Annotated in this window: 72 protein-coding genes, 1 pseudogene, 1 CRISPR repeat array and 1 riboswitch; of the genes and pseudogenes, 53 read left to right on the forward strand and 20 right to left on the reverse strand. The window is 71.1% G+C overall.

Annotated elements, in window-relative coordinates; all coding sequences use genetic code 11:
• Positions 1–176 precede the first annotated feature (176 nt).
• The gene (locus D458_RS0125455) at positions 177–830 is read left to right on the forward strand and encodes a cellulose binding domain-containing protein (RefSeq protein ID WP_017589541.1); all 654 of its coding nucleotides are present in this window, start codon (positions 177–179) and stop codon (positions 828–830) included.
• 129 nt (positions 831–959) lie between these two features.
• Here the strand turns inward: D458_RS0125455 and rpmB are convergent, their stop codons facing one another.
• Positions 960–1,145, reverse strand: coding sequence for a 50S ribosomal protein L28 (rpmB, locus tag D458_RS35805; protein WP_013151263.1), 186 nt, complete (start codon positions 1,143–1,145; stop codon positions 960–962).
• Between the two features lie 403 nt (positions 1,146–1,548).
• On the opposite strand from rpmB, the gene recG reads away from it, so the two are divergent.
• The 11 genes from recG to D458_RS0125515 all read left to right on the forward strand — a co-directional run bounded on the left by recG (position 1,549) and on the right by D458_RS0125515 (position 13,726).
• Entirely contained in the window at positions 1,549–3,756 is a 2,208-nt protein-coding gene (gene recG / locus D458_RS0125460) for an ATP-dependent DNA helicase RecG (RefSeq protein ID WP_017589542.1), read from the forward strand.
• 145 nt (positions 3,757–3,901) lie between these two features.
• The gene (gene rsmD, locus D458_RS0125465) at positions 3,902–4,468 is read left to right on the forward strand and encodes a 16S rRNA (guanine(966)-N(2))-methyltransferase RsmD (RefSeq protein ID WP_017589543.1); all 567 of its coding nucleotides are present in this window, start codon (positions 3,902–3,904) and stop codon (positions 4,466–4,468) included.
• 212 nt (positions 4,469–4,680) lie between these two features.
• Positions 4,681–5,169, forward strand: coding sequence for a pantetheine-phosphate adenylyltransferase (gene coaD / locus D458_RS0125475; RefSeq protein WP_026119676.1), 489 nt, complete (start codon positions 4,681–4,683; stop codon positions 5,167–5,169).
• Between the two features lie 219 nt (positions 5,170–5,388).
• Entirely contained in the window at positions 5,389–5,934 is a 546-nt protein-coding gene (locus tag D458_RS0125480; protein WP_017589545.1) for a YceD family protein, read from the forward strand.
• Between the two features lie 134 nt (positions 5,935–6,068).
• Entirely contained in the window at positions 6,069–6,245 is a 177-nt protein-coding gene (gene rpmF, locus D458_RS0125485; protein WP_013151268.1) for a 50S ribosomal protein L32, read from the forward strand.
• A 366-nt stretch (positions 6,246–6,611) separates the two neighbouring features.
• Positions 6,612–7,376 (forward strand): ribonuclease III, encoded by a 765-nt coding sequence (gene rnc / locus D458_RS0125490; protein WP_017589546.1) that lies wholly within the window; start codon positions 6,612–6,614, stop codon positions 7,374–7,376.
• Between the two features lie 3 nt (positions 7,377–7,379).
• A complete protein-coding gene (gene mutM / locus D458_RS0125495; protein WP_017589547.1) occupies positions 7,380–8,234 on the forward strand; it encodes a bifunctional DNA-formamidopyrimidine glycosylase/DNA-(apurinic or apyrimidinic site) lyase in 855 nt (284 codons plus the stop codon).
• Positions 8,235–8,342: 108 nt separating this feature from the next.
• The gene (locus D458_RS0125500; RefSeq protein ID WP_026119677.1) at positions 8,343–8,630 is read left to right on the forward strand and encodes an acylphosphatase; all 288 of its coding nucleotides are present in this window, start codon (positions 8,343–8,345) and stop codon (positions 8,628–8,630) included.
• Positions 8,631–8,994: 364 nt separating this feature from the next.
• Positions 8,995–9,183: a hypothetical protein gene (locus D458_RS0125505; protein ID WP_017589549.1), complete on the forward strand. Its 189-nt coding sequence runs from the start codon at positions 8,995–8,997 to the stop codon at positions 9,181–9,183.
• Between the two features lie 475 nt (positions 9,184–9,658).
• Entirely contained in the window at positions 9,659–13,207 is a 3,549-nt protein-coding gene (gene smc / locus D458_RS0125510; RefSeq protein ID WP_017589550.1) for a chromosome segregation protein SMC, read from the forward strand.
• A gap of 132 nt (positions 13,208–13,339) precedes the next feature.
• The gene (locus D458_RS0125515) at positions 13,340–13,726 is read left to right on the forward strand and encodes a hypothetical protein (RefSeq protein ID WP_017589551.1); all 387 of its coding nucleotides are present in this window, start codon (positions 13,340–13,342) and stop codon (positions 13,724–13,726) included.
• Positions 13,727–13,821: 95 nt separating this feature from the next.
• Here D458_RS0125515 and D458_RS0125520 read toward each other — a convergent pair whose 3' ends face one another.
• Positions 13,822–16,479, reverse strand: coding sequence for a S8 family serine peptidase (locus D458_RS0125520; protein ID WP_017589552.1), 2,658 nt, complete (start codon positions 16,477–16,479; stop codon positions 13,822–13,824).
• 650 nt (positions 16,480–17,129) lie between these two features.
• On the opposite strand from D458_RS0125520, the gene D458_RS0125525 reads away from it, so the two are divergent.
• The 16 genes from D458_RS0125525 (at position 17,130) to dprA (ending at position 33,953) form a co-directional block, all read left to right on the forward strand.
• Positions 17,130–18,131 carry an ABC transporter substrate-binding protein gene (locus tag D458_RS0125525; protein WP_017589553.1) on the forward strand — a complete coding sequence of 334 codons (1,002 nt, stop codon included), beginning with the start codon at positions 17,130–17,132 and terminating at the stop codon, positions 18,129–18,131.
• A gap of 61 nt (positions 18,132–18,192) precedes the next feature.
• Entirely contained in the window at positions 18,193–19,224 is a 1,032-nt protein-coding gene (locus D458_RS0125530) for a FecCD family ABC transporter permease (protein ID WP_017589554.1), read from the forward strand.
• Positions 19,225–19,312: 88 nt separating this feature from the next.
• Positions 19,313–20,503, forward strand: a complete 1,191-nt coding sequence (ftsY, locus tag D458_RS0125535; RefSeq protein WP_017589555.1) for a signal recognition particle-docking protein FtsY — start codon at positions 19,313–19,315, stop codon at positions 20,501–20,503.
• A gap of 473 nt (positions 20,504–20,976) precedes the next feature.
• Complete coding sequence (locus D458_RS0125540; protein WP_017589556.1) at positions 20,977–22,320, forward strand: ammonium transporter; 1,344 nt, start codon at positions 20,977–20,979, stop codon at positions 22,318–22,320.
• A gap of 394 nt (positions 22,321–22,714) precedes the next feature.
• The gene (locus tag D458_RS0125545; RefSeq protein ID WP_026119678.1) at positions 22,715–23,956 is read left to right on the forward strand and encodes a hypothetical protein; all 1,242 of its coding nucleotides are present in this window, start codon (positions 22,715–22,717) and stop codon (positions 23,954–23,956) included.
• A gap of 184 nt (positions 23,957–24,140) precedes the next feature.
• Positions 24,141–25,745, forward strand: a complete 1,605-nt coding sequence (ffh, locus tag D458_RS0125550; protein WP_017589558.1) for a signal recognition particle protein — start codon at positions 24,141–24,143, stop codon at positions 25,743–25,745.
• 268 nt (positions 25,746–26,013) lie between these two features.
• Positions 26,014–26,469: a 30S ribosomal protein S16 gene (gene rpsP, locus D458_RS0125555; RefSeq protein ID WP_026119679.1), complete on the forward strand. Its 456-nt coding sequence runs from the start codon at positions 26,014–26,016 to the stop codon at positions 26,467–26,469.
• Positions 26,470–26,471: 2 nt separating this feature from the next.
• Positions 26,472–26,714 carry an RNA-binding protein gene (locus D458_RS0125560; protein WP_017580734.1) on the forward strand — a complete coding sequence of 81 codons (243 nt, stop codon included), beginning with the start codon at positions 26,472–26,474 and terminating at the stop codon, positions 26,712–26,714.
• Positions 26,715–26,925: 211 nt separating this feature from the next.
• Positions 26,926–27,444, forward strand: a complete 519-nt coding sequence (gene rimM / locus D458_RS0125565) for a ribosome maturation factor RimM (protein WP_017589560.1) — start codon at positions 26,926–26,928, stop codon at positions 27,442–27,444.
• 11 nt (positions 27,445–27,455) lie between these two features.
• The gene (trmD, locus tag D458_RS0125570) at positions 27,456–28,253 is read left to right on the forward strand and encodes a tRNA (guanosine(37)-N1)-methyltransferase TrmD (protein WP_017589561.1); all 798 of its coding nucleotides are present in this window, start codon (positions 27,456–27,458) and stop codon (positions 28,251–28,253) included.
• A 272-nt stretch (positions 28,254–28,525) separates the two neighbouring features.
• On the forward strand, positions 28,526–28,885 hold the full coding sequence (gene rplS, locus D458_RS0125575) for a 50S ribosomal protein L19 (RefSeq protein WP_017589562.1): 360 nt from the start codon (positions 28,526–28,528) through the stop codon (positions 28,883–28,885).
• Positions 28,886–28,947: 62 nt separating this feature from the next.
• Positions 28,948–29,820 carry a signal peptidase I gene (lepB, locus tag D458_RS0125580; RefSeq protein WP_026119680.1) on the forward strand — a complete coding sequence of 291 codons (873 nt, stop codon included), beginning with the start codon at positions 28,948–28,950 and terminating at the stop codon, positions 29,818–29,820.
• Positions 29,821–30,069: 249 nt separating this feature from the next.
• Positions 30,070–30,402 (forward strand): DUF2469 domain-containing protein, encoded by a 333-nt coding sequence (locus D458_RS0125585; protein WP_017589564.1) that lies wholly within the window; start codon positions 30,070–30,072, stop codon positions 30,400–30,402.
• Between the two features lie 300 nt (positions 30,403–30,702).
• Positions 30,703–31,074: a YraN family protein gene (locus D458_RS0125590; protein WP_017589565.1), complete on the forward strand. Its 372-nt coding sequence runs from the start codon at positions 30,703–30,705 to the stop codon at positions 31,072–31,074.
• Complete coding sequence (locus D458_RS0125595) at positions 31,074–32,597, forward strand: YifB family Mg chelatase-like AAA ATPase (RefSeq protein WP_017589566.1); 1,524 nt, start codon at positions 31,074–31,076, stop codon at positions 32,595–32,597. The genes D458_RS0125590 and D458_RS0125595 overlap by 1 nt, the downstream gene beginning before the upstream one ends.
• 207 nt (positions 32,598–32,804) lie before the next feature.
• A complete protein-coding gene (dprA, locus tag D458_RS0125600; RefSeq protein ID WP_017589567.1) occupies positions 32,805–33,953 on the forward strand; it encodes a DNA-processing protein DprA in 1,149 nt (382 codons plus the stop codon).
• 220 nt (positions 33,954–34,173) lie between these two features.
• Here dprA and D458_RS0125605 read toward each other — a convergent pair whose 3' ends face one another.
• Entirely contained in the window at positions 34,174–35,295 is a 1,122-nt protein-coding gene (locus D458_RS0125605) for a helix-turn-helix domain-containing protein (protein WP_017589568.1), read from the reverse strand.
• Positions 35,296–35,422: 127 nt separating this feature from the next.
• On the opposite strand from D458_RS0125605, the gene D458_RS34260 reads away from it, so the two are divergent.
• From D458_RS34260 to D458_RS0125625, 4 genes are all read left to right on the forward strand, one after another.
• A complete protein-coding gene (locus D458_RS34260) occupies positions 35,423–36,799 on the forward strand; it encodes a flavin-containing monooxygenase (RefSeq protein WP_017589569.1) in 1,377 nt (458 codons plus the stop codon).
• Positions 36,796–37,659, forward strand: coding sequence for an SDR family NAD(P)-dependent oxidoreductase (locus D458_RS0125615; protein ID WP_017589570.1), 864 nt, complete (start codon positions 36,796–36,798; stop codon positions 37,657–37,659). The genes D458_RS34260 and D458_RS0125615 overlap by 4 nt, the downstream gene beginning before the upstream one ends.
• 97 nt (positions 37,660–37,756) lie before the next feature.
• Positions 37,757–38,116, forward strand: a complete 360-nt coding sequence (locus D458_RS0125620) for a RidA family protein (protein WP_026119681.1) — start codon at positions 37,757–37,759, stop codon at positions 38,114–38,116.
• On the forward strand, positions 38,113–39,021 hold the full coding sequence (locus D458_RS0125625; protein ID WP_017589572.1) for a tyrosine recombinase XerC: 909 nt from the start codon (positions 38,113–38,115) through the stop codon (positions 39,019–39,021). The genes D458_RS0125620 and D458_RS0125625 overlap by 4 nt, the downstream gene beginning before the upstream one ends.
• Before the next feature lie 307 nt (positions 39,022–39,328).
• Here the strand turns inward: D458_RS0125625 and D458_RS35810 are convergent.
• Positions 39,329–39,724 (reverse strand): annotated as a pseudogene (locus D458_RS35810) (peptidoglycan DD-metalloendopeptidase family protein); the annotation flags it as partial.
• Positions 39,725–40,077: 353 nt separating this feature from the next.
• On the opposite strand from D458_RS35810, the gene rpsB reads away from it, so the two are divergent.
• The 6 genes from rpsB (at position 40,078) to D458_RS0125665 (ending at position 45,838) form a co-directional block, all read left to right on the forward strand.
• The gene (gene rpsB, locus D458_RS0125640) at positions 40,078–41,043 is read left to right on the forward strand and encodes a 30S ribosomal protein S2 (protein ID WP_026119682.1); all 966 of its coding nucleotides are present in this window, start codon (positions 40,078–40,080) and stop codon (positions 41,041–41,043) included.
• A gap of 135 nt (positions 41,044–41,178) precedes the next feature.
• Complete coding sequence (gene tsf / locus D458_RS0125645; RefSeq protein WP_017589574.1) at positions 41,179–42,015, forward strand: translation elongation factor Ts; 837 nt, start codon at positions 41,179–41,181, stop codon at positions 42,013–42,015.
• Positions 42,016–42,189: 174 nt separating this feature from the next.
• Entirely contained in the window at positions 42,190–42,933 is a 744-nt protein-coding gene (gene pyrH / locus D458_RS0125650) for a UMP kinase (RefSeq protein WP_040702794.1), read from the forward strand.
• A gap of 66 nt (positions 42,934–42,999) precedes the next feature.
• Positions 43,000–43,557 (forward strand): ribosome recycling factor, encoded by a 558-nt coding sequence (gene frr, locus D458_RS0125655; protein WP_017589576.1) that lies wholly within the window; start codon positions 43,000–43,002, stop codon positions 43,555–43,557.
• Between the two features lie 3 nt (positions 43,558–43,560).
• Positions 43,561–44,514 (forward strand): phosphatidate cytidylyltransferase, encoded by a 954-nt coding sequence (locus tag D458_RS0125660; protein ID WP_017589577.1) that lies wholly within the window; start codon positions 43,561–43,563, stop codon positions 44,512–44,514.
• Between the two features lie 142 nt (positions 44,515–44,656).
• Positions 44,657–45,838, forward strand: a complete 1,182-nt coding sequence (locus D458_RS0125665; RefSeq protein ID WP_026119683.1) for a pyridoxal phosphate-dependent aminotransferase — start codon at positions 44,657–44,659, stop codon at positions 45,836–45,838.
• Between the two features lie 46 nt (positions 45,839–45,884).
• Here D458_RS0125665 and metG read toward each other — a convergent pair whose 3' ends face one another.
• From metG to D458_RS0125700, 6 genes are all read right to left on the reverse strand, one after another.
• Positions 45,885–47,402, reverse strand: coding sequence for a methionine--tRNA ligase (gene metG, locus D458_RS0125670; protein WP_017589579.1), 1,518 nt, complete (start codon positions 47,400–47,402; stop codon positions 45,885–45,887).
• Positions 47,403–47,620: 218 nt separating this feature from the next.
• The gene (locus D458_RS0125675; protein ID WP_017589580.1) at positions 47,621–49,054 is read right to left on the reverse strand and encodes an APC family permease; all 1,434 of its coding nucleotides are present in this window, start codon (positions 49,052–49,054) and stop codon (positions 47,621–47,623) included.
• 231 nt (positions 49,055–49,285) lie between these two features.
• Positions 49,286–51,430 carry a 1,4-alpha-glucan branching protein GlgB gene (gene glgB / locus D458_RS0125680; RefSeq protein WP_394296601.1) on the reverse strand — a complete coding sequence of 715 codons (2,145 nt, stop codon included), beginning with the start codon at positions 51,428–51,430 and terminating at the stop codon, positions 49,286–49,288.
• Between the two features lie 455 nt (positions 51,431–51,885).
• Complete coding sequence (locus D458_RS0125690) at positions 51,886–53,265, reverse strand: maltokinase N-terminal cap-like domain-containing protein (protein ID WP_017589583.1); 1,380 nt, start codon at positions 53,263–53,265, stop codon at positions 51,886–51,888.
• A 1-nt stretch (position 53,266) separates the two neighbouring features.
• Positions 53,267–55,183: a maltose alpha-D-glucosyltransferase gene (gene treS, locus D458_RS0125695; protein ID WP_017589584.1), complete on the reverse strand. Its 1,917-nt coding sequence runs from the start codon at positions 55,181–55,183 to the stop codon at positions 53,267–53,269.
• A 104-nt stretch (positions 55,184–55,287) separates the two neighbouring features.
• Positions 55,288–57,255, reverse strand: coding sequence for an alpha-1,4-glucan--maltose-1-phosphate maltosyltransferase (locus D458_RS0125700; RefSeq protein WP_026119684.1), 1,968 nt, complete (start codon positions 57,253–57,255; stop codon positions 55,288–55,290).
• Positions 57,256–57,998: 743 nt separating this feature from the next.
• On the opposite strand from D458_RS0125700, the gene D458_RS0125705 reads away from it, so the two are divergent.
• From D458_RS0125705 to ligD, 9 genes are all read left to right on the forward strand, one after another.
• Positions 57,999–60,140, forward strand: a complete 2,142-nt coding sequence (locus tag D458_RS0125705; protein ID WP_017589586.1) for a transglycosylase domain-containing protein — start codon at positions 57,999–58,001, stop codon at positions 60,138–60,140.
• Between the two features lie 128 nt (positions 60,141–60,268).
• Positions 60,269–60,376, forward strand: a riboswitch (TPP riboswitch).
• An 82-nt stretch (positions 60,377–60,458) separates the two neighbouring features.
• Entirely contained in the window at positions 60,459–61,109 is a 651-nt protein-coding gene (locus D458_RS0125710; RefSeq protein WP_017589587.1) for an ECF transporter S component, read from the forward strand.
• Positions 61,110–61,112: 3 nt separating this feature from the next.
• Positions 61,113–62,648 (forward strand): ABC transporter ATP-binding protein, encoded by a 1,536-nt coding sequence (locus D458_RS0125715; RefSeq protein ID WP_017589588.1) that lies wholly within the window; start codon positions 61,113–61,115, stop codon positions 62,646–62,648.
• Positions 62,645–63,448, forward strand: coding sequence for an energy-coupling factor transporter transmembrane component T family protein (locus tag D458_RS0125720; RefSeq protein WP_017589589.1), 804 nt, complete (start codon positions 62,645–62,647; stop codon positions 63,446–63,448). The genes D458_RS0125715 and D458_RS0125720 overlap by 4 nt, the downstream gene beginning before the upstream one ends.
• Positions 63,449–63,486: 38 nt before the next feature.
• A complete protein-coding gene (locus D458_RS0125725) occupies positions 63,487–64,296 on the forward strand; it encodes an enoyl-CoA hydratase/isomerase family protein (RefSeq protein ID WP_017589590.1) in 810 nt (269 codons plus the stop codon).
• 418 nt (positions 64,297–64,714) lie between these two features.
• Entirely contained in the window at positions 64,715–67,108 is a 2,394-nt protein-coding gene (locus tag D458_RS34270) for a protein kinase domain-containing protein (protein ID WP_239648064.1), read from the forward strand.
• Between the two features lie 419 nt (positions 67,109–67,527).
• Positions 67,528–68,307: an electron transfer flavoprotein subunit beta/FixA family protein gene (locus D458_RS0125735; protein ID WP_040702775.1), complete on the forward strand. Its 780-nt coding sequence runs from the start codon at positions 67,528–67,530 to the stop codon at positions 68,305–68,307.
• A 33-nt stretch (positions 68,308–68,340) separates the two neighbouring features.
• Positions 68,341–69,285 (forward strand): electron transfer flavoprotein subunit alpha/FixB family protein, encoded by a 945-nt coding sequence (locus D458_RS0125740; protein WP_017589592.1) that lies wholly within the window; start codon positions 68,341–68,343, stop codon positions 69,283–69,285.
• Positions 69,286–69,514: 229 nt separating this feature from the next.
• Positions 69,515–70,432: a non-homologous end-joining DNA ligase gene (ligD, locus tag D458_RS0125745; RefSeq protein WP_017589593.1), complete on the forward strand. Its 918-nt coding sequence runs from the start codon at positions 69,515–69,517 to the stop codon at positions 70,430–70,432.
• 255 nt (positions 70,433–70,687) lie between these two features.
• Positions 70,688–72,302: direct repeats of the CRISPR family, unit length 29 nt; unit sequence GTGAGCCCCGCGCACGCGGGGATGGACCG.
• An 81-nt stretch (positions 72,303–72,383) separates the two neighbouring features.
• On the opposite strand, the gene D458_RS0125750 is transcribed toward ligD, so the two are convergent.
• Together D458_RS0125750 and D458_RS0125755 are read right to left on the reverse strand one after the other, a co-directional pair.
• On the reverse strand, positions 72,384–73,145 hold the full coding sequence (locus D458_RS0125750) for a class I SAM-dependent methyltransferase (RefSeq protein ID WP_017589594.1): 762 nt from the start codon (positions 73,143–73,145) through the stop codon (positions 72,384–72,386).
• Positions 73,142–73,870: a class I SAM-dependent methyltransferase gene (locus D458_RS0125755; RefSeq protein ID WP_338037025.1), complete on the reverse strand. Its 729-nt coding sequence runs from the start codon at positions 73,868–73,870 to the stop codon at positions 73,142–73,144. Before D458_RS0125755 ends, D458_RS0125750 begins: the two co-directional genes overlap by 4 nt.
• A gap of 176 nt (positions 73,871–74,046) precedes the next feature.
• Here D458_RS0125755 and D458_RS0125760 point away from each other — a divergent pair, with 176 nt between their 5' ends.
• Positions 74,047–76,107: a hypothetical protein gene (locus tag D458_RS0125760; protein WP_017589596.1), complete on the forward strand. Its 2,061-nt coding sequence runs from the start codon at positions 74,047–74,049 to the stop codon at positions 76,105–76,107.
• A 15-nt stretch (positions 76,108–76,122) separates the two neighbouring features.
• Here the strand turns inward: D458_RS0125760 and D458_RS0125765 are convergent, their stop codons facing one another.
• Positions 76,123–77,430, reverse strand: coding sequence for an acyltransferase family protein (locus tag D458_RS0125765; RefSeq protein WP_017589597.1), 1,308 nt, complete (start codon positions 77,428–77,430; stop codon positions 76,123–76,125).
• Between the two features lie 157 nt (positions 77,431–77,587).
• Here D458_RS0125765 and D458_RS0125770 point away from each other — a divergent pair, with 157 nt between their 5' ends.
• The 4 genes from D458_RS0125770 to D458_RS0125785 all read left to right on the forward strand — a co-directional run bounded on the left by D458_RS0125770 (position 77,588) and on the right by D458_RS0125785 (position 81,882).
• Positions 77,588–78,508, forward strand: a complete 921-nt coding sequence (locus D458_RS0125770; RefSeq protein ID WP_017589598.1) for a DUF3068 domain-containing protein — start codon at positions 77,588–77,590, stop codon at positions 78,506–78,508.
• Between the two features lie 227 nt (positions 78,509–78,735).
• Complete coding sequence (locus D458_RS0125775; protein ID WP_017589599.1) at positions 78,736–79,728, forward strand: decaprenyl-phosphate phosphoribosyltransferase; 993 nt, start codon at positions 78,736–78,738, stop codon at positions 79,726–79,728.
• Positions 79,725–81,083 (forward strand): FAD-binding oxidoreductase, encoded by a 1,359-nt coding sequence (locus D458_RS0125780; RefSeq protein ID WP_017589600.1) that lies wholly within the window; start codon positions 79,725–79,727, stop codon positions 81,081–81,083. The genes D458_RS0125775 and D458_RS0125780 overlap by 4 nt, the downstream gene beginning before the upstream one ends.
• Positions 81,084–81,129: 46 nt before the next feature.
• Positions 81,130–81,882, forward strand: a complete 753-nt coding sequence (locus D458_RS0125785) for an SDR family NAD(P)-dependent oxidoreductase (RefSeq protein ID WP_017589601.1) — start codon at positions 81,130–81,132, stop codon at positions 81,880–81,882.
• Positions 81,883–81,901: 19 nt separating this feature from the next.
• Here the strand turns inward: D458_RS0125785 and D458_RS0125790 are convergent, their stop codons facing one another.
• The 5 genes from D458_RS0125790 to D458_RS0125810 form a co-directional block, all read right to left on the reverse strand.
• Positions 81,902–82,909, reverse strand: coding sequence for a BadF/BadG/BcrA/BcrD ATPase family protein (locus D458_RS0125790; RefSeq protein WP_204366925.1), 1,008 nt, complete (start codon positions 82,907–82,909; stop codon positions 81,902–81,904).
• Complete coding sequence (gene murQ, locus D458_RS0125795) at positions 82,906–83,859, reverse strand: N-acetylmuramic acid 6-phosphate etherase (RefSeq protein WP_152521244.1); 954 nt, start codon at positions 83,857–83,859, stop codon at positions 82,906–82,908. The genes D458_RS0125790 and murQ overlap by 4 nt, the downstream gene beginning before the upstream one ends.
• A gap of 67 nt (positions 83,860–83,926) precedes the next feature.
• Positions 83,927–85,426 (reverse strand): sodium:solute symporter, encoded by a 1,500-nt coding sequence (locus tag D458_RS0125800; protein ID WP_017589604.1) that lies wholly within the window; start codon positions 85,424–85,426, stop codon positions 83,927–83,929.
• Positions 85,427–85,844: 418 nt separating this feature from the next.
• On the reverse strand, positions 85,845–86,567 hold the full coding sequence (locus tag D458_RS0125805) for a GntR family transcriptional regulator (protein ID WP_017589605.1): 723 nt from the start codon (positions 86,565–86,567) through the stop codon (positions 85,845–85,847).
• Positions 86,568–86,695: 128 nt separating this feature from the next.
• Entirely contained in the window at positions 86,696–88,180 is a 1,485-nt protein-coding gene (locus D458_RS0125810) for an MDR family MFS transporter (RefSeq protein ID WP_083936429.1), read from the reverse strand.
• 139 nt (positions 88,181–88,319) lie between these two features.
• On the opposite strand from D458_RS0125810, the gene D458_RS0125815 reads away from it, so the two are divergent.
• On the forward strand, positions 88,320–88,988 hold the full coding sequence (locus D458_RS0125815; RefSeq protein ID WP_017589607.1) for a TetR/AcrR family transcriptional regulator: 669 nt from the start codon (positions 88,320–88,322) through the stop codon (positions 88,986–88,988).
• Positions 88,989–89,033: 45 nt separating this feature from the next.
• Here D458_RS0125815 and D458_RS0125820 read toward each other — a convergent pair whose 3' ends face one another.
• Positions 89,034–90,425 carry an MFS transporter gene (locus tag D458_RS0125820; protein ID WP_017589608.1) on the reverse strand — a complete coding sequence of 464 codons (1,392 nt, stop codon included), beginning with the start codon at positions 90,423–90,425 and terminating at the stop codon, positions 89,034–89,036.
• Positions 90,422–91,051: oxygenase MpaB family protein (locus D458_RS34275; protein WP_017589609.1), on the reverse strand; the 630-nt coding region annotated here is incomplete at its 5' end. The genes D458_RS0125820 and D458_RS34275, both read right to left, overlap by 4 nt.

Below are 91,051 nucleotides of genomic sequence, written 5' to 3' on the forward strand. Positions count from 1 at the left end.
GTGATCGCGCTAGGCTTTGCCAACGCGGTCAGCATTGCCCTTCGGGCGGCCGTCCGACCTCGTGGGACGCGAACCCGCGGCGATCCACACGAGAAACCACCCCAGGCCGGAAGGCCTGCGGGTCCGGGATGAGGAAGGCCAGCGGATCAGCGTCGAGAGGCGATATATGGGGCGTCATGGCTAGGCGGCACGGCCCTCGTCGTGGAGCCCACCGCAGCGAACCGGAGAACGCCGGGGCCCTGCGGCGGATCGGCGGACTCATCGAGAGCACGGTCCCCAAGCGGGTCGAACCCCCGAGGCTGCTCAACGTCCTCGTCGTCTCCGGGGTGATCCTCGGGCTGCTCCTGTTCGGCTACAGCACCACGCAGGTCTACCTCCAGTTCGGCGGCACCCCCGGAGCGACGGAGGAACCCGGCCCCCGGGACGGCGCCGAACCCACCCATGACGCCTCGCCGGGAACCGAGCGCGAGGGGGCCTCCTCCGAGGAAGGCGCCACCGGTCCGCAGACCCAGGCCGGGAGCGAGCCCACCACCGTCTCCTACCAGGTGGTGGAGGCCACGGCCGTCGGCTTCACCGGCAGGGTCACCGTCACCAACACCTCGCGGACCCGGCTCGACACGTGGGAGCTGGCCCTGGCCTTCGAGAGCGCGGAGATCACCGAGGTCCACAACGCCGACTGGGAGCCCCTCGAGGACGGGATCCTGGCCCGCCAGTCGGGGACCGGTGGACACCTGGACCCCGGCGCCTCCGTCAGCCTGACCTTCGACGCGATCGGTGTCTCCCAGAGCCCCGTGCGGTGCTCCCTCAACGGCCACGTCTGCGACCTGTAAACCCCGCAGGCGCCATGATCCCCGGGCACACCTGTGGTCCCGGAGGCGTCGTACCGGGGTCACCGGACACAAAGAAGGCCCCCCGACCGGAGTCGGAGGGCTCTTCGAAGACTGCTGGCGGGGGAGACCCTAGCGGGTCACCTTGCCGGCCTTGATGCACGAGGTGCACGCGTTCACACGCTTGGGCGTGCCGCCCACGCGGGTGCGAACGGTCTGGATGTTGGGGTTCCAGCGGCGGCGGGTGCGACGGTGCGAGTGGGAAACACTGTTACCGAACCCTGGTCCCTTGCCGCAGACGTCGCAAACGGAAGCCACGGTAACTCCATTCAAGTGCTCGGGATCGCGCGCGTCGCCGCACGCGAGAGGTCATCCGACCAGAAGAGGTCGAGTGGGTTGGATGGCGAGGACGCCAACCGTGAAAGAGTACACGCGGACATGCCCGAAGGTGGAATCAGACCACTGGAAGGCGTCCGTACGCGCAACGGCGGAAAATGGCGCGGCCGAAGCCTCACGCACCCACCGAAGCATCGAGATCAGCCACGCGGGCATGGCGAAAACGCGATGAACTCTGACGAGTATACCGGTGTTGGGGGGAGCAGATGCCAACACCGGTGTTGGGGCGGGCGGATGCCGACTCCGGTCCCGGCCCCGGCCGTCACACCGGAGGTCTAACGTGGCGTTGACGGGCGACCCCACGAGGCCAGGGACGGGAAACACAGTGAGCACCTGGGACGAGCCGCTGCGCAAAGGACCGCTGGGCGGCAGGACGGCGAAGGCACTCGCCGACAAACTCGACCTGCACACCCTCGGCGACCTGCTGCGCTACTACCCGCGCCGCTACGACCGCCGCGGTGAGCTCACCGACCTCGCGCTGCTGCGCGAGGGCGAGGACGTCACGGTGCAGGCCGAGGTCCTGGACGCCCGGCGGCGCACCATCCCCGCCCGGCAGGGGCGCCGCCGCATGGACATGATGGAGGCCACCGTCACCGACGGCACCGGCCGCCTGCACCTGACCTTCTTCAACCGCGGCTCCCACCACCAGAACACCCTCGTCCCCGGACGGCTGGCCATGTTCTCCGGCCGGGTCTCCACGTTCAAGGGCCGCCGCCAGCTGGACCACCCCGAGTACGTGCTCCTCGAGGACGACGGTCTGGAGGGGGAGGCCGCCCGCGCCTACGCCAACGAGCTCATCCCCGTCTACCCGGCGGTGAAGGGCCTGGACTCGGCCACCATCGCCCGCTCGGTCGGGGTCGCCCTGGACTACGCGGTCGACATCCCCGACCCCCTGCCCCCGGAGCTGCGCGCCCGCAAGAACCTCCTCGGGGTCCACGAGGCGCTGCGGAAGATCCACCGGCCCGCCGACTGGCCCGACGTCGGCGCAGCCAAGCGCCGCCTGAAGTGGGACGAGGCGTTCGTCCTCCAACTGGCCCTGGCCCAGCGCCGCCGGCAGGCCGAGGAGCTGCCCGCCGTTCCCCGCCCCGGCGCGGACGGCGGCATCCTCGACGCCTTCGACGCCCAGCTCCCCTTCACCCTCACCGAGGGCCAGCAGGAGGTCGGCGACCGGCTGGCCGAACGGCTCGACGCCACCCACCCCATGCACTGCCTGCTCCAGGGCGACGTGGGCGCGGGCAAGACCCTGGTGGCCCTGCGCGCGATGCTGCGGGTGGTGGACTCCGGCGGCCAGGCCGTCATGCTCGCCCCCACCGAGGTCCTCGCCCAGCAGCACCACCGGTCCATCAGCGCGATGCTCGGGGCGCTGGGCCGGGCCGGGCAGATCGACGGTGCCGACACCGCCACCCGGGTCGCCCTGCTCACCGGTTCCATGAACACCGCGGGCCGCCGTGAGGCCCTGCTGGAGGCCGCCTCCGGTCAGGCGGGGATCGTCGTGGGCACCCACGCCCTCCTCCAGGAGCACGTCTCCTTCGCCGACCTCGGCCTGGTGGTGGTCGACGAACAGCACCGCTTCGGCGTGGAGCAGCGCGACGCCCTGCGGGAGAAGGCCCGGGACGGCCGCCCGCACGTGCTGGTGATGACCGCCACGCCCATCCCGAGGACGGTCGCGATGACGGTCTACGGAGACCTGGACGTGGTGGCGCTCACCCAGCTGCCCAAGGGGCGCGCCCCGGTCTCCACCCACGTCGTCCCCGCTCACGAGAAGCCGCACTTCCTCACCCGCGCCTGGGAACGCATCCGGGAGGAGGTCGGGCAGGGCCGTCAGGCCTTCGTGGTCTGCCCCCGGATCGGGGACGGGGCCGGAGGCGAGGCCGGTGACGAGGTCGACGCCCCGCCCGAGGACGCTCCCCCGGGAGCCCGCCCGCCGCTCGCCGTGCTCGACGTGCTCGCACGCCTGAAGGAGGGTCCGCTGGCGGACGTGCGGGTGGAGGCCCTCCACGGCCGGATGGCCCCGGACGACAAGGACGCGGTGATGCGGCGCCTCTCCGCCGGTGAGACCGACGTGGTCGTCTCCACCACCGTCATCGAGGTCGGCGTGGACGTGCCCAACGCCACAGTCATGGCGATCATGGACGCCGACCGCTTCGGGATCTCGCAGCTGCACCAGTTGCGCGGCCGGGTCGGCCGAGGTCAGCTGCCCGGACTCTGCCTGCTGGTCACCGAGTCCGAGGAGGGCGCCCCCGCACGCGAACGGCTGGCGGCGGTCGCCTCGACCACGGACGGGTTCGAGCTCTCCCGCGCCGACCTGGAGATGCGGCGCGAGGGCGACGTGCTCGGCGACGCGCAGTCCGGGGCCCGGTCGAGCCTGCGGATGCTCACCCTGGTCAAGGACGAGGAGCTCATCGGGGAGGCCCGCGACGAGGCCACCGCCCTGGTCGCCGGGGACCCGGGCCTGGCCGGCCACCCGCCCCTCGCGGACGCCCTGGCCGCCCTGCTCCCGGAGGACCGGGCCGAGTACCTCGACAAGACCTGAACCGGGGGCCTCCCCGGCCACGGGGCCCGTGCGGGCCGGGCTCCGAGGGGCTCGCGGGCGCACCTGTGATTCTCACCTCCCGGCGCCGGCGGCACGGCGGCCGGAACTGACCGGACGGAGCCCGGACCGCACTACCGTGGTGCCCATGACCCGCATCATCGCCGGGGCCGCGGGCGGACGACGCATCTCCGTCCCCGACGGCCGCAACACCCGACCCACCAGCGACCGGGCCCGCGAGGCCCTGTTCGCCTCCGTCCAGTCCGACCTCGGCTCCCTCGACGGGCTCCGGGTCATGGACCTCTACGCGGGGTCCGGGGCGATCGGCCTGGAGGCCCTGTCGCGCGGGGCGGCGCACGCCCTGCTGGTGGAGGCCGACCGCAAGGCCGCCCAGGTGGTGAAGGGGAACATCGCCGCGCTCCGGCTGCCGGGGGCCGAACTGGCCGCCGACCGGGTGGAGCGGGTCCTGGCGCGGGGCGGCCTCGGCGCCCCCTACGACCTGGTGGTGGCCGACCCGCCCTACGCGGTCACCGACGAGGAGGTCGCCTCCGTGCTGTCCGCCCTGGTCGAGCACGGGTGGCTGGCCGAGGACGCGGTGATCGTGGTGGAGCGGTCCAAACGCGGCGCCGAACCGGCCTGGCCCCGGGGGATCGAGCGCGACCGCAGCCGCAAGTACGGCGAGGCGATCCTCTGGTACGCCCGCGCCACGAGTTGAGGACGAACCGGTCGTACGTGACGTTTTCCGGCGCCCCGCGGGGGAACGTTCAGACGACCCGAACGGGGGTCGTGGGGTGAGGGCTGTCGTGTCCGTCCTGGGTGTGAATGCGGGCACTGGGGACCACTAAGCGGGTGTTGCCCGAATTGGTGTGCGGACCAGCCCCTACGATCGCGGTACCCGAGAGTAGTTCTTGAGAGGGGCGATCCACCGTGCGACGAGTCGTCTGTCCGGGGTCCTTCGACCCGGTGACCTACGGTCACATCGACATCATCGGTCGAGCCGCCAAGCTGTACGACGAGGTCACCGCCGCCGTACTCAACAACGTCAACAAGCGGGGGCTCTTCACCGTCCCCGAGAAACTCGACATGCTCACCGAGGGCACCGCCGGGTTCGGCAACGTCCGGGTCAGCGAGTTCGACGGACTCCTCGTCGACTTCTGCCGGGAGAACGGCATCGACACCATCGTGCGCAGCCTGCGCTCGGTCAGCGACTTCGACTACGAACTCCAGATCGCGCAGATGAACTACCGGCTCTCCGGTGTGGAGACCGTCTTCATGACGGCCAACCCGGAGTACTCGTTCCTGTCGTCCAGCCTGGTCCGGGAGATCGCCCTGCACCGCGGCGACGTCTCCAGTCTGGTCACCCCCTACGTCCAGGGTCGCCTCGAGGAGAAGTACGCCGAACGCGCCCAGAACTGAGTGACGGGCGGGTTTTCGAGGCTGATTTGGGTGGTCGGGGACATGGTAGGTAGAATCTGGGTTTGACCATGGGCGTCGCCGGTCTTCGGCGTGCGCTCGGGCCGGTCAGCACCCTCGCGACAGTTCGGCGTCAAGCACGCCGGAGCGTGTGTGCCCGGCACCCGGAACTCTCCTGAAGGCGCGATCACCCTGACTCGTCTAGATCCCCGTGACCCGTACGTGGTCGACACCCGCCAGCTGGGCCGCCAGCCGGGGTCGATGCGGACCGTCAACCGAATCGTGACCGTCCCCGAGGCGTTCGAGACGGCGATGGCCGGCGTGCCCAAGGGGCAGGAGATCGAGCTGGATCTGCGCCTCGAGGCGGTGATGGAGGGGGTCCTCGTCACCGGAACCGTTCGCGGCGGCCTCGCCGCGGAGTGCTCCCGCTGCCTCGACCCCCTGTCCGAGGAGCTGGAGGCCGGGTTCCAGGAGATGTACCGCTACGCGGCCGACGACGAAGAGAGCGTCGGAAGCGACGAGGACGCGGGCGACGATGATGAGGACTACTATCTAGAGGGCGATCTGCTCGACCTCGGACCGGTGGTTCGAGACGCCGTCGTTCTCGCTCTCCCACTCTCACCGCTGTGCGGCCCGGACTGCCCCGGCCTGTGCGCCGAGTGCGGTGTCAAGATCGCCGACGCCGGACCCGATCACGGTCACGGCGACGGGGTCGACCCGCGTTGGGAAGCGCTCCGCGAGATCGCGGAGAAGCCCGAACAGCAGTGAGACCGTGAACCGATCGCGCGCGGTGCCCGCCGGGTACCGCTGACGACCGGAGCACACCCTCCCCGCCACAGCGCGCGGGGTGACCAGATAAGCGACCTCCCGCGACCGCGCGGGGGTGACCCAGGAGGATTGAAGTGGCCGTCCCGAAGCGGAAGATGTCGCGGAGCAACACCCGGACCCGCCGTTCCCAGTGGAAGGCGTCGCGCCCGGTGCTGGTCAACTGCCCGCGCTGCCGTGACCCGAAGCAGCCCCACATCGCGTGCCCGACCTGCGGCACCTACAACAACCGCCAGGTCACCAACCCGGCCTAACCCGGAAGTGACAGGCTTCGGGTCCAGCACCCGATCCAGCACTCCCGAGCAGCTTCGGGGCGGAACCCTCTGAGGGTTCCGCCCCACTGTGCTTTCCGGGCGGGGGAGGCAGGGTTCTCCGGGGCCGGAGCGCCTTCGGGCAAGAGCGATAGAGTGATCTCGACAGACCCTGGGAACAACATGTTCCGCAGTACCCGACTCCGGTGATCCGGGTCCCGCACCGACTCCCGAGAATCGTGGTGTCCGCCGGGGGAGAAGAACGCTCCCGCGACGATCACCTCGTTTTCGAGCGTCCTGGCCGGGCCGAGGGACACCTCCACCCCCGCGTGCCGCACGTCGGCGCGCCCAACAGGGAAGCGAACTCGCGTGGCAAGCCAACTCTCCGTCTCCGAGGCCAAGTCGTTCCACCGTGCGATCGGCGTCGAGGTCGACCCCAAGATCCTGCTCCGTGCCCTGACCCACCGCTCCTACGCGTACGAGAAGGGCGGCCTGCCCACCAACGAGCGCCTTGAGTTCCTCGGGGACTCCGTGCTCGGGCTGGTGGTCACCGACACCCTCTTCCGCAAGCATCCGGACCTGCCCGAGGGCCAGCTCGCCAAGCTGCGCGCCGCCGTGGTCAACATGCGCGCCCTCGCCGACGTCGCCCGCGGGCTGGGCATCGGCGAGTACATCCGGCTCGGCCGCGGCGAGGAGGGCACCGGGGGCCGGGACAAGTCCTCGATCCTCGCGGACACCCTGGAGGCCATCATCGGCGCGGTCTACCTGGACCGCGGCCTCGACGTGGCCTCGGAGTTCGTCCACCGCCTCTTCGACCCGCTCATCGCCACCGCCTCCGGGCTGGGCGCCGGGCTGGACTGGAAGACCTCCCTCCAGGAGCTCACCGCGGCCCAGATGCTCGGCGTGCCCGAGTACCACGTCGACGAGAGCGGCCCCGACCACCAGAAGACCTTCCGCGCCACCGTCCGAGTGGCGGGGGAGAGCTACGGCCTGGGCGAGGGCCGCAGCAAGAAGGAGGCCGAGCAGCAGGCCGCGGAGTCCGCGTGGAAGGCCATCCGCGCCCGCGCCGACAAGGCCGCGGAGAAGGCCGCCGAGAAGGCCAAGGGCAAGACCAGCGGCCAGGGGCAGGGCTGAGGGGTGCCCGAACTTCCCGAGGTCGAGGTGGTCCGGCGCGGCCTGTCCGAGCACGCCGTGGGGCGCGAGATCGGCAAGGTCGAGGTGCTGCACCCGCGTTCGGTCCGCCGCCACGTTCCCGGCCCCGCCGACTTCGCGGGCCGGCTGAGCGGTCAGACGCCCACCGCGGTCCGCCGCCGCGGCAAGTACATGTGGTTGGTGCTGGACAGCGGTGACATGCTCCTCGTCCACCTGGGCATGAGCGGTCAGATGCTGGTGCAGCCCGAGGACAGGCCGGACGAGAAGCACCTGAGGGTGCGGCTGCCACTGGCCGACGGCAACGAACTGCGCTTCGTCGACCAGCGCACCTTCGGCCACCTGATGGTGGACCGGGAGGGCGAGCGCGCCGAGGTGCCGTCGTCGGTGGACCACATCGCGCTGGACCCGCTGGACGGCGCGTTCGTCCCGGAGGAGTTCGTCCGGGCGCTGCGGGCGAAGCGGACCGAGGTCAAGCGGGCCCTGCTCGACCAGTCGCTGATCAGCGGGGTGGGCAACATCTACGCCGACGAGGCGCTGTGGCGGGCGCGGCTGCACTGGGCCCGTCCCACCCGCGGGCTGTCCAACGCCCAGGCGCTGGAACTGCTCGGCCACGTCACCGACGTGATGACCGAGGCCCTCGAGGTGGGCGGTACCACCTTCGACGGGCTCTACGTCAACGTCAACGGCGAGAGCGGCTACTTCGAGCGCGGGCTCAACGCCTACGGGCGCCGGGACCGGCCCTGCGGCCGCTGCGGGACGTCGATCGTGCGCGAGGCGTTCATGAACCGCTCGTCGTTCAGCTGCCCGAGCTGTCAGCGCGCCCCGCGCGGGCGCACCTGATCCAGCGGGCACAAACGCGCCCGATATGTCCGCTCAGATGCCTTGAAGGCCCTTTGTGGCGTGTCGGTGAGGAAAGTGTCGCCGTGAGGTAAGGGAGAGTTCGGGGCCGTGGGGAAAGAGGAAGAGCCCGTCCGGTTGACCGCCTGGGTGCGCGGCCGGGTCCAGGGTGTGGGTTTTCGCTGGTGGACGCGGTCTCGCGCTCTGGAACTGGGGCTGAGGGGTGCCGCCACCAACCTGGACGACGGTCGGGTCGAGGTCGTCGCCGAGGGCTCGCGGGAGAGCTGTGAGCGACTCCTGGGGCACCTGAGAAGCGGCAAAACACCCGGACATGTGGATTCCGTGATCGAACGCTGGGCTCGTCCCGGGGGTTCCTTCGACGGTTTCGTCGAGCGGTGAGTATGCTGGAAGGGTAACGCGGTTCGAACATCGACCGTGGGGCGGCGCGGCCGAGCAGTAGACGGGCGCCGTGACACACGGGGGACCACCGCGCGAGCCATGGGGCCGCGCATGCCGGCGTCGTCGCCGGGGGTGGATCACGTTCGTACCGTGCGCTACCACATGCCCTGGTTGTTTTTGCATGGCATGTGGCCGTTACGGACTGTTGTAATCCAATCTTGACCAGTGGCGCGCAGAGTGAGACTCTGGAGGACACACCGCGCATCTTCCGCCCGTGAAGTCGGCCCACACGTGGGACCGAGAAAAACACGGGGGCTCACATGCGCGCATCACAACTGGTCACTCAATGTGGAGGACCCACATCATGGCGAAGGCTCTGTTTGGCCACGTCGGCGGATCCGACCCTCGTATGGTCTCGGAGATGCGACGTCTTCAGCAGCGGGTACGCGACCTCGAGGACGAGATCAGCCGTCTTCAGGCCCAGAACGACCAGCTCAGCATGGCCGTCTCCGACGTCGCCAGCGCGACCGACCGCGAGCCCGCGCTCGCCTGACTCCGTGTCGTCGTGAGGGGCCGGGAGCTCGTTCCGGACACGACACACCGTTGATGATCCACTGACGGGGACGCCGAACGCATCATCTGGCGTCCCTGGCCGGATCACCAACAGACGGCACCCGGTCCGCCCGTCTCCGGCAGCTTCCGAGACGTGTCGGTCAGACCCCGGTGTCGACCCGCATTCAGCCGTCCGCCGCTTTTTCTTTCCCTTCTCTTGCGGCTTCTTTTACCGTTGTACCCGGCGGGCTTTTACGCAACCCTCCGTGTCCGCCGGACATCCCCCTTCCTGAACCTCCCCGCGGAACCGCCCCTGCCCGGGGGCCGTTTCCTCCGGCCGGAGGCCACGGTGGCGCAGCTCATCGCCGCCGGGTGTCCCCAACGTCACCCTTCGGTCACCGCTTCATGGCACCCTTGTTGTCGGCCCCGTGGCGACCGCCCGTGGCGATACCGGTGACCGTCGCGGGAGGCGTGGGTTGTACCTGAAGAATCTGACGCTCCGCGGCTTCAAGTCGTTCGCGTCGGCCACCACCCTGCGCTTCGAGCCGGGCATCACCTGTGTGGTGGGGCCCAACGGCTCGGGCAAGTCCAACGTCGTCGACGCCCTGTCCTGGGTGATGGGCGAGCAGGGGGCCAAGTCCCTGCGCGGCGGCAAGATGGAGGACGTGATCTTCGCGGGTACCTCCACCCGCCAGGCGCTGGGCCGCGCCGAGGTCAGCCTCACCATCGACAACACCGACGGCGCCCTGCCGATCGACTACACCGAGGTCACCATCAAGCGGACGATGTTCCGCAACGGCGGCTCGGAGTACGCGATCAACGGCGACACCTGCCGCCTGCTCGACATCCAGGACCTGCTCAGCGACTCCGGCATCGGCCGTGAGATGCACGTCATCGTCGGCCAGGGACAGCTGGACACCGTCCTGCACGCGGGCCCCGAGGAGCGCCGCGCCCTCATCGAGGAGGCCGCCGGCATCCTCAAGCACCGCAAGCGCAAAGAGAAGGCGATCCGCAAACTCAACGCGATGCAGGGCAACCTGGACCGCGTCACCGACCTCACCGCCGAACTGCGCCGCCAGCTCAAGCCCCTGGGCCGCCAGGCCGAGCTCGCCCGCAGGGCCGCCGTCATCCAGGCCGACCTGCGCGACGCCCGCCTGCGCCTGCTCGCCGACGACATCGTCACCCTCACCGATCAGCTGGCCAAGGAGGAGGCGGACGAGAAGGAGGTCCTGGCGCGCCGGAAGGCGGCCGAGACCTCCCTCAACCAGGCCCAGGAACGCGAGGCCGAGCTCGAGGAGCGTTCCACCGCCGCCGCGCCCGCCCTCGCCCGGGCCACCGAGACCTACCACGCGCTGTCCCGCCTCACCGAGCGCCTCGACGCCGTCCGCGGGCTGGCCACCGAGCGACACCAGAACCTGGTCGCCGTGCAGGGCGAGATCATCCAGCGCCGCGACCCGGAGGAACTGGAGGCGCAGGCCGAGGAGGCCGCCGCCCAGGAGGAGGAACTCCAGTCCCGGCTGGAGGAGGCCCGCGAGGTCCTGGAGACCAGCGTCACCGAGCGCGCCGCCGCGGAGGACGCCCTGCACCGCGAGGAGCGCCGGCTGGAGGCCGCCTCCCGCGCCGCCGCCGAACGCCGCGAGGGCATCGTCCGGTCGGCTGCCCGGGTGGAGAGCCTCCGCGGACGGCTGGCCTCCCAGGAGAGCGAGATCACTCGGCTGGAGGAGGCCGCGCGGCAGGCCGCCGAACGCGCCGCCACCGCCCAGGCCGAGTACGAGATGGCCGCGGAGGAGGCCGCCGGGCTGGACGAGGGCGACGCCGAACTCGACGAGACCCAGGATCGCTTCGCCCGCCGGCTGGCCGCCGTCGACGCCGAGCTCAACCAGCTCCGTGACACCGAACGCGGCGCGGAGGGCGAGCGCGCCGCGCTGGCCGCCCGCAAGGAGGCCCTGGAACTGGGCCTGGCGCACAAGGACGGCGCCGGCACCCTCCTGGAGGCCGGGCTGCCCGGCATGCTCGGCAGCCTCGCCGCCCTCGTGCAGGTCGACTCCGGCCACGAGACCGCCGTCGCGGCCGCCTTCGGGGTGGCCGCCGGGGCGGTCGCCGTCCGCGACGAGGCCAGCGCCGCCGCCGCCCTGGAACTGCTCAAGTCCGAGGACGCGGGCCGGGCCGGGATCGTCGTGGCCCGCGCCGTGCCCTCCGCCGACCGCGCCACCTGGCCGTCCCTGCCCCGGGGCGTCCGCTACGCCGCCGACGCCGTCACCGCTCCCGACCACCTGTCCGACGCGGTCACCGCGCTCCTCGACCGGGTGGCCCTGGCCCCCGACGCCCAGGGCGCGCGGGACCTGGTCTCCGCCCTGCCCGGGGTCCGGGCGGTCACCCCCGACGGCGACGTGTTCGCCGCCGCCATGGTGCACGGCGGCACCGCGGCCGCGCCCAGCCTCCTGGAGGTCCAGGCCGCGGTCGACGAGGCCGCCGAACGACTGGAGTCCGCCACCGAGGCGGCCAAGCGCGTGGCCGTGGAGCTGGAGGAGAAGAAGCGCGAACGCGCCGAGATCGCCGCCGCCGCTGACGAGATCACCGCCCGGCGCAGGCAGAGCGATCGCAAACGCAACGAGTCCGCGCAGCGTCTGGGCAAGCTGGGAGGTCAGGCCCGCTCCGCCGAGGCCGAGTCCGAGCGCTACGCCGCGGCCGCCGCCAAGGCCGCCGCCGCGCGCGGTGACGACGCCCAGAAGCTGGAGCGGCTGGAGGAGGAGCTGGCCGAGGCCGAGGAGATCGCCGCGGCCGTCGAGGAGGAGGCGCCCGACGCCGACCACCGCGACGAACTCTCCGCTCTCGCCTCCCGCGCCCGCGCCACCGAGATGGAGCGGCGGCTGGCCGTGCGCACCGCCGAGGAGCGGTCCCGTTCCATCGCCGGCCGGTCCGACGCCCTGCTGGCCCAGGCCGCCGAGGAGCGCCGGGCCGTGGAGCGCGAGGCCGAACGGCGCCGCAACCGCGTGGCCCAGGCCACCGTCGCCCAGGCCGTGGTGGAGAGCGCCCGGCTGGCCCTGGACCGGATCGCCGTGTCCCTGGCCGCCGCCGAGACCGAACGCGTGGCGGCCGAGGCCGAGCGGGAGGCCCGTGACGGCGAACTCCGGACGGTGCGCGCCCGGGTCCGGGAGCTCTCCGTGGAACTGGAGAAGCTGACCAGTTCGGCACACAGCGGGGAGGTCGCCCGGGCCGAGCGCCGGATGCGGCTGGAGCAGCTGGAGACCAAGGCGATGGAGGAGCTGGGCGTGGACGTGCCCACCCTCGTCGCCGAGTACGGCCCCCGCGTCCCGGTGCCGCCGGCCGCGGACGCCGACGAGGACGCGGTGCCGCTGCCGTACGTGCGCGAGGTGCAGGCCAAACGGCTCAAGGTCGCCGAGCGCCAGCTCAACCAGCTCGGCAAGATCAACCCGCTCGCGCTGGAGGAGTTCGCGGCGCTGGAGGAGCGGCACGCCTTCCTCAACGCGCAGTTGGAGGACCTCAAGAAGACCCGCCGGGACCTGATGGACATCGTCGCGGAGGTGGACGCCCGGGTGCAGGAGGTGTTCTCCTCCGCCTACCTGGACGTGGAACGCGAGTTCGCGGCGATCTTCGGCCGCCTGTTCCCCGGCGGCGAGGGCAAGCTGGTGCTGACCACGCCGGAGGACATGCTCACCACCGGCATCGAGGTGGAGGCGCGCCCGCCCGGCAAGAAGGTCAAACGGCTGTCCCTGCTGTCCGGCGGCGAGCGCTCGCTGACGGCGGTGGCCTTCCTCGCCGCCATCTTCAAGGCCCGCCCGTCGCCCTTCTACGTCATGGACGAGGTCGAGGCGGCCCTGGACGACACCAACCTCCAGCGCCTGCTGGTGATCTTCGAGGAGCTCCGCGCGTCGTCGCAGCTCATCGTCATCACCCACCAGAAGCGCACCATGGAGGCGGCTGACGCCCTGTACGGCGTCACCATGCAGGGCGACGGCATCTCCCAGGTCATCAGCCAGAAACTCGACCGTCCGGCCTCCTGACCCGGCCCGGCGGCGAAACGTCCGGGGCGGGGTGTCCTAAGTCACCGTGCGGCCGGGGCGCCGGGGAGGGCCCGGGCGGGCTCGGCGCTCTAATCTGGCGGTTGCCCGAACCATCCTCACCAAAGGGACACCTTGTTCTTCATCCCCCTCGTGCTGTGGGCCCGACAGCGCCTGCGCGACTACCCCGGCGCGGTCCGGGCCAGTCTGGCCGCCGGGGGCTCCGGTGTCTTCGTCGTGATGATGCTCCTGGGCACCTCGTACAAGGTGCAGTCCCCGCCGGGTGAGGAGGGCCGGGTGCGCTGCTCCCCGGTCGTGTGGGTGGGGCCCGCCCTGTGGGACGACCGCCGTGACTGGGGTGAGGACCTCGAGCAGATGATCCGCCAGGAATGGGTGGACAGCTCCTGCTCCGAGCGCCAGAGGACCCGCGCCGGGCTGTCGTTGGCCCTGGCGCTGCCCTCCACCCTGTGCTTCGCCTACGCCGTCCTGAAGCTCCCCCGCACCAAGGACGGGGATTCCTGACCGGCTCGCACGCTTCTCGCGTACGTGAGGGGCCGCCCTCCCCGGTGTGGTCCAGTGGAGGGCGGCCCCGTAGTGCCGCTCGGTGAGGCGGTGGATCAGCCCCGGTCGATGGTGATGACCGGGGAGGTCCAGGTCTCCCAGTGGTCCGGGTTGTCCGGGTCGCCGAGCGCCTTGAGGGCCCGGGCCTCCAGACGGTAGTCACCGTCGCGCACGGTCTTGACACGGTCGCGCGAGTCCACCACGGTGCCGTCCCAGACGTAGCTGAAGAAGGCGGTGCTGGTGGCACTGCGGTTGACGTGGTCGACCTCGACGGCCACGTTGCGGTGCGGGTGCACCGGGCGCCCGGTGCGCTCGTTGATGACGATCATCTCGAGCTCGGTCACGTGGTGGTCGAAGTGCGCGATCACGTACGGGACGTCGGGCAGCCCGTCGACCCAGTCCAGCGTGTAGGTGGCACCGTCGGGCTGGTTCTCGAAGGTGCCGCCGTTGCTGTCGGCGCACTCCAGGCCCGTGAACACCTCGCACTGGGTGATGCGGGTCAGCCACGGCAGCTCGTGCACGTTGCCGTCCCCGTCGGTGATCGGGGTCATCGCCTCGATCTCCTGGTAGTCACCGTTGTAGGCGGCGTAGGGGACGCGGTAGGACTCGTCCCCGTCCCCGGTGACCTTGACGTAGCCGCCGTAGAGCATCTGCGCGTAGTCCCGGGCGGGCGGCGTGACGGTCACGTCGACCTCTACGGACTCGCCGGGACCGACGGTCACCTCGTCCTCGCTGAACGCGGCCTCGGCGAAGGCGTCGTTGAAGGAGGGCGTGTAGGTGCTGCCGTGCGTGCCCAGCGCGGGTTCGTGCGAGATCTCGTAGGTGGCCGCCTCGTCACCGTCGTTGGTGATGGTGACGGTCTCGGTCACCGCTCCCTCGGTGGCTCCCAGGGGCAGCTTCGCCGGGGACAGGCTCGTCGTGGACAGGATCGAGCCGGGGACGTCGAGCATGCCCGCGCCCTGGCGGTGGACGTTGTCCAGGATGCCGAGGTCCGGGTTGCCCCACCAGGCGGTCGGGTCGGCGGAGTTCTGGAGGACGTCGCGCACGTCGTGCGCGCCGAGGTCCGGCCGGGCCTCCAGCAGCAGGGCGACGCCGCCCGCGACGTGCGGGGAGGACATCGAGGTGCCGCTGATGGTCGCGTAGCCGCCCTTGGCCATCGGGTAGGTGGAGTTGATCAGTCCGCCCGGGGCGCCGATGTCCGGTTTGAGGTCCAGGTCCGGGGACATCCCGTAGGAGCTGAAGCTGCTGATCAGGCCGCCGGTCGGGTTGGGGGTCGTGGTCTCCTCGCCGGTCCAGGTCAGGGTGACCGGCTCGTCGCCCTCCAGGAGCTCGCGGAGGTGGGCCCCGGCCTCGTCGGAGATGCCGACGGCGAACGCGCCCCGGTCGGTGATGCCGCCGCCGGCGAACATGCCGGGGAGGTTGTTGTGGATCACGACCCCGGTGGCGCCGGCGTCGAGTGCGGCGTCGTACTTCTCGGCGAAGGCGCACTCGCCGCGGACCATGAGCGCGGTCCTGCCCTCGGGGTCGCCTTCGAGTTCGTCGCCCGCGGCCAGGCAGCCCCGGCCGATGTAGACGAGTTCGTCGGTCTCACCCGAGGCGGGCGGCAGGACGGCGTCGTCCATCTCCATGTAGGCGATGGTCTCGCCGCTCTGGGAGACCTCGGCCGCGGAGGCCCGGATGTGGGTGTTGTCGTAGGCCGCGACACCGATGACGTCGGCGCCCAGGCCGGGGGCGCCGGCGGAGTAGAGGCCGGTGGCGCCCTCGTTGCCGATGGAGGCGACCACGACCATGCCCTCGTCGACCAGGTTGTCCGAGGCGACGGCGGTGGGGTACTGCGGCCAGGAGTGGGACGAGCCGATGCTCATGTTGAGCACGTCCATGTCGTCGGCCAGCGCCTGCTCCATGGCGGCGACCATGACGTCGGAGGTGGTGGAACCCGAGCAGCCGAACACCTTGTAGGCGCCGAAGACGACGTCGGGCGCGACCCCGGTGACCTGGCCCTGGGCACCGATGATGCCCGCGACGTGGGTGCCGTGGCCGTTGCAGTCCTGTGGGTCGCCGTCGGGGGCCGGGGTGCTGTTGTCCGGGTCTCCGGCGTTGTAGTCGTCGCCGACGAAGTCGTGCCCCGTCACCACGCGCTCGGACGGGAATCCGCCCGGGCCGCCGAGGTCGGGGTGGGTGTAGTCGACGCCGGTGTCCATGACGGCCACGCGCAGACCCTCACCGGACAGCCCGAGCTCGCTCTGCACGACGTCCGCGCCGGTCATGCCGAGCGCGGTGTCCATCTCCGGTTCGCTGTCGTCGTGGTCGGGGATCTCGTGGCGGACGACCGGGTGAATGGCCGCGACGCCGGGGATCTCCCGCGCCGTGCCCACCTGGGCGTCGTCCATCTCCACGGAGAGGCCGTTCCACAGTTCGCTGAAGGACAGCCGTTCGGTGTACTCGAGCCCGTACTCCTCGGCCTCGGCGTGGAATTCGGCGTGCTCGTCCTCGACGGCCGCGGAGGCCGTTCCCTCCGAGGTGGGCGGGCCCTCCAGTTCGATGAACCACAGGTCCTGGACCTGGTGGGTCAGCTCGCCGTTCTCCGCGGTGGGCGCCGGATGGAGGGGTGCGAGTTCCGAGCTCTCGTCGGCGCCGGCCGGTGTGACCGCGACCAGGCCCGCAATCAGTGTCAGCCCGGCGAGCGGCGCCAGGCGTGATCGGTGGGGTGCCACCTTGTCAACACATCCCTTCTCGTGCGCGCCTCAGGACACCGGGGGAACGACGCCCCACCGGGTACGGGTGTACACGCACGGGGGGATACGCCGCTTGATGTCCGTAGTCGGATAATCGGCGCGCATAGCAACGAGATCATTGCTGTGTGCGATAAAGGTGTCAATGTTCATTCAGACTCAATATGGCTACGTAGCGGATTTAAGTGGCGCACGTTTCTCTTGAGGTCTCAGAAGGCAATAAAGTGGACATAAAGCGCTTTTGGTAAGAAACTCAGTGGAGAGCCCGCCCGGCAAACCCGGCACCAGAAGCCGCCGAACCCCGGACCGCACCGCCGAACCCCCAGGTCGGAGCGGGGACCCGCGCCCTCCCCGGACGAGCGGAGGCGCCCCGTGGGACCGGTGGGGCTCCCAGTACAGTGGAGTGGTTGTGCCGCCGCCAGGCGGCGCGACCGGTGTCGAACGAGCGAAGTCCGGTCCCGCGGCCGCAACCGGCCGCCCAACCCGGCGCTGTCCCGCAACTGTGGAGCCCCGCGTGTGAGCACGGGGACGAGCCAGGTCGCCTCTTCGGCCCCGACGTACCCCGTCCTCGTGGGAAGGACCGGCCGTCCCCGACCGGGCCGTGCCCTTCCCCGGATCACCGAAGGAGCACCGTGCGGATCGCCCGTAAACTGCCCGTCGCACTCCTGGGCACCGCCCTCGCCCTCACCGCCTGCGGCACCACCGGCCCCGAGTCCGAGCCCGACGCCGCGGAGGAGACCGGCACCGCCTCCGTCGAGTGCGGAGCCCCCGAACCCGCGGCCGACCGCGCGCCGATCGGCGACGGGTCCTTCCCCGTCACCGTGACCGGGGCAACCGGGGACCTCACCCTCGACGAGGCCCCCGAGCGCATCGTCTCGCTCTCGCCGAGCAACACCGAGACGCTCTTCGCCATCGGAGCGGGCGAGCGGGTCGAGGCGGCCGACGAGTACTCCAACTACCCGGACGAGGCCCCCACCACGGACCTCAGCGGCTTCACGCCCAGCGTCGAGGCGATCAGCGAGTACGACCCCGACCTCGTGATCCTCTCGGACAGCGCCATCGACACCGCCGAACAGCTCGACGCCGTCGACATCCCCACCCTGGTCCTGGGCGGCGCCGCCGACCTCGAGGGCGTCTACGCCCAGATCCGCATGCTCGGCGAGGCCACCGGCAACACCGAGGAGGCCGACGCCGAGGCCACCCGGGTCGAGAACGAGTTCAACGAGATCGTCGACTCCACCTGCGCCGAGCTCGGGGACACCGAGCTGAGCTTCTACCAGGAGCTCGACGAGACCCTGTACTCCGCGACCTCCAGCACCTTCGTCGGCCAGATCTACGACGCCTTCGGCCTGGTGAACATCGCCGACAGGGCCGACGACGACGAGAGCGGCGGCTACCCGCAGCTGTCCGCCGAGTTCGTGGTCGAGGAGAACCCCGACCTGATCTTCCTCTCCTACGGTGACGAGGCCGCGGTCACGGCCGTCACCGAGCGCCCCGCCTTCGACACCGTCTCCGCCGTCGAGACCGACTCGGTCCACCTGCTCGACGCCGACATCGCCTCCCGCTGGGGACCGCGCGTGGTCGACTTCGCCCAGGCCGTCGGCGACGCGGTCAGCGAGACCGCCGACCAGTAGTCGGGACCGGCAGGAACAGGGGCAGGGGCCGTGAGGGCCCGCAGCGAGGGGGAAACAGGGCGTGAAGGGCTTCGGAGTGCCGCTGGGCTGGCTCCTGGGCGGTGCGGTCGCACTGTTCGTGGCCGGGGTCTTCGGCATCTCCGCGGGCGCCGCCTCCATCTCCGCGGCGGACATCCTCCGCCACCTGTTCAGCCTCCTGCCGTTCGGTGCGGAGTCACCGCTCACCGACCGGCAGGAGGCGCTCCTCATGGAACTGCGCCTGCCCCGCGTGGTGATGGGAGCCGTCGTCGGCGCCCTCCTGGCCACAGCGGGCGGCGCCTACCAGGGCGTCTTCCGCAACCCGCTGGCCGACCCCTTCCTCCTGGGTGCCGCCGCCGGGGCCGGGCTGGGCGCCACCATGGTCATGGTCTTCGGCCAGGACCTGACCGCCGACCCGCGCGCCCTGGTCCCCGTGGCCGCCTTCTTCGGAGCCCTCATGGGGGTGGCCGCCGCCTACATGCTCGGTTCCACCGCCGGGGGAGGGGGCACCGCCGCCCTGGTCCTGGCCGGGGTGGCCGTCTCGTCCTTCCTCTCCGCGGCGCAGACCCTCGTCCAGCAGATGGGCGTCGACCAGCTCCAGCGCATCTACGCGTGGCTGCTGGGCGGGCTCGGGCGCGGCGGCTGGGACGACGTGCGCCTCATCGCGCCGTACGCGGTCGTCGGACTCGTCGTCCTGCTGCTCTCCGGCTACCTGCTGGACATGCTCGCCCTGGGCGACGACAAGGCCGTCAGCCTCGGCCTGAACCCCGCCGTGGTGCGGATGGTCGTCATCGCGGCAGCCTCCCTGGCCACCGCGGCCGCGGTCTCCGTGAGCGGGCTGATCGGCTTCGTCGGCATCGTCGTCCCGCACATCGTGCGCCGCCTCGTGGGTTCGAACTACCGGGCGATCCTGCCCGTCACCGTGCTGGTGGGCGGTGCCTTCCTCGTGACGGTGGACATCGTGGCGCGCACCGTCGTGGCCCCCGCGGAACTGCCCATCGGGGTGGTCACCGCGTTCCTCGGCGCCCCCTTCTTCGTGCTCATCCTGCGCACCACACGCCACCGGGGCACCTGACACCGGGCCGACCGCGCCCAGTCGTGCCCGGCACGCCACCGCGGCGTGATGCGAACGCGTCGAACACTCTGGGAGACTGGTTCACGCTATGGACATCACCTTGCTCGTAAGCCTCATCGTCGTCGTCGCCCTCCTGGCGGTTGGCGGGTTCTTCCTGGTCAGGACCCGACGCTCGGTCACGCCGGGTAAGGAGGAGACCAAGCCCGAGGTCACCGGAGCGCCCAAGGAGGCCGCCCCGGAGGAGGACCGAGAACGGGAAGAGGGAGCGGTGGGAACGCCTCCCGCCCACGCGCCTCCCGCGGAGGACACCGCCCCTCCGGCACCCGCCGAACCAGCCGAACCCGAACTCGAGACCCCGCCCCCGTCCGCCGGTCGCATGGTCCGCCTGCGCGCCCGACTGGCCCGCTCGCAGAGCTCCTTCGGGCAGGGCCTGCTCACCCTGCTCTCCGCCAAGACCCTGGACGAGGACACCTGGGAGGAGATCGAGGACACCCTGATCACCGCCGACATCGGTGTCACCTCGGCCACCCAGATCGTCGAGAACCTGCGCACCCGGGTCAAGGTGCTCGGCACCCGGGACACCGAGGAGGTCCGCGCACTGCTGCGCGAGGAGCTCCTCAAGCAGCTCGGCTCCGACACCGACCGCACCGTGCGCACCGAACCGCACGGCGACCGTCCGGCCGTGATCATGATCGTGGGCGTCAACGGCACCGGCAAGACCACGACCACCGGCAAGCTCGCCCGTGTCCTGGTCGGTGACGGCCGCACCGTCGTCCTGGGCGCCGCGGACACCTTCCGCGCCGCCGCCAGCGAACAGCTCCAGACCTGGGGCAGCCGCGTCGGCGCCCCGGTCGTGCGCAAGGACGAGGGCGCCGACCCCGCCAGCGTGGCCTTCGACGCCGTCGCACGGGGTATCGAGGACGGTGCGGACACCGTCATCATCGACACCGCCGGACGCCTGCACACCAAGACCGGCCTGATGGACGAGCTGGGCAAGGTCAAGCGGGTGGTGGAGAAGAAGTCCCAGGTCGACGAGGTCCTCCTCGTCCTGGACGCCACCACCGGCCAGAACGGCCTCCGGCAGGCGCGCGTGTTCGCCGAGGTCGTCAACGTCACCGGCATCGCCCTGACCAAGCTCGACGGCACCGCCAAGGGCGGCATCATCGTCCAGGTCCAGCGCGAGCTGGGCGTCCCGGTCAAGCTCGTCGGACTCGGCGAGGGGCCGGACGACCTCGCGCCCTTCGACCCCGAGGTCTTCGTGGACGCCATCCTCGGCTGACCGAGCAGCCCGCGGCGACCCCCGCGACGGCCCAGCGGCCGGACACCCGCACCCGGGTGTCCGGCCGCTGTCGTTTCCGGGCACCGCCGTCCGGTCGGGCGCCGCCCCGTGCGACGGGCTCCGGAGGCGGGTTCATCCGGGCGCAACCCCGGTGAAACACCAGGGGACGGGAACCTGGCGCACTCTTCGTTACCGGCGTGAGATGTCACTTTGCGTGCTCATATAACTCCGGAGTGTTCACGAGGTGTGGGTCTCATGTGCCGATGCATGGGCGTTCGCGCGGCCTGCACCATCCGTTCATGACGCCTTAACACTTCTGGCTGTCCTTTTACGCCCGCGCAACATGTCGGGTCCAGACGAGAAACACCCCCGCCGGACAGTGGACGCCGTGGCCAGCGCACCGGGCCCGATGATGCGCTCGCTGACTGCCGCCCTTCAAGACAATCCCCCGTCCGTGCTATGGAGGCGACGAAATGATCGACACCGGCAACACCGCGTGGCTGCTGATGAGCGCCGCGCTGGTGATGCTCATGACCCCGGGCCTGGCCTTCTTCTACGGAGGCATGTCGCGGGCGAAGAGCGTCCTCAACATGATGCTCATGAGCTTCAGCAGCATCGCGATCGTCAGCGTCCTCTGGGTCCTGGTCGGCCACTCGCTGACCTACGCTCCCGGCTACGGCGCCCTCGACATGTTCATCGGCGGCTTCGACTACGTCGGCCTGAGCAGCATCATGACCGAGGTCGAGCCCATCGACGGAACCGACGGGGGCTACCCGTGGCTCGTCGACGCCGGTTTCCAGCTGATGTTCGCCGTCATCACCGTGGCCCTGATCAGCGGCGCCATCGCCGACCGCGCCAAGTTCGGCGCCTGGCTGCTGTTCGCCCCGGTCTGGGCGCTGCTGGTCTACTTCCCCGTCGCCCACTGGGTCTGGGGCGGAGGCTGGATCTCCACCATGGGCGAGTGGACCGGGCTGCCCGAGGTCATCGACTTCGCCGGCGGCACCGCGGTCCACATCAACGCCGGCGCCGCTGCCCTGGCCCTGGTCATCGTGCTCGGCCGCCGCAAGGGCTTCGGCTCCGAGTCGATGCGCCCGCACAACCTGCCGTTCGTCCTGCTGGGCGCCGCGCTCCTGTGGTTCGGCTGGTTCGGCTTCAACGCCGGCTCCGCCTACGGGGCCAACGAGACCGCCGCCCTGGCCCTGGTCAACACCCAGGTCGCCACCGCGGCCGCGACCGCCGCCTGGATGCTCGTCGAGCGCATCCGCTACGGCAAGGTCAGCGCGCTGGGCTTCGCCTCCGGCGCCATCGCCGGCCTGGTCGCCATCACGCCCGCGGCCGCCAACGTCACCCCGGTCGGAGCGATCCTCGTCGGTGTCCTGTCCGGTGCGGTCTGCGCCTACGCGATCAGCTGGAAGTTCAAGTTCAAGTACGACGACGCCCTCGACGTCGTGGGCATCCACATGGTCGGCGGCATCATCGGCTGCCTGGCCCTCGGCTTCATGGCCTCCTCCGCCGTACCCGGCGGCGGCGACGCGGGCCTGTTCTACGGCGGCGGCTTCGGTCTCCTCGCCGCGCAGGTCATCTCCGTCGTCGGCGTGATGGTCTACTCCTTCATCGTCACCTGGGTCATCGCCAAGGTCATCGACCTCCTCATCGGCTTCCGCATCGCCGAGGAGGTCGAGACCAACGGCCTCGACCACGAGCTGCACGCCGAATCGGCCTACGCCTTCGACGAGCTCGACGAGATGGAGGAGGAAGCGGTCTCCTCGCCGACGCCTCCGGGCGGGGAGACGGCCTCACCGCAGGTCAAGTCCTAGTCCTCAACGCCGAGGCCGCAGGCCTTGAACCACTGACGTGGTGAGGTGGTCCAGGGGCCGACGGGGATTATCCCCGTCGGCCCCGTCCGTGTTCCACCTGCTCCGGGACCCGAATTCCACGCATATGTACCCGTTCATGGAGTGGTGTTGGCAGTGAGCCGTGTCCGTGTTCGATACCCTTTCGGGGCGGTGCGACAGCCGGCCCGGTTTCGGGGGAACGGCGAAGAGCTCCGGGACGGGCCGACCACGGGCCCACCGGACGCAACCGGTAGGCCAGCGCCCGCGTCTCACGTCGCGGAGAGGCAGGGCGGTGACAACGCCCGGGACCCTCCCGACGACTCACACTTCACGCGCATTCGTATCAGCACCCCACAGGTCGGGGTCAGGAGGCAAGATGGCGCCGGTTACTCGCAACAGGGGTCACAGAGGCGGCAGGAGCGGAAGGCTCGCCCTCGCCGCGGTGGGCACGATCACCGCTCTGGGACTGGCCGGCTGCGGCTTCGGTGGCGACGCCGAAGACGAGCAGCCCACCGAGGAGACCGCCGAACCGGTCGACGCCGCACCCCTGCTGGAGGAGGCCTTGACCGCCCTGGCCGACTACCCCGCGCTCACCGCGGACGGGCAGGTGGCCCCCACCGTCGGCGGAGACGTCCAGGAGACCACCCTGACCGTCGCCGACGGCGGAGCGTCCAACGGAACCGTCCGCGCCAACGGCGTCGAGGCGGAGATGATCGCCGCGGACAACAAGATCTTCCTGCGCGCCGGTGAGGAGTTCTGGCTCGACAAGGGGGTCTTCGGCCCCGACAGCGACCAGTTCGACGGAACCTGGGTGCGCTCCTCCACCGCCCAGGCGGGCATCAACCCCCAGAACACGCTCGCCCCGCCCGCGCTCGCGGCGATCCTCGAGGAGCTCGGTCTGGAGGGCGACGAGGCGGTCGAGGAGAACCTCGACGACACCCGCGCCTACAAGCTCGACCTCAACGGCGAGCGCAACCAGATGTGGGTCGACGCCGAGACCAGCCAGATCCTGCGCATCGAGATCGAGGAGCTGGTCCCCGAGGGCGGCGAGACCGGCCCCCAGGTCCGCCTCGACCTGGCCCCGGTCGACGATGCCGCCGCCGAGGAGCTGTACACCAGCCTGGCCACCACGACCGAGGAGGAGCTCACGAGCTCCCGCGACGCGCGCATCGAGGTCAGCTGGGACGGACAGCCCGCGATGGAGTGCGACGACGGCCCGCACTGCACCTGGTCCGGCACCGTGCGCGACGCGGGCGCCTCCGGCAGCGGGACGGTCCTGGTCCGCATGGACGTCACCTTCAGCCAGGAGGAGATCGGCGACGAGGAGTGCTCCGACAACGGAGCCCTCGAAGCGGGCGGCACCCTCGACCTCGCCTGTGACGCCAACTACAACATCGTCACCTCCGAGCCGCAGACCTACGAGGACATCCAGGGCGAGGCCCGGCTGTCCACCCTCGGGCTGAGTTCCGACCAGCAGGAGGAGATGCTCGCCGCCATCGCCGAACAGCGCGAGGCCACCCTGGCGGGCGACTCCGAGGACGAAGAGGGCGCCGAGGACACCGACGCCACCGACGAGGGCACCGAGGACGAGACCGAGGGCGAGACCGAGGGCGAGTAGTCTTCGGACAGAGCCGGGGCGGGGACCCAGGTCCCCGCCCCTTCCCTGTCCCGACTCCGCTCCGACCCCGCCCCCGACCCTTCTTCCCCGCCCCGCCTGACCTCCGGGCCTGGACATCGTTCAGGGTTTCACCGGGGAGGTAGGCTAGGAAGTCAATTCCGACGACGAAGGACTGGCCAAACTCGTGTTCGAGACGCTTTCCGACCGGCTGACATCGGTCTTCTCCTCGCTGCGCGGCAAGGGGCGGCTGTCCGAGGAGGACATCAACGCGACCGCGCGGGAGATCCGTCTCGCGCTGCTCGAGGCGGACGTCGCGCTGCCGGTGGTCCGCGAGTTCATCTCGCGGATCAAGGAGCGCGCCCGCGGCGAAGAGGTCTCCAAGGCCCTCAACCCGGCGCAGCAGGTCATCAAGATCGTCAACGAGGAACTGGTCCAGATCCTCGGTGGCGAGACCCGCCAGGTCCGCTTCGCCAAGAACCCGCCCACCGTGATCATGCTCGCGGGTCTGCAGGGTGCGGGTAAGACGACCCTCGCGGGCAAGCTCGCCAAGTGGCTCTCCGCCGACCGCAACACCCCGCTGCTGGTCGCGGCCGACCTCCAGCGCCCCAACGCCGTCACACAGCTCCAGGTGGTCGGTGAGCGCGCGGGCACCCCCGTGTTCGCCCCCGAGCCGGGCAACGGCGTGGGCGACCCCGTGGAGGTCGCACGCGAGTCCATCGAGCACGCGCGGCGCAACAACCACAACGTCGTCATCATCGACACCGCGGGCCGCCTCGGTGTGGACACCGAGATGATGCAGCAGGCCGCGGACATCCGTGACGCGGTCGACCCCGACGAGATCCTCTTCGTCGTCGACGCCATGATCGGTCAGGACGCGGTCAACACCGCCCAGGCCTTCCTGGACGGCGTCGGCTACGACGCGGTCGCGCTCACCAAGCTCGACGGTGACGCCCGCGGTGGTGCGGCCCTGTCCATCCGGCACCTCACCGGCCGCCCGATCATGTTCGCCTCCACCGGCGAGAAACTCGAGGACTTCGACCTCTTCCACCCGGACCGGATGGCCTCGCGCATCCTGGACATGGGTGACGTCCTCACCCTCATCGAACAGGCCCAGCGCACGTTCGACGAGGACGAGGTCGAGAAGATGGCCTCGACCATGGCCTCGGACGACGACTTCACGCTGGACGACTTCCTCCAGCAGATGTCGATGGTCCGCAAGCTCGGTCCGATCGGCAACCTGCTCGGCATGATGCCCGGCATGGGCCAGATGCGCGATCAGATCGACGGCATCGACGACAAGGACCTGGACCGCATCCAGGCCGTCATCCAGTCGATGACCCCGGCCGAGCGCGCCAACCCCAAGATGATCAACGGCTCCCGCCGCCTGCGCATCGCCAACGGTTCCGGCACGCAGGTCAGCGACGTCAACGGCCTGGTCACCCGTTTCTTCGAGGCGCAGAAGATGATGCGCAAGATGAAGAGCGGCGGCGGCATGCCGGGGATGCCCGGTATGCCGGGCATGGGCGGCGGCAACAACAAGAAGAAGATCAAGGCCCAGGCCAAGAAGGCCAAGAAGGGCAAGCAGCGCAGCGGCAACCCGATGAAGGCCCGCCAGCAGGAGGCCGAACGCGAGGCCGAGCGCAAGCGGCGTCAGGAGGAGGGCCCCCAGCAGCCGCCGCAGCTGCCCCCGGGCCTCGGTGGCGGCGGCGGTGGCCAGCCCACCCTCCCGCCCGGCTTCGGCGGTCCGAACATGCCGGACCTGTCGAACTTCAAGCTGCCGAAGAAGTAGCGGTTCGCAAGAGGAACAGTGAGACCGACCACGGCCCGCACCGGGACTTCCCGGGCGGGCCGTGCGTGTTCTCGGATACGTCCGGCCGCGTTGCGGTGTCCTGTCCAAGGAACACGTCCGCGTCTGGCACAATGAGTAGTCGACTAACGGTGGACGGGCCGGCCCTCTAACTAGCCCGCCACCCACGTCCTGCCTCGACGGGTTCCACAACCCCACGTGGGTAGCCTGTCAGGCGCCTAACACCGTTATTCGGGAGAAGACCACTCCAGTGGCTGTCAAACTGAAGCTCAAGCGTATGGGCAAGATCCGTACGCCCCAGTACCGTGTCATCGTCGCCGACGCCCGCAACAAGCGTGACGGCAAGGCGATCGAGGAGATCGGCAAGTACCACCCCAAGGAGCACCCGAGTCTCATCGAGATCGACTCCGAGCGGGCCCAGTACTGGCTGTCCGTGGGCGCCCAGCCGTCCGACGCGGTGAAGGTCCTCCTGCGCAAGACCGGTGACTGGCAGAAGTTCAAGGGCCTCGCCGCCCCGGCTCCGCTCCAGGTCGCCGAGGCCAAGGACCCCGAGGCCCAGGAAGCCGCCTTCCAGGCCGCGCTGAAGGAGCTCGTGCTCCCCGGCCAGGAGAAGAAGGCCAAGAAGGCCGAGAAGAAGACGGAGAAGGCGGCCGACAAGCCCGCCGAGACCGCCGAGGCTGAGAAGAAGTCCGAGGGCGAGGCCTAATCGTGCTGGAAGAGGCGCTTGAGCACCTCGTGAAGGGGATCGTTGCGAACTCCGACGACGTCCAGGTGAGAGCCAAGCGGCTCCGCAAGGGCAAGGTTCTGGAGGTCCGGGTCCACCCAGACGACCTTGGCAAGGTCATCGGCCGCAACGGCCGGACCGCCAAGGCACTGCGGACCGTCGTCGGCTCTCTCGCCGGCGGCCGTTACGTCCGTGTGGACCTGTTGGACCTGAACGAAGTGCGCTGACGCGCCTCTTGGGGCGCCGACCGCTGACGGTCGGCGCCCCGCTCTCGTGCCCGGGGACCGTGCGAACGGCCCCGGGCACACCCTTCCCCGGGGACCGACCTCCTCGGGGCCGGTCTTCCAGGGGGCTGCCCCCCGACAGAGCAGGCCCGGTGACGACCCCGGCCGCCCGGGAAGACCCGGGACACCCGGAAACAACCGAAGGAAAGCACTCATGCGACTCGTGGTGGGCCGGATCGGCCGCGCGCACGGTATCCGCGGTGACGTCGCCGTCGACGTGCGCACCGACGACCCCGAGGCCCGGTTCACGGTCGGCGCCGAACTCCGGACGGACCCGGCCCAGGTCGGCCCGCTGAAGATCGCCTCGATCCGGCGCCACAGCGGCAGGCTGCTCATCCGTTTCGAGGGCATGGCCGACCGCGACGCCGCCGAGACACTCCGCGGCACCCTCCTGATGGTGGACTCCGAGGACATCGCCCCCCTGGACGACCCCGACGAGTTCCACGACCACGAACTGATCGGCCTGACCGCCGTGACCACCGAGGGTGAGACGGTGGGCGCCGTCGAGGACGTCCTCCACCACGCCCAGGACGTCCTCGTCATCACGGGCGAGGCCGGACACGAGATCCTGGTGCCGTTCGTCGCCGCCCTGGTCCCCGAGGTCGACGTGGCCGGCGGCCGGATCGTGCTCGACCCGCCGCCCGGCCTGCTCGACCTCCAGAACACCGACTGAACGAGTACGCAGTGCGCATCGACATCATCAGCATCTTCCCCGACTACTTCGCTCCCCTGGAGCTGTCGTTGATCGGTAAGGCGCGCGAGGCGGGCCTGCTCGACGTGCGCGTCCACGACCTGCGCGAATGGACCCACGACCGGCACAACACCGTCGACGACACCCCCTACGGCGGTGGTCCCGGCATGGTGATGAAGCCCGAGCCGTGGGGCGAGGCCCTCGACGAGGTCGTCGCGGAGCGGCCCACCCGGCTGATCCTGCCGACGCCGAGCGGGCGCCCCTTCACCCAGGCCGACGCCGAACGGCTGGCGGGGGAGGAGAACCTGGTCTTCGGGTGCGGTCGCTACGAGGGCATCGACTCCCGGGTCGCCGTCGACGCCGCCCTGCGGATGCCGGTCGAGGAGATCAGCATCGGTGACTACGTCCTCAACGGGGGCGAGTCCGCGACGCTGGTGATGGTGGAGGCGATCACCCGGCTGCTGCCCGGGGTGCTCGGCAACCGGGAGTCGCACGTCCAGGACTCCTTCGCCTCCGGCGGTATGGAACACCTGGTGGAGGGGCCGGTGTACACCAAGCCCGGTACGTGGCGCGGCCAGGAGGTGCCCCCGGTCCTGCTCTCCGGGAACCACGGAGCCGTCGACCGCTGGCGCCGCGACCAGGCACTGCGCAAGACCGCACGCAACCGCCCCGACCTGATCGAGGCCACCCCCGCCGACGGTTTCGACAAGCGTGACCGCGAGGTCCTCGCCGAGGAACCGGCCGAGGAACCGGCCGAGGAGCCGACCCAGGAGGCGGTCCAGGAGGCGTGACCGGGCCGGGCGGCGCTCCGGCCGCAACCGCCGGGCAACCGGTCCGGAGTGTGCCGAACGACCGGTTCGGGGCGGCGGAGATCGTGTGGCAAACTGGGTGGGTTCCCCCCTGGTGACCCCAAGGCATCCGCATGCCGGCGGTACGACGTCGGCCTCTGTGTTGGTCACCGGGTGGTTCGACTGTTCAGACCCAACAGGGCCTCGCCCGCGCACCCCCTCCTCGGAGCAGCCGGGGAGCAGGACGCGGCGCGCTATTGATGAGGATTCGCGAGATGCACACCGCCATTCAGGAGCTTGAGAAGGCTCAGCTTCGCACCGACGTTCCGGAGTTCCGCCCGGGCGACACCCTCAACGTTCACGTCCGCGTGACCGAGGGCACCCGCACCCGTGTCCAGGTCTTCAAGGGCGTTGTCATCCGCCGCCAGGGCTCGGGCAACCGCGAGACCTTCACCATCCGCAAGGTGAGCTACGGCGTGGGTGTGGAGCGTACGTTCCCCATCCACACCCCGGCCATCGAGAAGTACGAGGTCGCCGCCCGCGGTCGCGTGCGTCGCGCCAAGCTGTACTACCTGCGCGACCTGCGCGGCAAGGCTGCCCGCATCCGCGAGCGCCGCGAGCCCATCTCCAAGTAGGTCTTGCCTGATCCGGCCGGAACCGCGCCGCCCCACCAGGTGGCGGTATAGGCTTTCGGCCGATGAGCAAAGACGAGAAGGACCTCGGCTCGGACGGGGTCCAGGACGAGGATTCCGCCCGGCCTGGCCCGGAGGAGCAGAGCTCCGCCACTGGCTCCCAGACGCATGAGCGTCTGGGAGCCAGTGGTGTATCCGATGCCGCTGGCCAGGAGCCGGAGGAGAGGGCGGACGCCGACATGAGCAAGTCCCAGAGCAGTGACAAGAAGGGGTCGTTCTGGAAGGAACTCCCCATTCTGATCGTGATCGCCCTGGTCCTGGCGTTCGTGATCAGGACCTGGGTGATGCAGGCGTTCTACATCCCCTCGGGGTCGATGGAGAACACCCTGCTCGTCGACGACCGGGTCCTGGTGAACAAGGTGGTCTACCAGGTCCGCGAGCTCGAGCGCGGTGAGGTCGTCGTCTTCAGCGGCGACGGGTCGTGGGACGACCCGACCGTCGTGCAGCCGCCGGAGTCGACCAACCCGATCAGCAACGGCTTCACCTGGGTGCAGCAGCAGCTGGGCGCGGCGCCCACGGGCAAGGAGTACATCAAGCGGGTCATCGGCCTGCCGGGTGACACCGTGGAGTGCTGTGACGACCAGAACCGCGTCCTGGTCAACGGGGTGCCCCTCGACGAGGAGGCCTACCTGTACCCGGGGAGCGTCGAGAGCCACACCGAGTTCGGCCCCATCGAGGTGCCGGAGGAGCACGTGTGGCTGATGGGCGACCACCGGGCCATCTCCCACGACTCCCGGCGGAACCAGAACAACCCCGGTGGCGGCGCCGTGCCCCTCGACCATGTCGTGGGCCGGGCCTTCGTCATCATCTGGCCGTTCAGCCAGGCCGGAACGCTGAGCATCCCCGCGACCTTCGACGAACTGAACGAGGCCGACTGATCCGGGACACGATGCGTTTGCGCAGGTCACCGTGGTGCGTTTGAGGCGGGTGACCGATTCGTCGAAGGAAATACGCTCGACGGGGCGCAAAAGCCCGTTCCGTGACGCATGATGGATCTCGGATCGTATCGGCGTTCTCCGAACGCGCGGCACCGGTCTCCGGCGGGAACAAGCCGGGTGGCCACGGTGTCCACGTGAGGGGAACCGGCACACCACGACCGGAGAGTGCTGACGAAAGCGAGCGCGCACATGAGTTCTGAGGACCTGGAGAAGTACGAGGCCGAGATGGAGCTCCAGCTCTATCGCGAGTACCGCGACGTCGTCGGCCTGTTCGGCTACGTGGTGGAGACCGAGCGGCGTTTCTACCTCACCAACCACGTGGACCTACAGCCCCGCTCGACCGAGAACGGGGAGATGTACTTCGAGGTCGTGATGGAGGACGCGTGGGTCTGGGACATGTACCGTCCCGCCCGCTTCGTGCGCAACGTACGTGTGGTGACGTTCAAGGACGTGAACGTCGAGGAGATCACCAAGTCCGATCTCGAGATGCCCCCGACCGACGGCGGCCCGCCCACGGACTGACCGGACGGTCGGGACGACCGTCCGAAGACGCGCGGGACGGCACGGATCCCTGTCGCCACCCGTTGTCGGACCATGTCACCCCTCAACCGAAAAGCTGACCGGGGCGGCCCTCCCCGAGCCACGGACGTGAACTCGTCCCGGGGATGGGCCGCCCTTCGGCATGCCCGGCGCCGGGAGCCGTCCTCAGGAAGTGGGGCCGGGGGAGGACGCAGGGGGGCCGGGGGAGTTATCCACAGGAAAAACTGACCCCTGGTGCGCCGGGGGCCGATCACCGACCGTTGAAACGGGAGGTGGTCGCCGGTGGATCGGTGGGCCGAGTACCGAGGGAAGCTGGGACGCCGCGGCGAGGAGCTCGCGGCGGCGTACCTGGAACGGGCCGGGATGCGGGTGGTGGCCCGCAACTGGCGGGCGCCCGGCGGGTCCGGGGAGATCGACATCGTGGCCAGGGACGGTCCGGTCCTGGTCGTGGCCGAGGTCAAGACCCGCACCTCGCTGCGGCACGGCCATCCGGTGGAGGCCATCACCGCGCGCAAGCGGCGCCGCCTGCGCGGACTGGGCCGCCGCTGGGCGGAGCGGCACCGCTGCCCGCGGTCCCCGCTGCGGATCGACGGGGTCTGCGTACTGGTCACCGGCGGCCGGGTGTTCGTCTCCCACGAACGGGGGATGGCCTGATGTCGCTCTCCCGTACCTACTGCGTCACCCTGCTGGGCGTGCAGGGGCACATCGTCGAGGTGGAGGTGCACCTGGGCGGCGGTGACCCCGGGGTCACCCTGGTGGGGCTGCCCGACGCCGCCCTGCGCGAGGCCCGCGACCGGATCCGCGCGGCCGTGGCCAACAGCTCCGAGAGCTGGCCCAGCGGGCAGATCACCATCAGCCTGTCCCCGGCCAGCCTGCCCAAGTCCGGCAGCCTGTTCGACCTGGCCATCGCGGGCGCGGTCCTGTCCGCCGCCGGTGAGGTGCCCGTGGACCGGCTGGCCGACAGCGTGCTCATCGCCGAACTCGGCCTGGACGGCCGGGCGCGCCCCGTGCGCGGGGTGCTGCCCGCCATCGTCTCCGCCGCCGAACAGGGGTTCAAACGGTTCGTGGTGGCCGCGGGCAACGCGGCCGAGGCCCGCCTGGTCCCCGACGTGGAGGTCACGGCGGTCGCCGACCTCGCTCAGCTGTGCGACTGGCTGCGCGGGGCGGAGGTGCCGCGGCCTCCCGACCAGGAGCCGGACCCGGCGGCCGCGGCGCCGACGGATCGAGGCCCCGACCTCGCCGACGTGCTGGGACAGCCGGTGGCACGGCGGGCGGTGGAGATCGCCGCCGCGGGCGGCCACAACCTGATGATGCTCGGCCCGCCGGGTACCGGGAAGAGCCTGTTGGCCGAGCGCCTGCCCACGGTGCTGCCCGCGCTCTCCCCGGCCGAGGCGCTGGAGGCCACCGCGATCCACTCGGTGGCCGGACTGCTCCCGCCCGGCGCCCCGCTGGTCACCGTGCCGCCCTTCGCCGCACCGCACCACACCTCCAGCCGGGCCTCGATCATCGGGGGCGGCCACGGGAACCCGCAGCCGGGATGGGTGTCCAAGGCCCACCACGGCATCCTGTTCGTCGACGAGGCCCCGCAGTTCGGCCGCGGGGTGCTGGACTCACTGCGCGAACCCCTGGAGCGCGGTGAGGTGGTGATCGCCCGGGCCTCCTCCACGGTGGCCTTCCCCGCCCGGTTCCAGCTGGTGATGGCGGCCAACCCCTGCCCCTGCGCCAAACCGGGCAACCTCTGCACCTGCCCGGCCGGCGAGCGGCGCCGGTACTTCTCCCGGCTGTCCGGACCCCTGCTGGACCGGATCGACCTCAAGGTGGAGCTCCAACCGGTGGCCCGGGCCGAACTGCTGGCCGACCGGGCCTTCGCCGAGTCCTCGGAGACGGTGGCCGCCCGGGTGGCGCAGGCCCGCGACCGGGCACGGGAACGACTGGAGCACACCCCGTGGAACACCAACGCGGCCATTCCCGGGGCCCGGCTGCGCAGGGACTTCCCGGTGGAACAGGCGGCGCTGCGGGTGCTGGGCCGGGCGATGGACCGGGGACAGATCAGCGCACGCGGCGTGGACCGCGCCCTGCGGGTGGCCTGGACCCTGGCCGACCTCGCGGGCCGGGACCGCCCGGGTGAGGAGGACACCGCCTACGCCTACGCCCTGTGGTCCGGAAGGGCGTGGTGACGGCGGTGGATACGTGGGGTGCCGCGGTGCCCGCGGCGGCGTCGGCGCCTGGCGGGCGGTGTGTCGGGAAGGCGGCCGGAGACCGGAGGGCGGGGTCGTCGAGAACGGCGGGTCGGCCGAGTGCCGGAGGGGCGGCCGGGCGGAGAGGCGAACGCGTGCGGCGGGTTCGGGAGTGGGTTCGGTGGGACGGGACGGCGGGGAGGACGGGTGGAGGACGAGGTACGGGCGCGGGTCGGGCTGACGGCGGTGGCGCCGCCGAGCGACCAGTGGCTGGGGAAGATGGTGGCCCGGCTGGGGGCGGCGCCGGTGTGGGAGGCCCTGGTGTCGGGGGCGCCGCCGCCGACGGGTGGGCGGACGCTCTCGGAGGGCCTGCTCCGGCAGTGGCGGAGGTGGGCCGAACGCTCCGGGGAGGTGGCCCCGGACCGGTTGCTCGACACCTCGGCGGAGGCCGGGGTGCGGTTCGTCGCCCCGGGCGACCCGGAGTGGCCCGGGCGGCTCGACGAGCTCCCCGGCGGGCGGCTCTGCTACGGACTCTGGGTACGGGGCCGGGGCGACCTGCGCAACCTCTGCCTGCGATCGGTGTCGGTGGTGGGTTCGCGTACCGCCACCTCCTACGGGCTGCACGTGGCCTCGGAGCTCTCCTACGACCTGGCCGGCCGCTCCTTCACGGTGGTCTCCGGCGGGGCCTACGGGATCGACGGGGCAGCGCACCGGGCGGCCCACGCGGCGGGGAGCACCGTGGTGGTGCTGGCCTGCGGCCTGGACGTGGACTACCCGCGCGGGCACGCGGGGCTGTTCGCGGACCTGGTGGCCAAGGGGGTGCTGGTCAGCGAGTGGCCGTTGGGACACACGCCGCGCAACCCGGACTTCCTGGTCCGCAACCGGCTGATCGCCGCCCTCACCCCCGGCACGGTGGTGGTGGAGGCGGGCAGGCGCAGCGGGGCCCTGAACACCGCCACCCACGCCACGGACCTGAACCGGGTGCTGATGGCGGTACCCGGCCCGGTGACCTCGCTGATGTCGGTGGGATGTCACCGCCTCCTCCGCGAGGGCCGGGCGACCTGCGTCACCCGCGCGGACGAGGTGGTGGAGCTGATCGTGCCGTTGGGCGAGGCCGACCCCGAGGAGACGGGACCCCTGGAGGTCCCGGCGGACCTGGACCGGGGCACCGCTCAGGTGCTCGCGGCGGTCACCCGCCAGGGAGTGGGTCCGGCCACCGTGGCGGCGAACAGCACCGGGAACATGGAGAGCACGATGCGGGCGCTGGGGATGCTCGCCGCCGCCGGACTGGTGGAACGCTGCGCCGCAGGATGGCGCCGCCCCGCCCGCCGTCCCAAGGGCAGGTCCGTGCGCTGAACCGACCGGTTGCCCGCCTGCCGCGGGGAGGGGCGCCGCGCTGCCGGGGGAGACCGGTCGTCGTGGTGGAAGGGGGGCGTCGGGCGGATGGGGAAGACCGCGCCCGCACCGGGAGGAGGGTTCAGGGACGGATGAGTCGGCGTCGGCCGTGTTTTCAGGGTCTTTCGAGCCAGCGCCGGCCAGACAATCAGGGCTTTTCGAGCCAGCGCCGGCCAGACAATCAGGGTCTTTCGAGCCAGCTGCGAGCGAGCCACCAGGCGTTCACCGCGCCCAGCGGGGTGGCGGGGTCGATGCCGGTGGCCTCGGTGAAGCGCTGGATCCGGTTGCGCACCGTGTTGGGGTGCACGAACAGGCGGTTCGCGGCGCGCGCGGCGTCCCGGTCCTCCTCGAACCAGGCGCGTACGGCCAAGGCCACCGGTTCGGCGCCCGGTCCGAGGGAGTCCCACGCGGTGCGGTGGTGCTCCAGCAGGGCGGCGGCCAGGTCCGGGCGTTCCACGACGGCGGCCAGAGCGGCGACGTCGGCGATGTGCACGAGGCCGGAGCGGCCGGTGGCCTCGGCAGCGGTCAGTGCGGCCACGGCCTGGTCGCGCAGGGTCGCGAGGTCCCCGGGGCCGGCCGGTCCGGCGGCCCCGACGGGCCACCTGGACCGGGCACGGGGTTCACGGCCGCCGATCCACACCTCCAGGCCGTCGATCACGGCGGAGAGCGGGGCCGCTCCGGCCCCCTCGACGCGGCGGCTCCGGGCCCGGCTCGGGTGGGGGAGCGGCTCGCGGCGGACCGTGACCCACAGCCCCTCCGCGGGCAGACGGGCCTCGGTCGCGGCGAGCGCGGCGGCCGAACCGCCCTCCAGCAGACGGCGGACCAGGACGGAGGTGTGGTCGGCGGTACGGACGAGGTCGGCGCGGGTGGTCCGGTGCGCGGTGATGAGCCGGGAGCGGACCGCGTCGGCCCAGTCGCCGTAGAGCTCACGGGCGTCCAGCAGGGGTTCGGCTCCCACACCCTCCGCGGCGGCCGCGGCCCGGACCCGGGACCAGATGGCGCGTTCGGAGACGTGGATGGCGGCGAGGACGGCCTCCACCGGGACCCCCTGCCCGGCCCGGACCACGGCGAGTTCCTCGACGAACGACAGCTCCGCCTCGGTGGGGCCGCGCCGGGCGGTCACCGCGCGGATGGCAGCGGCCATCAGGGCCCGGGTGTGCCCGGTCATGTCCGCGGGCGGCAGGACGGCGACCTCGTCGACCGCGGCCCGGGCCCCGGCCACCACGGAGGAGAGCAGGTCGTCCTCGCTCACGACCCGCTCGACCAGGTCGACGAGGCGGGACCAGCCGTCGGGGGGATGCACGCCCCCATGATGCTCCGGGTTGTGACCGGGCACAATCCGGGGCGCCAAGACAAGGGCCGGGCACAGCTCTCCAGGGGCTCTGCGCTCCTACGCTTGGTGTTCCCCACGACAACCGATGGAGCCCCCCATGGACCACCCACCCCGTGTCGCGGTGATCGGAGCCGGTGCGGCGGGGCTCGCCGCGCTCAAGGCCCTCTCCGAGGTCGGGGCGGAAGCGGTCGGCTACGAGAGCGGTGACCGGCCCGGCGGCCTCTGGGACCGCGACAACAGCAGCGGCAGGTCCGCCGCCTACGCCTCCCTGCACCTGAACACCAGCAAGGGGCGCACGGAGTTCGCGGACCTCCCGATGCCGGGGGAGTGGCCGGACTACCCGTCGGCCGAGCTCGTGGCGGGCTACCTGGCCGACTACGCCCGGTTCTTCGACCTCGACCGGTACGTCCGTTACGACACCTCCGTGGTGGCGGTGGAACGGGAGGAACCGGGAGGGCAGGCGCCGGGGGAGGCGGTGTGGGCCGTCACCACCGACGAGGGGGACACCGAACGTTTCGACGCGGTGGTGGTCGCCAACGGCCACAACTGGGACCCCCGCTGGCCGGACCCCGGATATCCGGGTACCTTCACCGGCGAACAGGTCCATGCGCACGAGTACCGCGTGGCCGAGGTCTTCCGGGACCGCCGGGTCCTGGTGGTGGGCACGGGCAACTCCGCCATGGACATCGCCGTGGACGCGTCGTACGTCTCGCGCGGGCCCGTCCTGCTCTCCGCCCGGCACGGGGTGCACATCGTGCCCAAGTACCTGTTCGGCCGCCCCTCGGACGCCACCGGGGGAGCCCTGGCCGCGCTGCCGTGGCGGTTGCGCCAGTGGATCGCCCAGACCATGCTCGGGCTGGCCGTGGGCGGCCCCGAGCGCTACGGGCTGCCCGCGCCCTCCGGCGGCCTGTTCCAGAACCACCCCACCATCAGCGACACCGTCCACCACCGGCTCACCCACGGCGAAGTGGTCGTCCGACCGGGGATCGAGCGCCTCGACGGCGACCGGGTGCACTTCACGGACGGCGGTTCCGACCGGGTGGACACGATCGTGTGGGCCACCGGCTACCGGGTGAGCATCCCGTTCCTGTCCGAGCGCTGGCTGGGCCCGGACCCCGAGGCGATGCCGCTGTACAAACGGGTGTTCCACCTGGACGACCCGAGCCTGCTCTTCGTGGGCCTCATGCAGTCCACCGGCGCCGCGTTCCCCGTGGTGGAGGCCCAGGCCAAGCTGGCCGCCGCGTACCTGTCCGGCGCCTACGCGCTGCCCTCCCCGGAGCGGCAGCGCGCCGCGGTCGGGCGCGCCCACCGCGCCGCCGTCCGTCGGTGGGGGCCTGACAAACGTCCGATGATGCGGGTGGACTTCGACCGGTACGTCGCCGACCTGCCCCGCGAAACCGCTGCGGGGGCCAGGCGGGCCGCGAACCCCACGGCCGGGACCGGCTCCCGCCGGGACAAGGAGAACGCAGTATGAGCACCCCCCGACTGCTGAGGGAGGTCATCGCCGGCGGACGCCGGGACGCCACCCGGATGCGGGTCGTCGTCACCGGGGCCTCCGGGACCTTCGGCCGTGAGCTCTGCGCGCGCCTGCGGGACCTGGGCGCCCACGTGGTCGGACTGGACCTGCGGCCGCGCGAGGACGACCCCGTCGAGGTCCTGGCCTGCGACATCACCGACGACGTCGACGTCACCGCCAAGGTCGCGGCCGCGATCGACCGGCTCGGCGGACTGGACCTGCTGGTCAACAACGCCGGGATCGGCGGACCGGCCCCGGCGGAACTGCCCCCGGGCGAGGAGGCGCGGCGCCAGTTGGAGATCAACCTGCTCGGTGCCTGGCGGGTCTCCGCGGCCTGTGTGCGCTTCCTGGTCCGTTCGCGGGGGCGCGTCGTGATGGTCTCCTCCCGGATGGCCGTCATGCAGCTGCCGCTGGCCGCCGCCTACGGAGCCTCCAAACGGGCGCTGGTCGCCTACGCGGACGCGCTGCGCCTGGAGCTGGCCGGGCACGCCCACGTCACCTGCGTCTACCCGTCGGCGGTGCGCAGCCCCATCCACGACTCCACCGCCGAGGCCGGGCTGTCCCTGGAGGGGATGAGCGCCTACGAACCCCTGGAGGGGGTCGTGGACACCGTGCTGCTGGCCGCTCTGGCCCGGCGTCCGCGCCGCGACCTCACCACCACGAGGAAGGGCACGGTGGAGTTCCTCCTCGCCCGCCACCTGCCGGCGGTCACCGACCGGATCGTGGCGCGCACCCTGGCCGGACGGGTCAGAGCGGGGGTGTTCGACGGTGCTCCGCTGGCCGCAGGGCTGGTGGAGCGGGAGCGGGACCGGGAGTGAGCCGCGGACCGGAAAGGCACACGCACCGGTGTGGAAGGGGCGCGGGTGCGGTACCGCCCAAGGGATACCCGGACCGAGGTCTGGGTACGGTTCCGCTATGGCCAAACCGTACAGTGACGCTCTTGTGGCCGATGGTCCCCTCCTGTTCGTGTCCGGGCAGTCCCCGGAAGCCCCCGACGGCGGCGTCGCGGGTGACGCGGGCGGACAGACCCGGCAGATCTTCCGCAACATGGAGGCCATCCTGGCCCGGCACGGGGCCGACCTGAGCCACGTGGTCAAACTGACCTACTACCTCCGCCACATCGCCGACCTCGACGAGTTCCGCGCCGCCCTCCTGGACTCCCTGCCCGGAGACCACCGCCCGGCGGCGAGCCTCGTGGAGGTCAGCGGCCTGGTCAACCCGCGCTTCCTGGTGGAGATCGACGCCATCGCCTGCCTGCCCAGGGAGAACGCTTGACGGCCCCCGAACCGCCCTCCGGGGTTCTGGAGCGTTTCGCCGAGCACCTCACCGGTGAGCTGGGGCGGTCGCCGCACACCGTACGCGGCTACCAGGCCGACCTCAGATCCCTCCTCCAGGACCTCGACAGCCGCGGCCACACCCTGGCCGACCTCGACGTCCCGCTCGTCCGAGCCTGGCTCTCCCGGGCCCGGGAGGCCGGAGCGAGCCGGTCCACGGTGGCCCGCCGGGTGGCGGCGGTCCGTGCCCTCACCCGCTACCTGTACCGCGAGGGGGTCCTGGCCACCGATCCCGGACCCCGCCTGGCCGCACCCAGCCAGCAGCGCGCCCTGCCCGTCGTCCTCGACGAGGGGCAGGCCGCCACCGCCCTGGAGGGCCGCGCTCCGGAGACCCCGGTGGAGCTGCGCCGCCACGCGGTGGTGGAGCTGCTCTACGCCACCGGGATCCGGGTCGCCGAACTGTGCGCCCTGGACCTGGCCGACCTCGACCGCTCCCGGAACACCGTCCGGGTCCTGGGCAAGGGCGACAAGGAGCGCACCGTTCCGGTGGGCCTCCCGGCCCTGGACGCCCTGGACGCCTGGACCGCACGGGGACGGCCCGGGCTCGCCGGCCCTGTCGGCAGGCCCGACAGCGCGGGCGCCCTCTTCCTCGGGGCCCGGGGAGGCCGCCTCGGCGTCCGGCAGGCCCGTGAGGACGTGCACGCCCACCTGCGGGCCGTCAGCCTGGACAGCGCCCCGCACGGTCTGCGGCACAGCGCCGCCACCCACCTGCTCAACGGCGGGGCGGATCTGCGCAGCGTCCAGGAGTTCCTGGGCCACTCCAGCCCGCGCAGCACACAGATCTACACCCACGTCTCGGTGGACCGCCTGCGCTCGGCCTACCAGCAGGCCCACCCCCGGGCCTGAGCAGCCTGTGCCCCGTACGTCCTGAGCACCGGGTGCGGAGCTCAGGGCGCAGGGCCGATCGCGGCCCCGGCGACCGGACGGGGTTGCCACGAGCCCGCGAGGTGCGCGCCCCGCGAAGGGCTCGACCCGCGTGCACCTCTCGCACCGCGTGCACCTCTCGCACCGCGTGCACCTCTCGCGCCGCGTGCACCTCTCGCGCCGCGTGCAGCGGCAGCAGCCGGACCTCACCGCGCCCCACCAGTCCGAGGGGGTCGAGGTAGGCGGTGCCGCGCAGCAGGCCCCAGTGGAGGCAGGGACGAGCGGGGCAGTGCCGGGGCTCGTCGGCCAGGGTGCCCAAGGGCCGGTCCCCGACCGGATCGCCGCGGGCGACGGTGGCGTCCACCGGGAGGTAGGTCGTACGCAGGTCGCCGTGAGAGACGCTCACCACGCCCACACCGGCCACCCGGCCCGCGAAGTGGACCCGGCCGGGGCCCGCCGGATGGACCGGCTGCCCCGGTTCGGCGGCCAGGTCCACCCCCAGATGACCCGGGAGCCAGCGTTGATCGGGAGGGTCGAAGCGGCGCAGGACCTCGACCGGAGGGTCCACCGGCCAGCGCCACGGGCCTGAGGGGGAGGTCGCGGAAAGGGCGGTTCGGTGTGGGAAAACGGGGAACAGCAGGAGCGAGAACGACAGCAGGAGGTGCCAGATGCGGCGGTGGCTCATGTATCCAGAATGCGCCGAGCGGCCGCCCTTCGCCAGGCTCGATCCGGACCTGTGGACAACCCTCCCCGCGGTCCGCGCCCGCTGCCCGCCGGCGTCCCCGCGCAGCACCCTTCGACGGAGCCCCGCCCCTCGGGCGATGTCCCTGGACACGAGGCTGTTCCGTGGTGTGTCCGACGGAGGATAGAATCATCTGTGGCCCGTTGGGCCAACCCACAATACGCACGCCCACGCGCTTCCTCCGGGAAGGGCCGCACCCACGGTCCACACCGCTTCGGCGGGGTGGCGGTACGGCCGGGGCGTCAGGACCAACCGACGGCGGAGAAAGCATCCGCCACCGCAAGGAGGACCAGGTCATGGCCACAGTCGTGACAATTCGCCAGCTCCTGGAGAGCGGCGTCCACTTCGGGCACCAGACTCGTCGCTGGAACCCCAAGATGAAGCGCTTCATCTTCACTGAGCGCAACGGCATCTACATCATCGACCTCCAGAAGTCGCTGGCGTACATCGACCGCGCCTACGAGTTCGTCAAGCAGACGGTCGCCCACGGTGGCACCATCCTGTTCGTCGGCACGAAGAAGCAGGCGCAGGAGGCCATCGACGAGCAGGCCCGCCGCGTCGGCATGCCCTTCGTCAACCAGCGTTGGCTGGGCGGCATGCTCACCAACTTCTCCACCGTGCACAAGCGGCTCCAGCGCCTCAAGGAGCTGGAGGAGATCGACTTCGACGACGTCGCCGGCTCCGCGCTCACGAAGAAGGAGCTGCTGAACCTTCGCCGTGAGAAGGACAAGCTCGACCGCACCCTCGGCGGTATCCGCGACATGTCCCGCGTGCCCAGCGCCGTGTGGATCGTGGACACCAAGAAGGAGCACATCGCGATCAGCGAGGCCCGGAAGCTGAACATTCCGGTCGTCGCGATCCTCGACACCAACTGCGACCCGGACGAGGTCGACTACCCGATCCCGGGTAACGACGACGCCATCCGCAGCGTCAGCCTCCTCACCCGCGTCGTCGCCGACGCCGTCGCCGACGGCCTCATGGTCCGCTCCGGTGCCTCCGGCGCGACCGAGGAGAAGGCCGCCGAGGAGCCCCTGGCCGAGTGGGAGCGCGAGCTCCTCGAGGGCAAGAGCGAGACGGCTGCCGCCGAGGACGCCGCCGAGCAGGCCCCCGCCGAGACCGCCACCGTGGCTCCGGCCGACGAGGTCGCTGCCGAGGCTCCGGCCGAGGTCACCGCCGAGGACTCCCCGGTGGACGCTCCCGAGCAGGCCCCCGAGGCTGTCGAGGTTGCCGAGGCTCCGGCCGAGGACAAGGCCGCCGAGTAGTCAGCGGTCCCTTCCGGGAAACCGTCGTCTGTGCGCCGCCTCGCCCCTCGTGGGCGGGGCGGCCCGCGCGGTACCTCCCCCGGGCCGTTCCACTTCCAGATCAGACTTCACTCCAAGGGAATCGCGAGAACAGTCATGGCGAACTTCACCGCCGCGGACGTCAAGAAGCTGCGCGACGCGACCGGCGCCGGCATGATGGACTGCAAGAAGGCCCTGACCGAGGCCGACGGCGACTTCGACAAGGCCATCGAGGCCCTGCGCATCAAGGGTGCCAAGTCCGTCGACAAGCGCGCGGACCGCACCGCCGCCCAGGGCATGGTCGTCCTCAAGCAGCAGAGCGAGGGTAAGGCCACCCTCATCGAGCTCAACTGCGAGACCGACTTCGTCGCCAAGAACGACGGCTTCATCGCGCTGGCCAACGAGGTCGCCGACTTCGTCGTCGCCCAGGACAGCGACGACATCGCCGCCGTCGCCGCCGCCGAGATCGAGCCGGGCAAGAGCCTCCAGTCCTACATCGAGGGCAAGAGCGCCATCATCGGCGAGAAGCTCGAGTTCCGTCGCATCGCCAAGTTCGACGGCGCCTTCGTCGCGAGCTACCTGCACAAGTCCGACCCGGACCTGCCCCCGACCATGGGTGTCCTGGTCGAGCTGGACAAGAAGGACGAAGAGGTCGGCAAGGACCTCGCCCAGCAGATCGCCGCGCTGGCCCCGCAGTACATCAGCAAGGACGACGTCCCCGCTGACGTGGTGGCCAACGAGCGCCGCATCGCCGAGGAGACCACCCGCGAGGAGGGCAAGCCCGAGCAGGCGATCCCCAAGATCGTGGAGGGCCGCCTCAACGGTTACTTCAAGGACGTGACGCTGCTCGGTCAGCCGTTCGTCAAGGAGAACAAGAAGACGGTCCAGAAGGTCGTCGACGAGGCCGGCGTCACCGTCAAGCGCTTCGTCCGCTTCAAGGTCGGCCAGGCCTAGGGGCTTTGACATGATGGAGGTGCCGGGGAGACTTCTCTCCCCGGCACCTCTTGGTGGATATGGGCGGGTTCGGGGCGCCGTGAGCCCCGGCCGCCCGCAGCAGGAGCACTCGGGGGACCCTGTGCCACTCGGGGACAACAAGGGAGGCCACAGGCCGTGTCGGAGAACGAAGCGATGAACACCGCACCCGCCATGCACGATTCCGGTTGGAAGCGTGTCATGCTCAAGCTCTCGGGGGAGGCTTTCGCCGGCGGGGGCGGGCTCGGTATCGAGCCGGAGGTCGTCCAGTACGTGGCGGAGTCCATCGCCGAAGCGGTCTCCGAGGGCATCCAGGTCGCCGTCGTCGTCGGCGGCGGCAACATGTTCCGCGGCGCGCAGCTCACCGAAGGCGGGATCGAGCGCGGCCGCGCCGACTACATGGGGATGCTCGGTACCGTCATCAACTGCCTCGCCCTCCAGGACTTCCTGGAGCGCCTGGGCGTGGACACGCGTGTGCAGACCGCGATCCACATGAGCCAGGTCGCCGAGGCGTACATCCCGCGCCGCGCCATCCGCCACCTGGAGAAGGGGCGCGTGGTCATCTTCGGTGCCGGCCTCGGTGCGCCGTTCTTCTCCACCGACACCACCGCCGCCCAGCGCGCGCTGGAGATCGGCGCCCAGGCGGTCCTCAAGGGCACCCAGGTCGACGGGGTCTACGACGCCGACCCGCAGCGCAACCCGGACGCGGTCAAGTTCGACAAGCTCAACTACAACGAGGTCCTCACCCGCGGCCTCAAGGTCATGGACGCCACAGCCGTGAGCCTGTGCATGGACAACGGTCTGCCCATCGTCGTCTTCGACCTCATGAGCCAGGGCAACATCCTGCGCGCCGTCCGCGGTGAGAAGATCGGCACCATCGTCGGTCCGATCTCCGCCTAGACGGCGGACAGGTCGGCCGCGACACCAAGCCACGAACACCCAGCCGAGAACCCGGGAGCGTCCACAATGACCGAAGAAACCCTTCTCGAGGCCGAGGAGAAGATGGAGAAGGCCGTGACCGTGGCGAAGGAGGACTTCGCGACGATCCGCACCGGCCGTCCCACCCCGGCCACCTTCAACAAGATCACCGTCGACTACTACGGTGCCCGCACGCCGATCAACCAGCTGGCCTCCTTCTCGGTGCCCGAACCGCGGATGGTCGTCATCTCCCCGTTCGACGTCAGCGCGCGCACCGAGATCATCAACGCGATCCGCAACAGCGACCTCGGCGTCAACCCGTCCGACGACGGCCAGGTCATCCGCGTGGTCTTCCCGGACCTGTCCGAGGAGCGCCGCAAGGAGTACGTGAAGGTCGCGCGCACCAAGGCCGAGGACAGCAAGGTCTCGATCCGCAACGTGCGCCGCCGTGCGAAGGACAGCTTCGAGAAGGCCGTCAAGGCCGGTGAACTGGGTGAGGACGAAGCACACCGCGCCCAGGCCGAGCTGGACGAGCTCTCCCAGAAGTACGTCGCCGCCATCGACGAGCTTCTGAAGCACAAGGAATCTGATCTTCTCGAGGTTTAGCCGGTGAGCACACCTTCCAAGGGCTCCGGAGGCGATGACCACTCGCCGGAGCACAGACCCGACGACATTCCCCCGTCCGAGGCGGACGACCCCGCCTCGGACACGGCCGCCGGGCAGCGCTTCGTGCTGCACAAGCCGGGAGGTGAACCGGTCAAGACCGGCCGCAACCTCCCGGTGGCCATCGCCAGCGGGTGCGCCCTGGGCGCGCTCGTCTTCTTCTCGGTCTTCCCCTGGCCTCAGCTGTTCACGATCATCACCTCCCTGGGGGTGCTGATCGGCCTCCGCGAACTCAACCGGGCCTTCGGCGGCAAGGGCGTGGCCCTCGCCGTGGTCCCGTTGGCCGTGGGCGGCGTGGCCATGCAGGCCGGAGCCTACTTCGGCGGGGCGGACTGGCTGGCGGGGATCACCGCCCTCACCGCGATCGCCTGCCTGGCCTGGCGGTTGAGAGGAGGGGCGGAGGGGTTCGTCGCAGACGCGTCGGCGAACCTGTTCGTCCTGGTGTACCTGCCGTTCCTGCTCGCCACGTGGATGCTGCTCATCGCACATCCCGAGGACGGCCAGTACCGGCTCGTGGTGTTCATCGTGGTGACGATCTCCAGCGACATCGGCGGCTACTTCGCCGGGATCCTGCTGGGCCGGCACAAGATGGCACCGGTGATCAGCCCGAACAAGACCTGGGAGGGCTTCGGCGGTTCCGTGGTGGGCTGCGCGGTGGCGGGCGCGCTGTGCGTGACCCTGCTGCTGAACGGCCCCTGGTGGGTCGGCGTGGTCCTGGGCCTGTCCGTGGTGCTGGCGGCCACGGTCGGAGACCTCATCGAGTCGCTCTTCAAGCGCGACCTCGGTGTCAAGGACATGGGCCGGTTCATGCCGGGCCACGGCGGTCTGATGGACCGCATCGACTCGCTGCTCATCGCGGGCCCCGTGGTCTGGGTCGTGCTGAGCCTCCTCCTGCCCTAGGGCCGTGGGAACACAGGAACCGTAGAAGTGAAGGCCGGGCCCCTGGCCTCGTGGCACCCAGCGATGGACTGGGCGCCACGAGACCGGGGGCCTTCGCCGTGCGGGGGATGCCGACGCACGGACGTGTGGATACGCTCGACGGGTGGAAGAACCGTTGATCGAACGAATGCGCGAGTACGGCGAGACGATCTTCGCCGAGATGACGCGCCTGGCCGCCGAGACCGACTCCGTCAACCTCGGACAGGGTTTCCCCGACACCGACGGGCCGAGCTCCCTCCTGGAGGGCGCCACCCGGAACATCATGGCGGGGGTGAACCAGTACCCGCCCGGGCCCGGCCGCCCCGAGCTGCGCCAGGCGGTGAGCCGCTACCGCTCCCGCCACTACGGGCTGGACTTCCACCCGGACTCCGAGGTGTACGTGACCGTCGGCGCGACCGCCGGGATCGCCGCCTCGATGCTGGCCCTGGTCGAGCGCGGGGACGAGGTGGTCGTCTTCGAGCCGATGTACGACTCCTACGCCGCGATGATCTCCCTCGCGGGGGGAGTGCGCCGTCCGGTGGCGCTGCGCCGCGATCCGGCGAGCGGCCGGTTCACCTTCGACCCCGCCGAACTGCGTGCCGCGGTGACCCCGCGCACCCGGCTGATCATGGTCAACTCCCCGCACAACCCCACCGGTACGGTCTTCACCGCGGCCGAACTGGAGCAGATCGCCCAGGTGTGCCGTGAGCACGACCTGATCGCGGTCACCGACGAGGTGTACGAGTTCCTCACCTTCGACGACCGCACGCACGTGCCGCTGGCCTCGCTGCCCGGCATGCGCGAGCGGACCCTGTCGATCTCCTCCGTGGGCAAGATGTTCGCGGTCACCGCGTGGAAGACCGGCTGGGTCACCGGCCCCGAACCGCTGGTACGCGCCGTGCGCACGGTCAACCAGTTCCTCACCTTCTCCGCCAACGGCGCGCTCCAACTGGCGATCGCCGACGCGATGGACCACGAGTGGGAGTGGATCCAGCGCCAGCGGCTCGCGCTCCAGGGCAAGCGGGACCGTCTCGCGGCGGGGCTGGCCGAGGCCGGGTTCGATGTGAACGTGTGCGAGGGCACCTACTTCCTGATGGCCGACATCAGGCCGCTGGGCTACCTGGACGGCGAGGACGTCGCCCGCGCCCTGCCCCGCGAGGCCGGCGTGGCCGCGGTCCCCGCCAAGGTGTTCTACGACCACCAGGAGGAGGGGCGGCACCTGCTGCGCTTCGCCTTCTGCAAGAAGGACGAGGTCCTCGACGAGGCGGTCCGCCGCCTGACCGCCTGGCACAAGAGCGAGAGCTGAGCCGGGCGGCCGGGCGCCGCGTTCCGGGCCCGCGTCGCCGTAGGGCTCAGCCGAGCCTGCGGAAGACCGGGGCGGCCGGGGGAAGCTGCCCTCCGTCCCCGCCGAGCTGCTCGGTGAGCCGGGCCGAGGCGTCGGGCAGGAAGGGCCGCAGCAGCCGGGCCAGCTCCCGGCCGGTCGCCACCAGCTCGCCGAGCACCGTGTCCAGGGCCTCGGGCCCGGTCCGCCCCCGCTTTCCGGGCTCCCCGGCCCGCTCGGCGCGGGCCAGGGCCCACGGCTCGTGGTCGGCCACGTACCGGTTTCCCTCGTCGGCCAGGGCGACGACGGCGCCGGTGGCCGCACGCAGGTCGAAGGCCCGTACCGCCGCGTCCACCTGTTCGGCGGCCCGGACCCGGGCCCGGGCCAGGGACGGCTCCCCGCTCTCGTCGGCCACCCGGGGGACCACCCCGGAGCGGTACCTGGCGACCATGGACACGGTCCGGTTGACCAGGTTGCCGATGGTGTTGGCCAGGTCCTCGTCGTGTCGGACGACCAGGCGCGCCTCGGTGTAGTCGGTGTCGCCGGAGCGGCCGACATCGCGCAGCAGCCACCAGCGCAGCGCGTCGGTGCCGAAGGCCTCGGTGACGGCGACGGGGTCCACGGAGGCGCCCGCCGACTTGCTGATCTTCTCGCCGTCGGCGGTGAGGTACTCGTGCACCAGGACGGTGGTGGGCAGCGGCAGCCCCGCCGAGAGCAGCAGGGCGGGCCAGTACACGGCGTGGAAGCGCAGGATGCCCTTGCCGATCACGTGCACGCGCTGGTCGGCGCGGGTCCACCAGTGGTCGTAGCCCTCGGGATCGGTTCCGTAGCCCGGACCGGTGACGTAGTTGGCCAGGGCGTCGTACCAGACGTAGACCACCTGGCCGGGGTCGCCGGGGACGGGGATGCCCCACCCTGGTGCGCGCTCCACGCTGCGGGAGACACTGAAGTCCTCCAGCCCGGACCTGATGAAGGAGAGCACCTCCCGGCGGCGGAAACCGGGTTCGACGCGCAGCTCACCGGAGGACACGAGGTCGTACAGGCGGTCCTGGTAGCGGCTGAGCCGGAAGAACCAGTTCTCCTCCGCGACCTCCTCGGGGGCGGACCGGTGCTCCGGACACAGTCCGTCGGGGAGCTCCTCGGGGGAGTGGAACTGCTCGCAGCCGGTGCAGTACAGCCCGGTGTAGCTCCTGCGGTACAGGTCGCCGCGCTCCAGGCAGGCGTTCCACAGCTTCTCCACGCCCGGCCGGTGGCGCGGGTCGAAGGCGGTGCGGACGGAGTCGTCGAACGAAAGGCTCAGCGGCCCGGCCAGGTCCAGGAAGCGGCGTGAGACCAGGTCGACGTACTCGGCGGTGTCCAGCCCCGCCGCGCGGGCGCTCAGCACGTTCTTGAGCGCGTTGTCGTCGGTACCGGTCTGCGCCCGGACCTCGTCGCCGATCCCGCGGTGGTACCGGGCGAGGGTGTCGGCCTGGACCAGCTCCAGGGCGTGTCCGACGTGCGGAGCGCCGTTCACGTAGGGAATGGCGGTGGTGAGGTAGTAGCGGCCCATGGTGGGAACCTTTCCGGCCCCGCCGGGCGCCCCTGCCGTCGGGAAGGCCCAGAGGGGCCTTTCCGCGGACGAGGAGTTCAGAGCACGCGGGGAAGGCCGGACGACATCGTCATCCGGCTCGTCATGGTGAGGCACACCCGCGTCATGCCCCGCATGCTACCGCCCCCGGACCGGCCGGGACAGGCGTTTCCACGAGCTCCGCCCGTCCCGGGGCGGGGTCAGGGGGCGGGAGCCTGTCGGCCCCCGGATCCGGCGTCCAGGGCGTCGATGAGGCGTTGTTCGGCGTCCGGGCCCGGCGGGACCCGGGGCAGGCGCCACATGAGGGCCGCTCCGGCGATCCACCAGGCGAGGACCATGGACCACTCGTTGGGCCAGCTCAGGGCGGCGGGCATGCCCGGCAGGTACAGCACGAACAGGCCGAAGGCCAGCACGAACGCGGTGATCCCCACGGGAACGCCCGCGCGGACCTTGAAGGGGCGCGCCATCTCCGGTTCGCGGCGGCGCAGGACCAGGAAGCTCGCGACCACCATCAGGAAGGCGATCACGATGTTGAGGCCGCCCGCGTTGACCAGCCACACGAGCATCGGGCGGCCGAAGAGCGGGGCGAGGGCCGACAGCACGCCGATGAACAGCACCGCGTTGGCCGGGGTGCGGAAGCGCGGGTGCAGCCTGCCGAACCAGGCGGGGAGCATGCGGGAGCGGGCCATCGCGTAGATGAGGCGGCTGCCCCCGATGAGGAAGGCGTTCCAGCTGGTCAGCAGTCCGGCGACTCCGCCGAGGACCAGGAGGTTGCCCATGGCGGCGCTGTTCCACATGGCGGCCATGGAGTCCGCGGAGGCCAGCTCGGAGGTGAGGAGTTCATCGGCGGGCAGGCCGGCGCCGGCGGTCAGCATGACCATGACGTACCAGGCGGTGGCGCAGAAGACCGAGATGACCAGGAGCGAGCCGACCATGCGGTGGGGGAGTTTGATCTCCGAGGCCGACTGCGGGATGACGTCGAACCCCACGAACAGGAACGGGACCGCGACCAGCACCACGAACATCCCGGGCAGCCCGCCGGTGAAGAGGGGTTCCGTGTTCGCGGCGGAACCGCCCGCGAACGCTCCGGTGAGCATGGCGGCACCGGCCGCGAGCAGGAACAGGACGGTGATGCCCTGGAAGACGCTGGCCGGCTTGATGCCCACGTAGTTGAGCGCGGTCATCACCACGGCGCTGATCACGCCGATGGCCACCAGGCTGGTGTACACGTCGTACCCGGCGATCGTCCACAGGTACACGACCCCGATGTCCGGGAACAGGTAGACCAGTGTCTGCGGGACGGCGACCGCCTCGAAGGCGACCACCGAGACGTAGCCGAGGACCATCGCCCAGGAGGCCACGAAGGCGCCCTTGGGGCCGATGGCGCGCATGGCGTAGTGGTGCTCGCCGCCCGCGTGCGGCATGGCGGAGACGAGCTCGGCGTAGGTGAGGCCGACGAACGCCATGATGACGCCGCCGATGACGAAGGCCAGTGCGGCGCCTCCGCTGCCGGCCGCGTCGATGAAGTCGCCGGTGAGGACGATCCAGCCGAAGCCGATCATCGCTCCGAAGGCCAGGGCGAGGACGTCCGCCCTGCCCAGGACCTTGACGAAACCCGGACTGCTGTTGGTCATGGAGGGACTCCCAACGGGTCGTGCCTGTGTCGGGGGACACACGTGTGGGGGCCAAGAGAACACGGGAGGGCCCCGAAGTGAAGGGCCACGCTGTCCAGGAGCGGCGGCCCGGTTGTCCATAGCGGCCGGTGGTGGGGTGATGGGCCCTTTGGGGAGGGAAGAGCGAAAGCCCCGGGACGCTACCTGCGGGCAGCTCCCCGGGGCCTCTGACTGCGAGGGCCTACGGCCCGGTCACCGCTCGGGTTCGAACCAGACCGCGCCCAGCGGCGGCAGGGTGATCTCGGCGGAGAAGGGCTGGCCGTGCCACTCGTGGGGCCGCGCCTCGACCGCGGCCGGCGCCTCGTGGCCGGAACCGCCGAAGCGGGGATCGTCGGAGTTGAGCACAGACGTCCACGGGCCCTCGGCGGGCAGGCCGATCCGCCAGCCGGTGCGGGGCACCGGGGAGAAGTTCACGGCGCAGGCCAGCACCGAGCCGTCCTCGCCGTGGCGCAGGTAGCTGAGCGTGTTCCCCTCGTGGTCGCCCCCGTCCAACCAGCGGAATCCGGCCGGGTCGGTGTCCAGGGACCACAGCGCGGGGCGGGGCCGGTAGGCGTCGTTGAGCGCCTTCACCAGCTTCTGCGTTCCGGCGTGGTGCTCGAACTGGAGCAGCCACCACGGCACCCCGGCCTCGTGCGACCACTCGTCACCCTGGGCGATCTCGCCGCCCATGAACAGCAGCTGCTTGCCCGGGTGCGACCACATGTACGCCAACAGGGCCCGCAGTGTCGCCGCGCGCTGCCACTCGTCGCCGGGCGGCTTGTTGAACAGAGCCTGCTTGCCGTGCACCACCTCGTCGTGGGACAGCGGAAGCACGTAGTTCTCGCTGTACGCGTAGACCATCGAGAACGTGATGTCGTTGTGGTGGTACTTGCGGTGGACCGGCTCCTTCTTCACGTACTCCAGGGAGTCGTGCATCCAGCCCATGTTCCACTTCAGCCCGAACCCGAGCCCTCCCAGGTCCACCGGCTGGGTCACACCCGTGTACGCCGTGGACTCCTCCGCGATCATCGCCACGTTCGGGTTGCGCCGGTAGACCGTGGTGTTGAGCTCCTTGAGGAAGTCGATCGCCTCCAGGTTCTCCCGGCCGCCGAACATGTTGGGCTCCCACTGCCCGGAGTCCCGCGAGTAGTCGAGGTAGATCATCGAGGCGACGGCGTCCACCCGCAGGCCGTCGATGTGGAACTCCTCCAACCAGTACAGGGCGTTGGCGACGAGGAAGTTGCGCACCTCGGTCCGCCCGTAGTTGAAGATCAGCGTTCCCCAGTCCGGGTGCTCACCGCGGCGGGGGTCCGGGTGCTCGTACAGCGACGTCCCGTCGAACCGGGCCAGCGCCCACTCGTCCTTGGGGAAGTGCGCGGGCACCCAGTCCAGGAACACCCCGATCCCGGCCCGGTGCAGCGAGTCCACCAGGTGCCGGAACTCGTCGGGCGAACCGAACCGCGGCGTCGGCGCGTAGTACGACGTGACCTGGTAGCCCCACGAACCGTCGAAGGGGTGGCCCGCCACCGGCAGGAACTCCACGTGGGTGAAGCCCATGTCGCTGACGTACTCCACGAGCTGCTCGGCCAGGTCCCGGTAGTCCAGACCCGGACGCCAGGACCCCAGGTGCACCTCGTACACGCTCATCGGCGCACGGTGCGGCTCCACACCCTTGCGCTCGGCCATCCACTGCTCGTCCGACCACACGTGCTCGGAGGTGGTCACCACCGACGCCGTCGCCGGGGGCACCTGGGTGCGCCGCGCCATCGGGTCGGCCTTGTCCCGCCAGTGCCCGTCGGCGCCCAGGACCTGGAACTTGTACAGGTCGCCGTCGCCCACGCCGGGCACGAACAGCTCCCACACGCCGCTGGAGCCCAGGCTGCGCATCGGGTGCGCGATCCCGTTCCAGTAGTTGAAGTCACCGATCACCCGCACCCCGCGGGCGTCCGGGGCCCAGACCGCGAAGCCCGTGCCCGCGATCTCTCCCATGGGGCTGTCGGCGGTCGTCGTGTTCGCGCCCAGAGCCCGCCACAGCTCCTCGTGGCGGCCCTCGCCGATCAGGTGCAGGTCCAGCTCGCCCAGGGTGGGCGCAATCCGGTAGGCGTCGGCCTCCACCAGCTCGGGCCCGCCCTCCTCGTAGCGGACCGCGATCCGGTAGTCGGTGGTCTTCTGCGGGAGCCGGGCGGCGAACACGCCGCGGTGGCGGTGGGGGAGTCCGACGCGGGTGTTGTCGGGCAGGACGGCGTCCACCTCGATCGCGCCCGGGCGCAGGACCCGCAGGTCACGCCCGTGCAGACCGAGGACGGAGTGGGGGTCGTGGTGCCAGCCGTCCACCACCCGGTCCAGCTCGGCGACCAGTTCGGCGGAGATCCCGGCAGGTGTGCGGGTCCGCGCGGAGGCGGCCTTCGCGGGCGCCGTCTTCCCGGGTGCGGTCTTCTTCGCGGTGCTCTTCGTTCCGCTCGGCTTCGCGGCGCCGGCTTTGCCCGTGCCCGCCTTCGGAGCGGCGGCCTTCTTCGGGGCGGCCTTCTTCACCTCCGCCTTCTCGGCCGGGGCCTTCGCGGTGCTCTTGGCGGTCTTCGCGGCGCTGGTCCTCGCGGTCCTCTTCGGTGCCGTCCTCTTCTCGGAAGGCGCCTTCTTCGCCGCCGCGGGCTCCGCTGCCGCCGGCTGCTCGTCGGCTGTCGCGGACTTCTTGGTTGTGCGCGGTGACAATTCGACTCCGTGGTTGTGGTGATCGGATGGCAGGGAGGGGCGGTGGTCGAGCGGGGGTGCCGGGGTGGCGGCCGCCGTGCGCGAACGGCGGCCGCCCCGGGGACTCAGCCGGGCACCGGCGGTGCTCCGGCTGCGGTGGCGATGGACTCCAGCGGAACGCGGAGCCAGTTGGGTCGGTTGCGTGCCTCGTACAGGACCTCGTAGACGGCCTTGTCGAACTCGAAGGCCCGCAGCACGGTCAGGTGCTTCTCGGGATCGGCCCCGCCGCCGTCGGCGTAGCCCCGGCAGAACGCGTCCCGGTTGCGCTGCGCCCAGGCCCGCGCGGCCCACGCCAGCTCCGGGTCGTCGCCCTGGCCGACCATCAGGTACCCGGCCGCGTAGTCGAAGGAGCGCAGCATCCCGGCCACGTCCCGCAGCGGGCTGGCCAGCCGCTGGCGCTCGCGCACCGAGACGGTGGGCTCACCTTCGAAGTCCAACAGCACCCATCCGGACTCCGGCCGGATGACCTGTCCCAGGTGGTAGTCGCCGTGGATCCGCTGGATGGGCAGTGGCTCGTCCACCCGGGCGAAGTCGGCGTAGGCCTCCATCACCCGGGGCGCGTGCTCGGCCAGCTCGGGCACCTCCGCGCTGGCCATGGCCAGGCGCTCCACCATGGCGTCGGCCAGTTCCGCCGCGGAGGCGGGTGACAGCACGTCGGTGGGCAGGGCCCGGGACAGCGAACTGTGCACCTCGGCGGTGGTCCGGCCGAGCCGGGCGGCCTCGTGGCTGAAGTCGGCCTCCGCCCCCTCCAGCAGGGTTCGGACGTTGGCCGTGGCCAGCACCCACCCGTCCGTGGCGTCCGGCACGAACGTCTGGAGCAGGGCGAGCGTGGTCGGCGTCGAGTGCCCGGACAGGTCCGCTTCGATCCACCCGCACGGGCGCGCCACGTACGGCGACCCCGACAACGCCATGTTGAGCTCCAGGTCCGGGTTGCGCCCGGGCCAGAGCCTGCGGAAGGTCTTGAGGACGTAGTCGCGCCCGTAGACCAGCGAGGTGTTGGACTGCTCACCGGTCAGCAGGCGCCCCGGACCGCAGGTGTTCACGGTGGTGCCGGGCAGCGTGTGGAAGCGCACCCGGCCGCGCCGCCCCGTGTCCTCCTCGGCGGTGAACCGTTCCAGTAGCAGCGCCGTGAGCTGCGGATCGTGCGCCGCGTCGTACACCACCCTGGGGCGGCCGCCCGCGACCTGGCACACGCCGATGGCGGCGCGGGCCAGGTTCGGGGGCAGGGAGCGGGGCGGTCGCGAACCGAGCAGCACCTGGTAACGGGAGCTGAGGCCGCGCTGCCCCGCCTGGACGACGAGCACGTTCAGGTCGGGTCCGCCAGGGCCCGCCGAGACCAGGGTGTACCTGCTCTCGATCTTCACCTGCCGGATCGGGATCCCCTTGCCGGAGAACCATCGTTGTCGGGGTAGCCAGACTGCCAGGAGTTCTTCGAGCTGCGACATCTCAGAGAGGCCTGTATCCCTTCCCGACACCGCCCCCGGAGTGGGTGCCGGACGTCGTGGTGGCCGTGGTTCGGTGACCGGTGTCGAAGGCGTCCCGGGTGCTGACCCCCGCCGCGGGCAGCCCGTAGGAGGGCGCGCCCTCGTGGCCCTCGGTGTGCGGTTCGCAGGTGCGCTCCGGCGGGAGCTGGAACCAGTAGAAGCCGTGGCCGGGGAGCGTGAGCAGGTACGGAAGCTCACCGATCTCCGGGAAGCGCACCCCGCCCACGCACTCCACCGGGCTCACCCCGGCGTAGCGGGACAGGTCGAGCTCCACGGGCTGCGGGAACTTGGACAGGTTGTTCACACAGAGCATGCGGTCGTCCCCGTGCTCCCGGATGAACGCCAGCACACTGGGGTTGGTGGCGTTCAGCTCGGCGAACTCCCCGGTGCCGAACACGGGGTGGCGCTTGCGGATCTGGATCATCCGGCGCGTCCAGTTCAGCAGCGAGCCGGGGTTGGCGCGCTGGGACTCCACGTTGAGCGCCTGGTAGCCGTAGACCGGGTCCAGGATCAGCGGGAGGTACAGGCGGGCGGGGTCACCGGTGGAGAAGCCGGCGTTGCGGTCCGAGTTCCACTGCATGGGGGTGCGCACGGCGTCCCGGTCGCCCAACCAGATGTTGTCGCCCATCCCGATCTCGTCGCCGTAGTACAGGACCGGCGATCCCGGCAGGGACAGCAGCAGCGCGGTGAAGAGCTCGATCTGGTTTCGGTCGTTGTCCAGAAGTGGGGCGAGCCGCCGCCGAATCCCCACGTTCGCACGCATGCGGGGTTCCTTGGCGTACTCGGAGTACATGTAGTCGCGCTCCTCGTCGGTGACCATCTCCAGGGTCAGCTCGTCGTGGTTGCGCAGGAAGATCGCCCACTGGCAGTTGCGGGGGATCTCCGGGGTCTGGGCGAGGATCTCCGAGATCGGGAAGCGCTGCTCCTGGCGCACCGCCATGAACATCCGCGGCATCAGCGGAAAGTGGAAGTTCATGTGGCACTCGTCGCCGCCGGCCTCGAAGTCCCCGAAGTAGTCGACGACCTCCGACGGCCACTGGTTGGCCTCGCTCAGCAGCACCCGGTCCGGGTACAGGCGGTCCACCTCGGCACGGACCCGCTTGAGGAACTCGTGGGTCTCCTTGAGGTTCTCGCAGTTGGTGCCCTCGCGCTCGTACAGGTACGGCACGGCGTCCAGGCGGAACCCGTCGATGCCCAGGTCCAGCCAGTAGCGCAGGACCTCCAGGATCGCCTCCTGCACCGCCGGGTTCTCGAAGTTGAGGTCCGGCTGGTGGGAGAAGAACCGGTGCCAGTAGTACTGGCCGCGGACCTCGTCGTAGGTCCAGTTGGAGGTCTCCGTGTCCACGAAGATGATCCGCGCCTCGTCGTAGCGGTCGTCGGTGTCCGACCACACGTAGAAGTCGCCGTACGGGCCGTCCGGGTCCTCACGGGAGGCCTTGAACCACGGGTGCTGGTCGCTGGTGTGGTTCATGACCAGGTCGGTGATGACACGGATGCCGCGGCGGTGCGCCTCGTCCAGGAGCTCCACGAAGTCGGCGGTGTTGCCGAACTCGGGGAGGATCTTGAAGTAGTCCGAGATGTCGTAGCCGCCGTCGCGCAGCGGTGACTCGTACATCGGCAGCAGCCAGACGCAGTCGATACCGAGCCACTGGAGGTAGTCCAGCTTCTGTACGAGCCCGGCGAGGTCGCCGGTGCCGTCGCCGTTGGAGTCGAAGAACCCCCGGGCGAGTACCTCGTAGAAGACGGCGTGCTTGAACCAGTGGGGGTCACTGGTACCACCGGAGGACATGAGCGGGCCGGTGGCGGCCCCGGTGGCTGGGGCGAGCGGACCGTGTTCGGCGTGTTCGTGGGCACCGGGTCCGGGCTCGTCGTTGCTCATCTACTGCTCCCCACCAAGAATGTTCGACATCGGATCAACAGGCGTTTCGGGATCAGGGGGAGGGGCGGCGCTCAGGCCGGGCGCCCCCTCCCCTCCCAGGCCCGTCATCTGCCGTTGACGGTGAACACGTGCGCGGGTCCGGTCGCCGGGTCGAGGCGGACGTAGTTGTCCGCTCGCCAGGTGTATTCGCGGCCGGTCAGCTCGTCGGTCACCCTGAGGTCCTCCTCCCACGTGCGGCCGATCGACGGCAGGTCGAGGTGCACCGTGGCCTCGCGGGCGTGGTGCGGGTCGAGGTTGACGACAGCGATCACGACGTCGTCGGGCTTTCCGGGGGCGCCGGGGCGGTGCTTGGAGAAACAGATCAGCTCGGGCCGGTCCACGTGGTGGAACCGCAGGTTGCGCAGCTCGCGCAGGGCGGGGTGGGCCCGGCGCAGCTCGTTCAGCCTGGTGATCAGCGGCGCGATGGTCTCACCGGCGGCGTCGGCCGCGGCCCAGTCGCGGGGCCGGTACTCGAACTTCTCCGAGTGCAGGTACTCCTCGCTGCCCGGGGCGGCGGGGGTGTTCTCGCACAGTTCGAAGCCCGAGTAGATCCCCCACGTGGGCGAGAGCAGGGCGGCGAGCACCGCGCGCGCCTCGAAGGCGGGGCGACCGCCCTCCTGGAGGTAGGCGTTGAGGATGTCCGGGGTGTTGGTGAAGAAGTTCGGGCGCAGGTAGTGCGCCGTCTCCCGGCTGAGCTCGGTGAGGTACTCGGTGAGCTCGTCCTTGCCGTTGCGCCAGGTGAAGTAGGTGTACGACTGGTGGAACCCGACCTTGGCGAGGGTGCGCATCATCGCGGGCCGGGTGAAGGCCTCGGCGAGGAAGAGCACGTCCGGGTCGCGCTCGGCGACGTCGGCGAGCAGCCGCTCCCAGAAGGCGACCGGCTTGGTGTGCGGGTTGTCGACGCGGAAGATCCGGACGCCGTGGTCGATCCAGTGCCGGACCACGCGCAGGCACTCCTTGTAGAGGCCCTCGAAGTCGTGGTCGAAGCAGAGCGGGTAGATGTCCTGGTACTTCTTGGGCGGGTTCTCGGCGTAGGCGATGGAGCCGTCCGCGCGCTTGCTGAACCATTCGGGGTGCTCGGCCACCCAGGGGTGGTCGGGGGAGCACTGGAGCGCCAGGTCGAGGGCGATCTCCAGGCCGTGCTCGTCGGCCTCGGCGACAAAGGCGTCGAAGTCGGCGAGGGTGCCCAGTTCCGGGTGGACGGCGTCGTGGCCTCCGTCGGCCGACCCGATCGCCCACACCGATCCGGGGTCGCCCGGCCCGGGGGTGAGCGTGTTGCCCCGGCCCTTGCGGTGGGTCTCGCCGACCGGGTGGATCGGAGGCAGGTAGACGACGTCGAAGCCCATGTCGGCGATGGCGGGCAGGCGCTTGGCCGCGGTCGCGAAGGTGCCCGAGGCCTCCTGGCCGGGCGCGGTGTCGACCTGCGCGCCCTCCGAGCGGGGGAAGAACTCGTACCAGGAGCCGAAGAGGGCCCGTTCGCGGTGGACGACGACCTTGGTGCGCCTGGACCGGGTGACGAGTTCACGCAGGGGGCGGACGGCCATGGCGGCGACGACCTCGTCGGTGACGGCGGCCCCGAAGCGCTCCAGCGGTGCTCGGGAGTCGTCGCGCAGGACCTTGGCGGCCCTGGTCAGGATGGGGTTGCGGGGGACGCGGCGGCCGGCCCGGGCGAGCAGGCGGGCGCCCTCCTCCAGGACGAGGCCGGTGTCGGTGTCGAGGGGCAGTTTCACGCGGGCGACGTGGAGCCAGGTGGTGAAGGGGTCGCTCCAGGACTCGACCGAGAACGACCAGTTCCCCTCGGCGGGGAGACTGATCTCGGCCTCGTAGCGATCGGTTCCGGGGGCCTTCTCGCGCATGGGGACCAGTGCCTCGCGGCGGCCCTTGGGCGAGTGGACGACGACGCCGGCGGCGAGGGAGTCGTGGCCCTCGCGGATCACGGTGGCGCCCACGGTGAAGCGTTCTCCGGGAACGGCTTTCACCGGGCCTAGGTCGTTGTCTGGAGAGATATCGAGGATGGGCAGGCGTCCGATCACTGGCTACACCGTAATTGTCGTGGTTCGGGCGTTATCGGGCAGCACGCAGCGGCCTACGTGCAGAAATAATAGGAAGTTAATCCAACGCAAGATGGAGTTAACGAAGTGCTGGATCAGAAACTGTCCGGATTGCGGCTTCGGTGCCCTCCACTGTCTATCGTCAGGCCTCTAGTGGGGTTTGGCGGAGTGCCGGGGCCGGATAATTTATGTGATCCTCATCACACTGGCCGACAGTGCAAAGACCTGGTATTTGCGGCGTTTCGCCCTACTGAACCTCTCAAAACGGGCGTAAGTGCGCACGCGATTCAGGGGTCCCTCTGGTTGTTTTCGCATTCCCCGTCATGAAAAGTCGGAAAATTCCGCTCCGATGTTGGTGGTGCTGCTGGGGTGGGTAGGGATGACCGAATGCAGCCGGTGAGGGCAGGGCCGTATTCCGGACATCCCCTTGTGTCCGATGGAGCCGCATGCGTTGCATTGGCCCCATATTCGGTCGCTCTGTCTCCCGAGGGTTCCACTTTGTTGGCTGACTCGTCTTGATGTCGAGAAATGAGCCGTTGGGTTTCGGGTGATGCGTCCGGGCTCGCGGCTCATGGTCGATCTGCGAGCTTTGCCGCGGATTGAGGAAGCTTTTCGGTGACACGCCCGATTTGACGGACTTCCCTTTGCGAGCGCCCTGCGAGTGTGGGCGACGCAGTGTCCGTGCCGCCCAGCGGCCGGACAGCACACGGCCGTAGGGGGGCGACGTGAGCGAGTCGAACCGGGGTGGTCCGTTCCGGGAGGGGATCCGGGAGGTCCTGGAGGGTGACCTGTTGAGGGGGCGGGGCGGCACGCTCCTGAGGCTTTCGGGGCTCGGCGTCGTCGCCGGACTCCTGTCGGCGGCCCTGGTCATGCCCTGGGCGGGCAGCGCCGGGCTGATCGCCAGGGACGCGGCGGCCGGGTTCATGGCCCTGCCGAGCGACCTCGAGGTACCGCACCTGTCCTCGCGCGTCCTGCTCACCACCGACGACGGACAGCCCTTCGCTGAGGTCGCCGAACGCGAACGCGAGGTCGTCGGACTGGACGAGATCAGCCCGTGGGTGACCGAGGCCCTCATGGCGATCGAGGACGACCGTTTCTACGAGCACAGCGGACTGGACCTGCGCGGTCTGTTCCGCGCGGCGACGCGTACGGCGCAGGGCGACATGCAGGGCGGCTCGACCATCACCCAGCAGTACGTCAAGAACCTCCTCATCGAGACCGCCGAGACCGAGGAGGAGGTCGAGGACGCCAGCGCCCGGACCCTGAACCGCAAGCTCACCGAGCTGCGCTACGCCATCGACATCGAGGACCGCCTCACCAAGGACGAGATCCTCGAGGGTTATCTCAACCTGTCCTACTTCGGAGCCGGCGCGCACGGTATCGAGGTCGCCGCCCAGCGGTACTTCTCCGTCTCCGCCGCCGACCTGGACGCCGGGCAGGCCGCCCTGCTGGCCGGGCTGGTGCGCGGGCCCTCGTTCTACGATCCGCTCAGCAACCCGGAGGACGCCCTCGAACGCCGGAACCTGGTGCTGGACCGGATGGTCGCCACCGAGGTGCTCAGCGCCGAGGAGGCCGCCGAGTACAAGGAGGAGGGCCTGGGCATCGAGCCCACCCCGCGCGGCGGCAGCTGCTCGGAGAGCGACTACCCCTTCTTCTGCGACTACGTCATGCGCTGGCTGCGGAGTTCGGACGTGCTCGGCGAGACCGTCGAGGAGCGCGAGCAGCGCATCGTCCAGGGCGGGTTCACCGTGCGGACCACGCTCGACGCCGACGCTCAGGACGCCGCGCAGGAGGCCATCGACAAGCGGGTCCCGCACGAGGACTCCACCAAGTTCGCCGCCCAGGCGTTCGTCGAGCCCGGCTCCGGCCGGGTGCGCGGCCTGGCGCAGAACATGCGCTACGGGTTCGACGACGAGCAGATCGGGACGACCTCGATCAACCTCGCCGTGGACCAGGCCGACGGGGGTTCCAGCGGCTACCAGGCCGGGTCGACCTTCAAGACCTACACGCTGGCCGCGGCCCTGGAGAAGGGCCTGGGGTACGGCACCAGCTTCTCCTCGCCCAAGAGCATGTCGGTCAGTGGCATGGCCAACTGCGACGGCGGCACGATGGCCTCGTGGAACGTGCGCAACGCCGGTGAGAGCGACGAGGGCAGCCACAACATGATCAGCGCGACCAAGGGGTCGGTGAACACCTACTTCGCCCAGCTCCAGAAGCGCGTGGGTCTGTGCGACACCTCGAAGATGGCGGAGAAGGCCGGGGTGCACCGCGCCGACGGCGGCGATCTCGGGGTGTGGAGCTCCTTCACCCTCGGCGACCAGGAGGTGTCACCGCTGACCGTGGCCGCCTCCTACGCGACCTTCGCCGCCCGCGGCGAGTACTGCGAGCCCCGACCGGTGCGCACGGTGACCGACGACGGCACGGGCGAGGAGGTCAAGACCACCTCCGAGTGCGAGCAGACGGTCGCGCGGGAGGCCGCCGACGGGGTCAACCACCTGCTCCAGCAGACCTTCGACGGCGGTACCGCCAACGGCCTGGACCTGGGGCGTCCGGCCGCGGGCAAGACCGGTACCACCGACGGCGCCGCCTACGCCTGGTTCGCCGGCTACACCCCGAACCTCGCCTCCGCCGTGGTCGTCGGGGACGTGCGCGGCGGTGAGCAGTACCCGCTCCAGGGAGTGACGATCGGCGGCCGCCACTACGGGATCGTCTACGGCGGCACCCTGCCCGGCCCGATCTGGCAGGAGAGCATGCGGGGCGCCACCGCGAACCTGCCCTCGGAGGGCTTCGCCGGATCTCCGGGCGCCTTCGGCAACCCGGACGCCGAACCGCCCAAGAAGAAGGAGGAGGACGACTCGGACGCCTAGAACGGGGGCCTGGGAACGGGACCCGGTGCTGGGAACAGGACTGTCACTGGGTGGAACCTCCAAGTGGGGACGAAGAGGGCTGTGGGACGGAAACATCCCGCAGCCCTCCTTGTTGCCGCATAATGGAGTCATTCCGACAGGGGAGCGCGTGAGCGCTGAGAGTGCGGCACCCGGCCGCAGACCCTTACACACCTGATCTGGGTCATGCCAGCGAAGGAAGTCGTAGGAAACCGTCACCGTACGCGTGTGTTCGCGCGACCCGGTGGCGCTCTTGGCCACATGGGCCCTCGTCACCCCCGACGAAGGGACTTGACCAGTATGAGTACCGAAAACGGTCGCGAGACCGACCCCGCCGCTCACGGGACCGGAACCGAGCGGACCGGTTTCCTCCAGGAGATCCGTGCGAAGGCCCGGAGCTGGCGCACCGTCGACATCGTCGTGGCCGCCGTGATCGGCGTCGCGGTCGGCGTCGTCTTCTGGCTGTGGAACATCGTCTGGTCGGTCACCACCCCGCTGTTCGTCGCCTTCCCGCCCGGGCAGGCCGTCGTCTACGGCATGTGGCTCATCTCCGGTGTGCTGGGCGGCCTCGTCATCCGCAAGCCCGGGGCGGCCCTGCTCACCTCGATCGCGGCCGCCTCGGTGTCCGCGATCCTGGGCACCCAGTGGGGGATGCAGGTCCTCCTCGACGGCACCCTCCAGGGGATCCTGCCCGAGCTGGTCTTCCTGGCCTTCGCCTACAAGCGCTGGAACATGGGTGTGGCCGTGCTCGCCGCGGCGGTCGCCGGCCTCTCACCGGCCCTGCGCGACAACATCGTCTACAACGTGACCTGGCCGCTGCACCACCAGGTGACCTACGGGGTGATCGTGGTGGTCAGCGCCGCGGTCATCGCGGGTGTGGGCGCGCGTCTGCTCACCACCGCACTGGCCCGCTCCGGCGCGCTGGCGGCCTTCCCGTCGGCCAAGGGCTGACCTGTGGCCGAACCGAACGCACGCGGAGCGCGCATCGAGCTCTCCGGCTGGGGGTGGAAGCACTCGGGGCGGGACACCCACGCCCTGCGGGGTGTGGACCTGACCGTCGAACCGGGGGAGCGGGTCCTGCTGCTCGGCGCCTCCGGCGCGGGCAAGTCCACCCTGCTGCACTCCCTGGCCGGGCTCACCGGTGAGGACGGCGCCATCAGCGGCGACCAGGAGGGTTCGCTGCTGGTGGACGGCCGGCCCGCCGACCGGGGCCGCGGCGGGGTCGGACTGGTCAGCCAGGACCCCGAGACACAGCTCGTGATGGCCCGCGCCGGGGACGACGTGGCCTTCGGCCTGGAGAACCTGGGAGTGGACCCCGGCCTGATCTGGCCGCGGGTCGAACGGTCCCTGGCCGAGGTCGGCTTCCCCTACGGGCTCCGGCACTCCACCGGCGCCCTCTCCGGCGGCGAGAAGCAGCGCCTGGTCATCGCGGGGGCGCTGGCCATGCGTCCGCGCCTGCTGCTGCTGGACGAGCCCACCGCCAACCTCGACCCGGCCGGGGCCGAACTGGTCCGCGCGCTGCTCTCCCGCCTGCTCGGTGAGACCGAGGCCACCCTGGTGCTGGTCGAGCACCGGGTGGCCGACGTCGTGGACCTGGTGGACCGGGTCGTGGTGGTCGAGCCGGGCGGCGGTGTGATCGCCGACGGCGCCCCGGCCGCCGTGTTCGCGGAGCACGGCCGTTCCCTGGCCGACCAGGGTGTGTGGATCCCCGGGAACGAACCCGTCCCCGACCTCCCGCCCGCACCCGGCGGGACGCCCCTGGTCGAGGCCGTCGGTGTCGCCGCCCGCACCCCCTTCCAGGTGGGGGTGCGGGCCGCGCCCCGGCGGACGGTGCTCGACGACGTGAACGTCACCCTGGCAGCCGGGACCGCGACCTCGCTGACCGGCCCCAACGGCGCGGGCAAGTCCACCCTGCTCACCATGCTGGCCGGGCTAGCCGGACCCCACCGGGGCCAGGTGGTGCCCCGCGGCCCGCTGGCCGAGGCGGACCGGCGCCCGCTCGTGCGCTGGCCCGCGCGGCGCCTGGCCCGGCACGTGGGCACGGTCTTCCAGCACGCCGAGGACCAGTTCGTCACCGCCACGGTCCGCGACGAACTCCGCTTCGCGCCGCTGCGCGCGGGCATGGGCGGGGCCGAGACCGACGCCTGGGTGGGTGAGCTGATGGAACGGCTGCGCCTGACCCGGCTGGCCGACGTGCACCCGTACACGCTCTCCGGCGGGGAGAAGCGGCGCCTGTCGGTGGCCACCGCGCTCAGCTCGGGGCCCTCGCACGCCCCGGACCTGCTGGTCCTGGACGAGCCCACCTTCGGCCAGGACACACGGACCTGGACGGAGCTGGTGGAGCTCCTGGGCGCCCTGCGCGCCGAGGGGCGGGGTGTGGTCATGGCCACCCACGACCAGCTGCTCCTGCGCTGTCTGACGGACGTACGGGTACGGGTGGCCGACGGCCGCGCCGTCGCCTCGGACGCGGTACGGGAGGCAGACCTGTGAGCGGCTCGGAGAGCACCCGCGCCGGCGGCGGGGCGGTGGGCGGGGACACCCTGACCCTGGACGTGCCCGAGGACGGTGGAGCCCGGTACTGGCTCATGAGTCTGAACCCGGCCGCCAAGCTGCTGGCCGCGCTGACGATCGGGATCGGGCTGATCCCGGCGGTGGACGCGGTGACCGGCGGCGTGGTGCTCCTCGCGGTGCTGCTGACCGTGCCGTTCAGCGGTGTCGACCGGCGCACCCTGGTGGTTCTGGGCGGGCCCTTCCTGCTCATGGGGCTCAGCAGCGGCGCGGTCAACTACCTGTACGGCGAACACGGGCTGGAGGGAGCGGCGGGGGCGGCGGTGCGCCTGCTGGCCATCGCCCTGCCCGGGCTGCTCGCGGCGGTCAGCAGCGATCCCACGGAGATGTCCGACGGTCTCGTGCAGAGGCTGAAGGTGCCCGAGCGCCCGGCCATGGGCGTGCTCGCGGCACTGCGGCTCGTCCCGCTGCTCGCCGACCAGTGGCGGACCATCACCCTGGCCCGCCGGGCCCGCGGGCTGGAGGCCGGGCGCAACCCGGTCCGGATCGTCTCGCTGTTCTTCGGGAGGCTGTTCGCACTACTGGTGCGGTCCATCCGGACCGGAACCCTGCTCGCCACGGCGATGGACGCGCGCGCCTTCGGCACCGGAGAGCGCACCCACGCCCGGTACAGCCGCTGGCGCGCGGCCGACACCCTGCTGCTCGCCGGTACCGTTCTGTTGCTGGTCGGCGCCTACTTCCTGTCGGCCCGCCTGGGGACCCTGGTGCTGCTGTTCGGCTGACCCGGGTGATTAGGTAAGCAGCGGACACTGACGTCGAAGTGAAGAAGGTGTGCAACGTGGGCGAGTTCGTGCGCGTCGAGGCCGACCCGGAGAACCCCGGTGTGGCTGTCATCCGACTCGACCGGCCCAAGGCGCTGAACGCGCTGAACGGCCAGGTCACCCAGGAGATCGCGGAGGCGGCCGCAGCCGTGACCGCCGATTCCTCCGTGCGCGCGGTGGTGCTCTACGGCGGTGAGCGGGCGTTCGTGGCCGGGGCCGACATCAAGGAGATGGCCGACCTCACCCACGCCCGGATGCTGGAGTACTCGCGGTCCCTGCAGAACGCCCTCACGGCGGTGGCCCGCATCCCCAAGCCCGTGGTCGCGGCGATCAGCGGTTACGCGCTGGGCGGCGGCTGCGAGCTGGCGCTGTGCGCCGACTTCCGGGTCGCGGGCACCAAGGCCAGGCTCGGCCAGCCCGAGATCCAGCTGGGCGTCATCCCGGGCGCCGGCGGTACCCAGCGCCTGCCGCGCCTGATCGGCCCGGCCAAGGCCAAGGACCTGGTGTTCAGCGGCCGCCACGTGCGCTCCGACGAGGCCGAGGAGATCGGTCTCGTGGACGAGGTCGTGCCCGACGAGGAGGTCTACTCGGCCGCCGTCGCCCTGGTCGCCAAGTACGTCGACGGGCCGGCCGTGGCCCTGGCCGCCGCGAAGGAGGCGATCGACCGCGGTCTGGAGACCGACCTGGACACCGGGCTGGAGATCGAGCGCCTGCACTTCTCCGGGCTCTTCTCCACGGAGGACCAGAAGACCGGCATGCGCAGCTTCGTCGAGCAGGGGCCGGGCAAGGCCGTCTTCAACGGCCGCTGAACGTCCGCGCGCCTGTCTTCGGAGCCGTTCGCCCAGTTCGGGGCGGGTAGTGTCGGGGCGTCCGCCCCGGCGCCCCGCCTCGTTCTTCCGCTTCGTTTTGCGGTGCTTTGCCGTCGCTTTGACTTTTTGTCGCGTTAAGTGTGATCCGGGACCCAGGGAAGACGTCCGGAACCGGCCAGCCGGGACGGGAAGCGGGGAACCGCTCGCGCGGATTTTCCGTCATACTCGTCAATGGTCGTCCGAGGACGGACGGTTCGCTCGGAGCCCCCGGTGGTGCGCGTCGCGCCCACGCTCTCCGGCGGGACCGAACAGACCACACGGGCCCCTCGAAGGGGCCACACAAGCCAATGTTGACCCATCCCCCCGGCCGATAAGCTGGACGTGGCGGTATGCGGTCTTTTGAGGGGATGAGTTCTCGATGGCAATGTCGGCAGGTTTCCCCACGGGTGAAGAGCTGCCGGAGCGCATCGGCCACTACGTGATCCGTCGCCGCATCGGAGCCGGCGGAATGGGCGTGGTGTACCAGGCCGAGGACCCCCGGACCGAGCAGTTCGTCGCGGTGAAGGTCCTCAAGCCCGAGGTCGCCGGCGACCACATCGCACGCGCCCGGCTCGCCCGCGAGGTCGAGACGATGCGCCGTGTGCAGAGTCCCAACGTGGCCGAGGTCATCGACGCGGACACGCAGGCCGAGCTGCCCTGGGTGGTCACCGAGTACATCCCCGGGCCCACCCTGGACGCGACCGTCACCGACCACGGCCCCCTGCGCGGCCGCGCTCTGACCCGCTTCATCACCGGCATGGCCCGGGCGATCAAGGACATCCACGCGGTGGACGTGATCCACCGCGACCTCAAGCCCGGCAACGTGATCATCTCCAACGGCGAGCCGATCGTCATCGACTTCGGCATCGCGCACGCCGTGGACGGGGCGAAGCTGACCCAGACCGGCACGTTCGTCGGCACGCCCAGCTACCTGTCTCCCGAGGTCATCGAGGGCACGGACCTGGGCCCGGCCACCGACGTGCACGCCTGGGGCGGCACCGTCGCCTTCGCCTCGACCGGGCGCCCGCCCTACGGCGCGGGTTCGTTCGAGGTCATCTTCTTCCGGATCCTCAACGGCGAGATCGACATGGACGGGATGCACGAGGCGCTGCGCCCGCTCGTCAGCCGCGCGGTCTCCCGCGACATGCGGGCCCGGCCCACCGCCGCGGAGCTCATGGTCGAGACCGGGCGCCTCAACCTCGACCTCCCCTGGACCGAGAACCCCGGAGGCCCGCAGTCCACCGGGCAGACCGGCAAGCACACGATGCAGACCCCCGCGCCCACGCGGAGCCCCGCCGCCTCGGGCGGCCACGGCCTGGGCGGGGCTGCCGCGGCCGGTGCGGCGGGTGCCGCCGGCGCCGCGGGATACCTCGCGGGCCGGGCCAACGACGGCTGGGGTCCCGCGCACACGAGCGCGGGCCCTCCGAGCACCGCCAGCGCCTGGTCCAACCCCGCAGCGCCCCAGGCCAACCCGGCCCAGACCAGTCACGCGCGGTCCGGCGGCTGGGTCTCGGACGACGAGGCCACGGACGACCTGAGCGGCGGCCGACCGGCCGGTACGGGCTCGGGTTGGGCCACTGACGAGGACGCCACGGACGATCTGAGCGGCGGTCGGCCGACGGGTTGGGGCGGGGCCGACCCCGAGGCCACGGACGACCTCAGCGGCGGGCGCGCCACCGGGGCGGGCTGGGCCACCGACGACGAGGCCACCGACGACCTGTCCAACCTGCCCGGGACCGAGCGGATCACCCCGGGTTCCTCCAGCGACCTCGACGACCCGCACGGCACGGTGCGGATCCAGCCCGGCCAGGACGACGTCCAGGGCACCCAGCGGATCAACCCGGGCGACCTCGCCCGGCGCGAGGACCCCGCCGGCACCATGATGATGGGCCAGGCCGAGACCGGCTACCCCCAGCACGACCGGGGCGACCGGAGCGATCAGGGGTCCGCTCCGCAGACCCAGTTCTTCAACTCCCCGTTGGACCCGAACGCCTTCCAGGACATCCTGACCCCGGTCGGCCGACAGGGCCAACAGCCGGACAGCACGCAGGAGATCGACGGGGAGGACTACGAGGAGCGCGGCGGCCTGCTCGGACGCTTCCGGCGCGGCAGCAACGACAGGTTCGGTGACTACTTCCGCGGCGACGGCCAGAGCGAGGAGTACTACGAGGACGAGGACGACGAGTACTACGAGGAGTCCTGGCGGATGCATCCGCTGGTGCTCATCCCGATCATGGTCGCGCTGGCCGGTGTGGCCCTGTGGTTCCCGTGGATCGGCATCATCCTGGGCATCGTCGTCATCGCCGGCCTGGGCGCGCTGGACGTGGTCAAGTCCGAGCACGCCCGACGCCTCCAGACACGCGGTCCGCGCAGCTCCGACAGCATGGTGGTGGCGCTCAGCTTCCCGTGGGCCTTCGGGCGCATGGCGGTGCGCACGATCGGGTTCGGCCTGATCTACCTGCTGGGCGGCATCCTCATCGGGATGGTCTACGCCAGGATCATGGAGGTACCGGGGGAGGGCGCCAACTACACGGGCGCCTTCGCGGTGTTCGTGATGATCCTGCTGAGCTACATCATGCCGAGCGGACGTGAGACTCGTCACCAGGCGGTCTGGCTGGTGGAGCGGATCAGGTTCAGCAACCTGTACGTGTACGCGGGCGTGGTGATCGCCATCATCCTGTTCACCATGCTCATCCTGTCGACCGGCCTGACCTCGGCGCCGATCTGGACCACGGGCCCGCTCAGCGGCCCGTCCGACTGGTTCAACAACTAGGCGGACCCGCGTGCGTGACGACACAGGGCGCTCCTCCTCCCGCCGGGAGGGGGAGCGCCCTTCGTTTGACGGTGGTGCGCCAGCGAACGGCGTGTGTCCGGTCACTAAGGTGGGAGGCAGGGACACCGCGCTCAGGCCCGTCGACGCTGGTGGCCGCCCCAGGGGAGGCCCGGCGACGACAGCCGGACGCGTTTTGGTTAGGGTTTCCTAAGTTGAACTTGCGGGCACGGGTTGGCCTTCAAGCTACTAGCGAGTAACATCTGTGTTATGAGCACACGGGCGGGCCGGGTGTAGACGTGTACACCGGACCCGCCGTCGGATGACCGAACGGCATTCGGCATTGTTGGCAGTAACGGGGCGCGCCAGCGCCCACCCGCCTGACGGCGGATATGGGAGTGCAGGGAGGTCGGCCACCGGCCATGAATATTGTCGTTTTGGTCAAGCAGGTCCCGGACACGGCGACCGAACGGAAGCTCAACGCCGATGACAAGACGCTGGACCGCGCAGCGTCCGACGGCGTCATCAACGAGCTGTGCGAGTACGCCATCGAAGAGGCGCTCCTCCTCAAGGAGAAGCACGGCGGCGAGGTCACCATCCTGACGATGGGGCCGGACCAGGCCACGGACTCGATCCGCAAGGCCCTGTCCATGGGTGCCGACAAGGCCGTCTTCGTCAACGACGACGCGCTGCACGGCTCCGACGCGATCCAGTCCGCCTACGCGCTCGCGCAGGCCCTGGGTACCCTCGAGTTCGACCTGGTCGTGCTCGGCTCGGAGTCCACCGACGCCCGCACCGGCGTCATGGGTGCCGCGCTCGCCGAGTACCTCGGCCTGCCCCAGCTCACGCTGGCCGGCAAGGTCGACATCGACGGCAGCGCCATCAAGATCCAGCGTCAGACCGACTACGGCTACGACGTGGTCGAGGCTCAGCTTCCGGCGGTCGTCTCCGTCGTGGAGAAGATCAACGAGCCCCGCTACCCGTCCTTCAAGCTGATCATGCAGGCGAAGAAGAAGCCGGTCGACAAGAGGTCCGCGGCTGACGCGGGCATCGACACCGCCAAGGTCGGTCTGGCCAACGCCACCACCGAGACCGTCGACTTCGCCGCTGCGCCGCCGCGCGCCGCGGGCACGATCGTCAAGGACGAGGGCGACGGCGGCACCAAGGCCGCCGACTTCCTCGCCGACAAGAAGTTCGTGTAGGTCAGGCGAGAGACTCAGGAAGGTTCAAGGATTATGGCTGAGGTCCTCGTCCTCGTCGACCACGTCGACGGACAGGTCAAGAAGGTCACCACCGAGCTGCTGACCGCTGCGCGCCGCATCGGCGAGCCCGCCGCGGTGTGGGTCGGCGAAGGTGTCGAGTCGGGCAAGGCCGCACTGGCCGAGTTCGGCGCCGAGAAGGTCTACGTGGCTCCGGCCGAGGTGAACGACTACGTCGTCGCCCCCAAGGCCGAGCTGCTCGCCAAGCTCGCTCAGGAGAAGGACGCCGCCGCCATCCTCGTCTCGGCCACCGCCGAGAACAAGGAGATCGCCGGCCGCACCGCCGTGAAGCTGGGCTCCGGTGTGCTCACCGACGTCGTCGACGTCACCGCTGAGCTCGTCACCGAGCACAGCATCTTCGGTGGCGCCACCGTCACCCACGCCCGCGTCACGACCGGCGTGCCGGTCATCGCGGTCCGTCCGAACTCCGTCGTCCCGGAGGCCGCCGCCGGCGCCGCCGCCGAGGAGGCCGTTTCGGTCGACATCTCCGACGCCGCGAAGACCGCCAAGGTCGTCGAGCGCGTCGTCCAGGAGAAGGGCGAGCGCCCCGAGCTCACCGAGGCCGCCATCGTGGTCTCCGGTGGCCGCGGCGTGGGTTCCGACGACTTCGCCGTCGTCGAGAACCTGGCCGACTCCCTCGGTGCCGCCGTCGGTGCCTCGCGCGCCGTCGTCGACTCCGGCTGGTACCCGAACCAGTTCCAGGTCGGCCAGACCGGTAAGACGGTCAGCCCGAACCTGTACGTCGCCCTGGGCATCTCCGGCGCGATCCAGCACCGGGCGGGCATGCAGACCTCGAAGAACATCCTCGCGGTCAACAAGGACCCCGAGGCGCCGATCTTCGAGCTCGCCGACTTCGGCGTCGTGGGTGACCTGCACACGGTCGCTCCGCAGCTGACCGAGGAGATCAACAAGCGCAAGTAGTACCGGGCGCTTCGAGCACCCGGCGCTTCGCGTGTCCGAGCCACCGCCCGACCGGAGACACTTCCGGTCGGGCGGTGGCTCTTTCGGTGTGGGGGGCGTTCTCGCCCGGGCGGGGTGCGATGAGAAAGGCCAGGTGGTTTGCCCTATATGAAAGGTTCAGTGCGGTTTTCGGGCGACGCGTCCGGGTAGATCGGGCGCACGACGACCCTGACCGGAGGAGGTTCGTTCGATGCGGACGACGGTGCGGGCGGGACGGCGCAAGGTGGAGGTCCGGAACGCCGACAAACCGCTCTTCGGGCCGGGCGGGGCGACCAAGGCCGATCTCGCCGACTACTACGCCAGGATCGCGCCGCTCATGCTGCCGCTGGTCCGGGGCCGCCCGGTCGCCTTGGAGCGCCACCCGGACGGCATCGAATCCTCCGGTTTCCTGACCCAGCACCCCTCGCACCCCAAGTGGATCCGCACGGTGTGGACCTCTTCGGGGCGGATGATGGAGTGCCACGAGGCCGCCTCCCTGGTGTGGTGCGCCGACCAGGCCGCCATCACCCTGCACACCTGGTCCTCGCGCACCCCGCGTCTGGGCCTGCCCGACCGGATGGTCCTCGACCTCGATCCGGTGGAGGCGGGGGAGGGGCCGTTCGAGTCCTGCCGGGACGCCGCCTGGAACGTGCGCGAGGTCCTGGAGGAACTCGGCCTGGCCGCGTACGTGATGACCACCGGTTCACGGGGACTGCACATCCACTCGCCGCTGCGGCCCGAGGTGGACGACCAGGACGTGCGAAGGCTGGCCAAGGCGGTCGCCGACCGGGTGGCCGCCCGGGCCCCCGACGAGTGGACCACCCGGGTGCGCAAGGCGGCCCGGCACGGCCGGATGTTCGTCGACTACCTGCGCAACGGTCCCGCCCAGCTCGCGGTCGCCCCGTACTCGGTCCGGGCCAGGCCCGGGGCTCCGGTGGCCACCCCGGTGACCTGGGAGGAACTGGACCAGCTCACCTCATCGCAGGACTTCACGATCGACCTGGAACGGGAGGAGTGCCCGTTCTCGGGGATGCGCAGGCACGCGAGGTCACCCCGGCGGGCGCTGTCCCTGCTGGACGACAGGGAGGGTGGCGTGGTGCCGCGCCCCCGCCTCGAACAGGGGGAGTAGGGCGGTGCCGGTCCCGGCGGAGCGAGGAGTGGTGTCCGCTGGGTGAGGGCGAGGGCTGGCTCTGGCAGCGGGCGGGTCGGGGACGCGGGCCGCGGGATCCGGACATCGCGAGTACGGTACAGATCAGCGAGGGCATGAGGGCTCGGGGTCTGAGCCCTGGAGTGCACGGGCGCGCTCGTGCGATCCTGAGGGAAGCGCTGAGCCGAGTGCAGGTCTCGCGGAGATAACGGCTTCTGTTTGCCCAGGTCATTAACTGTGAGCCCCGCGCACGCGGGGATGGACCGTCATGCTGACCGTCTTGATCTTGCTCGGGTCGGTGAGCCCCGCGCACGCGGGGATGGACCGTCGAGGTTGTAGTTCTCCACGAAAACCCCGGTGTGAGCCCCGCGCACGCGGGGATGGACCGGAGCCTGCCCGGTGTGCCCGTGGTGCCGTTCAGTGAGCCCCGCGCACGCGGGGATGGACCGGCAGCGGGGGCAGTGGCCGGGGGTTGCGATGGGTGAGCCCCGCGCACGCGGGGATGGACCGGTGGTGTCGCCGGTGCCGATGATCTTCTCCAGGTGAGCCCCGCGCACGCGGGGATGGACCGTCGCCATCGCGGCGGAGCGACTGTTCCCCGCCGTGAGCCCCGCGCACGCGGGGATGGACCGCGCCACCTGCGCGCCCTGCGAGGCGGTGACGCGTGAGCCCCGCGCACGCGGGGATGGACCGGCGTGCCGGGGCCGCCGGATGGGCATCCGTTGGTGAGCCCCGCGCACGCGGGGATGGACCGAGAACGCCCTCCGCCTGCGTGCGGACGCCCTCGTGAGCCCCGCGCACGCGGGGATGGACCGCGGCCAGGCCGGCGCGCGCGTAGGGGTGGCCGGTGAGCCCCGCGCACGCGGGGATGGACCGCGAAGTACGCCGCCGGAGACACCCGCTCCCCCGTGAGCCCCGCGCACGCGGGGATGGACCGCAGCTCGCCTGTGGATAACCCTGTGGACAACGGTGAGCCCCGCGCACGCGGGGATGGACCGGACGCTAGCAGCCGAAACGCCGTAATTGCAGGGTGAGCCCCGCGCACGCGGGGATGGACCGCGGGGCATTCCAACGATCTGGCTCACTGTGAGGTGAGCCCCGCGCACGCGGGGATGGACCGGACCAGTCCGATTTCTACGTCAAGGGACGTCAGTGAGCCCCGCGCACGCGGGGATGGACCGGCCTCACGATCTTCGCGCAGGCCATCAGCGCGGTGAGCCCCGCGCACGCGGGGATGGACCGCTGCTCACCGGCGCTGTCACCGAGTACAACCCGTGAGCCCCGCGCACGCGGGGATGGACCGTACGGCGGGTACGTGTACCAGTCGGACCCGCGGTGAGCCCCGCGCACGCGGGGATGGACCGGGGAGACCTGGCCGAAGAACCGGACCGCTGAAGTGAGCCCCGCGCACGCGGGGATGGACCGTCGGCCACCGGTGACCCGCAGGAATGGCTAGAGTGAGCCCCGCGCACGCGGGGATGGACCGAGCAGGGTCACGCCCGATCACCCCTGAGGGAGGTGAGCCCCGCGCACGCGGGGATGGACCGCGCACGCAACCGTCGGCGAGGTGGCCGCGTGAGTGAGCCCCGCGCACGCGGGGATGGACCGCCCTCCCCGGCGAGTCCGCCCAGGAGCTGGCCGTGAGCCCCGCGCACGCGGGGATGGACCGGTCTCCGGATGCGCGCGCCCGGACGGCACAGCGTGAGCCCCGCGCACGCGGGGATGGACCGACGGCAGCGTCCATGATCCTGTTGGCACGCAGGTGAGCCCCGCGCACGCGGGGATGGACCGCGGTTGTACTTCCACACGATCACTTCGCGGGCGTGAGCCCCGCGCACGCGGGGATGGACCGAATACTGACTGCTTCGACCGGTACTACGTGACGTGAGCCGCGCGGGGACACCCTGACCGGGACCTTGTCGGAGCGGTTTCTTCAGTGTTTGCGGAGGACGATGAGGAGGTTCCAGGTGATGACCTCGCGCAGGAGGGGCACGTGGACGACGGGTTTCGTCCAGGTGGGCAGGTAGCGGGGGCGTAGGTCCACGATGTCGGTGTCCGCCTGCTCGTGGGCCCAGCGGATCATTTCCTTGGCGTGTGCCGCGTACATGGTGCGGCCGAAGTCGTTCTTGGGTCGGCGGCCGTTCCTGCGGGTGAACCGTTCGGCGGCGTAGGACCCGCCCAGATAGTGCCAGGGGGAGGTCTCGTGCCCTCCCCAGGGGGAGAGCCAGAGCGTGTAGGACAGGTAGACGAGGCCGCCGGGGCGGGTCACGCGGACCATCTCGTCGGCCATCCGGGTCCGGTCGGGCACGTGCTCCAGGACGTTGGAGGAGAAGCACACGTCCACGGACCCTGTGCGCAGGGGCAGGTCGAGGGCACTGCCCTGGACCGCACCCGAGTCGGCCTCGCGGCCGTGCAGGGTCATCTCGTGGGCGTCCGCATCCACGCAGAGGCAGCGCGCGCCCGAGGAGCGCAGGGCGTCGGCGAAGTAGCCGGGGCCGCCGCCGACGTCCACGACGAGCCTGCCGTCCAACGGGGTGTAGGACCGCAGCTGGTCGACGGTGTCGCGGGCCAGCTTTCCGTAGAAGAACGCCGGATCGCTCTGCTCCTTGCGGAAGGCGGAGAAGAGCCCCACGGAGCGGGCGAGGGTGGCGCGGAACGGAACGGTCCCGTCCGGGCGGGTCCCGGTGGACGTCATGGGCCCACCTCGACGTAGTGGCGCAGGTGGCGCCAGTGGTCGCCGCCCCAGTACTCGTCGGAGGCGGCGATCCGCGCGCCGGGCAGGAGTTCGGCGATCCTCCCGGTCCGCAGGGTGTGCATCCGCATCGGCGCCGGGTAGCGCAGGATCACCCTCTGCGCCAGCGCCACCAGGGGCCACGGCGCGTACTTGAAGACCAGGCCCTTGAAGGTGCGCCGCTCGGACTCGGGCACGCCGACCACCAGGGCGCCGCCGGGGCGCACCACCCGGGCGAACTCGCGCAGGTAACCCTCGGCGAGGCCGGTGGGCAGGTGCTGGAGGACGAGGTCGGTGTAGACGAGGTCGAAGGAGTCGTCGTCGAACCGGGAGAGGTCCGGGCGCTCGTTCAGGACGAAGTCGATCCGGCCCCCGGAGCGGTCCAGGCGGCGCGCCTCGTCGAGCATGGGTGCGGAGATGTCCACGCCCACCACCTGGTCGAAGTGTGCGGCCAGGGCGTTGGAGAGCCGTCCGGCGCCGCAGCCGAAGTCCAGGACGCGGCGGCGTTCGGGCGCCAGTCCGAGCTCGTCCAGGCGGGCGATCGCCGGGGCGATGTCGGCGCGGCCGGAGGCGAGGAACTCGTCGTCGTCCCACCCGCCGTCACGTTTGTCCGGATCCACGCAGACCGCCCACAGCGGCTCGGTGGAACCCAGGCGGGTCCAGTCTCGGCGGACCTGTTCGAGCCCCACCGGCGTCACCCCCACAGTGCTTGTGACCGCCCGTGAACTGCTCCGAGTGGAGCTTGTTCCTGTTCTGGGTGCGCGGGCCATCAGGACCTGCGACAACGGTCGAGGAAGAAAGTGGAACGTGTTGTATTCTGGCACCCATTTTCCGGGTTGGCCAACCTACGGCGGGGAGAGTACCCATGTCGCCTGATTCCCCCACGGCGCGAGGAGAGGACGGCGGAGCGGTCCCCAGCGTACGCCGGGAGACCGACGAGGCGGACGACCAGGACCCCACCTACGGTGACGTGCTGGGGGCCTCCCTCGCCTCCCTGCGCGGCCTGTGGCGTGACCGGATCTTCCAGGCGGGTCTGCTGGTGGTGCTCGTCGCGCTGCTGCTGAAGGCCTACGTGCTGAGCCGGTCGTACTTCGTCGAGGACGACTTCCTGTTCTTCGCCGCCGCGCACGCGGGGGACCTCTCACCCGAGTACCTGCTGGAACTGCACAAGGGCCACTTCATGCCCGGAGCCCTGTTCCTGGTGTACGTCCAGACGGCCTTCGGCCCCTACCACTGGCTGTCCGCCGCGGGCACCATGCTGGTCCTCCAGGCGGGGGCCGTCCTCGCCTTCCTCCGGCTGCTGTGGGAGCTGTTCGGCCGCCGCTGGGCCCTGCTCGTACCGCTGACGGTGTACGCGCTGGCCCCGCTGACCATCCCGGTCCTGGGCTGGTGGTCGGCCGCGCTCAATGCCGTTCCCTTCCAGCTGGCGATCGTCCTGGCGCTGCTGTGGACCGTGCGCTACCTGCGCACCGGCACCTCGCTGTTCGCCTGGTGGGCGGTGGGCGCCGTCGTGTTCGGGATGCTGTTCTCGGTCAAGGCGCTGTTCCTGCCGCCGCTGATGCTCGTGTTCGCCGTCGCGTTCCTGTACCCCGGCGGCCTGGTCGGCGCGGTGCGGTACGCCTTCTGGCGGCACCGCGCCTTCTGGCTGGCGCTGGTCGGGGTCTGCGTCGGCTACCTCTTCCTCTACCTGGCCCGGCAGGAGGCCTCCACCAGCGGTGAGGGCGCCTCGGTGCCGGAGGCCGAGGTCGTGGCGCAGCTGGTGCGGCGGATGCTCGGGGAGGTGTTCCCCACCGGCGCCCTGGGCGGACCCTTCCAGTGGGGGCCGGTCACCCCGGCGGGCGGACTGGTGGACCCCCTCGGGTCCGTGGTGGTCGGCGCGTGGGTCGTCCTGGCGGCGATCGTGGTCGTCAGCCTGCGGATGCGGAGCGCGTCCTGGCGGGCCTGGGCGATGCTGGTCGTCTACCTGGTGTTCGCTGACGCCGTCCCCACCGTGATCGCCCGGGGGCGGGTGTACGGCGAGGTCGGCTCCGACCCCCGCTACGTCGCCGACGCCGCGCTCGTGTTCGCCCTGGCCCTGGCCCTGGCCTTCCTCGCGACGAGGGAGGAGCGGGCCCGCGAGTGGGTGGGCAACGCGGGGGAGAAGCGCCGCCGGGGCGGCCGGATCCAGCTCCTGCGACCGTCCCGGAGCGTGTGGGCGGTCGCGGTCGCGGTCACGCTCGTCTACGCCGGTTCGGCCTCGTACTCCACCTACACGTACGCCGAGACCCTCAGCGGAGACCGGCAGCGCGAGTACCTGGCGAACGTGCGGGCCTCCCTGGCGGACGTGCCCAGGGGCGCGGGCCTGTACAGCCGGGCGGTCCCCGACGACATCGTCCTGGAGTGGAACGGCCCGCGCAGGCTCAGCTCCTACGTCCTGTCCCCGCTGGCCGACCCCGAGGTGGCCACGAGGATGTACGCCCCGGAGGAGTCCGACAGCGCCTACGTCTTCGACGACGAGGGGCACCTCGTGGAGGCTGCGCCGACCGCCAGGGCCAACGCGTTCCGCCCCTCGGAGGACGAGGAGTGCATGGAGAGCTGGGACGGCCTGATGTCCTGGAACGTGTGGGAGGTCGGCGGGATCGAGCAGGTCGCGACCATCGGCTACACCTCGGAGGAGGACGCCGACCTCCTGGTGGTGGTCGGTGAGGAGGAGGTCGAGACCGAGCTCCCCGCCGCGCCCGACGGCGGGTTCTGGTACGTGCCCGTCAGCGAACGCGACACCAAGTTCACCCTGTTCACGGACGCGGGCAGGACCTGTGTCACGTGGGCCTCCCTGGGCCAGCTGTTCCCGGCCGCCCAGGTCGCGGAGGAGGACGGGGAGGCCGAGGAGGGCGCCGAGTCCGAGGTCGCGGAGGACGAGGACACGGAGGACGGCGGGGAGGGCTGAGGCGGCTCCTCCCCCTCAGCGCTCGGCGGCGAAGAACCTGCGCGACCAGCGCCGGCTCGGCTCCTCGACCAGTTGGTGGGTGAGCTTGCCCAGCAGCACGCTGCCGATGAGCACCGGGACGAAGTCCAACCAGAACGATCCGGTGAAGACCTCCTGGCCGGTGAAGTCGCGCCACAGGTAGAGGACGACGAACTGCCACAGGAAGACGCCGTAGCTGATCGGCGCGAAGTAGACCATCACCGGGTGCCGCATCAGTCCGTCGAGCCAGGCGCCGTCGGTCCAGGTGGCGGGGGAGCGCAGGCGGCGGCGCGGGCCGTCGGGGGCGCGCGGCGCCAGGGCCACCGGGGCGACGACGAAGAAGGCGAAGCCGATGCTCGCGGACGACTCGACGACCGACATCCACAGGTTGCCGGGTTCGAAGAACCGGCCTCCGGTGGCGGGGGTGGCCTGCAGGGCGTAGAACGCGGCGGCGACCATCCAGCACAGCGCAGGCGAGGTGCCGATGGTGCGGCAGAACCGGCGGACCGGGCCGTCGGGGCCGCTCTCCCGCCAGGCCCACTCGGAGAGGGTGGCCAGCGCCATTCCGACCGCGAACATGCCCATGCAGCGCGGTAGCCAGGAGTGCATGAGTTCCCGGGGTTCCGGATAGTACTGCGGGACCAGGGCCAGGTAGGACAGCGCCGCGATCAGGACCAGCCCGCCGATGATCCTGCGGCCGCGGGCGTCGACCGTCCTGCCGCCCTTGGCCCACAGGCTGAGGAACACCGCGATGAGCGGGAGGGCGAGGTAGAAGGCGATCTCGACCGACAGGCTCCACATCTGCCCGAGGCCCCTGGGCCCCGGCCCCGCCCAGTGGGGGCTGGTGTTGAGCGGGAAGGTCAGGGTCAGGACCTCGAACCAGTGCCGGACCGAGCCCAGGTGCTCGCCCGCGTAGAGCAGCAGGGCGGGGACGGCCACGACCCAGTAGGCGGGGAAGACCCGCATGACGCGGCGCCACAGGTAGGCGCGGGTGTTCGGCCCCCTGGTTCCGTCCAGTGCGGCCCGGGCCCACGGCCGGTACAGCAGCACACCCGACAGCGCGAAGAACAGCGGCACCGCCATGGCCGAGGCGCTGAGCAGCGCCCCGACCGGTCCGGGGGCGAGGGCGTCACCGGTCTCGGTGGACACGTGGACCACCAGGACCATGAGGCAGGCCAGCGAGCGCACCCCGTCGAGCGAGTGGTGCCGTCCGCTCACCTGCGGAAGCAGTCGGGTGTGGTCGACGGTGACTGTTCGAGGGCTGCCGGAGGTGGGGTCCTCGGGCGCGGAGGGAGTGGGCGCCATGGGGCCTTCCAGAACGGGAGGGAGCCGAAACGCGTTCTACTAGAACGTGTTATAAAAATTCAGACACGCCCAGGTGACGTCGTTCACTACTGGGCAGTACTCTACCCGGAACTGAACCTAGTTCCAGATCTGGACTCTCATCCGCCCAGGAGGGCACATGCGCCGTACCGTTGCGGTTGTTCTCATCGCGCTGGGGGTCTTCTGTCTCGCCTTGGCACCCATGATGCGCACGTGGATGTCCAGTTCCCTGATGAAGACTCCACTGGACTACTACAACGCCACCGTCAACACAGGAGAGATCACCTACTTCAACATCGAGGACGTCGAGCTCGTCGAGGACGCCGACGTGGAGGCGCACTCGACCATCCGGGCCGACGTGGCCTCCAGCAGTGACGACGTGGTGGTGTGGGACCAGTTCACGTGGATCAAGGACGCCGACACCGACTTCGGTATCAGCTCCACGAACCGCCGAGCCGGGCACGACCGCGTCACCGGAGAGCTCGTCGACTGCTGCGACGCCATGATCAACGACGAGTCGGTCACCCAGACCGGGCAGGGGTGGAAGTTCCCCTTCTTCGCGGAGCAGCGTGACTACGACTTCTTCGAGACCACGGTCGAGGAGAACGTCCCCATGGAGTTCAAGAGCGTCGAGCAGGTCGACGGCGTCGAGGCCTACCGGTACGTCCAGACCGTCGAGCCGACCGTGATCGGCGAGCGCGAACTCCCGCGCGAGGTCGCCGGCCTCGAGGGCGAGGGCGACGTGGTCGGTGACGAGGTCTTCTCCATCGTCAGGACCTACTGGATCGAGCCGGTCAGCGGTTCCCCCATCGACATCAGCGAGGAGCACCACCGGGTCGTCGTCGTCGACGGCGAGGAGGTCCTGACCCTGCTCAGCGGTGAACTCCGGTTCGACGACGCCACCCGCGCCGCCGCCATCGAGAACACCGAGCAGGCCCGTACGGTCCTGCCGCTGCTGCACACCACGCTGCCCATCGGCGCGCTGATCGTCGGTGCCGGCTTCATCGGTATCGCGGTCGTCCTCTTCGTGACCGGACGCCGTCCCGAACACCACAACTAGAACCGCACCGCGACCGGCGCTGCCCCGGTAGCGCCACCCGCGACCGGCACCGCACCGCGACCGACCCCCGCCTGAGAACGCCACACCGTCAACCCTCGCCCCCCGATCCGGGCCCCGGAACCCCTGCCCTCGCGATCCCGGGCCCGCCAGAACCACCGGCCGGACCGCCCGCCCCCACGGGCGGTCCGGCCGCCATCCGCAGCAGAACGCACCCGGAGGGGGCGCGCATGACCCCGACCCCCGCGACCGAGTCCGAGAACCGACCCGGGCGGAGCGACACCGTGGAACCGGACCCCGGCTCCCCGGGACCCGTGAACCAGGTCCGCGCCCTCTTCCGGGCCTGCCGTCCACGCCAGTGGCTGAAGAACCTGCTGGTGTTCGCCGCCCCCGCCACAGCCGGAGCGCTCGGCGACCCCCGGGCCCTGCTGCTGTGCACGGCCGCCTTCGCCCTCTTCTGCGCGGCCGCCGGCGGCACCTACCTGCTCAACGACGTCCGCGACGTCCACCGGGACCGCGCGCACCCCCGCAAACGCCACCGCCCCGTCGCCTCGGGCGAGCTCCCGGTGCCCTTCGCGGTGGTCGCGGGAACGGTGTTCGTGGTCGGTGCCCCGCTGGCCTCCCTGGCCCTGGGCAACTGGCGGCTGACCCTGCTGCTCGCCGGGTACGTGCTGCTCACCCTGGCCTACACGCACTACCTCAAGGACGTCGTCGTCTGCGACCTGGTCGCGGTCGCCGCCTGCCACGTGCTGCGGGCCATGGCGGGAGCGCTCGTGGTCGGGGTGGAGCTGACCTCGTGGTTCGTCATCGTGCTCTCGCTGGCCGCCCTGCTGGTGGTGGTCGGCAAACGCGAGGCGGAGCTGCGCACGTCCGCCCCGGACACGGCCGCGGGCCCCGAACAGGACCCCGCGGGCTGTACGGGGCACCCCACCCGCGCGGCCCTGCTGGGCTACACCACCAGCTACCTGTCCCAGACCCGCGCCATGGCCTCCGGCGCGATGATCGTCACCTACTGCCTGTGGGCCCTGGAACAGGGCGGCGGCCCGCAGTCCGTGTTCCACGCGGTCAGTATCGTTCCGTTCATCATGTTCGTGCTCCGCTACAACCTGCTCGTTGACCGGGGCGCCGGCGAGGAACCCGAGGAGATCGCGCTGAGGGACCGCCCGCTCCAGCTCGTCCTCGCGGCTCTCGCCCTCCTGGTCGGACTGGGGATCTACCTGTGAGTCGACCGACCCTCCTCAGCGGCTGGGGCCGCACCGCCCCCACCGCCGCGCACGTCGTGCGCCCGCGCACCCTCGAACAGGCCGCCGAGGCGCTGGCCCAGGCCGGTCCGCGCGGGGCCCTGGCCCGAGGGCTGGGCCGGTCCTACGGCGACGCCGCCCAGGCCGCGGGCGGGCTCGTGCTCGACTGCACCGAGCTCACCGGGCCGCCCCGCCTGGACACCGAGCGCCAGGAGGTCACCGCGCCCGCCGGGACCAGTCTCGAACGGATCATCGCGCACCTGCTGCGCCGCGGGTACTTCGTCCCCGTCACCCCCGGGACCGGCCACGTCACCCTGGGCGGGGCGATCGCCGCCGACGTCCACGGCAAGAACCACCACGCCGACTCCTCGATCGGCGCCCACGTGCGCGCCCTGACCCTGCTCACCCCCGCCGGCGAGGTGCACCGGCTCGGCCCGGACGGCGGCGACACCGAACTCTTCTGGGCCACCGTCGGCGGGATGGGCCTGACCGGGGTCGTCACCGAGGCCACCATCGGCGTGCATCCGGTCGAGACCGCCTACGCCCGCGTGGACACCGACCGCACCCGCGACCTCGACTCCACCCTGGAGCTGATGGCGCGCACCGACCACGCCTACCGGTACACGGTCTGCTGGGTCGACCTGCTCGCCCGGGGCGGCTCCCTCGGACGCAGCGTGCTGACCCGCGCCCACCACGCCCGGCGGGCCGACCTGCCCGCGCCCCAGCGCCGCGACCCCCTGCGGCACCGGCCCGGCGCTCCGCTGGCCGCACCTCCGTGGGCGCCGCCGCGCCTGCTCAACCGGTGGACGGTGGGCGCCTTCAACACCGCCTACTACAACGCGGCGCCCCTGCGCAGACGCGGCCAGGCCCAGCCGGTCAGCGGGTTCTTCCACCCGCTGGACGCGGTGCAGGGCTGGAACCGGGTGTACGGGCGGCACGGGTTCGTGCAGTACCAGTTCGTCGTACCCTTCGGGGAGGAGGACGTCCTGCGCGCCGTGGCGGAGGGGCTGGCCGGGGCCGGGGCGCCGTCGTTCCTCGCCGTCCTCAAGCGGATGGGTGAACCCACCCCGGGGCCGCTGTCGTTCCCGCGCCCCGGCTGGACGCTCGCCCTGGACCTGCCCGCGGACCTGCCCGGGCTGGCGCGGCTGCTGAACGGGTTCGACGAACGCGTGCTGTCGGCGGGCGGGCGCCTGTACCTGGCCAAGGACAGCCGGGCCAGGCCCGAGACCGTCCACGCCATGTACCCCGGACTCTCCGCGTGGCGGGCCACCCGCGCACGCGTGGACCCCGGCGGGGTGCTCGTCTCCGATCTCGCCCGCCGCCTCGAACTGGTCTGAACGACCCCCGTGACCCCGATCCCCGTGCCTTCGGAAGGACCCGTCCATGCGTGACTCGCTGGGAAGCGTGCGAACCGTCCTGTTGCTCGGCGGGCGAAGCGAGATCGGCCTGGCCGTCGCCGAACGGCTGGTGCGGGAGGGTGCCCGCGAGGTGGTGCTCGCCGCCCGCGGCGGGGTGGGTGACCCGCCGAGCGTGTTCGAGGCGCTCGGCGCGGCCACGCACTCGCTGGAGTTCGACGCCGAGGCCGCCGACACCCACGCCGCCACCGTTGCCGCGGCCGTGGAGCTGGTGGGCGACCTGGACGTGGTGGTGGACGCCTTCGGGGTGCTGGGCGAGCAGTCGGAGTACGAGGCCGATCCGCTCTCCGCCGCCCGCGCGGCCGCCGTGAACTACACCGGGCACGTGTCCGTCGGCCTGTCCGTCGCCGCCCGCCTGCGCGAGCAGGGCCACGGGGCGCTGGTGGTGCTGTCGTCGGTGGCCGGGGTGCGGGTGCGCCGGGCCAACTTCGTGTACGGCTCCGCCAAGGCCGGGCTCGACGGCTTCGCGCAGGGTCTGGCCGACTCGCTGCACGGCAGCGGCGCCAGGGTCCTGGTGGTCCGGCCGGGCTACGTGGCGACGCAGATGTCCCGGCACGTGGACCCCGCCCCGTTCCCCGCCACCCCCGGCCAGGTGGCCGATGTCGTGTCCAGGGGCCTGCGCGGCAGCGCCACCACGGTCTGGGCCCCGCGCGTCCTCCAGCCGGTGTTCGCCGGGATGCGCATGATGCCCCGGACCCTGTGGCGCCGCCTCGGCCGCTAGGAGTCCTGCACCTCTGCCCTCAGGTCCACACGAACCCCTCCTGCGGCTCGACCCGGCCGGCGGCGGCCAACCGGGCCAGGGCCAGGGCGCCGTCGAGGGGGTCGCCGACAGCCCGGCGGACGGAGACACCCCCGCCCCGGGCCGCGATCTCGTCGGTGAACCCCGTGGAAAGCGTCCCGCCTGCCCGGGCGAGCCCTCCGGTGAGCACCACCTGTGCCGGGTGGTGGGTACTCAGGGCCGCCAGCGCGCTGCGGGCGGCCTCCCGGCCGGCCTCGGCCAGCAACCGGCGGGCAGCGGCGTCGCCGGCCCCCGCCAGTTCGACGACGTCGGTGGCGAACCCGGCGAGGACGCCGGCACGGTCAGGCCGCGTGTAGAGCTGGGCCGGCCAGGTGCCGGGTTCTCCGAAGCGTTCGCGGCCGGCGTCCAGGAGCCCGGCACCGGCGGGATCGACGCCGTCATGAGCGCACAGGGCCTCCTCGAGCGCGCGGCGGCCCAGCCAGGCCCCGCCCCCGCGGTCACCCAGCAGGTGGCCCCAGCCGTCCACGCGATGCCAGGACGGCGGGCATCCCCTCCCGTGGTCGGTGCCGGGGTGGCCGATGGCGATCGCCCCGGTGCCGAGGGCGACGACGGCCCCGCCCTCACCCGCCAGCGCCCCGAGGTGGGCGGTGACCGCGTCGATGGCCGCGACCGCCGGGACGGTCGGGGACCCGGCCTCCCCGGCGGCCAGGGCGACGAGAGCGGCTGGGTCGTTCACCAACGAAGCCAGCCCCGTCGCTCCGAGGCCGATGCCGCGGACCCGGTCCAGCTGCCGCGGCCAGGCTTCGGCGGCGCGTCCGATCAGGTCCCGGACCACCTGTGGCACATCGCTTCCGCCGGAGCCGACCCGGACGCGGGGGCCGACCAGCTCCTCTCGGGGCCCGGCGTCAGCGGGCGCCACCGCGATCCGGCTGCCGGAGCCGCCGACGTCGATGCCGAGCACCGTGCCGTGTGCGGAGGCAGTCTCGGAGAGCGGCGCTCCCGCTGTCACAGGCGGGCCCCGTCCCGCACGTCGAGCGCACCGGCGAGTGTGTCCCGCACCGATCCACCGTTCTCCTCCAGCAGGTTCCGGGCCCGCTGGGGTGAGACCTCGCTCAGGGAGGCCACGATGGCGACCTTGAGGTCGCCGCCGGTGCGCTGGAGCAGCTCGCGTGCTGTCGACTCCTGCAGGTCGGCGGCCTCGCACAGGATGCGCACCGTCCGATCGCGCAGCTTGCTGTTGGTGGCGACCACCGAGACCATGAGGTTCTGCCAGGTGTGTCCGGTGGCGATCATCAGGGCCGTGGAGAACCCGTTCAGCACCAGCTTCTGCGCCGTTCCGGCCTTCAGCCGGGTGGACCCCGTGACCACTTCCGCACCCGTGTCCAGCACGAGGTTGCTGTCGGCGTACCGGGCCAGCGGGGCCTCCGGGTTGCTGGAGACGAGCACGGTGTGGGCACCGGCGGCACCGGCGGCCTCCAGGGCCCCGCCCACGTAAGGGGTGGAGCCGCTCGCGGCCAGGCCGATCGCGACATCGTCGGCGCCCAGCCCGGCGGCGGCACGGCGACCGTCCTCCTCGGAGTCCTCCGCGTTCTCGACCGCGTTGACCAGCGCCTGCTCGCCACCGGCGATGTGGCCGACCACCCGGCCGGGCTCCAGGTTGAAGGTGGGCATGAGCTCGCTGGCGTCCAGGACACCCAGGCGTCCGGAGGTACCGGCCCCGAAGTAGTGCACGGTCCCTCCGCGGCGCAGGCGGTCGGCCGCGATGTCGACCACGCGGGCCAGGTCGGGCAGGAGCGCGGCGACCGCGTCGACCGCCACCCGGTCCTCGGCGTTGAGCAGCCGCAGCACCTGGAGGGAGTCGAGCTCGTCCAGGTTCTGGCTGAGCGGGTTGCGCCGCTCGGTCGGCGGCAGGGAGCGGCGTCGCGCCTCATCGTTCATCAGTGGGTCAGCGCCTGTCATCTCTTCTTCCGTGGTGGTCTCGGGAGCCGGCCGGTCGGACCGGCCGGCTCCGGGTCAGGTGGGTTCGCTACCGTTCGGCGGTCTTGACCGGCTCCTCGGTGTCCGGGGCCGGGTGCCGCAGGGAGAGGAGCCCTCCGATCACGAAGGTCACGATCACGCCCATCAGCGGGTACCACTGCCAGGCGACCCAGACCTCCCCGGTGACGTACTTCTCCATGACGAAGAAGAAGGCGTTCACGGCGATGGCGGCGACGAACGCGACGTTGGCGTCGGCGGCCCGGGCCCGCTTGTTCGCGATACCGAAGACGAAGGCGCCGAGCAGGCCGCCGTAGGTGATCCCCGCGACGCCGAGGGCCAGGATGACGATGTTGCCCTCGTCCGACTGGAAGACCGTCGCCGGGGCGATGAAGGCCAGCCCCCAGCCGATGGTCGCCCACCGGCCCACGCGAAGGCCCTCCTCGTCCGTCATCGGCGCCTTCTTCCTGAGCCGGCCGTACACGTCGGTGACGGTGGAGGACGACAGAGCGGAGAGCGAGGAGGAGAGCGTGGACATCGCGGCCGCGAGGATGCCGGCGAACAGCAGTCCGGTGACACCGGGCGGCAGTCCCTCGATGATGAACAGGGGGAAGATCTCGTCGTCGCGGGTCAGGCCCAGGGACGCGGGCGAGGCCTGCTCGTAGTAGGTCCACAGGGCCAGGCCGACCAGCAGGAAGATCGAGAACTGGACGAAGACCAGGATCCCCGACCAGATGAGCGCCTTCTGCGCCTCGACCTTCGACTTGCAGGTCAGCAGGCGCTGCACGATGAGCTGGTCCGAGCCGTGCGAGGCCATCGCGAAGACGGCACCGCCGAGCAGCGAGGCCACGAAGGAGCCCGGGGAGGAGATCGGGTTGCCCTCGAAGCTGAACACGGCCAGCTTCCCGGCGTCGACGGCGTCGCCGAACCAGCCGCCGCCGCTGACAGCCGAGATGACGGCGATCGAGAGGATGCCGCCGCCCACGTAGAGGCACATCTGGAAGACGTCGACCCACACCACGGCCTTGATGCCGCCGATGAGCGTGTAGGCGATGGTCACCACCGAGAGCACGACGATGATGGTGAAGTAGCCGGCCTCGATCCCCATGCCTCCGAGGATCAGCTTCAGGGGGATCGCGGCGGCCAGGACACGGATGCCGTCGGCCAGCAGGCGGGTGAACAGGAACGTCACGCCGGCGGTGGTCTGGGTGGTCTGCCCGAACCGCTGGCCCAGGTAGGCGTAGGCGGTGACCATCTCGCCGTTGTAGTACCTCGGGAGCATGAAGTAGGCCACGATCACGCGGCCGACGATGTAGCCGAGCCCGAGCTGGAGGTAGGAGATGTCGCCGAGGTAGCTCATCACCGGGATGCCGATGACGGTGAGCGCACTGGTCTCGGTGGCGACCACGGAGAGGCACACTGCCCACCAGGGCAGGTTCCGCCCGCCGAGGAAATAGTCCTTCATGCCGGTCTGGCGACCGCTGAGCTTGAGGCCCAGCCATGCCGTGGCCCCCAGATAGGCCACGATCACCAAGAGGTCGAGGGTTTGCATGTCAGGTCTCCTTCGTCACGATGCGAGTCAGGGGTGGTGCGCCCGGGTGCTCCGGAGCGGGGACGGTCCAGCGGGGGCGGTGCGCCCGGGTGCGGTGGTTCGGCGGTGAGGGGCTCCGACGGGCGTACAGGGCCGTGACCGGGTGGGGTTCGGTACGCGGGACGGAGCCGGCGGCGCGGGGCGGTTGTCGGTGTGAGGTCGCGGGTGCCGTCGACGGAGACGAGGACGGCGCCCGCCCGGGGTGCCCGGCAGGCCCGGGTCGTAGTGAGGACGGTCGGTACGGCGGGCCCGACCGGCGTGAACCGGGCCGGACGGTGCCGGTCCGGGGCGTCGGTGTGGCACGGCCCCCCGCGAGTGGACTCCGCCGACCCGGCGACGGGGGCTCCGGATCAGGGATCCGGTACGAGACCGGCAACGGTCATGCCAACTCCTCGGCGGGGATTGCGGGCACGGCCAGCTCGGTACGGATCTTGTAGCGGTCACCGCGGTAGATCGAGCACACGAACTCGACGGGCGCGCCGTCAGCGCTCCACGAGGTGCGCTCGAACAGGAACGCGGGCGAGTGCACCGGTGCGTCCAGGTCCCGGGCCTCCCGCGCGTTCAGGAAAGTGGGCTCGATGGTCTGCACGCTGCGGGCGACCACGATGCCGCATCGCTTCCTGAGCAGCTCGTAGAACGAGCTGTCCTCCAGGTCAGCGGCCCGCAGGTCCGGGATCAGCCGGTGCGGAACGTTGAGCTCCTCCAACGCTACGGGCTCGTCGTCGGCGAGGCGCAGACGGGTGGACCTGGCGACCCCGTCGGACTCCGGGATGCCGAGGTACCGCCCGATGCGCGCGCCCACGGGGGCGACCTCGAAGGCCAGGAGGCGCGCACCGGGGCGCAGACCCCGTGAGCGCATGTCCTCGGTGAAGGAGCTGGCCATCAGGGACTGGTCCAGTTTCGGGCCGAGGGCGAAGACCCCTGAACCGCGGCGCCGACGCACGGCGCCGCGGGTGACGAGCTCGTCGATCGCGCGGCGGAGCGTCATACGCGAGACACCGAGCTCCTGCGCGAGGTCCCGTTCCGGTGGGAACTGCTCGCCCGCCCTCATCTCGTCAAGGCGGTCCAGGAGCTGGTCCCGGACTCGGTGGTACTTGGTCACGCCACCATTGACACACAGCTCGGGGGTGAAATCAATACCAATGGGCTAATTTTCGGCAGTTATGAACGAGTTTTTTCAGCGGAGTGAAAGTTTCCTTCGGGGCGGGCCGACCCGCCCTCCGCCCGAGGTCAGGGGCGCTGTTCGGTGAGGTTCGGGCTGGTGCTCGGGAGGAACATCGCGGGGATCATCGCCGCGGCGGTCAGGCCGGTCATCCACCAGAAGGTCGCCTGGAAGGCGGCCTCGGGCCGCCCGGTGCCCGCCAGCAGGGACGCGAGCAGCAGGGCCAGGAGCGCGGTGCCGATCGCGGCGCCGAGCCGCTGGGTGACGTTCAGGGCGCTGCTGGCGCGGGGCACCTGGTCCGTGGGCAGGCCCCGGTAGGCGGTGGCCAGCATGGGCACCATCGCCGCGCCCAGGCCCAGGCCGCGGACGAACATCGCGGCGGCCAGGAGGAGTGCGGGGGTGTCCGGTCCGGCGAAGGCGAACGGCGCCGTGGCGGCGGCGCCCACGAGGAGGCCGCCCACCACCAGGTAGCGCGGCCCGGTGCGGTCCGCGATCGGCCCGATGACCAGGTTCACGAGGGCCACGCCGGCGGCCATCGGGGCCATGAGCAGGCCGGCGGTCAGCGCGGAGGTGCCCTGGATCTGCTGGAAGAAGAGCGGGAGCAGGAACATGCCCGCCCAGATGCAGATCCCGAAGACGAACATCAGCAGCGCGCCCAGCCGGAACAGCAGGTTCCGGAAGAGGCGCAGGTCGATCACCGGAGCCGGCCCTCCGGGGCGCTTGCGCAGGGCGTGCACCGCGAAACCGGCGATCAGCAGCAGGCCGGCGCCCGCGAACACCGGGGCGTAGGGGGAGTCGCCCAGCACGGACAGGCCGTAGAGCAGGGTGGCGATCCCGGGGGAGAGCAGGAGCAGGCCGACCAGGTCGAGCCGTTCGGTGGCCCGGGGGTTCCCCTTGGGTACCCCGCGCACGGCCATGGCCATGGCGAGCAGGATGAAGGGCAGCGCGACCACGAAGATCCACCGCCACCCCACGGTGTCCAGGACGATCCCGCCCACCACGGGGCCGAGCGCGGGTGCCAGCTGGATGGGAACGCTGATCAGGCCGATCGCCCGGCCGAGGCGCTGGGGACCGGCGGCCTGCACGAGGATCGTCATGACCAGGGGCAGGACCATGCCGCTGCCCAACCCGGTGAGCACGCGGAAGGCGATCAGGCTCTCGATCGACCACGCCGTGGTGCACAGCAGTGAACCCAGTCCGAACAGCGCGAGCGCGGTCATCCAGGTGGCGCGCTGGCCGAAGCGGTCGATCGCCCAGCCGGTCGCCGGGATCACCGAGGCGGTGGAGAGCAGGTAGGCGCTGGCCACCCACTGCGCCGTGGAGACGGGGGCGTCCAGGGCGCGCGAGAGGTGGTCGACGGCCACGTTGACGATCGTGGTGTCCAGGAGGGCGGCCATCGCGCCGACCAGGAGGACGGAGGCGAGCTTGAGCAGCGGGCCGTCGAGCTTCTGGGGTGCCGGGGGAGGGGGCGGCGCCGGCGCCGGAGCCAGGGCGGGCCCAGACGGCTGAGTCCGGGGAGAGGCGGATGGAGAGATGGGGTCTTGCTTCGCCATAGTAAGTAAACTACACGGTGCAGTTTCCGATAGGAACCGAGTTCTCCCGGGGTGGCGGGCACGGGATGATGGAAACCGCTGGAGCCCCGGTGGGGGTCCGCGACGACAGTGTGACCACAGAGCGACGGCAGGGCGAGAGATGACCGACACATGCGGGGAGGGGCGCGACCGCAGGTCGGCCGCCAAGCACGAGGCCATCACGGAGGCCGCGCTGCGGGTCTTCCTCAGGGAGGGTTACGCGCGGGCCAGCGTGGATGTGATCGCGGCCGACGCGGGCGTCTCCAAGCGCACCATCTACAACCACTTCGAGGACAAGCGGGACCTGTTCCTCACGATCGTCTCCCAGAGCAGCGCCACCCTCGCCGCCGACCACGCCGCGATCGCGGACCGGTACCTGAGTGACGCCGAGGACGTGCGTGACGCCCTGGTCGGTTTCGGCGAGGAGTGGCTGTCCCCGAGGGGGCGCCGGGCCGACCACACGGCCCTGGTCCGGCTGCTGATCGGGGAGGCCGCGCACTTCCCCGACGCCGCCCGGGCCTGGTCCGACAGCGGTTCCGAGCTGGTCGTGCGGGACCTGGCCGAGCACCTGCGCACCCTGGCCGACAGGGGGCTGCTGGAGATCGTGGCGGGTGGTGAGGAGGCCGCGGCGGAGCACTACCTGGCCCTGGTGCGCACCCAGGCCAACAGCCGGTCCTTCTTCGGAGCGCTCCCGCTGCCCGAGGAGGAACGGACCGGGATGGTCCGCGCCGGGGTGGACGCCTTCCTGCGCATCCACGGACCCGGCAGCCACGGACCCGGACGGCGCTGAGGCCGGCGGGGGCCGGGGCCGGACCACCGGCCCCGGCCCCCGGGGTCACTCCGTCGGACCCGCGCCGGGGGCCCGCAGCCGGTAGAACATCAGCGGAACCAGGCAGCACAGCATCACCGCGGCGGGCACCAGCGTGCTGCCGATCAGCATGCCCCGCAGCGCCGTCCCGCTCTGCTGGACGACCTCACCCGCTCCGGACTCCCTGTAGCCGCTCAGGGCCAGGGACAGCGACAGCAGGCCGGTGCCCATCGCCTGGGCCATGGCCTCGCCCGACGTCCACACGCCCGACAGCACCCCGCCCTGGCGGCGACCGGAGCCGTCCTCGGTGGCCATGCAGTCCGCCAGCATGGAGGCGGGCAGCATCATGGTCCCGGACAGGCCCACACCCACGAGTACCGAGGAGAACACGGCGCCGGGCACGCCCCACAGCGGGATGAGCAGCAGTCCCAGGCCGCCGAGCGCGAACACCACGGCGGAGCAGCCGGCTGCGCGCTTCTTGTCCACCCGCAGCGACAGCCGCTTCCACAGTGGCGCCGCCGCCATGAGCGGGGCCAGCACGCACACCATCAGGATGCTCGTGTAGGCGGGCTCTCCCATGACGTTGGCCGTCACGTACGGCACACCCGCCACCATGGTGCCGCTGGCCACCGCCATCAGGAGGTTGGCCGGGAACAGCACCCGGAAGTGCCGGTGGGCGAAGGCCACCCGCAGCTGCGTGAGCAGCCCCTCGGTGCGCGGCCGGAAGGTCGGGCGCGGGGCCCGGCGGGTGCCGACCACGGTTCCGAGCATGGCCAGCACGAGCACGGCACCCATGAACAGACCCATGAGGCGGTATCCCGTCACCGGGTCCTCGGGAGTGGTCTGGATGACCGGGGCCAGCGCCCCGCCCAGCATCAGGGCCAGGCCCGCGAAGGCGGTCCGCCACGTGTTGAAGGTGGAGCGCTCGTGGTAGTCCGACGTGATCTCGGCCGGCATCGCCGTGTACGGCACGACGAACATGGACGAGGCCAGCGCGGCCAGCACGAACAGCGCCCCCACGTAGGCGGCGGCCCCTGCCCCATGGAGCGGCGGCCCGGCGAACATCCCCGCGAAGAGCAGGGGCAGGGTCAGCGCCCCCGCCAGCATCCAGGGTCGTCGGGGGCCCCAGGAGGACCGTGTCCGATCGGACCAGATCCCGATATACGGACTGACCAGAAGGTCGACCAGCTTGGGGAGGAAGATCACCGCCCCGGCGAGGGCGGGGCTCACCGCGAGGGTGTCGGTCAGGTAGATGAGCAGGAGCAGACCAGGGACGGTGTTGAAGATCCCCAGGGCCACCGCTCCGCTGCCGTACCAGGCGTGCACCGAACGCGGGAGGGGGCCCGGCGCGGCACCGGGCCCGGGGCTTCGTACGAGAAGGGCCCCGTCGGAGGACGGGGCCCGGTCGGTCCGGGTCACGCGCGCCCGTCCGCGACGGGGTCGGAGGCCGCCGGCTCCGCGACGGGTTCGGCGGCGGCCTCGGCGGGCCGGTCACCGTTCTTGCCGTACAGCTCCTCGTGGGAGACCGGGTCCACGTTGTGCTGGACCGGGCAGGTCGCCGGGAAGGTGCCGATGCTGTCCACGTCGTAGCCGTCGGGGTAGCTCCGGATGTTCGGGTTCATGTCCGCCCACAGCGGCTCCTCGCGCGGCTTCATCCGGCGCACGACCTTGGCGCGCAGCTTCAGCGCGATGTCCGCCGACTTCCGCCAGGCCTTGGACGGCGGGGTGTAGCGGAAGGTCTCGATCAGCGAATCGTCCAGGATCGCCATCGAGAACTTGCGGGCCAGGCCGGACACGCGCGGCGGGTAGAACGTCACCATCAGGTCCAGCGTGGAGTCGGAGACCTTGCGGCCGCCCTCGGTGTAGGCGAAGTTGTCGCGCTCGTAGTCGTCGAGGAGCTCGCGGAAGCCCTCGTAGGTCTCGGGGATGTCCTTGATCCCCATGTACCTGCCGAGCCTGCGGTAGTAGTGCGTGATCGCGCTGATCTCGTGGTCGCTCAGCCGGCGCCAGCCGTAGCCGTAGTCGTTGAGCCAGCGGACCGGCAT

Origin of the sequence: Nocardiopsis ganjiahuensis DSM 45031, assembly GCF_000341085.1 — a bacterium.
GTDB classification, from domain to species: domain Bacteria; phylum Actinomycetota; class Actinomycetes; order Streptosporangiales; family Streptosporangiaceae; genus Nocardiopsis; species Nocardiopsis ganjiahuensis.

What these genes read in the sequence shown, in the direction of transcription:
- D458_RS0125455 (WP_017589541.1), top strand. Translation starts at nt 177, where the DNA reads ATGGCTAGGCGGCACGGCCCTCGTCGTGGAGCCCACCGCAGCGAACCG.
- rsmD (WP_017589543.1), top strand. Translation starts at nt 3,902, where the DNA reads ATGACCCGCATCATCGCCGGGGCCGCGGGCGGACGACGCATCTCCGTC.
- D458_RS0125505 (WP_017589549.1), top strand. Translation starts at nt 8,995, where the DNA reads ATGGCGAAGGCTCTGTTTGGCCACGTCGGCGGATCCGACCCTCGTATG.
- ftsY (WP_017589555.1), top strand. Translation starts at nt 19,313, where the DNA reads ATGGACATCACCTTGCTCGTAAGCCTCATCGTCGTCGTCGCCCTCCTG.
- D458_RS0125540 (WP_017589556.1), top strand. Translation starts at nt 20,977, where the DNA reads ATGATCGACACCGGCAACACCGCGTGGCTGCTGATGAGCGCCGCGCTG.
- D458_RS0125545 (WP_026119678.1), top strand. Translation starts at nt 22,715, where the DNA reads ATGGCGCCGGTTACTCGCAACAGGGGTCACAGAGGCGGCAGGAGCGGA.
- rimM (WP_017589560.1), top strand. Translation starts at nt 26,926, where the DNA reads ATGCGACTCGTGGTGGGCCGGATCGGCCGCGCGCACGGTATCCGCGGT.
- rplS (WP_017589562.1), top strand. Translation starts at nt 28,526, where the DNA reads ATGCACACCGCCATTCAGGAGCTTGAGAAGGCTCAGCTTCGCACCGAC.
- lepB (WP_026119680.1), top strand. Translation starts at nt 28,948, where the DNA reads ATGAGCAAAGACGAGAAGGACCTCGGCTCGGACGGGGTCCAGGACGAG.
- D458_RS0125585 (WP_017589564.1), top strand. Translation starts at nt 30,070, where the DNA reads ATGAGTTCTGAGGACCTGGAGAAGTACGAGGCCGAGATGGAGCTCCAG.
- D458_RS0125595 (WP_017589566.1), top strand. Translation starts at nt 31,074, where the DNA reads ATGTCGCTCTCCCGTACCTACTGCGTCACCCTGCTGGGCGTGCAGGGG.
- D458_RS34260 (WP_017589569.1), top strand. Translation starts at nt 35,423, where the DNA reads ATGGACCACCCACCCCGTGTCGCGGTGATCGGAGCCGGTGCGGCGGGG.
- D458_RS0125615 (WP_017589570.1), top strand. Translation starts at nt 36,796, where the DNA reads ATGAGCACCCCCCGACTGCTGAGGGAGGTCATCGCCGGCGGACGCCGG.
- D458_RS0125620 (WP_026119681.1), top strand. Translation starts at nt 37,757, where the DNA reads ATGGCCAAACCGTACAGTGACGCTCTTGTGGCCGATGGTCCCCTCCTG.
- rpsB (WP_026119682.1), top strand. Translation starts at nt 40,078, where the DNA reads ATGGCCACAGTCGTGACAATTCGCCAGCTCCTGGAGAGCGGCGTCCAC.
- tsf (WP_017589574.1), top strand. Translation starts at nt 41,179, where the DNA reads ATGGCGAACTTCACCGCCGCGGACGTCAAGAAGCTGCGCGACGCGACC.
- pyrH (WP_040702794.1), top strand. Translation starts at nt 42,190, where the DNA reads ATGAACACCGCACCCGCCATGCACGATTCCGGTTGGAAGCGTGTCATG.
- frr (WP_017589576.1), top strand. Translation starts at nt 43,000, where the DNA reads ATGACCGAAGAAACCCTTCTCGAGGCCGAGGAGAAGATGGAGAAGGCC.
- metG (WP_017589579.1), bottom strand. Translation starts at nt 47,402, where the DNA reads ATGGGCCGCTACTACCTCACCACCGCCATTCCCTACGTGAACGGCGCT.
- D458_RS0125675 (WP_017589580.1), bottom strand. Translation starts at nt 49,054, where the DNA reads ATGACCAACAGCAGTCCGGGTTTCGTCAAGGTCCTGGGCAGGGCGGAC.
- D458_RS0125690 (WP_017589583.1), bottom strand. Translation starts at nt 53,265, where the DNA reads ATGTCGCAGCTCGAAGAACTCCTGGCAGTCTGGCTACCCCGACAACGA.
- treS (WP_017589584.1), bottom strand. Translation starts at nt 55,183, where the DNA reads ATGAGCAACGACGAGCCCGGACCCGGTGCCCACGAACACGCCGAACAC.
- D458_RS0125710 (WP_017589587.1), top strand. Translation starts at nt 60,459, where the DNA reads ATGAGTACCGAAAACGGTCGCGAGACCGACCCCGCCGCTCACGGGACC.
- D458_RS34270 (WP_239648064.1), top strand. Translation starts at nt 64,715, where the DNA reads ATGGCAATGTCGGCAGGTTTCCCCACGGGTGAAGAGCTGCCGGAGCGC.
- D458_RS0125735 (WP_040702775.1), top strand. Translation starts at nt 67,528, where the DNA reads ATGAATATTGTCGTTTTGGTCAAGCAGGTCCCGGACACGGCGACCGAA.
- D458_RS0125740 (WP_017589592.1), top strand. Translation starts at nt 68,341, where the DNA reads ATGGCTGAGGTCCTCGTCCTCGTCGACCACGTCGACGGACAGGTCAAG.
- ligD (WP_017589593.1), top strand. Translation starts at nt 69,515, where the DNA reads ATGCGGACGACGGTGCGGGCGGGACGGCGCAAGGTGGAGGTCCGGAAC.
- D458_RS0125750 (WP_017589594.1), bottom strand. Translation starts at nt 73,145, where the DNA reads ATGACGTCCACCGGGACCCGCCCGGACGGGACCGTTCCGTTCCGCGCC.
- D458_RS0125760 (WP_017589596.1), top strand. Translation starts at nt 74,047, where the DNA reads ATGTCGCCTGATTCCCCCACGGCGCGAGGAGAGGACGGCGGAGCGGTC.
- D458_RS0125765 (WP_017589597.1), bottom strand. Translation starts at nt 77,430, where the DNA reads ATGGCGCCCACTCCCTCCGCGCCCGAGGACCCCACCTCCGGCAGCCCT.
- D458_RS0125770 (WP_017589598.1), top strand. Translation starts at nt 77,588, where the DNA reads ATGCGCCGTACCGTTGCGGTTGTTCTCATCGCGCTGGGGGTCTTCTGT.
- D458_RS0125775 (WP_017589599.1), top strand. Translation starts at nt 78,736, where the DNA reads ATGACCCCGACCCCCGCGACCGAGTCCGAGAACCGACCCGGGCGGAGC.
- D458_RS0125785 (WP_017589601.1), top strand. Translation starts at nt 81,130, where the DNA reads ATGCGTGACTCGCTGGGAAGCGTGCGAACCGTCCTGTTGCTCGGCGGG.
- murQ (WP_152521244.1), bottom strand. Translation starts at nt 83,859, where the DNA reads ATGACAGGCGCTGACCCACTGATGAACGATGAGGCGCGACGCCGCTCC.
- D458_RS0125800 (WP_017589604.1), bottom strand. Translation starts at nt 85,426, where the DNA reads ATGCAAACCCTCGACCTCTTGGTGATCGTGGCCTATCTGGGGGCCACG.
- D458_RS0125810 (WP_083936429.1), bottom strand. Translation starts at nt 88,180, where the DNA reads ATGGCGAAGCAAGACCCCATCTCTCCATCCGCCTCTCCCCGGACTCAG.
- D458_RS0125815 (WP_017589607.1), top strand. Translation starts at nt 88,320, where the DNA reads ATGACCGACACATGCGGGGAGGGGCGCGACCGCAGGTCGGCCGCCAAG.